General features: G+C 61.6%; 117 protein-coding genes, 2 tRNA genes and 1 pseudogene (1 of these 120 only partly in view). 89 read left to right on the top strand and 31 right to left on the bottom strand.

Annotated features, from left to right (window positions below; translation table 11 throughout):
* A protein-coding gene (locus PVW27_RS07045) for an ABC transporter permease (protein WP_274556358.1) crosses the window boundary here: on the top strand, positions 1-721 show its 3' portion. It extends 83 nt beyond the left edge of the window; only the last 721 of its 804 coding nucleotides appear in the window; the start codon falls outside the window, past its left edge; it ends in the stop codon at positions 719-721.
* A gap of 4 nt (positions 722-725) precedes the next feature.
* Here PVW27_RS07045 and PVW27_RS07040 read toward each other — a convergent pair whose 3' ends face one another.
* Positions 726-1,646, bottom strand: coding sequence for a DMT family transporter (locus PVW27_RS07040; RefSeq protein WP_274556356.1), 921 nt, complete (start codon positions 1,644-1,646; stop codon positions 726-728).
* 323 nt (positions 1,647-1,969) lie between these two features.
* Here PVW27_RS07040 and PVW27_RS07035 point away from each other — a divergent pair, with 323 nt between their 5' ends.
* Complete coding sequence (locus tag PVW27_RS07035) at positions 1,970-3,151, top strand: aspartate aminotransferase family protein (RefSeq protein WP_274556354.1); 1,182 nt, start codon at positions 1,970-1,972, stop codon at positions 3,149-3,151.
* Between the two features lie 92 nt (positions 3,152-3,243).
* On the top strand, positions 3,244-4,170 hold the full coding sequence (gene argF / locus PVW27_RS07030) for an ornithine carbamoyltransferase (protein ID WP_274556352.1): 927 nt from the start codon (positions 3,244-3,246) through the stop codon (positions 4,168-4,170).
* Positions 4,171-4,259: 89 nt separating this feature from the next.
* Here the strand turns inward: argF and PVW27_RS07025 are convergent, their stop codons facing one another.
* The 3 genes from PVW27_RS07025 to hrpB all read right to left on the bottom strand — a co-directional run bounded on the left by PVW27_RS07025 (position 4,260) and on the right by hrpB (position 8,893).
* Entirely contained in the window at positions 4,260-5,735 is a 1,476-nt protein-coding gene (locus tag PVW27_RS07025; RefSeq protein WP_274556350.1) for an inorganic phosphate transporter, read from the bottom strand.
* Positions 5,736-5,858: 123 nt separating this feature from the next.
* A complete protein-coding gene (locus tag PVW27_RS07020) occupies positions 5,859-6,317 on the bottom strand; it encodes an NUDIX hydrolase (protein ID WP_274556348.1) in 459 nt (152 codons plus the stop codon).
* A gap of 113 nt (positions 6,318-6,430) precedes the next feature.
* Positions 6,431-8,893, bottom strand: a complete 2,463-nt coding sequence (hrpB, locus tag PVW27_RS07015) for an ATP-dependent helicase HrpB (RefSeq protein ID WP_274556347.1) — start codon at positions 8,891-8,893, stop codon at positions 6,431-6,433.
* Between the two features lie 100 nt (positions 8,894-8,993).
* Between hrpB and meaB the strand changes: the two genes are divergently transcribed.
* On the top strand, positions 8,994-9,977 hold the full coding sequence (meaB, locus tag PVW27_RS07010; protein WP_274556345.1) for a methylmalonyl Co-A mutase-associated GTPase MeaB: 984 nt from the start codon (positions 8,994-8,996) through the stop codon (positions 9,975-9,977).
* A 19-nt stretch (positions 9,978-9,996) separates the two neighbouring features.
* Here the strand turns inward: meaB and PVW27_RS07005 are convergent, their stop codons facing one another.
* Positions 9,997-10,827, bottom strand: a complete 831-nt coding sequence (locus tag PVW27_RS07005) for a 3-keto-5-aminohexanoate cleavage protein (RefSeq protein ID WP_274556343.1) — start codon at positions 10,825-10,827, stop codon at positions 9,997-9,999.
* A 168-nt stretch (positions 10,828-10,995) separates the two neighbouring features.
* Positions 10,996-12,684 (bottom strand): acyl-CoA dehydrogenase family protein, encoded by a 1,689-nt coding sequence (locus PVW27_RS07000; protein WP_274556341.1) that lies wholly within the window; start codon positions 12,682-12,684, stop codon positions 10,996-10,998.
* A gap of 157 nt (positions 12,685-12,841) precedes the next feature.
* Here PVW27_RS07000 and PVW27_RS06995 point away from each other — a divergent pair, with 157 nt between their 5' ends.
* The gene (locus PVW27_RS06995; protein ID WP_274556339.1) at positions 12,842-13,612 is read left to right on the top strand and encodes a sulfite exporter TauE/SafE family protein; all 771 of its coding nucleotides are present in this window, start codon (positions 12,842-12,844) and stop codon (positions 13,610-13,612) included.
* Positions 13,613-13,637: 25 nt separating this feature from the next.
* Here the strand turns inward: PVW27_RS06995 and PVW27_RS06990 are convergent, their stop codons facing one another.
* Entirely contained in the window at positions 13,638-14,012 is a 375-nt protein-coding gene (locus PVW27_RS06990; protein ID WP_274556337.1) for a helix-turn-helix domain-containing protein, read from the bottom strand.
* A gap of 238 nt (positions 14,013-14,250) precedes the next feature.
* Between PVW27_RS06990 and PVW27_RS06985 the strand changes: the two genes are divergently transcribed.
* Complete coding sequence (locus PVW27_RS06985; RefSeq protein WP_274556336.1) at positions 14,251-15,138, top strand: helix-turn-helix domain-containing protein; 888 nt, start codon at positions 14,251-14,253, stop codon at positions 15,136-15,138.
* 237 nt (positions 15,139-15,375) lie between these two features.
* Complete coding sequence (locus PVW27_RS06980) at positions 15,376-15,915, top strand: hypothetical protein (RefSeq protein ID WP_274556334.1); 540 nt, start codon at positions 15,376-15,378, stop codon at positions 15,913-15,915.
* Between the two features lie 69 nt (positions 15,916-15,984).
* Here the strand turns inward: PVW27_RS06980 and PVW27_RS06975 are convergent, their stop codons facing one another.
* The gene (locus PVW27_RS06975) at positions 15,985-17,583 is read right to left on the bottom strand and encodes a phosphoenolpyruvate carboxykinase (protein ID WP_274556333.1); all 1,599 of its coding nucleotides are present in this window, start codon (positions 17,581-17,583) and stop codon (positions 15,985-15,987) included.
* A gap of 371 nt (positions 17,584-17,954) precedes the next feature.
* Here PVW27_RS06975 and PVW27_RS06970 point away from each other — a divergent pair, with 371 nt between their 5' ends.
* From PVW27_RS06970 to PVW27_RS06940, 7 genes are read left to right on the top strand one after another with little or no spacing between them, the layout of a single operon-like run.
* Positions 17,955-18,656, top strand: coding sequence for a response regulator transcription factor (locus PVW27_RS06970; RefSeq protein ID WP_274556332.1), 702 nt, complete (start codon positions 17,955-17,957; stop codon positions 18,654-18,656).
* Positions 18,656-20,359 (top strand): sensor histidine kinase, encoded by a 1,704-nt coding sequence (locus PVW27_RS06965; RefSeq protein ID WP_274556330.1) that lies wholly within the window; start codon positions 18,656-18,658, stop codon positions 20,357-20,359. Before PVW27_RS06970 ends, PVW27_RS06965 begins: the two co-directional genes overlap by 1 nt.
* A gap of 49 nt (positions 20,360-20,408) precedes the next feature.
* Positions 20,409-20,831, top strand: coding sequence for an HPr kinase/phosphorylase (locus PVW27_RS06960; RefSeq protein WP_274556328.1), 423 nt, complete (start codon positions 20,409-20,411; stop codon positions 20,829-20,831).
* A 19-nt stretch (positions 20,832-20,850) separates the two neighbouring features.
* Complete coding sequence (rapZ, locus tag PVW27_RS06955) at positions 20,851-21,798, top strand: RNase adapter RapZ (protein WP_432762044.1); 948 nt, start codon at positions 20,851-20,853, stop codon at positions 21,796-21,798.
* Positions 21,799-21,810: 12 nt separating this feature from the next.
* Positions 21,811-22,203 (top strand): PTS sugar transporter subunit IIA, encoded by a 393-nt coding sequence (locus tag PVW27_RS06950; RefSeq protein ID WP_274556326.1) that lies wholly within the window; start codon positions 21,811-21,813, stop codon positions 22,201-22,203.
* An 8-nt stretch (positions 22,204-22,211) separates the two neighbouring features.
* Positions 22,212-22,490: an HPr family phosphocarrier protein gene (locus tag PVW27_RS06945; protein ID WP_274556324.1), complete on the top strand. Its 279-nt coding sequence runs from the start codon at positions 22,212-22,214 to the stop codon at positions 22,488-22,490.
* A gap of 44 nt (positions 22,491-22,534) precedes the next feature.
* The gene (locus PVW27_RS06940) at positions 22,535-23,410 is read left to right on the top strand and encodes a lysophospholipid acyltransferase family protein (protein ID WP_274556448.1); all 876 of its coding nucleotides are present in this window, start codon (positions 22,535-22,537) and stop codon (positions 23,408-23,410) included.
* 81 nt (positions 23,411-23,491) lie between these two features.
* On the opposite strand, the gene PVW27_RS06935 is transcribed toward PVW27_RS06940, so the two are convergent.
* The gene (locus tag PVW27_RS06935; protein ID WP_274556322.1) at positions 23,492-24,367 is read right to left on the bottom strand and encodes a 3-hydroxybutyryl-CoA dehydrogenase; all 876 of its coding nucleotides are present in this window, start codon (positions 24,365-24,367) and stop codon (positions 23,492-23,494) included.
* Between the two features lie 183 nt (positions 24,368-24,550).
* Here PVW27_RS06935 and PVW27_RS06930 point away from each other — a divergent pair, with 183 nt between their 5' ends.
* Entirely contained in the window at positions 24,551-25,414 is an 864-nt protein-coding gene (locus PVW27_RS06930) for a DUF6473 family protein (protein ID WP_274556320.1), read from the top strand.
* Positions 25,415-25,475: 61 nt separating this feature from the next.
* Here PVW27_RS06930 and PVW27_RS06925 read toward each other — a convergent pair whose 3' ends face one another.
* From PVW27_RS06925 to PVW27_RS06900, 6 genes are all read right to left on the bottom strand, one after another.
* Complete coding sequence (locus PVW27_RS06925; protein ID WP_274556318.1) at positions 25,476-26,402, bottom strand: electron transfer flavoprotein subunit alpha/FixB family protein; 927 nt, start codon at positions 26,400-26,402, stop codon at positions 25,476-25,478.
* Positions 26,402-27,160 (bottom strand): electron transfer flavoprotein subunit beta/FixA family protein, encoded by a 759-nt coding sequence (locus tag PVW27_RS06920; RefSeq protein ID WP_274556316.1) that lies wholly within the window; start codon positions 27,158-27,160, stop codon positions 26,402-26,404. Before PVW27_RS06920 ends, PVW27_RS06925 begins: the two co-directional genes overlap by 1 nt.
* A 170-nt stretch (positions 27,161-27,330) precedes the next feature.
* On the bottom strand, positions 27,331-27,903 hold the full coding sequence (locus PVW27_RS06915) for a cob(I)yrinic acid a,c-diamide adenosyltransferase (protein ID WP_274556314.1): 573 nt from the start codon (positions 27,901-27,903) through the stop codon (positions 27,331-27,333).
* Between the two features lie 3 nt (positions 27,904-27,906).
* Positions 27,907-28,110, bottom strand: a complete 204-nt coding sequence (locus PVW27_RS06910) for a twin transmembrane helix small protein (protein ID WP_274556312.1) — start codon at positions 28,108-28,110, stop codon at positions 27,907-27,909.
* Positions 28,111-28,197: 87 nt separating this feature from the next.
* On the bottom strand, positions 28,198-29,031 hold the full coding sequence (locus PVW27_RS06905; RefSeq protein ID WP_274556309.1) for an SDR family NAD(P)-dependent oxidoreductase: 834 nt from the start codon (positions 29,029-29,031) through the stop codon (positions 28,198-28,200).
* A gap of 53 nt (positions 29,032-29,084) precedes the next feature.
* Positions 29,085-29,897: an SH3 domain-containing protein gene (locus tag PVW27_RS06900; protein ID WP_274556307.1), complete on the bottom strand. Its 813-nt coding sequence runs from the start codon at positions 29,895-29,897 to the stop codon at positions 29,085-29,087.
* On the opposite strand from PVW27_RS06900, the gene PVW27_RS06895 reads away from it, so the two are divergent.
* From PVW27_RS06895 to PVW27_RS06625, 55 genes are all read left to right on the top strand, one after another.
* A complete protein-coding gene (locus tag PVW27_RS06895; protein ID WP_274556306.1) occupies positions 29,896-32,220 on the top strand; it encodes a DNA topoisomerase IV subunit A in 2,325 nt (774 codons plus the stop codon). The genes PVW27_RS06900 and PVW27_RS06895 overlap by 2 nt on opposite strands.
* A 119-nt stretch (positions 32,221-32,339) precedes the next feature.
* On the top strand, positions 32,340-33,062 hold the full coding sequence (locus tag PVW27_RS06890; protein WP_274556304.1) for a hypothetical protein: 723 nt from the start codon (positions 32,340-32,342) through the stop codon (positions 33,060-33,062).
* A gap of 126 nt (positions 33,063-33,188) precedes the next feature.
* Complete coding sequence (gene tuf / locus PVW27_RS06885; RefSeq protein WP_274556276.1) at positions 33,189-34,364, top strand: elongation factor Tu; 1,176 nt, start codon at positions 33,189-33,191, stop codon at positions 34,362-34,364.
* A 127-nt stretch (positions 34,365-34,491) separates the two neighbouring features.
* Positions 34,492-34,567: transfer RNA gene (locus PVW27_RS06880), tRNA-Trp, on the top strand.
* Positions 34,568-34,664: 97 nt separating this feature from the next.
* Entirely contained in the window at positions 34,665-34,862 is a 198-nt protein-coding gene (gene secE / locus PVW27_RS06875; RefSeq protein WP_230802454.1) for a preprotein translocase subunit SecE, read from the top strand.
* 192 nt (positions 34,863-35,054) lie between these two features.
* Positions 35,055-35,588, top strand: a complete 534-nt coding sequence (gene nusG / locus PVW27_RS06870) for a transcription termination/antitermination protein NusG (RefSeq protein WP_274556298.1) — start codon at positions 35,055-35,057, stop codon at positions 35,586-35,588.
* A gap of 104 nt (positions 35,589-35,692) precedes the next feature.
* Positions 35,693-36,118 (top strand): 50S ribosomal protein L11, encoded by a 426-nt coding sequence (gene rplK, locus PVW27_RS06865; RefSeq protein WP_274556296.1) that lies wholly within the window; start codon positions 35,693-35,695, stop codon positions 36,116-36,118.
* Position 36,119: 1 nt separating this feature from the next.
* Positions 36,120-36,818, top strand: a complete 699-nt coding sequence (gene rplA / locus PVW27_RS06860) for a 50S ribosomal protein L1 (RefSeq protein ID WP_274556294.1) — start codon at positions 36,120-36,122, stop codon at positions 36,816-36,818.
* 99 nt (positions 36,819-36,917) lie between these two features.
* Positions 36,918-37,910: a LicD family protein gene (locus tag PVW27_RS06855; RefSeq protein ID WP_274556292.1), complete on the top strand. Its 993-nt coding sequence runs from the start codon at positions 36,918-36,920 to the stop codon at positions 37,908-37,910.
* Between the two features lie 302 nt (positions 37,911-38,212).
* Positions 38,213-38,728, top strand: coding sequence for a 50S ribosomal protein L10 (gene rplJ / locus PVW27_RS06850; protein ID WP_274556290.1), 516 nt, complete (start codon positions 38,213-38,215; stop codon positions 38,726-38,728).
* A 69-nt stretch (positions 38,729-38,797) separates the two neighbouring features.
* Positions 38,798-39,178 (top strand): 50S ribosomal protein L7/L12, encoded by a 381-nt coding sequence (rplL, locus tag PVW27_RS06845; protein WP_274556289.1) that lies wholly within the window; start codon positions 38,798-38,800, stop codon positions 39,176-39,178.
* 236 nt (positions 39,179-39,414) lie between these two features.
* Positions 39,415-43,560, top strand: coding sequence for a DNA-directed RNA polymerase subunit beta (gene rpoB / locus PVW27_RS06840; protein WP_274556288.1), 4,146 nt, complete (start codon positions 39,415-39,417; stop codon positions 43,558-43,560).
* A gap of 73 nt (positions 43,561-43,633) precedes the next feature.
* Positions 43,634-47,875 (top strand): DNA-directed RNA polymerase subunit beta', encoded by a 4,242-nt coding sequence (gene rpoC / locus PVW27_RS06835; protein ID WP_274556287.1) that lies wholly within the window; start codon positions 43,634-43,636, stop codon positions 47,873-47,875.
* A 122-nt stretch (positions 47,876-47,997) separates the two neighbouring features.
* Positions 47,998-48,906 (top strand): DMT family transporter, encoded by a 909-nt coding sequence (locus tag PVW27_RS06830; RefSeq protein WP_274556285.1) that lies wholly within the window; start codon positions 47,998-48,000, stop codon positions 48,904-48,906.
* A 298-nt stretch (positions 48,907-49,204) separates the two neighbouring features.
* Positions 49,205-49,576: a 30S ribosomal protein S12 gene (rpsL, locus tag PVW27_RS06825; protein ID WP_068289616.1), complete on the top strand. Its 372-nt coding sequence runs from the start codon at positions 49,205-49,207 to the stop codon at positions 49,574-49,576.
* A 13-nt stretch (positions 49,577-49,589) separates the two neighbouring features.
* Positions 49,590-50,060: a 30S ribosomal protein S7 gene (rpsG, locus tag PVW27_RS06820; protein WP_274556280.1), complete on the top strand. Its 471-nt coding sequence runs from the start codon at positions 49,590-49,592 to the stop codon at positions 50,058-50,060.
* A 14-nt stretch (positions 50,061-50,074) separates the two neighbouring features.
* The gene (fusA, locus tag PVW27_RS06815; RefSeq protein ID WP_274556278.1) at positions 50,075-52,198 is read left to right on the top strand and encodes an elongation factor G; all 2,124 of its coding nucleotides are present in this window, start codon (positions 50,075-50,077) and stop codon (positions 52,196-52,198) included.
* A gap of 86 nt (positions 52,199-52,284) precedes the next feature.
* On the top strand, positions 52,285-53,460 hold the full coding sequence (tuf, locus tag PVW27_RS06810; protein ID WP_274556276.1) for an elongation factor Tu: 1,176 nt from the start codon (positions 52,285-52,287) through the stop codon (positions 53,458-53,460).
* Between the two features lie 80 nt (positions 53,461-53,540).
* On the top strand, positions 53,541-53,855 hold the full coding sequence (gene rpsJ, locus PVW27_RS06805; protein ID WP_068289216.1) for a 30S ribosomal protein S10: 315 nt from the start codon (positions 53,541-53,543) through the stop codon (positions 53,853-53,855).
* 17 nt (positions 53,856-53,872) lie between these two features.
* The gene (gene rplC / locus PVW27_RS06800; protein ID WP_274556275.1) at positions 53,873-54,610 is read left to right on the top strand and encodes a 50S ribosomal protein L3; all 738 of its coding nucleotides are present in this window, start codon (positions 53,873-53,875) and stop codon (positions 54,608-54,610) included.
* A complete protein-coding gene (gene rplD / locus PVW27_RS06795) occupies positions 54,607-55,224 on the top strand; it encodes a 50S ribosomal protein L4 (protein WP_274556274.1) in 618 nt (205 codons plus the stop codon). The genes rplC and rplD overlap by 4 nt, the downstream gene beginning before the upstream one ends.
* Entirely contained in the window at positions 55,221-55,517 is a 297-nt protein-coding gene (locus PVW27_RS06790) for a 50S ribosomal protein L23 (protein WP_068289207.1), read from the top strand. The genes rplD and PVW27_RS06790 overlap by 4 nt, the downstream gene beginning before the upstream one ends.
* 150 nt (positions 55,518-55,667) lie before the next feature.
* Complete coding sequence (rplB, locus tag PVW27_RS06785; RefSeq protein ID WP_274556273.1) at positions 55,668-56,510, top strand: 50S ribosomal protein L2; 843 nt, start codon at positions 55,668-55,670, stop codon at positions 56,508-56,510.
* A 3-nt stretch (positions 56,511-56,513) separates the two neighbouring features.
* Entirely contained in the window at positions 56,514-56,792 is a 279-nt protein-coding gene (gene rpsS, locus PVW27_RS06780; RefSeq protein WP_274556271.1) for a 30S ribosomal protein S19, read from the top strand.
* A 3-nt stretch (positions 56,793-56,795) separates the two neighbouring features.
* Positions 56,796-57,176, top strand: coding sequence for a 50S ribosomal protein L22 (gene rplV / locus PVW27_RS06775; protein ID WP_230800570.1), 381 nt, complete (start codon positions 56,796-56,798; stop codon positions 57,174-57,176).
* Positions 57,176-57,883, top strand: a complete 708-nt coding sequence (rpsC, locus tag PVW27_RS06770; protein WP_068289198.1) for a 30S ribosomal protein S3 — start codon at positions 57,176-57,178, stop codon at positions 57,881-57,883. The genes rplV and rpsC overlap by 1 nt, the downstream gene beginning before the upstream one ends.
* Before the next feature lie 13 nt (positions 57,884-57,896).
* On the top strand, positions 57,897-58,310 hold the full coding sequence (gene rplP / locus PVW27_RS06765; protein WP_274556266.1) for a 50S ribosomal protein L16: 414 nt from the start codon (positions 57,897-57,899) through the stop codon (positions 58,308-58,310).
* A 194-nt stretch (positions 58,311-58,504) separates the two neighbouring features.
* Positions 58,505-58,708 (top strand): 50S ribosomal protein L29, encoded by a 204-nt coding sequence (rpmC, locus tag PVW27_RS06760; RefSeq protein WP_274556264.1) that lies wholly within the window; start codon positions 58,505-58,507, stop codon positions 58,706-58,708.
* 12 nt (positions 58,709-58,720) lie between these two features.
* Entirely contained in the window at positions 58,721-58,951 is a 231-nt protein-coding gene (gene rpsQ / locus PVW27_RS06755; RefSeq protein WP_068289190.1) for a 30S ribosomal protein S17, read from the top strand.
* A 72-nt stretch (positions 58,952-59,023) separates the two neighbouring features.
* On the top strand, positions 59,024-59,392 hold the full coding sequence (rplN, locus tag PVW27_RS06750) for a 50S ribosomal protein L14 (protein ID WP_009574016.1): 369 nt from the start codon (positions 59,024-59,026) through the stop codon (positions 59,390-59,392).
* A 1-nt stretch (position 59,393) separates the two neighbouring features.
* Positions 59,394-59,705, top strand: coding sequence for a 50S ribosomal protein L24 (rplX, locus tag PVW27_RS06745; protein ID WP_274556258.1), 312 nt, complete (start codon positions 59,394-59,396; stop codon positions 59,703-59,705).
* Complete coding sequence (rplE, locus tag PVW27_RS06740; protein WP_274556256.1) at positions 59,698-60,261, top strand: 50S ribosomal protein L5; 564 nt, start codon at positions 59,698-59,700, stop codon at positions 60,259-60,261. The genes rplX and rplE overlap by 8 nt, the downstream gene beginning before the upstream one ends.
* Before the next feature lie 17 nt (positions 60,262-60,278).
* Positions 60,279-60,584 (top strand): 30S ribosomal protein S14, encoded by a 306-nt coding sequence (gene rpsN / locus PVW27_RS06735; RefSeq protein WP_274556255.1) that lies wholly within the window; start codon positions 60,279-60,281, stop codon positions 60,582-60,584.
* 13 nt (positions 60,585-60,597) lie between these two features.
* Positions 60,598-60,990 (top strand): 30S ribosomal protein S8, encoded by a 393-nt coding sequence (gene rpsH / locus PVW27_RS06730; protein ID WP_274556254.1) that lies wholly within the window; start codon positions 60,598-60,600, stop codon positions 60,988-60,990.
* Between the two features lie 11 nt (positions 60,991-61,001).
* Positions 61,002-61,535 (top strand): 50S ribosomal protein L6, encoded by a 534-nt coding sequence (gene rplF, locus PVW27_RS06725; RefSeq protein WP_274556252.1) that lies wholly within the window; start codon positions 61,002-61,004, stop codon positions 61,533-61,535.
* An 11-nt stretch (positions 61,536-61,546) separates the two neighbouring features.
* A complete protein-coding gene (gene rplR / locus PVW27_RS06720) occupies positions 61,547-61,906 on the top strand; it encodes a 50S ribosomal protein L18 (RefSeq protein WP_274556251.1) in 360 nt (119 codons plus the stop codon).
* Between the two features lie 12 nt (positions 61,907-61,918).
* Entirely contained in the window at positions 61,919-62,485 is a 567-nt protein-coding gene (gene rpsE / locus PVW27_RS06715; protein ID WP_274556249.1) for a 30S ribosomal protein S5, read from the top strand.
* A 12-nt stretch (positions 62,486-62,497) separates the two neighbouring features.
* Entirely contained in the window at positions 62,498-62,686 is a 189-nt protein-coding gene (rpmD, locus tag PVW27_RS06710) for a 50S ribosomal protein L30 (RefSeq protein WP_068289167.1), read from the top strand.
* A gap of 99 nt (positions 62,687-62,785) precedes the next feature.
* Complete coding sequence (gene rplO / locus PVW27_RS06705) at positions 62,786-63,268, top strand: 50S ribosomal protein L15 (RefSeq protein ID WP_274556246.1); 483 nt, start codon at positions 62,786-62,788, stop codon at positions 63,266-63,268.
* A 107-nt stretch (positions 63,269-63,375) separates the two neighbouring features.
* Positions 63,376-64,740, top strand: a complete 1,365-nt coding sequence (secY, locus tag PVW27_RS06700) for a preprotein translocase subunit SecY (protein ID WP_274556245.1) — start codon at positions 63,376-63,378, stop codon at positions 64,738-64,740.
* The gene (locus tag PVW27_RS06695) at positions 64,737-65,378 is read left to right on the top strand and encodes an adenylate kinase (RefSeq protein WP_274556243.1); all 642 of its coding nucleotides are present in this window, start codon (positions 64,737-64,739) and stop codon (positions 65,376-65,378) included. Before secY ends, PVW27_RS06695 begins: the two co-directional genes overlap by 4 nt.
* Before the next feature lie 221 nt (positions 65,379-65,599).
* Positions 65,600-65,968: a 30S ribosomal protein S13 gene (rpsM, locus tag PVW27_RS06690; RefSeq protein ID WP_274556241.1), complete on the top strand. Its 369-nt coding sequence runs from the start codon at positions 65,600-65,602 to the stop codon at positions 65,966-65,968.
* 15 nt (positions 65,969-65,983) lie between these two features.
* Positions 65,984-66,376: a 30S ribosomal protein S11 gene (gene rpsK / locus PVW27_RS06685; protein ID WP_068289152.1), complete on the top strand. Its 393-nt coding sequence runs from the start codon at positions 65,984-65,986 to the stop codon at positions 66,374-66,376.
* Between the two features lie 113 nt (positions 66,377-66,489).
* Positions 66,490-67,506 carry a DNA-directed RNA polymerase subunit alpha gene (locus tag PVW27_RS06680; RefSeq protein WP_274556237.1) on the top strand — a complete coding sequence of 339 codons (1,017 nt, stop codon included), beginning with the start codon at positions 66,490-66,492 and terminating at the stop codon, positions 67,504-67,506.
* Positions 67,507-67,652: 146 nt separating this feature from the next.
* Positions 67,653-68,072 (top strand): 50S ribosomal protein L17, encoded by a 420-nt coding sequence (gene rplQ, locus PVW27_RS06675; RefSeq protein ID WP_274556235.1) that lies wholly within the window; start codon positions 67,653-67,655, stop codon positions 68,070-68,072.
* A gap of 137 nt (positions 68,073-68,209) precedes the next feature.
* The gene (locus PVW27_RS06670) at positions 68,210-69,610 is read left to right on the top strand and encodes a trypsin-like peptidase domain-containing protein (protein ID WP_274556233.1); all 1,401 of its coding nucleotides are present in this window, start codon (positions 68,210-68,212) and stop codon (positions 69,608-69,610) included.
* 4 nt (positions 69,611-69,614) lie between these two features.
* Complete coding sequence (locus PVW27_RS06665) at positions 69,615-70,928, top strand: replication-associated recombination protein A (protein ID WP_274556231.1); 1,314 nt, start codon at positions 69,615-69,617, stop codon at positions 70,926-70,928.
* A gap of 67 nt (positions 70,929-70,995) precedes the next feature.
* Positions 70,996-71,373 carry a fluoride efflux transporter CrcB gene (gene crcB / locus PVW27_RS06660; RefSeq protein ID WP_274556229.1) on the top strand — a complete coding sequence of 126 codons (378 nt, stop codon included), beginning with the start codon at positions 70,996-70,998 and terminating at the stop codon, positions 71,371-71,373.
* Positions 71,370-72,413, top strand: coding sequence for an RluA family pseudouridine synthase (locus tag PVW27_RS06655; protein WP_274556227.1), 1,044 nt, complete (start codon positions 71,370-71,372; stop codon positions 72,411-72,413). Before crcB ends, PVW27_RS06655 begins: the two co-directional genes overlap by 4 nt.
* Positions 72,414-72,427: 14 nt before the next feature.
* Complete coding sequence (locus PVW27_RS06650; protein ID WP_432762039.1) at positions 72,428-73,093, top strand: HAD-IA family hydrolase; 666 nt, start codon at positions 72,428-72,430, stop codon at positions 73,091-73,093.
* The gene (locus PVW27_RS06645) at positions 73,090-73,806 is read left to right on the top strand and encodes an ATP12 family chaperone protein (RefSeq protein WP_274556224.1); all 717 of its coding nucleotides are present in this window, start codon (positions 73,090-73,092) and stop codon (positions 73,804-73,806) included. The genes PVW27_RS06650 and PVW27_RS06645 overlap by 4 nt, the downstream gene beginning before the upstream one ends.
* A gap of 196 nt (positions 73,807-74,002) precedes the next feature.
* On the top strand, positions 74,003-75,022 hold the full coding sequence (locus PVW27_RS06640) for an amino acid ABC transporter substrate-binding protein (protein ID WP_274556222.1): 1,020 nt from the start codon (positions 74,003-74,005) through the stop codon (positions 75,020-75,022).
* A 130-nt stretch (positions 75,023-75,152) separates the two neighbouring features.
* Complete coding sequence (locus PVW27_RS06635; RefSeq protein WP_274556220.1) at positions 75,153-76,367, top strand: amino acid ABC transporter permease; 1,215 nt, start codon at positions 75,153-75,155, stop codon at positions 76,365-76,367.
* Position 76,368: 1 nt separating this feature from the next.
* Positions 76,369-77,868 carry an amino acid ABC transporter permease gene (locus tag PVW27_RS06630; RefSeq protein WP_274556219.1) on the top strand — a complete coding sequence of 500 codons (1,500 nt, stop codon included), beginning with the start codon at positions 76,369-76,371 and terminating at the stop codon, positions 77,866-77,868.
* Positions 77,869-77,878: 10 nt separating this feature from the next.
* A complete protein-coding gene (locus PVW27_RS06625) occupies positions 77,879-78,673 on the top strand; it encodes an amino acid ABC transporter ATP-binding protein (protein WP_274556217.1) in 795 nt (264 codons plus the stop codon).
* A gap of 49 nt (positions 78,674-78,722) precedes the next feature.
* On the opposite strand, the gene PVW27_RS06620 is transcribed toward PVW27_RS06625, so the two are convergent.
* Genes PVW27_RS06620 through argB form a run of 3 tightly spaced genes read right to left on the bottom strand, consistent with a single transcriptional unit; the run spans position 78,723 to position 80,751 of the window.
* On the bottom strand, positions 78,723-79,214 hold the full coding sequence (locus tag PVW27_RS06620) for a SixA phosphatase family protein (protein ID WP_274556215.1): 492 nt from the start codon (positions 79,212-79,214) through the stop codon (positions 78,723-78,725).
* Complete coding sequence (locus PVW27_RS06615; protein ID WP_274556213.1) at positions 79,211-79,825, bottom strand: ferredoxin; 615 nt, start codon at positions 79,823-79,825, stop codon at positions 79,211-79,213. The genes PVW27_RS06620 and PVW27_RS06615 overlap by 4 nt, the downstream gene beginning before the upstream one ends.
* 56 nt (positions 79,826-79,881) lie before the next feature.
* On the bottom strand, positions 79,882-80,751 hold the full coding sequence (gene argB / locus PVW27_RS06610; protein WP_274556211.1) for an acetylglutamate kinase: 870 nt from the start codon (positions 80,749-80,751) through the stop codon (positions 79,882-79,884).
* Between the two features lie 118 nt (positions 80,752-80,869).
* On the opposite strand from argB, the gene PVW27_RS06605 reads away from it, so the two are divergent.
* On the top strand, positions 80,870-81,604 hold the full coding sequence (locus tag PVW27_RS06605; RefSeq protein WP_274556209.1) for an SDR family NAD(P)-dependent oxidoreductase: 735 nt from the start codon (positions 80,870-80,872) through the stop codon (positions 81,602-81,604).
* A gap of 89 nt (positions 81,605-81,693) precedes the next feature.
* Here PVW27_RS06605 and yihA read toward each other — a convergent pair whose 3' ends face one another.
* The 5 genes from yihA to ttcA form a co-directional block, all read right to left on the bottom strand.
* Positions 81,694-82,347, bottom strand: a complete 654-nt coding sequence (gene yihA, locus PVW27_RS06600; RefSeq protein ID WP_274556207.1) for a ribosome biogenesis GTP-binding protein YihA/YsxC — start codon at positions 82,345-82,347, stop codon at positions 81,694-81,696.
* On the bottom strand, positions 82,347-83,093 hold the full coding sequence (locus tag PVW27_RS06595; protein ID WP_432762038.1) for an MOSC domain-containing protein: 747 nt from the start codon (positions 83,091-83,093) through the stop codon (positions 82,347-82,349). The genes yihA and PVW27_RS06595 overlap by 1 nt, the downstream gene beginning before the upstream one ends.
* A complete protein-coding gene (gene yidC, locus PVW27_RS06590) occupies positions 83,090-84,910 on the bottom strand; it encodes a membrane protein insertase YidC (protein ID WP_274556204.1) in 1,821 nt (606 codons plus the stop codon). Before yidC ends, PVW27_RS06595 begins: the two co-directional genes overlap by 4 nt.
* Before the next feature lie 170 nt (positions 84,911-85,080).
* The gene (locus PVW27_RS06585; protein ID WP_274556203.1) at positions 85,081-86,622 is read right to left on the bottom strand and encodes a putative bifunctional diguanylate cyclase/phosphodiesterase; all 1,542 of its coding nucleotides are present in this window, start codon (positions 86,620-86,622) and stop codon (positions 85,081-85,083) included.
* 57 nt (positions 86,623-86,679) lie between these two features.
* A complete protein-coding gene (gene ttcA, locus PVW27_RS06580) occupies positions 86,680-87,570 on the bottom strand; it encodes a tRNA 2-thiocytidine(32) synthetase TtcA (protein ID WP_274556201.1) in 891 nt (296 codons plus the stop codon).
* A 127-nt stretch (positions 87,571-87,697) separates the two neighbouring features.
* On the opposite strand from ttcA, the gene PVW27_RS06575 reads away from it, so the two are divergent.
* Positions 87,698-88,222, top strand: coding sequence for a DUF3833 domain-containing protein (locus tag PVW27_RS06575; RefSeq protein ID WP_274556199.1), 525 nt, complete (start codon positions 87,698-87,700; stop codon positions 88,220-88,222).
* Here PVW27_RS06575 and yidD read toward each other — a convergent pair whose 3' ends face one another.
* The 3 genes from yidD to rpmH are packed head-to-tail and all read right to left on the bottom strand — an operon-like array spanning position 88,223 to position 89,083.
* On the bottom strand, positions 88,223-88,483 hold the full coding sequence (yidD, locus tag PVW27_RS06570; RefSeq protein WP_274556197.1) for a membrane protein insertion efficiency factor YidD: 261 nt from the start codon (positions 88,481-88,483) through the stop codon (positions 88,223-88,225). It lies immediately after the preceding gene.
* Positions 88,480-88,926 (bottom strand): ribonuclease P protein component, encoded by a 447-nt coding sequence (gene rnpA / locus PVW27_RS06565; protein ID WP_274556196.1) that lies wholly within the window; start codon positions 88,924-88,926, stop codon positions 88,480-88,482. The genes yidD and rnpA overlap by 4 nt, the downstream gene beginning before the upstream one ends.
* Positions 88,927-88,948: 22 nt before the next feature.
* On the bottom strand, positions 88,949-89,083 hold the full coding sequence (gene rpmH / locus PVW27_RS06560) for a 50S ribosomal protein L34 (RefSeq protein WP_068289071.1): 135 nt from the start codon (positions 89,081-89,083) through the stop codon (positions 88,949-88,951).
* 324 nt (positions 89,084-89,407) lie between these two features.
* On the opposite strand from rpmH, the gene PVW27_RS06555 reads away from it, so the two are divergent.
* The 4 genes from PVW27_RS06555 to PVW27_RS06540 all read left to right on the top strand — a co-directional run bounded on the left by PVW27_RS06555 (position 89,408) and on the right by PVW27_RS06540 (position 93,153).
* On the top strand, positions 89,408-90,157 hold the full coding sequence (locus tag PVW27_RS06555; RefSeq protein ID WP_274556192.1) for a TVP38/TMEM64 family protein: 750 nt from the start codon (positions 89,408-89,410) through the stop codon (positions 90,155-90,157).
* Positions 90,157-91,575: a dihydrolipoyl dehydrogenase family protein gene (locus PVW27_RS06550; protein ID WP_274556191.1), complete on the top strand. Its 1,419-nt coding sequence runs from the start codon at positions 90,157-90,159 to the stop codon at positions 91,573-91,575. The genes PVW27_RS06555 and PVW27_RS06550 overlap by 1 nt, the downstream gene beginning before the upstream one ends.
* Before the next feature lie 18 nt (positions 91,576-91,593).
* Positions 91,594-92,973: a sensor histidine kinase gene (locus PVW27_RS06545; protein ID WP_274556189.1), complete on the top strand. Its 1,380-nt coding sequence runs from the start codon at positions 91,594-91,596 to the stop codon at positions 92,971-92,973.
* 103 nt (positions 92,974-93,076) lie between these two features.
* Positions 93,077-93,153 (top strand) — tRNA-Arg (locus PVW27_RS06540).
* Positions 93,154-93,276: 123 nt separating this feature from the next.
* On the opposite strand, the gene PVW27_RS06535 is transcribed toward PVW27_RS06540, so the two are convergent.
* Complete coding sequence (locus PVW27_RS06535) at positions 93,277-94,296, bottom strand: LacI family DNA-binding transcriptional regulator (RefSeq protein WP_274556187.1); 1,020 nt, start codon at positions 94,294-94,296, stop codon at positions 93,277-93,279.
* Positions 94,297-94,431: 135 nt separating this feature from the next.
* Between PVW27_RS06535 and PVW27_RS06530 the strand changes: the two genes are divergently transcribed.
* The 8 genes from PVW27_RS06530 (at position 94,432) to PVW27_RS06495 (ending at position 102,271) form a co-directional block, all read left to right on the top strand.
* Positions 94,432-95,214 (top strand): ABC transporter permease, encoded by a 783-nt coding sequence (locus PVW27_RS06530; protein WP_274556186.1) that lies wholly within the window; start codon positions 94,432-94,434, stop codon positions 95,212-95,214.
* 4 nt (positions 95,215-95,218) lie between these two features.
* Entirely contained in the window at positions 95,219-96,004 is a 786-nt protein-coding gene (locus PVW27_RS06525; RefSeq protein ID WP_274556184.1) for an ABC transporter permease, read from the top strand.
* 25 nt (positions 96,005-96,029) lie between these two features.
* Positions 96,030-96,827 carry an ABC transporter ATP-binding protein gene (locus tag PVW27_RS06520; RefSeq protein WP_274556182.1) on the top strand — a complete coding sequence of 266 codons (798 nt, stop codon included), beginning with the start codon at positions 96,030-96,032 and terminating at the stop codon, positions 96,825-96,827.
* A 48-nt stretch (positions 96,828-96,875) separates the two neighbouring features.
* Positions 96,876-97,922 (top strand): ABC transporter substrate-binding protein, encoded by a 1,047-nt coding sequence (locus PVW27_RS06515; RefSeq protein WP_274556181.1) that lies wholly within the window; start codon positions 96,876-96,878, stop codon positions 97,920-97,922.
* A gap of 65 nt (positions 97,923-97,987) precedes the next feature.
* Positions 97,988-99,307, top strand: a complete 1,320-nt coding sequence (hisD, locus tag PVW27_RS06510; protein WP_274556447.1) for a histidinol dehydrogenase — start codon at positions 97,988-97,990, stop codon at positions 99,305-99,307.
* Positions 99,308-99,311: 4 nt separating this feature from the next.
* A complete protein-coding gene (locus PVW27_RS06505) occupies positions 99,312-100,520 on the top strand; it encodes a DegT/DnrJ/EryC1/StrS family aminotransferase (protein WP_274556179.1) in 1,209 nt (402 codons plus the stop codon).
* The gene (locus PVW27_RS06500) at positions 100,507-101,265 is read left to right on the top strand and encodes an SDR family NAD(P)-dependent oxidoreductase (RefSeq protein ID WP_274556178.1); all 759 of its coding nucleotides are present in this window, start codon (positions 100,507-100,509) and stop codon (positions 101,263-101,265) included. Before PVW27_RS06505 ends, PVW27_RS06500 begins: the two co-directional genes overlap by 14 nt.
* A gap of 16 nt (positions 101,266-101,281) precedes the next feature.
* The gene (locus tag PVW27_RS06495) at positions 101,282-102,271 is read left to right on the top strand and encodes an alcohol dehydrogenase catalytic domain-containing protein (RefSeq protein ID WP_274556177.1); all 990 of its coding nucleotides are present in this window, start codon (positions 101,282-101,284) and stop codon (positions 102,269-102,271) included.
* A gap of 11 nt (positions 102,272-102,282) precedes the next feature.
* Here the strand turns inward: PVW27_RS06495 and PVW27_RS06490 are convergent, their stop codons facing one another.
* Positions 102,283-103,002 (bottom strand): GntR family transcriptional regulator, encoded by a 720-nt coding sequence (locus PVW27_RS06490; protein WP_274556176.1) that lies wholly within the window; start codon positions 103,000-103,002, stop codon positions 102,283-102,285.
* 220 nt (positions 103,003-103,222) lie between these two features.
* Between PVW27_RS06490 and PVW27_RS06485 the strand changes: the two genes are divergently transcribed.
* The 3 genes from PVW27_RS06485 (at position 103,223) to PVW27_RS06475 (ending at position 105,793) form a co-directional block, all read left to right on the top strand.
* On the top strand, positions 103,223-103,519 hold the full coding sequence (locus PVW27_RS06485) for a UxaA family hydrolase (protein ID WP_274556175.1): 297 nt from the start codon (positions 103,223-103,225) through the stop codon (positions 103,517-103,519).
* 13 nt (positions 103,520-103,532) lie between these two features.
* Positions 103,533-104,714 (top strand): UxaA family hydrolase, encoded by a 1,182-nt coding sequence (locus PVW27_RS06480; protein ID WP_274556173.1) that lies wholly within the window; start codon positions 103,533-103,535, stop codon positions 104,712-104,714.
* A 68-nt stretch (positions 104,715-104,782) separates the two neighbouring features.
* Positions 104,783-105,793, top strand: coding sequence for a YeiH family protein (locus tag PVW27_RS06475; protein ID WP_274556171.1), 1,011 nt, complete (start codon positions 104,783-104,785; stop codon positions 105,791-105,793).
* 60 nt (positions 105,794-105,853) lie between these two features.
* Here PVW27_RS06475 and PVW27_RS06470 read toward each other — a convergent pair whose 3' ends face one another.
* The gene (locus PVW27_RS06470; protein ID WP_274556170.1) at positions 105,854-106,849 is read right to left on the bottom strand and encodes a YeiH family protein; all 996 of its coding nucleotides are present in this window, start codon (positions 106,847-106,849) and stop codon (positions 105,854-105,856) included.
* Positions 106,850-106,876: 27 nt separating this feature from the next.
* A complete protein-coding gene (locus PVW27_RS06465; protein WP_274556168.1) occupies positions 106,877-107,896 on the bottom strand; it encodes a D-cysteine desulfhydrase in 1,020 nt (339 codons plus the stop codon).
* Positions 107,897-108,020: 124 nt separating this feature from the next.
* Here PVW27_RS06465 and PVW27_RS06460 point away from each other — a divergent pair, with 124 nt between their 5' ends.
* The gene (locus tag PVW27_RS06460; protein WP_274556167.1) at positions 108,021-108,908 is read left to right on the top strand and encodes a LysR family transcriptional regulator; all 888 of its coding nucleotides are present in this window, start codon (positions 108,021-108,023) and stop codon (positions 108,906-108,908) included.
* Here the strand turns inward: PVW27_RS06460 and PVW27_RS06455 are convergent.
* On the bottom strand, positions 108,905-109,789 hold the full coding sequence (locus PVW27_RS06455; protein WP_274556166.1) for a LysR family transcriptional regulator: 885 nt from the start codon (positions 109,787-109,789) through the stop codon (positions 108,905-108,907). The genes PVW27_RS06460 and PVW27_RS06455 overlap by 4 nt on opposite strands.
* Positions 109,790-110,006: 217 nt before the next feature.
* On the opposite strand from PVW27_RS06455, the pseudogene PVW27_RS06450 reads away from it, so the two are divergent.
* Positions 110,007-110,571 (top strand): annotated as a pseudogene (locus PVW27_RS06450) (hypothetical protein); the annotation flags it as partial.

Below are 110,571 nucleotides of genomic sequence, written 5' to 3'. Positions count from 1 at the left end.
GATGCGCTTTGTGTCGGTCTGGACCCAGACGCTGCTGGCCCCGCTGGTGACCGCGGCGCTGTTTCTGGTGATCTTTTCCATCGCCATAGGCCCCACACGCGGCGACGTTCTGGGTGTGCCCTTCACCGCTTTCATCGCGCCGGGCATCCTGATGATGACGGTGATCCAGAACGCCTTCGCCAACACCTCGTCTTCCATCGTGATCTCGAAGGTGCAGGGCAATATCGTGGACACGCTGATGCCGCCCCTCTCGGCGGGCGAGCTGGTGCTGGGCTATCTGGCGGGCGGGATCGTGCGCGGGCTGGCAGTGGCGCTGGCGATCGGGCTGGGAATCCTGCTGGTGCTGGGAATCCCGATTGCCCATCCGCTGTGGGCGCTGATCTTCGTGCTGCTGGGATCGGCCATGATGGGCGCGGTCGGGATCGTGGCAGGGGTCTTTGCCAACAAGTTCGACCAGATGGCGGCAATCACCAACTTCATCGTGACGCCTTTGGCCTTTCTGTCGGGCACGTTCTACTCCGTCGCGGCCCTGCCGCCCGTTCTCTATGAGATCACCCATGTGAACCCGGTCTTCTACCTGATCGACGGGGTGCGTTTCGGAGTGCTGGGAGTATCGGACAGCTCGCCCTGGCTGGGCCTGACGGTGTGCAGCGCCACGACATTGGTGATCAGCCTGATGGCGTGGTCGATGTTCCGCACTGGCTATCGTCTGAAGGCGTGATCCGTCAGGGTGCCGCGCCCGAGGCGGGCGGCACAGGCGGGCGAGGCTTGCCCAGCCGCGCTTCGCGCCACGCAAGAAGGCCCGCGCCGGACAGGATCACCAGCGCGCCCATCCATGACACGGCATCGGGGCGGGTGCCGAAAACCACCGCATCGTAGAGGGCCGCGAAGATCAGCGTGGCATAGCTGAAAGGCGCTACGAAACTGGCATCGGCCCGCGCCATGGCGTTGATGAAGAACACCTGCGCCGTGGCCATCAACGCGCCGATGGCGGCAAGCGCGACCCATTGGGCGGGCGTGGGCGGTGTCCAGACCGGGATCACGGCCAGACTGGCGATGACCACGCCGATGGCGTTGTTGACCAGCAGGATCTGGAACGGCGCCTCGCGCCCGGCGAGTTTCTTGATGAAGATCACCTCAAGCCCCATGGCAACAGCCGCGACCAGCGCCAGCAGAGCGGCAGGTTGAAAGCTGGCCGAGGTGGGGCGCAGCAGGATCAGCGCGCCTAGCAGGGCGATGCAGGCCGCGCTCCAGCGGATGCGCCCCACACGTTCACCCAGAAGCGGGATCGCCAGCAGCATGGCAAAGACCGGGTTCAGAAAGCTGATCGCGGTGGCGTCGCCCATGGGGATGAAGGCGACGGCGGCGAACATCAGGGTGACGCCGCTCCAGCCGAAGAAAGTCCGCCCCAGATGCAGCCGCAGATCGGGGCGCTGGATGCGCGGGCGCAGCACCGCCGCCGCACTGGCAAACAGGGCAAAGGCAAAGATGAAGCGTCCGTGGCTGATCTGCAGGGGATGAAGCGGCGGACCCAGATGTCCCCCGCCGATAGCCTTGGCCAGCAGAGTGGTGCCCGCGATGAAAGCGGTAGCCGACAGCATCAGGGCGATGGCCAGCGGCGGGTTCAGGGGGCGGGCGACGAACATCGCCCATCTATGCTGTGGCCACTTTGCACAGGCAAGGGGTGGCCCTGCCGAATTTGTCTTGGCCTTTGCCATGCGGGCCGCTATCACTGCGTCATGAGCAAAAGCCGCATCCCTTTCGTGACGACCCGACGCCGACGCACCCGCGCCTGACGTTCCGCCTGCTTTTGCCCTTCGCGCTTCGGCGCATTTATACCCCGCAATCCGCCCTCTCGAACTGTATCGCTTGTCGAATGTTGCGCCAACCGATGCCATATCGTCGAGAATGTTGACTTGAGGCCCCTCGTGATGCACTCACAGGGCCTTGCCAGATAAGGAAGATCACCATGATCCCGTCCGTTTTGCCGACTTATAACCGCGCCGCTCTCCAGTTCGTGAAGGGCGAGGGAAGCTGGATGATCGAGGCGGATGGCCGACGCTTCCTTGATCTGGGGGCCGGGATCGCGGTGAATGTGCTGGGTCATGCCAATCCGGCGTTGGTGGCGGCGCTGACCGAACAGGCGCAGAAGATCTGGCATGTGTCGAACCTCTATCAGATCCCGCAGCAGCAGGAACTGGCCGACCGGCTGGTGGCAGCCACCTTTGCCGATACGGTGTTCTTCACCAACTCGGGCACGGAAAGCTGCGAATTGGCGGTCAAGATGGCGCGCAAATACTGGTATGAGAAAGGCCAGCCCGAGCGGACGGATATCATCACCTTCAACGGGTCCTTCCATGGCCGGTCCTCGGCGGGTATCGCGGCCGCCGGGTCCGAGAAGATGACCAAGGGGTTCGGGCCGCTTCTGCCCGGTTTCATCCATCTGGACTGGGGCGACCATGACGCGCTGCATGCGGCGATCAACGCGCGCACGGCGGCGATCCTGATCGAGCCTGTGCAGGGCGAAGGCGGTATCCGCCCGCTGCCGGATCAGTGCCTCAAAGGGTTGCGGGCGCTGTGCGACGAGACGGGGACGCTGCTCATCCTGGACGAGGTGCAATGCGGCATGGGCCGGACGGGGCGTCTGTTCGCGCATGAATGGGCGGGGGTCACGCCCGATATCATGATGGTCGCCAAGGGCATCGGCGGGGGCTTTCCGCTGGGTGCGGTGCTTGCCACAGAAAACGCGGCCTCCGGCATGACGGCGGGCACGCATGGGTCGACCTATGGCGGCAACCCGCTGGCCTGCGCTGTCGGCAATGCGGTGATGGAGATCGTGGCCGATCCCGCCTTTCTGGAAGGCGTGCGCGCCCGTGCCGGGGGCCTGCGCCAGAAGCTGGAAGGGTTGGTCGGTGCCCATCCCGATGTGTTCGAGGCGGTGCGCGGGTCCGGCCTGATGCTGGGTCTGAAATGCAAGGTGCCGAACACGGATATGGTGGCGGCTGGCTATGCCGAACAGGTCATCACCGTGCCTGCGGGCGACAATGTGATCCGCCTGTTGCCACCGCTGAACATCACGGAGGATGAGATCGCCGAGGCCATCACCCGCCTTGACCGCGCTGCCGCCACGCTTGAGGCGAAACGCGCCTGAGCTTCTTTTTGCCCCAAATATCCCGGGGGGATCGTTCAAGATCGTTGAACGTGGGGGCTGGCCCCCCTCCCCGGCTTCAGGAATCGATTGCCATGCCGCATTTTCTCGACATCAACAAAACCTCATCCGCTGATCTGCGTCACATGATCGACGAGGCGCGCCGGATCAAGGATGCGCGCAATGGGCGACCCAAGGGGATGCCCGACGCCGAGCAGCCCCTGGCGGGCCACATGGTCGCGCTGATCTTCGAGAAGCCTTCGACCCGGACGCGCGTATCTTTTGACGTGGGCGTGCGCCAGATGGGCGGACAGACGATGGTGCTGTCGGGGGCCGACATGCAATTGGGGCATGGCGAGACGATCGCCGACACGGCCCGCGTGCTGTCGCGTTATGTGGACATGATCATGATCCGCACCTTCGAGGAGGCAACGCTGCTGGAGATGGCCGAGCATGCCACGGTGCCCGTGATCAACGGGCTGACCAACCGGACCCATCCCTGTCAGATCATGGCCGATATCATGACGTTCGAGGAGCATCGCGGCCCCATCAAGGGTCGCAAGGTGGTGTGGTCGGGGGATGGCAACAACGTCTTTGCGAGTTTCGCCCATGCGGCGGGGCAGTTCGGTTTCGACCTGGTGTTCACCGGCCCGCCGCCCCTCGATCCCGAGATGGTCTTTGTCGAGGAGGCTCGCGCCAAGGGTGTCAGCGTCACGATCGAGCGCGATCCGCACAAGGCGGTGGAGGGGGCCGATCTGGTGGTCACCGACACCTGGGTCAGCATGCACGATCCGCAATCCGCGCGGGAGCGGCGGCACAACCAGTTGCGGGCCTATCAGGTGAATGAGGCATTGATGGCACGGGCCAAGCCGGATGCCCTGTTCATGCATTGCCTGCCCGCGCATCGCGATGACGAGGCGACAAGCGCCGTGATGGATGGGCCGCATTCGGTGATCTTCGACGAGGCCGAGAACCGCCTGCACGCGCAGAAGGCGATCATGCGCTGGTGCCTGGGCCTGTGACCTGACCCAATGGCGCTGAGGGGGGCGCTGCCCCCCGTCCTGCGGACTCCCCCCGGAGTATTTTTGGCAAGATGAACGCGGGGCTTGGGTCAGGCGGGCAGTTGGGACAGCATCAGGAAGATCAGTCCTGACAGCAGGGCCGCGGCGGGCACGGTGATCACCCATGCGGCGATGATGGTCAGGAAATGCGAGCGGCGCACCAGTTTGCGGCGGCGGCGTTCCTCGGGGGCGATGCGTTTTTCTTCAGACAGGACATAGCTGCCGTTGCGGGCGCGGCGTTCGTGATCCCACTCGCGGAAGAAGCCCACACCGAAGACCGCGCCGACGGCGATATGGGTGGAACTGACCGGCAGGCCAAGCCAGCTGGCCACGATCACCGTGATCGCCGCCGAAAGCGAGACACAATAGGCGCGCATCGGGTTCAGCTTGGTGATCTGGCTGCCGACCATGCGGATCAGTTTCGGTCCGAACAGGAACAGGCCGAAGGAAATGCCGAAGGCGCCGATCACCATGACCCATGTGGGGATGGTGACGCGGTCCGAGGCGCCGCCATCCTCGATCGCGTGGACGATGGCGGCCAGCGGCCCCACCGCATTGGCAACGTCATTGGCGCCATGCGCAAAGGACAGCAGGGCGGCCGAAAAGACCAGTGGCAGGCCGAACAGCACCTTGAGCGATTTGTTGCGGTTCTCCATCCCTTCGGACTGACGGCGGATCAGCGGGACGCAAAGCGCATAGCAGGCCACCCCGATGCCGAGTCCGATCAGGAGGGCCAGCCCCATGTCGATCTTGATCACCTTGTTCAGGCCCTTGAGCGCCAGATAGGTGCCGAATGTGCCTGCCATGATCCCCAGAAGGATCGGCACCCAGACGCGCGCCGCGGCGATCTTGTCTTCGCGGTAGATGATGCGGCTTTTGATCAGGGCAAGGAAGGCGGCGGCGATGAGACCGCCCATCAGGGGCGAGATCACCCAGCTTGCGGCGATCGCCCCCATGCTGGGCCAGTTCACGGCGTTCATCCCGGCGGCGACGATACCCGCGCCCATCACACCGCCCACGACGGAATGGGTGGTCGAGACCGGCGCGCCGATCCATGTGGCGAGGTTTACCCAGAGGGCCGAGGAGATCAGCGCCGCCATCATCGCCCAGACGAAGATGCGCGGGTCTGCGATGGTGTTCGGGTCGATGATCCCGCGCGAGATCGTCGAGACGACATCGCCGCCTGCCAGCAGGGCTCCGGCGCTTTCGAAAATGGCGGCGATCAGGATCGCCCCGCCCATGGTCAGGGCATTGGCCCCGACCGCAGGGCCCATGTTGTTGGCGACGTCATTGGCCCCGATGTTCAGCGCCATATAGGCCCCGAATACGGCGGCGGCGACCACGACAAGGTTCAGATCCGCCGTGCCCATCAGGATTGCCGCCATCAGCCCGGCGACGACGATGAAGGCGAGCGCGATGCCCGGACCGACCAGAGGCCGCGAGACATAGGACGTGGCATATTCCACCCGCGAGATGCGGTTGAGGTCCTTGTCCAGCGTGGCCCAGCTTTTGTCCTGATCAGACATGGTCGCGCGCAGTCCTTTACCCGTGCCGCATCCGGTCAGGACGGGCCGTTGAAATCCGAACACGGGCCTAGAGGGGATAGCCCGTCATATCAAGCGGGCTGTCATGATTTTGTGACGTTGCTGTTACAATTGCCGCAGGATCTCGCGCAGGCCCGGCTCGTCCACGCGTGTCGCGGCCTCGGACGGGGACATCCAGCGGCGGTTGCGTTCGTCCACTTCGGGGTAGTCATCCGCCATCTGGACATCGGTGACTGCGTAGACTTTGACCTCGACCAGAACGGGCACGCCGCCCTCAAGCCGCTTGTCATAGTCATAGGTGCCCAAGGGTTCTTCGGTGATGGTGCCGGACTGGACGCCCGCTTCTTCCCAAGCTTCCTGCAGGGCGGCGCCGGGGGCGGTCAGGCCGTCGATGGGCCAGCCCTTGGGCAGGATCCACCGCCCTGTATCGCGCGAGGTGATCAGAAGCACTTCACGCGCCGGTGGGGTTCCACGCAGGCACAGCGCCGCGACCTGAAGGCGCTTCGGGCGTGTGAGAAGGGGTTGAACCATGCTGGTCCAGGCGGCTTTGAGCGGGTTCATCATCTGCTGGTTTCCGTGCCTCGTCGGTCGAAGACCGACATATTGTTTTTGATTATCCCGCCTTTATACCCCCATTCCGCGAAAAACGCAAAGAGACACCGTGACGATGAGAAGGATCATGTGCCCCGTGGTTTGGCGCGCAGGGTCGGGTCGGCCTCACGCGGGTTTTCGGGCCATGGGTGGCGCGGGTAGCGGCCGCGCATGTCGCGGCGCACATCGGCATAGGAGCTGTCCCAGAAGCCGGGAATGTCCATCGTGACCTGCACCGGGCGCTGGCCGGGTGACAGGAGGGTGACGCGCAAGGGTTGGCCTGCAACGGTGGGATGCGTCGTCTGGCCGAACATTTCCTGCAAGCGCAGTTCGATGGCGGGCACCTCTCCGTCATAGTCGATGGGGATCTGACGGCCCAGGGGCGTGGTGAAATGGGAGGGCACGGCGCGGTCGAGCGCCTGTTGTGTTGTCCAGTCCAGCATGGCGCGGAGGGGGGGCAGCAGATCGAAGGACTTCCAGTCGGCGGCGCTGCGGACGCCCGCCAAATGGGGAAGGAGCCAATCGTCAAGACGGCTCATCAAGGCGTCGTCGGACATATCGGGCAAGTCGAGCCCGCCCTTGCGGGCAAGATGCACCCTGGCGCGGAACCGCTGTGCGGCGGGCGAGGGGGCCAGGCCCAGATCGCGGACCCCGTCCAGCATGGCGCGGGCGATCTGTTCGGGCGGGGCGTCCGACCAGATACGGTCATCCAGCACCAGTGCGCCTAAGCGTTCCTGCTTGCGGGAAATGACGCGGCGGTCGCGGCGGGACCATGCGCAGAGATCCTGCCAGATGATCTGATCCGCGAACAGCCCGCGCAGGGCACTTTCAGTGATGGCTGCGGCTTGCCTGATCTTCGCCTCACGCGGGTTGCCGTCAAGGTCGGTGGCGACGATCAGCCGGGATGAGGCCAGCGGGTCGTGATCGTCGAGGATGGCCCCTTTGCCGCCCGACAGGATGAAGCGCGCGGCATCACCCTTGCGGCGCTGGCCGATACGGTCGGGATAGGCGAGGGCCGCTTGTTCGGCGGGGCTGAGCGGGCCGGTGGTGCCTTGGCTGGCCGTGCTGGCGAGGCGTTTACCCTCGGCCTTGATGCGTTCGACAGCAGCGCGGTTGGCGGGATGCGGGCGCGTGTCGGTGTAGCGTTTGAGGTCGGTGATCGCCTCGATCCGCAGGGTCAGATCGACGGGCGCGCCGCGCGACAGGGGGTCGCGGTCGGCCAGCAGGGCGGCGAGGGGGGCGGCCTGTTTGCCTGCCACGGCCAGCATATGCGCCAGACGCGGATGCAGCGGGAGGGCGGCGAGGGTGCGGCCATGGGCGGTGATGCGGTTTGTGGCATCAAGCGCGCCCAGCATTCGCAGGAGGGATTGCGCCTCGGCATAGCTGCCGGGGTTGGGCGGGGTCAGGAAGGCCAGTTGATCGGGCGCGGCCCCCCAGAGGGCGAGTTCGAGGGCAAGGGGGGAGAGGTCCGCCGCCTCGATCTCGGCGGGGGGATAGTGGGCGAGGGCCCCTTCTTCGCCGCGTGTCCAGAGGCGGTAGCAGATTCCCGGCGCCACACGGCCTGCGCGGCCTGCGCGTTGCGTCGCCTCGGCCCGGGTGACGCGTTCTGTGACAAGGCGGGACATGCCTGCGCCCGGATCGAAACGGGCCCGGCGAGAACGGCCAGCATCGACGACGACGCGGATATCCTCGATCGTCAGGGACGTTTCCGCGATGGAGGTGGCCAGCACGATCTTGCGTGTGCCGGGTTGCGTGACAGGGGCGATGGCGGCGCGCTGGGCGGCGAAATCCATCGCGCCATAGAGGGGGCGAATGGCGCAATCAGGGGGCAGACGTTTCGATAGCAGCGCCTCGACCCGTTTGATCTCGCCTTCGCCGGGGAGGAAGACGAGAACGCCACCTTGGGTTGCCGCGATGGCGTGGGTGACCAGATCAGCGCAGGCGTCCTCCAGACGCGCGGTTTTGGGCAGGGGGGTGCCCAGCCAGTGCAGATCGACGGGGAAACTGCGGCCTTGGGATGTGATGACGGGGGTGCCGTCGCCCATCAGGGCGGCCACGGGTTCCGCGTCCAGCGTGGCCGACATGGCCAGAAGGATCAGATCGTCGCGCAGGGCCCCCGCGATTTCAAGACAGAGGGCGAGGCCCAGATCGGCGTTCAGGGACCGCTCGTGGAATTCGTCGAAGATCACTGCGCCGACGCCCGCGAGGCCCGGATCGGATTGGATCATCCGGGTGAGGACGCCTTCTGTCACGACCTCGATCCGGGTTTTCGCACTGGTCCTGCTGTCGCCCCGGATGCGGTAGCCGACCGTCTGACCGACAGGCTCGCCCAAGGTGTCGGCCATGCGTTCGGCTGCGGCGCGGGCGGCAAGGCGGCGGGGTTCCAGCATCAGGATGCGGCCTTGGGTAAGCCCTGCGTCCAGCATCGCCAAGGGCACCACAGTGGTCTTGCCCGCGCCCGGCGGGGCTTGCAGCACAGCGCGGCCATGGGTGCGCAGCGCCGCGATCAGCGGTTCCAGCGCGTCATGGATGGGAAGAGCGGTCTGCATGGCGGCCTTATCGGGGATTTCGGCCGCGCCGTCCATCGCCTGACTGGACAGGCCCAGCCTGCCAAGGCATGAAGACCGGACAGGACGAAGGACTAAGCCGATGGACATGACCGAGCTTGCCCGGCGCATCATGGCGCAGGATCGCCGCGCGCTGGCCCGTGCGATCACGCTGGTCGAAAGCAGCCGCCCCGATCATCGCGCGCAGACGACGGCGTTGATCGAACTGCTGCGCGCGCAATCGGATGCGCAGGCGCTGCGGATCGGATTGTCAGGCACGCCGGGGGTGGGGAAATCCACCTTTATCGAAAGCTTCGGCCTGATGCTTTTGCGCGAGGGCTTGCGGGTGGCGGTGCTGGCGGTTGATCCATCCTCGGCGCGGTCAGGCGGGTCGATCCTTGGCGACAAGACGCGAATGGAGCATCTGAGCCGCGAACCCGATGCCTTTATCCGCCCATCGCCCGCGCAGTCGCATCTGGGCGGTGTGGCGCGGCGCACGCGTGAGGCGGTGGCGCTGTGCGAGGCGGCAGGGTTCGACGTGGTGCTGATCGAGACGGTCGGTGTGGGGCAATCCGAGACCGTGGTGGCAGAAATGTCGGATCTGTTCCTGCTGCTGCTGGCCCCGGCCGGGGGAGACGAGTTGCAGGGCGTCAAGCGCGGCATCATGGAGATGGCGGATCTGATCCTTGTGAACAAGGCGGATGGCGATCTGAAACCGGCGGCGCAGCGGACCTGCGCGGATTATGCGGGTGCCCTGCGCCTGTTGCGCAAGCGGCCGCAGGACCCGGAGGGCTTTCCCAAGGCGATGACCGTGTCTGCCTTGCAGGTCGAGGGGCTGGAAGTGGCGTGGTCGGAGATGACGGCGCTGATCGACTGGAGGCGCGAGACGGGGCATTTCGAGGCCCGCCGCGCCGGGCAGGCGGAATACTGGTTCGGGCAGGAAGTGCGTCAGGGGCTTTTGGCGCAGCTTGATGTGCCGGAGGTCAAGGCGTGGATGCAGACGCTGGGCCGCGATGTGGCGCAGGGGCGTGTCACGGCGACAGCGGCCGCATTGCAGATGCTGGAAGAACTGCGCGCCCGACAGTGAGGCGCGCAGTCGACTTGTGTCAGGCCGGACGCAGCCCGAGGATGTCACGCGCCTGTGCCGGGGTGGCGACGGGGCGCTCGTATTTCTCGCACAGATCGGTAACGCGCTTGATCAGCGCCGCGTTGGACGGGGCCAGATGGTCACGATCCAGCCGGATGTTGTCTTCCAGCCCTGCGCGGGCATGCCCGCCGGCGGCCACGACCCATTCGTTCAGGATGACTTGGCCCGGCCCGATCCCCGCGGCGCACCATTCCGCATCGGGCAGCAGGCGTTCCACGGTCTTGATGTAGAAATCAAACGTCTCGCGATCCACGGGCATGGCGTTTTTCACGCCCATCACGAACTGCACGTAAAGCGGCCCTTTCAGGCGGCCATCCTTGGCCATTTTCGCGGCCTGATGGATATGGCTGAGGTCGAAACACTCGATCTCGGGCTTCACGTCATATTTCAGCATCTCGGCCGCGAGCCAATCCACCAGATCCGGCGGGTTCTCGTAGACGCGGGTGGGGAAGTTGTTGGACCCGACGGACAGCGAGGCCATGTCGGGCCGCAGCGGCAGCATTCCGCCGCGGGTCTGACCCGCGCCGGAGCGTCCGCCTGTCGAGAACTGGATGATCATGCCGGGGCAGTGCTTCTCCAGACCTTCCTTGAGGCGGGCGAATTTCTCGGGGTCGGAGGAGGGCGTGCCGTCATCGTTGCGGACATGGGCGTGGCAGATGGTGGCCCCTGCCTCAAACGCCTCCTGCGTGCTCTCGATCTGTTCCGAAACGGTGATCGGCACGGCGGGGTTGTCGGCCTTGGTCGGGACCGAGCCGGTGATGGCGACACAGATGATGCAGGGTTTGGTCATGGTCAGGTCTTTCCGGTTGCGCGGTGTTTGGTTGACAGTGACACATAACAGCCGCGCCGGGCAAGGGCAGGGTGTGCTTGAGTATTTGCGAAACGAGGAAGGGTGGCGCAAGACAAAGCCCCGCAGGTTTGCGCTGCGGGGCTTGGGATGATTATGCGCGGGGCTGTATCAGTCGAGCAGACGGCGGGCGATGACCTGCGCCTGAATTTCTGCGGCCCCTTCGAAGATGTTCAAGATGCGCGCGTCGCAGAGGATGCGGCTGATCTTGTATTCCAGCGCGAAGCCGTTGCCCCCATGGATCTGCAAGCCATTGTCGGCGGCGGCCCAGGCGACGCGGGCGCCCAGCAGCTTGGCCATGCCAGCCTCAAGATCGCAGCGGCGGTCATTGTCTTTCTCGAAGGCCGAGAAATAGGTGAGCTGCCGCGCCACCATGATCTCGACCGCCATCATCGCCAGTTTGCCGGAGACGCGGGGGAAGTTGATCAGCGCTTTGCCGAACTGCTTGCGGTCGATGGCATATTGCATCGACACGTCCAATGCGGCCTGCGCCACACCGACGGCGCGGGCGGCGGTCTGGATGCGGGCGGATTCGAAGGTCTGCATCAGCTGTTTGAAGCCCTTGCCTTCTTCGCCGCCCAGAAGGTTCTCGCCCTTGACATGGAAGTTGTCGAAGCCAAGCTCGTATTCCTTCATCCCGCGGTAGCCCAGAACCTCGATCTCGCCGCCGGTCATGCCGGGGGTCGGGAAGGGGGCTTCATCGGTGCCGGGGGTCTTTTCGGCAAGGAACATCGACAGGCCGCGGTGATCGGTGCTGGACGGATCGGTGCGGGCCAGCAGGGTCATCACATGGGTGCGGGCGGCATGGGTGATCCAGGTCTTGTTGCCTGTGATGCGATAATCCCCACTGTCATCCTTGACCGCGCGGGTGCGCAGGCTGCCAAGGTCCGACCCGGTGTTGGGTTCGGTGAAAACGGCCGTCGGCAGGATTTCCGCGCTGGCAATACCGGGGAGCCATTTCCGCTTCTGTTCCTCGGTCCCGCCGCAGAGGATCAGCTCTGCCGCGATCTCGGACCGGGTGCCAAGGCTGCCGACGCCGATATAACCGCGCGAGAGTTCTTCGGACACGACGGCCATGGACGCCTTGGACAGGCCGAAGCCGCCGTATTCTTCGGGGATCGTCAGACCGAACACGCCCATTTCGGCCAGTTCGGTGATGATCTCCATCGGGATCAACTCGTCCTTGAGGTGCCATTCATGGGCATAGGGCTCGACTTTTTCGACGGCGAAGCGGCGGAACTGCTCGCGGATCATCTCAAGCTCTTCATCGAGGCCGGAGGCACCCACGGTCACATTCGCGGACTGTTCCTGCATCAGCGTGACAAGGCGGGCGCGCGCTGCCTGCGTGTTTCCGCCCTGTGTCAGGGTCAGAATAGCGGCCTCATGCAGCACCCGTGTGTCTTCGGGCGCAAGACCCAGATCCTGCAGACGCACGACCTCGCCCTGGTTCATCTGGATGCCGCCGGTGATCTGCGACAGGTATTCGCCGAAAGCGATCTGCTGGATCAGGTGTTCGACCTCGCCGAACTTGCCCTGTGCGTCCAGCGCCTCGGCCCACTTCTGCATCTGGCGGAGCGATTCCACATAGGTGGCCAGCCATGCAAGACCATGAGCGGCTGTCTGCTCGGCCTCGATCAGTGCGCCGGAGACGCGGCCGCCTTCGCTGACGCGGGCGCGCACGCGGGATTTGGCCGTGTCGAAGAGTTTTTCGACAGGGACCAGGGCGGCGCCAGTCTGGCGCAGCAGGTCAGGCAGAATCACCGGTGCGTTCATTGCAATATCTTGTCCGTCATGGGCCATGAATCACATCCTTTTTTTGCTGGACACCGTCCTAGCCATTTCGCAGTTGCAGCGCAACAAAAATACCCAACACGGCCAGTTGGATAACTGAAAGTTGCGCATTGATTTATTGCGCTGCGGCACTAGCGGCCGCCTGCCGAAGTGGTAAGAGGGGCGCATGAGCACAATCCTGACCCTGATGACCCCCGAAATCCTTGGCTTTGCCCTGCTCGTGGCGCTCTTGGCGGGGATCGTCAAGGGCATCGTCGGCTTTGCCATGCCGATGATCATGATATCGTTGCTTGGCTCTTTTGTCGCACCGGATATGGCGCTGGCCGGGCTGATCCTGCCGACATTGGTGACGAACGGGATGCAGGCCCTGCGTCAGGGGTGGCGGGAGGCGTGGGATTCGATCAAACGGTTTCGCCTGTTCATGGCGATTGGCCTGGTGGCGATGTTGGCAAGCGCGCAACTGGTGCGCGTGCTGCCGCAAGAGACCTTGCTTCTGATGATCGGTGTGCCGGTCGTTCTGTTCTGCGCGGTCCAGCTTGTGGGGTGGCAATTGCGGCTGCCTGCGCGCGGCCGCGGCTGGATCGAAGGCGGGATTGGCGGTTTTGCAGGCTTCATTGGCGGGTTTTCGGGAGTGTGGGGGCCGCCGACCGTGATGTATCTGACGGCGCTTGAAACACCCAAGACCGAGCAGATGCGGGTGCAGGGTGTGATCTATGGGCTTGGCGCGGTGGCTTTGTTCGGGGCGCATGTCGGTTCGGGCGTTATGCGGGCCGAAACGCTCCCGTTTTCCTTGGCGATGATCGTACCTGCGATGCTGGGGACGTGGATCGGGTTCCAGATCCAGGATCGCATCGACCAGCGCGCCTTTCGCAAGGCGACGCTGGCCGTTCTTCTGATCGCGGGTTTGAACCTGATGCGGCGCGGATTGACCGGCTAGGCCGGACCTGATCCGCGATCCTGTTTCAGGCCGCTGTTCCGTGGGGCTCGGCGGTCTGGCTGTTGGCGATTTCCGTGATGAAGCTGCGGATCTGGCCGCGCAGACGATCATCCTTTATTCGTGTCAACATTGAGGCAATTTTTGTGGCCTCTTCGTCCAGAAGTTGCGGTGCGGAATCACCGGCTTCGAGTCCGTCGAAGAAGTATGACGGCGCGACTTTCAGGATATGGGACAGTTCAAAAAGCTTGCTGGCCGAAATCCGGTTCCGACCAAGCTCGTATTTCTGAACCTGTTGGAACGAAATGTTCAGGCCGTCGGCCACATCGGTCTGCGTCATCCCACGCAGGATACGCAATTGCTTCAAACGCTGGCCGACATGGATATCTACCGGGTGCGACATGTCTTTCTCTCACACATTTCTACTATGAAGAGAATGGCGCAACGGCCGAATCAATCAACTTGTTAGATTTTTACCGATTAAGCCCATGAATGTGGAAAAATTTGACATATATTTGACGTCGATGTATGATATTTTTACCAAAATGGTATGATAAATATACTATTATGGGTAACATAGGGGCGCCGGGCTCAAGGTCTGCAACCGTCGCAAGCAATGGTCCTGAGGGCGGGGTGGGTGGATGAAGCAGCAGAGTAACCAATCGCTTCTTTTCGAGATGCTGCGTTCGTTCGTGACCTTGGCGGATACACTCAATGTCTCGCGGGCGGTGCAGGACCTGGGTGTCACACGACAGACACTTCGCCGTCACATTGAAATTCTTGAAGAATGTCGCGGAAAGCCGCTGTTCACTGTCGAGGATCGGCAATATCGCCTGACCGAGCACGGCGCACAGGCCGTGCAGGAGGCGCGCAACCTGCTGGAGCGTGGGCGCGCATGGCTGGAATCCGAGGTGGGGCACCGCGTCGGGTTGTTTCACTTCTCGTTGTCGCGCGAGGATGGGTATTATTACCATCTGCAACAACATCCCATATCAAGGGTCTGGACCCATGAAGGTCATGTGATGAAGCAGGCGATCCAGGCTTGGGCGTTGTCTGAAGGGCAGATCGAACACAAGGCGTTTCAGGTCGTGCGGCCTCATGCGCTGGTGTTCCGCTTTCTGGATGATCACTGGCTGTGCGCCGAGGTGGGCGAGGATTCGGATTTCGCGCGCTGGTATGGCTGGAGCTGGGCGCGGAGCAGCGTGGGTCGCAAGATAGACGGTCTGCCCGGCGCCGGGCGGTTCAACTTTTCGGCGGCGCAGTCTTATGACGAGTTGCGCGCGACGCAGGGTCTCAGGCTGGACCACATCGCCACGCTGATGCCCCATGGGCCTGACGACCGGATGCGTCCGATCTGTTTTGCGCGTCTCCTGCTGGGCTGCCGGTTTCCCGATGGCAGTTTCGCCATGATGTCGATGGTGGACCGGTCCAGCGAGATCGACATTCCCGGCCTTGATCCCGACATCATCGCGCAGGCGCGCGCAGTCGAGTCGGCCCCGCGGGAGGAAGTTGTGACTCGGCGCGCTTAACCACTGCGCGAAAAACCGCTGATGGTTTACAATCCTGAATGGGCCATAACCCTTCAGGAGCACCCTTTCATGTCGATACATGACGTTTTTTTGCGGTGGCCGCTTCTTTCCGAAGCGGCAAAAATTCTGCACGAGCAGAAGATGATCGTGACCGTAGGTCATGATTTTAACGAGTATAATCGGATCGTCACGCAGGGGAGATCGCATCAGCCGGTCAGTCTGCCGTTTCGGGCGGACATGCATAACCTGTCAAAATTGAACGCTTTTTGGATTTGCGGTCATACCGAGTCAGGTCAGCTGGCCCATACGCAGGCGGTGCGTCTGGTCGAAGTGGGCGAACAGTCGCTGGGAAGTTACCTGCGGCGGTCCTTTCGGCAGTTTCCCCCCTCGGGTGTGCCGTTGGATATGGCGGCGTCGCGCTATCAGGCGGGACCCGGTGCCAAGCGAATCAAGGGACGGCTCTGCTATCATGGCGAGATGTGGCTGGACGAGGATGCCGGGAGTTATCGCGGACGCGGTATGTCCTCGGTGCTGTCGCGGATGGGGTTTGCCATCGCGCTGCGGGATCTGAACCCCGACTTCATCTTTGCCTTCATGGTGCGCTCCGTAGCCTTCAAGGGTCTGGCCGAGAGGGCCGGGTTCATGCACACTGAACCCGCCTCACTGTCTTGGAAGCTGGCGGACAAGGACCGCGCCATTGAGGCGTTCACGGCCTATCTGTCGCGCGACGACCTGCGGTATCTGCTCCGTGTGCGGATCGACGATCTGGTGCACTGACCGCATGCCATGAAAAAACCCCGGCCTGTCAGGGCCGGGGTTGATCAGGGCAGATGATGCAGCGTGGCGTCATCCGATGGCGGCGGCCTTCACGTCATCGTCGATGAAGGGCACGTATTGCGCAAAGTTGTTGGCAAACATCTCAACAAGCTTGGCGGCCTGACGGTCATATGCCTCGGGGTCGTGCCAGGTGCGGCGCGGGTCCAGCAGCACCTCGGCCACGCCTTCAACCGAGACGGGCACATCGAAGCCGAAGTTTTCATCTTTGCGGAACTCGACATCGTTCAGGCTGCCGTCCAGGGCCGCTGTCAGCAGGGCGCGGGTCGCCTTGATCGGCATACGGCTGCCGGTGCCATAGGCGCCCCCGGTCCAGCCTGTGTTCACCAGCCAGCAGGTTGCCCCGTGCTTGGCGATCTTGGCTTGCAGCAGCTTGCCATAGGCTTCGGGGCGGCGCGGCATGAAGGGCGCGCCGAAGCAGGTCGAGAAGGTGGGTTCGGGTTCGGTCACGCCGCGCTCGGTGCCTGCCACCTTGGAGGTGAAACCCGACAGGAAGTGATACATCGCTTGCGCCGGGGTCAGCCGCGCGATGGGAGGCAGAACGCCGAAGGCATCGCAGGTCAGCATGATCACGTTCTTGGGATGGCCGCCCAGAGCGGTTTCGGAGGCGTTCGAGATATAGTCCAGCGGATAGGCGCAGCGCATGTTCGCCGTCAGGCTGTCGTCGTCGAAATCCAGCTCGAAGGTTTCGGGATCGAAGATCATGTTCTCGATCACAGTGCCGAACTTGGTCGTGGTGGCATAGATCTCGGGTTCGGCCTCGGCGCTGAGGTTGATGGTCTTGGCATAGCAGCCACCCTCGAAATTGAAGGTTCCACGGTCCGACCAGCCATGCTCGTCATCGCCGATCAGCGTGCGCGCGGGATCGGCCGACAGCGTGGTCTTGCCGGTGCCGGACAGGCCGAAGAACACTGCGGTATCGACCGGGTTGCCAGTGGCGTGATTGGCCGAGCAGTGCATCGGCATCACGCCTTTTTCCGGCAGCAGGTAGTTCAGCAGGGTGAAGACCGATTTCTTGTTCTCGCCCGCGTATTCGGTGCCGCCGATCAGGATCATCTTGCGGTCGAAGTTCATGGCGATCACGGTTTCCGAGCGGCAGTTGTGGCGCGCGGGGTCGGCCTTGAAGCTGGGGCAGTTGATGACGGTGAAATCGGCCGTGAAGCGATCCAGCGCGGCGCGGTCGGGACGGCGGAGCAGGTGGCGGATGAACAGGCCGTGCCATGCAAGCTCTGTCACCATCCGCACGTTGATCGCCAGTTCGGGATCCGCACCGGCAACAAGGTCCTGCACGTAGTAGTCGCCGCCTTTCATGTGCTCGGTCATGTCGGCATAGAGCGCGTCGAAGCCTTCTGGCGACATGGCGGCATTGTTTTCCCACCAGATGTTGTTCTCAACCGATGCGGTGCGCACGACGTGCTTGTCCTTGGGCGAGCGACCGGTGAACTTGCCGGTGGTCACCAGAAAGGCGCCGCCGTTGCCAAGTGTGCCTTCGCCTTTCTTCAGGGCCGCTTCGATCAATGCGGGCTCCATAAGATTGTAAAAGACATTGCCCAGCCCGCTGATCCCCTGATCTTCAAGCCGGAATTGCGGGTTTACCCGTCCAAATGCCATATTGCCAAGCTCCTGTAGCCGCGCGGTGGGGCGGCGGTCCGTGTTCACCTTGCGCAGCACCCTGCGCCTTTGATCAACCCTGCGGGGGCTGATGCGGTGCCTCTTAACATGACGCTCGGATGAAGGAACAGGAGGGTTTTTCGCAGTTAGCGCAACCAGTCGCAGGTTAGCGCAACCATGGCAAAATTCCCCCGGGACTGTTCATCACCCGGAAACCGTAACTGATGCAAATTAGCCATCGCTTGGGTATTTTACGATCAAATACGACAATGCTGCGGGCTGATTCGCACTTAGGGATTGATTGTAAAGACCAAAAAGAAGATGAATTAAGGAAAAATTCAGGCGTAACGAGCAGAACAAGGAACTTAGCCATGTCGAAAATCGCCCTGGTGGACGATGATCGGAATATTCTGACGTCGGTGGCCATGACTCTCGAAGCAGAGGGTTTCGAGGTCGAGACCTATAATGATGGACAGTCCGCACTGGACGCTTTCAACAAGAAACTGCCCGATATGGCAGTGCTCGACATAAAGATGCCGCGAATGGACGGGATGGACCTGCTCCAGCGGCTGCGGCAAAAAACCTCGATGCCGGTGATTTTCCTGACATCCAAGGACGACGAGATCGACGAGGTGCTTGGCCTGCGGATGGGGGCTGACGACTATGTCAAGAAGCCCTTCTCCCAGCGTCTTCTGGTCGAACGCATCCGCGCGCTGCTGCGCCGTCAGGAAGCGGTGGCCGGCGATATCGTGGGCGACACCGAAGAAACCAAGGTCATGGACCGGGGCAACCTGCGGATGGATCCGCTGCGCCATTCGGTCAGCTGGAAGGGGCGCGACGTTTCGTTGACGGTAACGGAATTCCTGCTGTTGCAGGCGTTGGCGCAGCGGCCCGGTTTCGTGAAAAGCCGCGACCAGCTTATGGACGTGGCCTATGATGATCAGGTCTATGTGGACGACCGGACCATCGACAGCCATATCAAGCGCCTGCGCAAGAAAATGCGGACGGCTGATCCTGAATTCTCGGCGATCGAGACCCTTTACGGTATCGGCTACAGATATAACGAAGAGTGATGGCACTCGCAGAAAGGATAAGCTTGCGCGACGCGACGCCCCGGCGTGACGGTGATGTTGTTCTGGGCGACGATTTCGTCGCCCCGGATACCACTGTCGAGGGGGAATTGCGTCAACGGCGCGAGCGGCGTGGATTGTTCTCACTCAAGAACTCTCCGCTGACCCGCAAGATCATCACGTTCAACCTGGTGGCGCTGAATATCCTCGTCGCCGGGATTCTTCTGATGAATTCCTCACGCGAGCCGTTGGCGGTGCAGCGTCTCAACAGCCTGGTGGCCGAAGCCGAACTGATCGCAAGTGTGTTCGAGGCGCAGGCCGGGACGGATCTGTCGCAAGGTGGCGGACCGCAAGTGACCGGCACGCTGGAGCGGCTTGATCTGCGCGACGGTCTGGAGATTTTCGTATTCGATGCGTCCGGCAAAATGGTCGGCACCGGGAAGGGGCGCGGTATCCTTCAGATCGGCGAGGCGGCTCCGGATGAGCCGACGGTAATCGTCGATTTTCTGTCATGGCTGTGGTCCGGCGTTGCACGGTTGATCCCGTTCGAGTCGAAGGAGGCCGCCCTCAAGCATGAACAGCAGGCCCGTGAACAGGTGCGCAACGCGCTGGACACCGGCACGACCTATCGCACCGCGCAGGATCCCACAGGTGCCACGACCTTTACCGTCGCCAGCCCCATCATGCGGGAAGGCCAACCGGCGGGTGCAGTGGCGCTTGTCAGCGCGGGCGGGGAGATCGATCTGCTTGTGCGGGGCGAGCGCGAGCGTGTGTTGCAGATGTTCCTGATCGCGACGCTTGTGTCGATCGGCTTGAGTATCGTTCTGGCCTCGACCATCGCCAACCCGATTTCCGACCTTGCTGCCGCGGCCGAAATCGGACGCGACCGTGATCGCCGCAAGGCGGCCAACGGGCGCATCCGCATCCCCGACATGACGGCCCGCCCGGACGAGATCGGACGTCTTTCGGGGGCGCTGCGGGGCATGGTGTCGGCGCTTTATGACCGTATCGACGGAAACGAACAGTTCGCCGCCGATGTGGCGCATGAGATCAAGAACCCTCTGGCGTCGCTGCGCTCTGCCGTCGGCACGCTGCGGGTGGCCAAACGTGACGACCAGCGCGAAAAACTGCTGGAAGTGATCGAACATGACGTGCGTCGTCTGGATCGTCTGGTGTCGGATATTTCGAACGCTTCGCGGCTGGACAGCGAACTGGTCAAGGAAGAGCAGGAACCCTTCGATCTGCTGAAGATGCTGGGCAATCTGGGCGAATACCTTGGTCAAGAGGCGCGCGGACAGGGGATTGATTTCATCACCGACCTGCCGGAGCAGCCGATCATCATCCACGGGCTTGAGGCGCGGCTGGCGCAGGTTTTCGTGAACCTGATCACCAATGCCATCAGCTTATGCGAAGATGGCGATGCGATCCGGGTCTGGGCACGCCAGCGCGAAAACCGTGTGCTGATCGTCGTTGAGGATACAGGGCCGGGCATCCCGGACGAGGCGCTGACCAAGGTGTTCAAGCGCTTCTATTCGGAACGGCCAGCGGGACAATTCGGTAACAACTCCGGTCTGGGTCTGGCGATTTCCAAACAGATCGTCGAGGCGCATGATGGCGTGATCTGGGCCGAGAATATCCGTCCCACGGATGCGGACCCGACCTCGGAACCGCTGGGCGCGCGCTTTGTCGTGGGCCTGCCCGTCTGAGATGTCCGGCAGCCAGCAGGCAACGTCAGGGCAGGACGGCGGTCACGCAATGGTGCTGCATGCCAGTTGCGTAGCGATAGAGGATCGCGCCGTGCTGATCCTCGGCGCGTCCGGGCGCGGGAAGTCCGGTCTTGCGCTGCAACTCATGAGCCTTGGTGCCCGCCTTGTGGCGGATGATCGGACTTGCCTTGACCTGCGGCAGGGTCCAAAGGGCCAATGCCTGATCGCCGATGCGCCGGATGCCCTGCGCGGTCTGATCGAGGCGCGCGGTGTGGGCATCCTCAAGGCCGAAGCCACGGGCCCCGTTCCGGTCGCCCTGGCCGTCGATCTGGAGCGGTCCGAGGACAGCCGATTGCCTCCAAGTCGCAGCCTCGATCTGCTGGGCGTGTCGGTACCGTTGGTTCACATGGTCGATAGCCCGGCTTTTCCTGCCGCGATCCTGCAATATCTTAGGCATGGACGCAGCGCATGACGAGATGGGGCAGGCAGGGATGAACGGCTCGGACATCCACGAGCAGAGACAGGACCGCCCTCCCGGCGGGCAGCGCATGGTGCTGGTGACCGGGCCGTCAGGTGCGGGGCGCTCGACAGCCATCAACGCGCTCGAGGATCTGGGATTCGAGGCGATCGACAACCTGCCGCTGTCAATGCTGCCGCGCCTGCTGGATGGCCCGCCCTTACCGCGGCCACTGGCTTTGGGGCTGGATGTGCGGAACCGCGACTTTTCGACCAATGCCCTGATCGAGACGATCGACCGGTTGGGCCAGATGCCGGGGCTGGACCCGGAACTGCTGTATCTGGACAGTCGCAGCGAGGTGCTGGAGCGGCGCTATTCCGAAACCCGCCGCCGCCATCCCATGGCCCCTGCGGAAAGCCCCGATATCGGTATCGCGCGCGAGATCGACTTGCTGGTGCCGATCCGGGCGCGGGCGGATATCGTGATCGACACCTCTGACCTGACACCGCATGAGCTGCGCGCCGAGATCGAGCGGATGTTCGCAGGCTCTGCCGGGCGGCACCTCTCGGTCACCATCAACTCGTTTTCCTACAAGCGGGGGATGCCGCGGGGCATGGACATGGTTCTGGACTGCCGGTTCCTGCGCAATCCTTACTGGGATGAAACCCTGCGCGCGCGGGATGGGCGTGACCCGGCCGTGGCGGCGCATATCGCTGCGGACCCGCGCGAGGCGCCTTTCTTCGACAAGGTGCTGGATCTGACCCGGATGCTGCTTCCGGCCTATCGCGATGAGGGCAAGTCCCATTTCGCCATCGGTTTCGGCTGCACCGGCGGGCAACACAGGTCGGTTGCCATGACAGAAAAGCTGGCCTTGACCCTTGCTAAGGACGGCTGGCAGGTGTCAATAAGACATCGCGAACTGGAGCGTCATGATGCCTCTTTGGCAGGTGGTCGGCCTGGGGCCGGCGCAACGCGAAACTGAAGGAAGGCATCCGTGATCGGGATCGTGATCGTTGCACATGGTGGTCTTGCCCGGGAGTATCTGGCGGCGGTGGAGCATGTTGTGGGCCAGCAGAAGGGGATTCTCGCGATCTCGATCGAGGCTGACCATGACCGCGCCCAGAAGCAGCAGGAAATCATGGAAGCCGCCGACGCCGTGGATACGGGCAGCGGTGTCGTCGTTGTAACCGACATGTTCGGCGGCTCTCCCAGCAACCTCTCGCTGAGGGCCTGCGCGCCCGAGGATCGCCGCATTCTTTACGGGGCCAATCTGCCCATGCTGATCAAGCTGGCGAAAAGTCGCCACCTGCCCATCGGCGATGCCGTGCGCAACGCGCTGGAGGCGGGGCGCAAGTACATTGACAGCCAGAACATAACCACAGACTAAGAGCCCCCATGTCGGATACAGTTCACCGCAGCCTCAGGATCGTCAACGAGAAGGGCCTCCATGCCCGTGCCTCGGCCAAACTGGTCGAAGTTGTCGAGGGGTTTGATGCCCGCGCCGAAGTCAGCCGCGAGGGGCAGAGCGCCTCGGGTGACAGTATCATGGGGCTTTTGATGTTGGCAGCATCCAAAGGAACCACTATTGAGGTGCAGACCAGCGGCCCGGATGCCAAGGCTCTTGCCGATGCGCTCGAGGCCCTGGTGGCGGATCGGTTCGGCGAGGGCATGTAGCCCGACGACGGGCCAAGACATACGGTGACATCGAGGTGGTCGATATTCGGGAACACAGCACTGCGCCGGACCATGACGGGTCGGTCGAACCACATCAGACGGTCTATGACAGGCGCAGCCTGACCTATTCGAATACGTTCGACAGTCCTCTGCATGGTCTGATCATCCGCGCGATGGAATGGATGACAGGCAAGCTGAGTATCATCCGGCGCGTGCGGGAATTCGAACGGCGCGGCGCACCAACCGGGCAGGCTTTCTGGCCCGCCACGATGGATGTGATGGGCATCGACCTGCTGACCCCTGAGGAACAGTTGGCGCGGATCCCGGCCGAGGGGCCGGTTGTTTTCGTGGCCAACCATCCGCATGGTCTGGTGGATGGCATGATCCTGGCGGATCTGATCGGCCGGGTCCGCAATGATTACCGGATCCTGACACGCTCGCTGTTGACCGGCATCGACGAGAGTGCGGCCAGCTACATGATCCCGGTGCCCTTTCCGCACGAGCCCGATGCGCAGCGCAAGATGATCGAGATGCGCAATGCCGCAATGGACCATCTGGCCGCGGGTGGTTTGATCGCCCTGTTCCCCTCTGGCGTGGTGGCCACGTCCAAGACGATGTTCGGTCCGGCAATCGAGGCGGAGTGGAACGTGTTCACCGCCAAGATGATCCGCCGTTCGGGCGCGACGGTCGTGCCGTGTTACTTTCCGGGGTCGAATTCGCGCTGGTATCAGATCGCGAACCGCATTTCGCCGGTGCTGCGGCAGGGATTGCTGCTGCATGAGGTGGTGCATGCATTCGACAAGCCGCAAGCGCCTGTCATCGGCCATCCCATCTCGCCCGAGGAAGCGGACGATCGGGGCCGCGATCCGCGCGCCTTCATGGCATGGCTGCGCGAACATACGCTGTCGCTCAAGGACTGAGGCGGCAGCTGTCTTCCCCCCGCGTGAACACCGGTCAACGCTGTCCCACTGAGAGAATTTCAGCCAGGAAGAGGTTCGCGCTCAGCGCGTCGGAACCGGCACGTCGCCCCGATAGTCGTAGAAACCGCGCTGGGTCTTGCGCCCCAGCCATCCGGCCTCGACATATTTGGTCAAAAGCGGGCAGGGGCGATACTTCGTATCGGCCAGCCCGTCATGCAGCACGTTCATGATGGCAAGGCAGGTGTCCAGCCCGATGAAATCGGCCAGTTCCAACGGCCCCATCGGATGGTTGGCCCCGAGTTTCATCGACTCGTCGATGGATTTGACCGATCCCACGCCCTCGTAAAGCGTATAGACCGCCTCGTTGATCATCGGCATCAGGATGCGGTTGACGATGAAGGCGGGAAAATCCTCGGCCGAGGCGGCTGTCTTGCCCAGTTTCTCCACCACCTTGAGGCAGGCGGCATAGGTCGGCTCGTCTGTCGCGATGCCGCGGATCAGTTCCACAAGCTGCATGACCGGGACGGGGTTCATGAAATGGAACCCCATGAAACGTTCGGGTCTGTCGGTGCGGCTGGCCAGTCGCGTGATCGAGATCGAGGATGTATTCGAGGTCAGGATCGTATGCGGTGCCAGATGCGGCAGCAGTTCGTCAAAGATCTTCTGCTTGATGGTTTCACGCTCTGTCGCGGCTTCGATGATCAGATCGCAGGGGCCAAGATCGGTCAGTGTCTGCGTTGTCCTGATGCGCGCCATTGCGGCATCCTTGTCTTCCTGGCTGACCTTGCCACGGCTGACCTGACGGTCAAGGTTGCGCGAGATCAGGGCCACGGCGGCCTCCAGCGCGTCCTGGCTGATATCGGTCATCAGCACGTCATATCCGGCCAAGGCCATCACATGGGCAATGCCATTGCCCATCTGCCCTGCGCCAACGATGCCGATGCTTTGAATATCCATGCGCGACCTGCTTTTCCCGTGTCCCTGTTCGGCACGACAATAGGCCGGGGCGGCGGCCTCCTGCAAGGGCAGAGCCGCCGGGCCGGATCGTTAAAACTTGTGGCGCTTTCGACGTTTAGGGAAATCGCAAGATCTCTGGGTGATTCTGCTTTTGGGTGAGTGAATTTTCTGTGGGTGGGTGAAATGACCTATGTGACCAATGGCCGTTCCGGCCTTGACTATCTGCCATGCCGATACGGGCGATCCCGTCTGCAGTTCCGCGGGCCGAAGCGGCGCCTTGTGGGGGAGTATGCGCTGTTCATCGGCGGAACCGAAACCTATGGGCGTTTCGTGGAGAAGCCCTATCCCGTGCTGATCGAACAGGCGACCGGGGCACGGTGTATCAATTTCGGCCTGCAGAATGCCGGTGTTGACGCCTTTCTGAACGACCCCACCGTCATGGATGCGGCACAAAAGGCGCGTGTGACTGTAGTGCAGGTGATGGGGGCGCAGAACATGTCCAACCGCTTCTACAGCGTTCATCCGCGCCGCAATGACCGCTTTCTGCATGCCTCAGCGATGATGAAGCAACTGGTGCGCGATGTGGATTTCGTCGAATTCTCGTTCAACAGGCATATGCTGTCGGCGGTCAGGGGCCTGTCTCAGGAACGGTTTCAGATCATCCGCGCCGAGTTGCAGGAGGCTTGGCTGGGCCGGATGCGACATCTGCTGAAGGGGATCGGGGGGCGGACGATCCTGCTGTGGTTCGCAGGCCACACACCGGATGATGCATCCAAGGGCAAGTCTGTGCAGGGTGGCGCGGATGGGCTGGGTGACGATCCATTGTTCATCGACCGCGCCATGATCGAGGCGTTGCGCCCGCTTGTCACCAGCGTGGTCGAGGTCAACCTCAGCAGCGATGCCCTTTCGCGCGGGACCGAAGGGATGGTGTTCGATGCCATGCAGGCACCCATCGCCGCCGGTATGTTGGGGCCGCTGGCACATCAGGAGGCCGCGGCGGCCCTTGTGCCGGATCTGGTGCGGCTGATGGGCAAACGACATGACTGACCCGTCAAGGACAAGGCCCGCCACATAGGGCGGGCCTTGCATACTCAGACACCTTCTCGGATCAGATCTTTTCGATCAGTTCCGGCACGGCGGTGAAGAGGTCCGCGACAAGGCCATAATCGGCGACCTGGAAGATCGGGGCTTCTTCGTCCTTGTTGATGGCGACGATGATCTTGCTGTCCTTCATGCCGGCCAGGTGCTGGATCGCGCCCGAGATGCCGACAGCGACATAAAGATCCGGCGCCACGACCTTGCCTGTCTGGCCAACCTGCCAGTCGTTCGGCGCATAGCCCGAGTCCACAGCCGCGCGGGATGCGCCGACGGCGGCACCCAGCTTGTCGGCCAGCTTCTCGATCAGGGCGAAGTCGGCTTCCGAGCCGACACCACGCCCACCGGACACGACCACGCCTGCACTGGTCAGTTCGGGACGGTCGGAGGCGGCGACCTTGTCTTCGACCCATTCGGACAGGCCGGGATTGTCGCCCGTGGCGATGGCTTCCACCGGGGCAGAGCCGCCCATCGGGGCCAGATCGAAGGTCGAGGTGCGGATCGTCATCACCTTGACGCTGTCAGTGGATTTGACCGTCTGGATCGCGTTGCCCGCATAGATCGGACGCTCGAACGTGTCCGCGTCAACCACGCCCACGACGTCGGACAGGATCATCACGTCCAGCAGGGCCGCCACGCGCGGCATGATGTTTTTCGCGTCCGTTGTCGAGGGGGCCACGATATGCGAGTAGCCCGAGGCGAGGCTGACGATCAGGGCGGCGACGGGTTCGGCCAGACGGTGGCCATAGAGCGCATCCTCGGCGACCAGAACCTTGGAGACGCCTTCGATATTGGCCGCCTCATCCGCGGCACCCTTGGCCGACGCGCCGGTGCAGAGCACGGTCACATCGCCCAGTTGCTTGGCGGCAGTCACGGCCTTGGCGGTGGCGTCCAGCGCCAGCGTGCCATCGGTTACTTCACCAATCAGAAGAACAGCCATTATACAGCCCCCACTTCCTTGAGTTTCGCCACAAGCTCGTCGACCGAGCCTACCTTGATGCCTGCCGCGCGCGCTGCGGGTTCCGTGGTCTTGACCACGGTCAGGCGCGGGGTGACATCGACGCCGTAATCGGCAGCGGTCTTTTCATCGAGCTGCTTTTTCTTGGCCTTCATGATGTTGGGCAGCGACGCATAGCGCGGCTCGTTCAGGCGCAGGTCGGCGGTCACGATTGTGGGCAGTTTCACCTTGATCGTTTGCAGACCGCCATCCACTTCGCGGGTGACCAGCGCGTGATCGCCCTGGATATCCAGATGCGAGGCGAAGGCCGCCTGCGACCAGCCCAGCAGGGCCGACAGCATCTGGCCGGTGGCGTTCATGTCATTGTCGATGGCCTGCTTGCCCGCGATCACCAGACCGGGGGCTTCCTCGGCTATGACGGCTTTCAGGATCTTGGCCACGGCCAGCGGTTCGATGTCGTTGTGAACATCATCCGAGGCGACGACCAGAATGGCGCGGTCGGCGCCCATAGCGAGTGCGGTGCGCAGGGTTTCCTGCGCTTGCTTGACGCCGATGGAAACCACCACGACCTCTTCGGCCTTGCCCGCTTCCTTCAACCGGATCGCCTCTTCCACCGCGATCTCGTCGAACGGGTTCATGGACATTTTGACATTGGCGAGATCGACACCGCTTCCGTCCGCCTTGACGCGAACTTTCACGTTGTAGTCGATCACACGTTTGACAGGCACAAGTACCTTCATTGGCGTGGTCTCCCTTGGATTGCGGGAAGGCGCGAGGCGACTCCCCAGATAACACTCCGGGCGTTGATATAATCTTGCGCGGCCTTGAAACAGGGCAAAATCGTCACGTCATGGTCTTTAGACGCCGCGTTTCTTCGATCAGATGTCCCACGATGGGACTTAAGAGGAAATTAACGGTTGGCCCCCGGCACCCACAGCACATCAGCGCGGCCATCGTCATTGGCGACGCGCGCGGCCACAAAAAACCAGTCGGACAGGCGGTTGAGGTATTTGACCGCGTTCGGGTTCACGTTCTCCATCGTGGCCAGTTCCACGGTCTCGCGCTCGGCGCGGCGGCTGACGGTGCGGCAGAGGTGCAGATAGGCCGCCAGCGCCGATCCGCCGGGCAGGATGAAGCTGCGCAGCGGTTCCAGCCGGGCATTCATGGTGTCGATTTCGGATTCAAGCCGGTCCACCTGGGATTTGACCATCCGCAGGGGCGGGTATTCGGCATCGGCGTCACGTTCCATGTCGGGGCGGCACAGGTCCGCGCCCAGATCGAACAGGTCGTTCTGGATCCGGGCCAGCGCCGCGTCCAGTTCGGGCTCAGCGTGCAGGCGGGCCATGCCGACGGTGGCGTTGGCCTCGTCCACGGTGCCATAGGCGGTGACACGCATCGAGTGCTTGGCGACGCGCGCGCCATTGCCCAGAGCGGTTTCGCCGTCGTCGCCGGTTTTGGTGTAGATCTTGTTCAGAACGATCATCGGTTACCCCTGTCTGCGAATCCATACGAAGAGAAGAATCAGGATCACGGCGACCAATTGGGCCCCGATCCGCCAGCGCATGATCCGGTTGCCATGCTTGCGGTTGAATTCGCCGCCCTTGGCAAAGCCGCCGATGCCGACCATCAGAATGGCCAACACGCCCAGACAGGCAGCAACGACGACGTAAAACAGTGGATCGTCCCTCATGACTTCAGTCCTTCTTCCTTTATTCGCCCCATGTAGGGGGCGCGCGGTAAAAAGCGAACCGGAAATTCCGCACAGACCAGCGACAGATCAGCCCTTGGTCAGAACCCAGTCCAGCGCGCGTGTGGGCAGGATACGCCGCAAGGTGGCCATCGCATAGGTGGGCGTCGTCACGAAATAGCGCGCCTTGGGTTTCGGGGACTCCAAGGCGCTGATCAGTTTGGCGGTCACGGCTGCGGCGGGCAGTTCGAACCTGTCCTTTTTGGCCTTTGGTTCATAGAGCCGTTTGAGCAGTGTGTTGCGGTATTGATCGGCGCGCGGGCTGTTCTGCCAGTCGATCCAGCGTTCGAAATGCGGAATGGAATTGGCGCGGATGCGGCTGGCGATGGGGCCGGGTTCGATCAGGATCACGTCGATGCCGGTGCCGCGCATCTCGATCCTGAGGGTGTCGCTGAGGGCTTCGACGGCGTATTTTGTGGCGTTGTAGGCGGATCGCCACGGGGCCACGACCAACCCCAGCACCGAGGAACAATTGACGATCCGGCCATGGCCCTGCGCACGCATCACCGGAATGACCAGCCGTGTGAGATCGTGCCAGCCGAAGACATTGACCTCGAATATCTGGGCCAGTGCCTCGCGCGGCAGATCTTCGGCGGCACCGGGGCAGGCATAGGCGCCATTGTTGAAGAGCGCATCCAGCGTGCCGCCCGTCCGGTCCAGCACATGATCCAGCGCGGCGCGGATCGAGGCAGGGTCGGCATAATCGAGTTGCACCGACTCCAGCCCTTCGGCGGTGAGGCGGTCGACATCCGCCTGTTGGCGACAGGCGGCAAAGACGCGCCAGCCATGCGCCTTGAGCCCGTGGGCGGCGTCATAGCCGATGCCGGAAGAGCAACCGGTGATCAGGATGGATTTCGCGTTCATGCGGCCTTCATGGCCTGTGATGACGGGCCGCGCAATACCGGCTTTCGCCGCGGTCACCCCTCGTCGTCAGAAACCGGCTTGGCCGAGACCAGTGTGGAGTGGACCCAGCCGACCTTGCTGTTCTCGATCACGCGCAGACGCAGCCAGCCATTCTCGAAGGTTTCCAGAACTTCGACATCGGTGTCGCGGATGACTCGGGCAAAAACTGCATACCCTGTGCCGGGGCCTGTCCTCATGTTGACGCTGGTGCCTGTGATGTGTCTGAGGTCGCGCAGATCCTGCTGGGCGGTGGGCGCATTTTCGGGCGAGACCGGCGCCATTCCGGCGGCTTGGGCAAAGGCGGCGGGCTGGGCCAGACTGAGACTGGCAAGCCGCTTGTCCTGATATGGGGTCTGCACGGTTTCGACCGGTTCTGACCGCTGCGAGAGGACGCGAACCGGCTGCTGGAGAATGTTCTTGCCGGGCAGCATCTCGGTCAGGTCGATCGCGTTGCGCGTCACCTCGTCAGTGTTTTCCACTTTTGGGGCGACACTGGCGACGACGTTCGGAGAAAGGGCGGCCAGTTTCCGTTCGGCCTCGGCCTTGAGGGCTGCGGCCTGCCGCGAGTCTTCGCGCGGCTGGTAGTCGGCACCCCCGCTGATCGTGTAGAACGACCATCCCAGAAATGCAAAAGTCATGATGATAAAGCGCCACATATCGCGCACCCCCAAATGCCACTGCTTAAAATATTGGTCAAAAATTGAACCGGCAGGTCTGTGATTATACGCGATTCGCAGGGTGGATGCTGATGAAACTTTCAAAAACAAATGAAAGCCATGCGCTGCTCGCTTTACCCCGCCGCGGGCTGCGTCTATCACCAAGCGCATGAGTGACCTGATTGACGATCCCATCCCGAACCCTTCCGAGGTATCGGAACCGCTGCGCCGCGCCATTGGCGAGCGCTATCTGACCTATGCCTTGTCCACGATCATGCACCGGGCCTTGCCCGATGCGCGGGACGGGTTGAAGCCGGTTCATCGCCGTATCCTTTATGCGATGCGCGAGTTGCGGTTGAGCAGCACGGGTGGTTTCCGCAAGTCGGCCAAGATCTCGGGCGATGTGATGGGGAACTATCACCCGCATGGCGATGCCGCGATCTATGATGCGATGGCGCGTCTGGCGCAGGATTTCAACGTCCGCTATCCGCTGGTGGACGGGCAGGGGAACTTTGGCAATATCGACGGGGATAACCCCGCCGCCGCGCGATACACCGAAGCGCGCATGACCGCCGCCGCCGAGGCTCTGATGGAGGGGCTGGCCGAGAATGCCGTCGATTTCCGGCCCAACTATGACGGCACGTTGGAAGAACCTGTGGTGTTTCCTGCGGCCTTTCCGAACCTTCTGGCCAATGGATCGTCGGGGATCGCGGTCGGCATGGCGACGAACATTCCGCCGCATAATATCGAGGAATTGATCGGGGCCTGTCTGCACCTGATCAAGTCGCCCGATGCGCGGGACGAGACATTGCTGCAATACGTGCCCGGTCCCGATTTTCCTACGGGCGGCGTGATCGTCGAGCCGCGTGAGAATATCGCCGAAGCCTATCGCACCGGGCGCGGGGCATTCCGGCTGCGCTGCAAGTGGGAGGTCGAGGATCTGGGGCGCGGCCAGTGGCAGATCGTGATCACGGAAATCCCCTATCAGGTGCAGAAATCCAAGCTGATCGAAAAGATCGCGGAACTGATCCAGACCAAGAAGATCCCCATTCTGGGCGATGTGCGGGATGAATCCGCCGATGATGTGCGGCTGGTGCTGGAGCCGCGCGCGCGCACCGTTGATGCGAATGTGCTGATGGGGATGATGTTCCGCAACTCGGACCTTGAGGTGCGGTTCAGCTTGAACATGAACGTGTTGATCGACGGGCTGACACCCAAGGTCTGCTCGCTCAAGGAAGTGTTGCGCGCGTTTCTGGATCACCGGCGCGAGGTCTTGCAGCGGCGGTCGCAGCACCGGCTGGAGAAGATCGACCACAGGCTTGAGGTGCTGGAAGGGTTCATCATTGCCTTTCTGAATCTGGACCGGGTGATCGACATCATCCGGTATGACGATGATCCCAAGCGGGCGCTGATGTATGAGGATTGGGGCAGTCCGCACGCACGGGCTGTGTCCGAGAAGGATTATGTCTCGCCCTTGCTGGCGCGTGTGATTGGGGATGATGAAGAGCCGTCGCTGACCGAAGTGCAGGCCGAGGCGATCCTGAACATGCGTCTGCGGTCGCTCAGGCGGTTGGAGGAGATGGAGCTGATCCGCGAGCGTGATGCGCTCATGGAGGAACGCGCCACTCTGGAGGATCTGCTGGAGAGCGAGAAGCTGCAATGGGCGGCAATCTCGGATCAGCTGCGCGAGGTGCGCAAGCAGTTTGGGGCCTCCAGCCCCGGCGGGGCGCGGCGGACTCAGTTCGCGGAGGCGGGCGTGATCGAGGATGTGCCACTGGAGGCGATGATCGAGCGCGAGCCGCTGACGGTGATCTGCTCGCAGATGGGCTGGATCCGCGCGATGTCGGGGCATATCGACCTGACCCGCGAGATCAAGTTCAAGGATGGGGACGGGCCGCGTTTCGCGTTCCATGCCGAGACGACCGACAAGTTGCTGGTCTTTGCGTCGAACGGGCGTTTCTATACGGTCGGCGCGATGAACCTGCCCGGCGGGCGCGGTATGGGCGAACCGCTGCGCCTGATGGTCGATCTGCCGAACGAGGCGCAGATCGTGGACATCCTGATCCACAAGCCGGGGCGCAAGCTTCTGGTCGCGTCCTCGGCCGGTGATGGGTTTGTCGTGCCCGAGGATGAGGTCGTGGCACAGACCCGCACGGGTAAACAAGTGTTGAACCTTTCCGGGGATGCCCGCGCGCTGGTCTGCCGCCCCGTTGTGGGGGATCATGTGGCCTGCGTGGGTGAAAACCGGAAGGTTCTGGTATTCCCGCTGGACGAATTGCCCGAAATGGGCCGGGGCAAGGGTGTGCGCCTGCAGAAGTTCAAGGATGGCGGGTTGTCGGATGCGATCACTTTCGTGCTGGCCGACGGGCTGACATGGCGCGATCCGGCAGGGCGCACGCGGACGGAAGGCGATCTGGACGAATGGCTGGCCAAGCGGGCCACAGCAGGCCGCATGGCGCCGCGCGGCTTTCCGCGGGACAACAAGTTCACCTGATGGTTTGACCGACCCGGCGCTGGCAAAGGGGCCACGCCGGGGACAGAAGTGACGACAGTCGCGTTGCACCGGGCGGTGCCCTGCGCTATGCCCAAGGCAAAGGTTCGAAGGACATTCGCATGCATCGTCTCATCGCCCTGCTGGCTTCGGTCGTTCTTCTGGCTGCCTGCACCAATCCCAATGACCTTGACGAGGCGCCGGCCGATCTGGGCGATTTCCGGCTGGGGCATAATGTCGTGGTCGCGTCCAAGATGACCCGCGGGCCTGTGTCGCGCGAAGCGTCAGAGGAAGAGTGGAAAGAGGCGCTGACGGGGGCCATTGACGAGCGGTTCGGGCGGTATGAGGGCGACAAGCTTTATCATCTTGGAGTCAGCGTCGAAGGTTACGTCTTGGCGCAGCCGGGCATCCCGATCGTCGCGTCGCCCAATTCGGTGCTGATCCTGCTGGTGACGGTTTGGGATGATGCGGCGGGGGGCAAGCTGAACACGCCGCCTGAGCAGATCACGATCATGGAGACGATTTCGGGCAACACGATCCTCGGCTCGGGTCTGACCCAATCGAAAGAGGTGCAGATGCGCAACCTCAGCCGCAATGCCGCAAAACAGATCGAGAATTTCATGGTGCGGCGCCGTGCGTCTGAGGGATGGTTCGGCGAGGCCCCCGGTCCGCAGGTCACCTTGTCCGACGCCGAGGATGATGATGCGGCAGAGGCTACGAGCGCCACGCCGGAAACCCGTGGCACCGCAAATGCCGCATCGCCCGAGACGTCTTCTGTCAGGATTGCCCCGCCCGCAGGCGCTATCCTTGTGGAGCCTGAAGTCGCGCCTTTCCCCGAGACCTGATCCGGGGCTGCGCCCTTTCCAAGAGACGCTTGATTTTCCCCGTCCAAGTCAATAAACGGCGCGCGGAGACAGAAACGGGTTTGTCCGAGCACTGGGCGACCCCCGAACCAGAAGGCGCTGCGCAGGATGGGCAAGGCAAAGTTTGAACGTAACAAACCGCACGTTAACATCGGCACGATTGGTCACGTTGACCACGGCAAGACGACGCTGACGGCTGCGATCACGAAGTATTTCGGCGAATTCCGCGCGTATGACCAGATTGACGGCGCGCCGGAAGAGAAGGCACGCGGGATCACGATCTCGACCGCGCATGTGGAATACGAGACCGAGACCCGTCACTATGCGCATGTCGACTGCCCCGGCCACGCTGACTATGTGAAGAACATGATCACGGGTGCGGCGCAGATGGACGGCGCGATCCTGGTTGTGAACGCGGCTGACGGCCCGATGCCGCAGACGCGCGAGCACATTCTGCTGGGTCGCCAGGTGGGTATTCCCTACATGGTGGTCTACATGAACAAGGTTGACCAGGTGGATGACGAGGAGCTGCTGGAGCTGGTGGAGATGGAGATCCGCGAGCTTCTGACCTCCTATGAGTATCCGGGCGACGACATTCCGATCATCAAGGGCTCTGCGCTGCATGCGATGAACGGCACGCAGCCTGAGATCGGCGAGAACTCGATCCGCGCGCTGATGGAAGCTGTGGACACCTATATCCCGACGCCGGCGCGCGCCGTGGACAAGCCGTTCCTGATGCCGATCGAAGACGTGTTCTCGATCTCGGGTCGTGGTACGGTTGTGACCGGCCGTGTGGAGCGTGGCGTGATCAACGTTGGCGACGAAATCGAGATCGTGGGTATCCGCGACACGAAGAAGTCGGTCTGCACTGGCGTCGAGATGTTCCGCAAGCTGCTGGACCGCGGTGAGGCCGGCGACAACATCGGGGCGCTGCTGCGCGGTATCGACCGTGAGGGCGTGGAGCGTGGTCAGGTTCTGTGCAAGCCGGGTTCGGTGATGCCGCACACGCAGTTCGAGGCGGAAGCCTATATCCTGACGAAGGAAGAGGGTGGCCGTCACACGCCGTTCTTTGCGAACTACCGTCCGCAGTTCTACTTCCGCACGACCGACGTGACCGGGACCGTGACGCTGCCCGAGGGCACCGAGATGGTGATGCCGGGCGACAACCTGAAGTTCACCGTTGAACTGATCGCGCCGATCGCGATGGAAGACGGCCTGCGCTTCGCCATCCGTGAAGGCGGCCGCACCGTCGGCGCGGGTGTCGTGTCGAAAATTCTGAAGTAATAGATCTTAGGATCGTTGCATGTGACGCGCGGGGGGCAACCCTCGCGCGTTTTGCATTTCCGGGTGGGGCAGGGCAAAATCACCCTTGATCTTGGGGGCTGTGCATCGTATCGGATGCACCGGCCTTAGGGGTATAGCTCAGCTGGTAGAGCGACGGTCTCCAAAACCGTAGGTCGCGGGTTCGAACCCTGCTGCCCCTGCCATCTTCCTTTCCAGCGACGATCCGACCCGCGCCGGGCCTTGAATTCGTCAGGCGACCCGCGTATGTGATCCGCTGATCCTGACAGAAAAGATGCATCCATGGCACGCACCAACCCGATCCAGTATATTCAGCAGGTCCGCTCGGAAGTTTCCAAAGTGGTCTGGCCGACCCGCCGCGAGGTTTTGCTGACGACCGTGATGGTTTTCATTCTGGCGGCCCTGACGGCGCTTTTCTTTTCGCTGGTGGACCTGACGATCCAGTTCGGTCTGCGCAGCGTTCTGGGGATGTTCGGCTGATCCAATACGGATCAAAAACGCCGCTTGCCCTTGAATCCGGACAGTTTCCTTTGTAGAGGGCAGACCTGATCCGGAAATGGCGTGCGGCGATTCGAGTTGCACGCCTATTTTTGTTTTCGGGCCGGGGCGATCAAGCCTTTGGACTATAAGGAAAATGCCGGCAGATGCCGGAAGTTGAGGACTGGAACAGCGATGGCGAAGCGGTGGTATTCGGTGAGTGTTCTGTCGAACTTCGAGAAGAAGATCGCCGAACAGATCAGAACAGCCGTCATCGAGAACGGTCTTGAGGATCAGATCGAAGAGGTTCTGGTCCCCACGGAAGAAGTGATCGAAGTGCGTCGCGGCAAGAAGGTGACGACCGAGCGTCGCTTCATGCCGGGTTACGTGCTGGTCCGGATGGAGATGTCCGACAAGGGCTATCACCTGATCAACTCGATCAACCGCGTCACCGGGTTTCTGGGTCCGCAGGGCCGCCCGATGCCGATGCGCGATGCCGAGGTGCAGGCGATCCTGGGCCGGGTGCAGGAGGGCGAGGAAAGCCCGCGCACCCTGATCCACTTCGAGATCGGCGAGAAGGTCAAGGTCAACGACGGTCCCTTCGAGGATTTCGATGGCATGATCGAGGAAATCGACGAAGCGAACCAGCGCCTGAAGGTGGCTGTTTCGATCTTTGGCCGGGAAACCCCGGTCGAACTGGAATTCACGCAGGTCTCCAAGCAGATCTGAGTGTGCACACGTGGGAGGCGCGGCGGTCGCGACCGCCAGACCGGACCACGCCACGAAGTGCCGGCTGACGCGTCAGCCCGGCGTTGGACAAAAGGAGAGGCCATATGGCCAAGAAACTGATCGGCAAGCTCAAGCTTCAGGTGAAAGCCGGGCAAGCCAACCCCTCCCCGCCCGTCGGCCCGGCTCTGGGTCAGCGCGGCATCAATATCATGGAATTCTGCAAGGCGTTCAACGCCAAGACCGCAGATATGGAGCCCGGCGCGCCGACTCCGGTCGTGATTTCCTATTATCAGGACAAGTCCTTCACCATGGACATCAAGACGCCGCCCGCGTCTTATTACCTGAAGAAAGCCGCCAAGCTGCAGTCCGGGTCCAAGACTCCCGGCCGCGCCACCGCAGGCAGCGTGACCGTCGCACAGGTGAAAGAGATCGCCGAAGCGAAGATGGTCGATCTGAACGCCAACGACATCGAAGGCGCAATGCAGATCATCCTGGGCTCCGCCCGCTCTATGGGCATTGAGGTGAAGTAAGATGGCGAAGTTTGGAAAACGTACCCGCGCCGCTCGCGAAGCCGTTGCCGGCAAGGAAAACCTGAGCGTTGAAGAAGCCGTCGCGCTGATCAAGGCGAATGCCTCGGCCAAGTTCGACGAAACCGTCGAAATCGCGATGAACCTTGGCGTTGACCCGCGTCACGCGGATCAGATGGTCCGTGGTGTTGTCGGCCTGCCCAACGGCACCGGCAAGGACGTGCGCGTCGCTGTCTTCGCCCGCGGTGCCAAGGCTGATGAAGCCACTGCAGCCGGTGCCGATATCGTTGGCGCCGAGGATCTGATGGAAACCATTCTGTCCGGCAAGATCGAGTTCGATCGCTGCATCGCTACCCCCGACATGATGCCGGTCGTCGGTCGTCTGGGCAAGGTGCTGGGTCCGCGCAACCTGATGCCGAACCCCAAAGTCGGCACTGTGACGATGGATGTCGCCACCGCCGTGCAAGCTGCCAAGGGCGGTGAAGTGCAGTTCAAGGTCGAGAAGGCCGGTGTTGTGCATGCAGGCGTCGGCAAAGTGTCCTTTGACGAGGCCAAGCTGGTCGAGAACATCCGCGCCTTCGTCGGTGCCGTGTCCCGTGCCAAGCCTGCGGGTGCCAAGGGTGCCTATCTGCGCAAGGTCTCGTTGTCGTCGACGATGGGCCCGGGCGTGTCTGTTGATCTGGCTTCGGCCAACGCAGAGTGATCTGACGCTGCAAAGCGACCAGGTGGAACGCCGGCCCTTGGGCCGGCGTTTTTCATTGTGACCGCAAGAAACCTGTTTTCCCCTTGCCGTCATTCTCCTATGCTTTTGCAGCACAGAACATTTCCGGTGTTTATTTTTCGAGAGTGGCGCATGCAGCAACCTGTTGTCGTTCCGGTATTGGAACGGACGTTCCGCGATGACCTTTCAGATCAAGAGCGACGCATCTGCGAGATAAGAGCGATTGCGCTGTATGCCCTGCTGTTTGAGGAGAAGGGGTTTGATGCCTTCCGCTATTTCGCGGAACTCAAGCAACTGACCAGTGCGCGGATGCGCGGCGAATGGCTGGAGGCGCGGATCGCGACCTGCGTCGCGGGCCGCATTCGCCCGGCTATTGTCGTTCGCACAATGAAGCTGCTGCGCAGCTATCGGGAGAGCAGCAATGCCTTGCACCTCTTCAACGCTTTTGAAAGGCTGCTCAAAACCGCCCTGAAAGATGATCGGTTGTCCAACCACGGTTACAATCAAAAGAATTTTGGCGAAATGGACCACAACCCGATCTGGAACCGCGTCAGCGAACATATCGGTTTTCTGACGCGGCAGGGCTATCAGGTCTTTCTCAACTCGGGCACGTTGCTGGGCGTGGTGCGGGATGGTCGATTGATCGATCATGATGACGACATTGATCTTGCGATCATTCTGCGAGCAGAGTCAGCAGAGGCGGCGGTTCAGGAATGGACCGAACTTCGCGCGTTCTTGAAAGAGGAGGGGCATCTGGACGAGGAGCAGATGGACAGCAATGCCATCCTCAAACTGACGGGTGCGGATGGCGTTGCATTCGACTTGTTCCCGGCATGGTTCGAGGGGGATGCATTTTTTGTCTATCCGCATTCCTATGGCGATCTGACGCGGCAGGATGTTCTGCCGCTGACGCCCTGCGCGCATTCCGGGCATATGATTCCGGCAGATCCGGCAAGGATGCTGGCCAATAACTACGGAAGCGGTTGGCAGTCACCCGATCCATATTTCAAGTTTCCGTGGAACGCCGCGCGCCGCAAGTTCAAGGTGTTTCTGGCTGGTGTTGATGGCTTGTGACGGTGTGAATTGTCGCGTTTGCGTGAAAGTGCGAACGGGGGCTTCACATTTCTTGCACAAGAGACTAGACAACCCCTCGTTAGGTCGCCCGACCCTGTCGTGGCGGCCTTCCGATTCGTCCGAGAAGGTGGGTGGCCTAGCCATAAATCCTGCCTGAGACGGGATAAGACCAGATTTCTTCGGGCGTTCGACTGCGCTCCCGAGGCTAGCTTGGCCAGACCCGTAAGGACCCGAATGCCGGGCACCTTTTGTCCGGCGTAGACGAGCCGGAGGGTCTTCCCTCCCAAATTTGGAGTGAAACTGTGGATAGAGCACAAAAAGAGAAAGTGGTCGAGGAACTCGGCCAGATCTTTGAAAGCTCTGGCGTTGTGGTCGTTGCCCATTACGCAGGTCTCACGGTTGCCGAGATGCAGGACCTGCGTGCGCGCATGCGCAAAAATGGTGGGTCTGTCCGCGTCGCCAAGAACAAGCTCGCCAAGATCGCCCTTGAGGGGAAGCCTTGCGAAAGCATCGCCAATCTTCTGACGGGCATGACCGTACTGACCTATTCCGAGGACCCCGTGGCAGCAGCCAAGGTGGCCGAGGACTTTGCCAAGGACAACAAGAAGTTCGAAATCCTTGGCGGGGCTATGGGCAGCACGGCTCTGGACCGGGCCGGTGTCGAAGCTGTGTCGAAAATGCCGTCGCGTGAGGAGCTTATCGCTTCGATCGTGGGTTGCATTGCGGCACCTGCTGCGAACATCGCCGGTGCGATTGGCGCGCCTGCTTCGAATATCGCGTCCATCCTGTCCACGATCGAGGACAAGGCGGCCGCGTGAGCAACCTTTGATTTGCGTGTGGAACACCCCGCACGTTGGAACACATCTTAAACGAACGGAAACAGTAAAATGGCTGATCTGAAGAAACTGGCAGAAGAGATCGTTGGTCTGACGCTTCTCGAAGCACAAGAACTGAAAACCATCCTGAAGGATGAATACGGCATCGAGCCCGCCGCTGGCGGCGCTGTGATGATGGCTGGCCCCGCCGCTGGTGGCGCTGCCGAAGCTGCTGAAGAGCAGACCGAATTCGACGTCATCCTGAAAGACGCAGGCGCATCCAAGATCAACGTGATCAAGGAAGTGCGCGCCATCACCGGTCTGGGCCTGAAAGAAGCCAAGGACCTGGTCGATGCCGGCGGCAAGGCTGTGAAAGAGCAAGTCTCGAAAGCCGAAGCTGACGACATCAAGGCAAAGCTGGAAGCAGCTGGCGCCACCGTCGAGCTGAAGTAATCGGTTCCGGGGAAACCCGGCAATCTGTTATGGCTGGGTCCGGTTTTCCGGGCCCAGCCTAACCCGTCTCGGAAAGGGCTTGATGACAAGCCTTTTCCAAGGTGCGGTTCAAGGATCGGGAGGCCTCTGGTGGGACAGGGGCCGCGAATGGATCAGAACAGTCCTGTTTCAAAGTGTTGCGCTGTCGTGGCCCGACGACATGCGTGACCAAAGAGAAACGAAAGGTGACATCGACCATGGCTCAGACCTTCCTCGGCCAGAAACGTTTGCGCAGATATTACGGCAAGATCCGCGAAGTGCTGGAAATGCCGAACCTCATCGAGGTGCAGAAATCCTCTTATGATCTGTTCCTGAATTCCGGCAACGCGCCGACCCCCGCCGATGGCGAAGGGATTATGGGCGTGTTCCAGTCGGTCTTCCCGATCAAGGATTTCAACGAGACCAGCGTGCTGGAATTCGTGAAATACGAGCTGGAAAAGCCGAAATACGACGTTGACGAGTGCATGCAGCGCGACATGACCTATGCAGCCCCGCTGAAGGTGACGCTGCGCCTGATCGTGTTCGATGTCGACGAGGATACCGGCGCGAAGTCGGTCAAGGATATCAAGGAACAGGACGTGTTCATGGGCGACATGCCCCTGATGACGCCCAACGGCACCTTTGTCGTGAACGGCACCGAGCGTGTGATCGTGTCCCAGATGCACCGTTCGCCGGGCGTGTTCTTCGACCATGACAAGGGCAAGACGCACAGCTCGGGCAAGCTGCTGTTCGCCTGCCGGATCATCCCCTATCGCGGCTCGTGGCTGGATTTCGAATTCGACGCCAAGGACATCGTCTTTGCGCGGATCGACCGTCGCCGCAAGCTGCCGGTCACGACCCTGCTTTATGCGCTGGGTCTGGATCAGGAAGGCATCATGGATGCCTATTACGACACCGTGAACTACAAGCTGTCCAAGACCAAGGGGTCCGGGCAGGGCTGGGTCACCAAGTTCTTCCCCGACCGTGTGCGTGGCACGCGTCCGACCTTTGATCTGGTCGATGCCGCCACCGGCGAAGTGATCGCCGAGGCGACGAAGAAGATCACGCCGCGCGCTGTCAAGCAGCTCAAGGATGAGGGCAAGGTCACCGAGCTTCTGGTGCCGTTCGAGCATATCCTTGGCAAGTTTGTCGCCAAGGACATCATCAACGAGGACACCGGCGCGATCTATGTCGAGGCCGGCGATGAACTGACCCTGACCCGCGACAAGGATGGCGAGATCACGGGTGGTTCGCTGAAAGAGCTGATGGATGCCGGTATCACCGACATTCCGGTTCTGGACATCGACAACATCAACGTTGGTCCCTACATCCGCAACACCATGACGGTGGACAAGAACATCGGCCGCGATGGCGCGCTGATGGACATCTACCGCGTGATGCGCCCCGGTGAGCCGCCGACGGTCGAGGCTGCGAGCGCGCTGTTCGACACGCTGTTCTTCGATGCGGATCGCTATGATCTGTCCGCTGTGGGCCGTGTGAAGATGAACATGCGTCTGGATCTGGACGCTGCTGACACCATGCGCACGCTGCGCCGCGAGGATATCGTGGCTTGCATCAAGGCGCTGTGCGAACTGCGCGACGGCAAGGGCGATATCGACGACATCGACCACCTCGGCAACCGTCGCGTCCGTTCCGTGGGCGAGTTGATGGAGAACCAGTATCGCGTCGGCCTGCTGCGGATGGAGCGCGCGATCAAAGAGCGTATGTCCTCGGTCGAGATCGACACGGTGATGCCGCAGGATCTGATCAACGCCAAGCCGGCTGCGGCTGCGGTGCGTGAATTCTTTGGCTCGTCGCAGCTGTCGCAGTTCATGGACCAGACCAACCCGCTGTCCGAAGTGACGCACAAGCGCCGCCTGTCGGCGCTGGGGCCGGGCGGTCTGACCCGCGAGCGTGCAGGTTTCGAAGTGCGCGACGTTCACCCGACCCATTACGACCGGATGTGCCCGATCGAGACGCCGGAAGGTCAGAACATCGGTCTGATCAACTCTCTGGCGACCTACGCTCGCGTCAACAAGTATGGCTTCATCGAAACACCCTACCGTCTTGTGAAAGAGGGCAAGGTGACCGACGAGGTTGTCTATCTGTCGGCAACCGAGGAAATGCGCCACACCGTGGCGCAGGCCAACGCGACGCTGGATGCCGAGGGCAATCTGGTCAACGATCTGGTCACCACCCGTCAGTCGGGCGACTATACGCTGGCCCCGCGCGAGCAGGTCGATCTGATCGACGTGAGCCCGAAGCAGCTGGTGTCGGTGGCGGCCTCGCTCATTCCGTTCCTTGAGAATGACGACGCCAACCGCGCGCTGATGGGTTCGAACATGATGCGTCAGGCGCTGCCTTTGGTGCAGACCGAGGCGCCGCTGGTCGGCACGGGGATCGAGGGCATCGTGGCCCGCGATTCCGGTGCGGCCATCATGGCGCGCCGGGCTGGTATCATCGACCAGGTTGACGCCATGCGGATCGTGGTCCGCGCGACCGAGGATCTGGAACTGGGCGATGCCGGTGTGGATATCTACCGGATGCGCAAGTTCCAGCGGTCGAACCAGAACTCCTGCATCAACCAGCGTCCGCTGGTGAAGGTGGGCGATGTGGTGGCCAAAGGCGAAGTTATTGCCGATGGTCCCTGCACCGACATGGGCGAACTGGCCGTGGGCCGGAACGTGATCGTCGCGTTCATGCCGTGGAACGGTTACAACTATGAAGACTCGATCCTGATTTCCGAGCGGATCGCGCGTGACGACGTGTTCACCTCGATCCATATCGAGGAATTCGAAGTCGCCGCCCGTGACACGAAACTGGGGCCGGAAGAGATTACCCGCGACATTCCCAACGTCGGCGAGGAAGCCCTGCGCAACCTTGACGAAGCCGGGATCGTCTATATCGGGGCCGATGTGGAGCCGGGCGACATTCTGGTGGGCAAGATCACGCCCAAGGGTGAAAGCCCGATGACGCCGGAAGAAAAGCTGCTGCGCGCCATCTTTGGTGAGAAAGCCTCGGACGTGCGCGATACGTCGCTGCGGGTGAAGCCGGGCGATTTCGGCACCGTCGTGGAAGTGCGCGTCTTCAACCGCCACGGTGTGGAGAAGGACGAGCGCGCGCTTCAGATCGAGCGTGAGGAAGTCGAACGTCTGGCACGTGACCGGGACGACGAGCTGGCGATCCTTGACCGCAACATCTATGCCCGTCTGAAGGACATGATCCTGGGCAAGGTGGCTGTCAAAGGGCCGAAGGGCGTGAAGCCGAACGTCGTCATCGACGAGGAGCTTCTGGGTCAGCTGAGCCGCGGTCAGTGGTGGCAGCTGGCGCTGGAGAACGAGGCCGACGCACAGATCATGGAGGCGCTGAACGCACAATACGAAGTGCAGAAGCGGACCCTCGATGCTCGGTTCGAGGACAAGGTCGAGAAGGTCCGTCGTGGCGACGATCTGCCCCCGGGCGTGATGAAGATGGTCAAGGTGTTCATCGCGGTGAAGCGCAAGTTGCAGCCCGGTGACAAGATGGCCGGTCGTCACGGCAACAAGGGTGTGGTGTCCAAGGTCATCCCGATGGAGGACATGCCCTTCCTTGCGGATGGCACGCCGGTCGATATCTGTCTGAACCCGCTGGGCGTGCCGTCGCGCATGAACGTCGGTCAGATCCTTGAAACCCATATGGGCTGGGCGTCGCGTACGCTGGGTCTGCGGGTGGATGATGCGCTGCAAGAGTATCGCCGGTCGGGTGACCTGACCCCGGTGCGCGATGCGATGCGTCAGGCTTACGGTGACGACGTCTATGACGAAGGTATCGAAGGCATGGACGAGGATCATCTGATCGAAGCGGCCAGCAACATCACCAAGGGTGTTCCGATCGCCACGCCTGTTTTCGACGGTGCCAAGGAAGTCGATGTCAACGATGCGCTGAAACGTGCGGGCTTTGACACTTCGGGCCAGTCGGTCCTGTTCGACGGCCGCACCGGCGAGCAGTTCATCCGTCCGGTCACCGTGGGTGTGAAATACCTGCTCAAGCTGCATCACCTTGTGGACGAGAAAATCCACGCGCGTTCGACCGGGCCGTACAGCCTTGTCACGCAGCAGCCGTTGGGTGGTAAAGCGCAGTTCGGTGGTCAGCGTCTGGGTGAGATGGAGGTCTGGGCCCTGGAAGCTTACGGCGCCGCCTATACCCTGCAGGAAATGCTGACGGTGAAGTCGGACGATGTGGCAGGCCGGACCAAGGTGTACGAGTCGATCGTCAAGGGCGAGGACAATTTCGAGGCCGGTGTGCCCGAGTCGTTCAACGTTCTGGTGAAAGAAGTGCGCGGCCTTGGCCTGAACATGGAACTCCTGGATGCAGAGGACGAGTGAATAGGGCGGCGCGCGGCATGACCCGCGCGCCCCTTTTTCCCCTTTGCCTCTGCCCCAAATCAAGGATTTGAAAATGAACCAGGAAATCACGAACAACCCGTTCAATCCGGTTGCCCCGATCAAGACCTTTGACGAGATCAAGGTATCGCTGGCATCGCCCGAGCGGATCCTGTCTTGGTCCTATGGTGAGATCAAGAAGCCCGAAACCATCAACTACCGTACGTTCAAGCCTGAGCGTGACGGTCTGTTCTGCGCGCGTATCTTTGGCCCGATCAAGGATTACGAATGCCTGTGCGGCAAATACAAGCGCATGAAATATCGCGGCGTCGTCTGCGAGAAATGCGGTGTGGAAGTCACGCTGCAGAAGGTCCGCCGCGAGCGGATGGGCCATATCGAGCTGGCCTCGCCGGTTGCGCATATCTGGTTCCTCAAGTCGCTGCCCAGCCGCATCGGCCTGATGCTGGACATGACCCTGCGCGATCTGGAGCGGGTGCTGTATTTCGAAAACTATGTGGTGATCGAACCCGGTTTGACAGATCTGACCTATGGCCAGATGCTGACCGAAGAAGAGTTCATGGATGCGCAGGACCAGTATGGTGCTGACGCCTTCACCGCCAATATCGGTGCCGAAGCGATCCGCGAAATGCTGGCCGCGATTGATCTTGAGCAGGAAGCCGAAACCCTGCGCGCCGAGCTGAAGGAAGCCACTGGCGAACTGAAGCCCAAGAAGATCATCAAACGTCTGAAAGTCGTGGAGTCGTTCCTGGAATCCGGTAACCGTCCCGAGTGGATGGTGCTGACGGTGATCCCGGTCATTCCGCCAGAACTGCGCCCGCTGGTGCCGCTGGATGGGGGCCGTTTCGCGACCTCTGACCTGAACGATCTGTATCGTCGGGTGATCAACCGGAACAACCGCCTGAAGCGTCTGATCGAATTGCGTGCGCCCGATATCATCGTGCGCAACGAAAAGCGGATGTTGCAGGAATCTGTTGATGCGCTGTTCGACAATGGCCGTCGTGGCCGCGTGATCACGGGGGCCAACAAGCGCCCGCTGAAATCGCTGTCGGATATGCTCAAGGGCAAGCAGGGCCGTTTCCGTCAGAACCTTCTGGGGAAACGCGTCGACTTTTCTGGTCGTTCGGTCATCGTGACCGGCCCGGAATTGAAACTGCATCAGTGCGGTCTGCCCAAGAAGATGGCGCTCGAACTGTTCAAGCCGTTCATCTATTCGCGGCTTGAGGCGAAGGGTCTGTCCTCGACCGTCAAGCAGGCGAAGAAGCTGGTGGAAAAGGAACGTCCCGAGGTTTGGGATATTCTGGACGAGGTGATCCGCGAGCATCCCGTGATGCTGAACCGGGCACCCACGCTGCACCGTCTGGGTTTCCAGGCGTTCGAGCCGATCCTGATCGAAGGCAAGGCGATCCAGCTGCATCCGCTGGTCTGTTCGGCGTTCAACGCCGACTTCGACGGCGACCAGATGGCCGTGCACGTTCCGCTGAGCCTTGAGGCGCAGCTGGAAGCGCGCGTTCTGATGATGTCCACGAACAACGTTCTGTCGCCTGCCAACGGTGCACCGATCATCGTGCCGTCGCAGGACATGATCCTGGGTCTGTACTACACGACCATCATGCGTGAAGGCATGAAGGGCGAGGGGATGGCATTCTCGTCTATCGACGAGGTTCAGCACGCTCTGGACAGCGGTGCTGTGCACCTGCATGCCAAGATCACGGCGCGGGTCACCCAGATCGACGAAGAAGGCAACGAGATCGTCAAGCGGTACGAGACCACTCCGGGCCGCGTGCGGCTGGGTGCGCTTTTGCCGATGAACGCCAAGGCGCCTTTCGAACTGGTCAACCGTCTTCTGCGGAAGAAAGAGGTGCAGCAGGTCATCGACACGGTCTACCGTTATTGCGGTCAGAAAGAGTCGGTCATCTTCTGTGACCAGATCATGACCATGGGCTTCCGTGAAGCGTTCAAGGCCGGGATTTCCTTCGGCAAGGACGACATGGTGGTGCCGGACAACAAGTGGACGATCGTTGACGAGACCCGTGACCAGGTCAAGGATTTCGAACAGCAGTACATGGACGGTCTGATCACCCAGGGTGAGAAGTACAACAAGGTCGTGGATGCCTGGTCGAAGTGTAACGACAAGGTCACCGAGGCGATGATGAACACCATCTCTGCCAACAAGCGCGACACGGACGGGTCCGAAATGGAACCGAACTCGGTCTATATGATGGCCCACTCCGGTGCGCGTGGCTCGGTCACCCAGATGAAGCAGCTGGGCGGGATGCGCGGCCTGATGGCCAAGCCGAACGGTGACATCATCGAGACGCCGATCATCTCGAACTTCAAGGAAGGTCTGACCGTTCTTGAATACTTCAACTCGACGCACGGCGCGCGGAAAGGTCTGTCGGACACCGCTCTGAAAACGGCGAACTCGGGTTATCTGACCCGCCGTCTGGTCGACGTGGCGCAGGATTGCATCGTGCGTCAGAAGGATTGCGGCACTGACCGCGCGATCACGGCAGAAGCCGCCGTGAACGACGGTGAGGTCGTGTCCTCGCTGGCCGAGCGTGTGCTGGGTCGTGTCGCTGCCGAGGATCTGGTGAACCCCGCCACCGGCGAGGTCATGGTGCCGAAAGGTGCTCTGATCGACGAGCGTATGGCGGACCTGATCGAAGTGTCGAGCCTGCAAAGTGCCCGTATCCGCAGCCCGCTGACCTGCGAGGCCGAGGATGGTGTCTGTGCGACCTGCTATGGTCGCGATCTGGCGCGCGGCACGATGGTGAACGTCGGTGAAGCCGTCGGTATCATCGCGGCGCAGTCGATCGGTGAACCCGGCACGCAGCTGACGATGCGGACCTTCCACATCGGCGGCGTTGCGCAGGGTGGCCAGCAGTCCTTCCTTGAGGCGAGCCAGGCCGGGACCGTGACCTATGAGAACGCCTCGACCATCGAGAATTCGAATGGCGAGACGCTGGTCATGGGCCGTAACATGAAGCTGATCATCCGCGACGATGCGGGCGAGGAGCGGGCCAGCCACAAGCTGGGCTATGGCTCCAAGCTGTTCGTCAAGGAAGGCGGCAAGGTTGCGCGTGGCGACAAGCTGTTCGAGTGGGACCCCTATACCCTGCCGATCATCGCCGAGAAGGCAGGCCAGGTGAAGTATATCGATCTGGTTTCGGGCATTGCTGTCCGTGACGAGACCGATGATGCGACAGGCATGACCCAGAAGATCGTGATGGACTGGCGCGCGGCCCCCAAGGGCAACGAGCTGAAGCCCGAGATCCTTTTGGTTGATGCCGATGGCGAGCCCGTTCGCAACGAGGCCGGGAACCCTGTGACCTATCCGATGTCGGTGGACGCCATTCTGTCCGTCGAAGAAGGGCAGGACATCAAGGCTGGTGACGTGGTGGCGCGTATTCCGCGCGAAGGTGCCAAGACCAAGGACATCACCGGGGGTCTTCCCCGCGTGGCGGAACTGTTCGAGGCCCGTCGTCCCAAGGATCACGCGATCATCGCGGAATGCGATGGTTACGTGCGCTTTGGCAAGGACTACAAGAACAAGCGTCGTATCACGATCGAACCCACCGTCGAAGGCATGGACCCGGTCGAATACATGGTGCCGAAGGGCAAGCATATCCCGGTGCAGGAAGGCGACTTCGTGCAGAAGGGCGACTACATCATGGATGGCAATCCTGCGCCGCATGACATCCTTGCCATTCTGGGTGTCGAAGCGCTGGCTGACTACATGATCGACGAGGTGCAGGACGTTTATCGTCTGCAGGGCGTGAAGATCAACGACAAGCACATCGAGGTGATCGTGCGTCAGATGCTCCAGAAGTGGGAGATCGACGAAAGCGGCGATACCACGCTGCTGAAGGGCGAACATCTGGACAAGGCCGAGTTCGATCTGGTCAACGAGAAGATCATGGCCAAGGGCGGCCGTCCGGCAACGGGCGCGCCGATCCTGCTGGGCATCACCAAGGCGTCGCTGCAAACGCGCAGCTTCATCTCGGCGGCGTCCTTCCAGGAAACCACTCGCGTGCTGACCGAAGCATCGGTGCAGGGCAAGCGCGACAAGCTGGTGGGCCTCAAGGAGAACGTGATCGTCGGTCGTCTGATCCCGGCCGGGACCGGTGGCGCCACGGCTCGCGTGCGTCGCATCGCTGCCGAGCGTGACAATGTGGTGATCGAGGCCCGCCGCGAGGAGGCCGAAGCCGCCGCAGCACTGGCCGCGCCGGTGGATGACTATGTCGGCGGTGACGAGTTCGACACGCTGGTGGAAACACCGGAGAGCCGCGACGAATAAGATCGAGCGCTTTTGATGAGACGGAAAAACCCCCGCTGATCGGCGGGGGTTTTTTCATGCTTTGCCCTTGCGGTGGCTGCGGGCGCGGATAACGTCGGGCGGACTGGTTCCGGAGCAGACCGATGCTGACAGACAATATGCGCGGCGCGCTGCTGATGATGGCCAGCATGGCGGCCTTTACCATGAATGACGCGTTCATGAAGACCCTTGCGGGTGACATGCCGTTGTTTCAGCTGATCTTTCTACGCAGCATCCTGACAACTTTGGCGATCGGCACGATGGCGTGGTATGTGGGGGCGCTGCATCTGCGGATTCCGCCGCAGGATCGCAGGCTGATCGTGATCCGGGCGGTGGCCGAAATCGGGTCGGCCTATTTTTTCCTGACGGCGCTGTACAACATGCCGCTGGCGAATGTGAGCGCGATCATGCAGTCGCTGCCGCTGGTGGTCACCCTGGCCGCCGCGCTGTTTTTTGGTGAGGCGTTGGGGTGGCGGCGGATGACCGCGATTCTTGTGGGGCTGTGCGGTGTGCTGCTGATCGTGCGGCCCGGGACCGAGGGATTCACGATCTTCTCAGTATATGCGCTGATCGCGGTCGCTTGTGTCACGGTGCGTGATCTGGTTACGCGGCGCGTATCGGGGGCGACCCATTCGATGATGGTGACCTTCATCACGTCTCTGGGCCTGCTGATCGCCTTTGGCTTTGCCAGCATGAGCGTGGACTGGGTGCCGCTGACACTGCACCGCGCCAGCATGACTCTGGGCGCCGGTGTGATGGTTGTCTTTGGCTATGTGTTTTCGGTCATGGTGATGCGGGTGGGCGAGATCAGCTTTGTCGCGCCGTTCCGCTATACGGGGTTGATCTGGGCACTGGTTCTGGGGTGGCTTGTGTTCGGCGACTGGCCCGCGCCGCTGACGCTGGTGGGGGCCGTCATCGTGGTCGGGAGCGGGGTCTTCATGATCTACAGGGAGGGTCAGCTGAAGCGCCGTATCGCAACCGAGGCTAAGCTGCGGACCGGTATCGGCGACTGACGTCCGCCGGGCGTTTCAACGGGTTTGAAAGCTGCGTCCCCGGCGTGTTGACAACCCCTGCGACTCCCCCTATACGCCCCACATCCGGCTCGGGCATTGTCCTTTTGCCGAATTCAAAACTGTAGTGGACACGATCCGGGCTAATGCTGCCTCGATCCTCTGGAAACCCACCGCGTCGTTTACCTCGGAATGGGAACGATGGCGGTGATTGTGCTTTGTGGACGCGCAAAGTGCGTGAGATTAACCCGCGGGGATGCCCGCGCAGACACATGTGTTGATAGACGGGGAAAGAAGCCCAATGCCAACGATCCAACAGCTGATCCGCAAGCCGCGGCAGCCCAAAGTCAAACGGTCCAAGTCGATGCACCTCGAGCAGTGCCCGCAGAAACGTGGCGTTTGCACGCGCGTTTACACGACGACGCCGAAGAAACCGAACTCGGCCATGCGGAAGGTTGCCAAGGTGCGCCTGACCAATGGTTTCGAAGTCATCAGCTATATCCCCGGTGAAAGCCACAACCTTCAGGAGCACTCTGTGGTTCTGATCCGTGGCGGCCGGGTAAAAGACCTTCCCGGTGTCCGTTACCACATCCTGCGCGGTGTTCTGGATACCCAGGGCGTCAAGAACCGTAAGCAGCGCCGTTCGAAATATGGCGCGAAGCGTCCGAAGTAAGAGGATCTGACAGATGTCCCGCCGCCACGCCGCTGAAAAACGCGAAATCCTGCCCGACGCCAAGTATGGTGACCGGGTTCTGACGAAGTTCATGAACAACCTGATGATCGACGGCAAGAAATCCGCCGCCGAGCGCATCGTCTATAACGCGATGTCCCGCGTTGAAGACAAGATCAAGCGCGCGCCGATCGAAGTGTTCCATGAAGCTTTGGACAATATCAAACCCTCCGTCGAAGTGCGTTCGCGCCGCGTCGGTGGTGCCACCTATCAGGTCCCCGTTGAAGTGCGCCCCGAGCGTCGTGAAGCCCTGGCGATCCGCTGGCTGATCAACGCCTCGCGCGCCCGCAACGAAAAGACCATGGAAGAGCGCCTGGCCGGCGAGCTGCTTGATGCAGTCAACAGCCGCGGTTCTGCCGTGAAGAAGCGGGAAGACACACACAAGATGGCCGACGCGAACAAAGCGTTCAGCCATTACCGCTGGTAAGAGGAGCACCTTACATGGCACGCGAATATCCGCTGACGCGCTATCGCAACTTCGGGATCATGGCCCATATCGACGCGGGCAAGACCACGACGACCGAGCGCATCCTCTTCTATACCGGCAAGTCCCACAAGATCGGCGAAGTCCATGACGGCGCCGCCACGATGGACTGGATGGAGCAGGAGCAGGAACGCGGGATCACGATCACCTCGGCTGCGACCACGACCTTCTGGCAGCGCCAGGAAGACCCGGGTCTCGAGGGCACGTCGGACACCAAGTACCGCTTCAACATCATCGACACCCCCGGCCACGTGGACTTCACCATTGAAGTCGAGCGTTCGCTGGCCGTTCTGGACGGCGCTGTTTGCCTTCTGGACGCCAACGCCGGTGTCGAGCCGCAGACAGAAACCGTGTGGCGTCAGGCTGACCGCTACAAGGTGCCGCGCATCGTGTTCGTCAACAAGATGGACAAGATCGGTGCCGACTTCTTCAACTGCGTGAAGATGATCAAAGACCGTACCGGTGCGATCCCTGCGCCCATCGCTCTGCCGATCGGCGCCGAGGACCAGCTGGAAGGCATCATCGACCTGATCAAGATGGAAGAGTGGGTCTGGAAAGGTGAAGATCTGGGCGCGTCCTGGGTCCGTCAGCCGATCCGTGCCGATCTTCAGGATCTGGCCGACGAATGGCGCGCCAACCTGATCGAAGTCGCGGTCGAAATGGACGATGCGGCGATGGAAGGCTATCTCGAGGGCAAAGAGCCCGACGAGGCCACCCTGCGTCAGCTGATCCGCAAGGGCACGCTGTCGCTGTCCTTCGTGCCCGTGATGGCCGGCTCCGCGTTCAAGAACAAAGGTGTGCAGCCGCTGCTGAACGCCGTGATCGACTTCCTGCCCAGCCCGATGGACGTGGTCGATTACATGGGCTTCAAACCCGGTGACGAGACCGAAACGCGCAACATTCCGCGTCGTGCGGACGACAACATGGCCTTCTCGGGCCTGGCGTTCAAAATCATGAACGACCCGTTCGTCGGCTCGCTGACCTTCACGCGTATCTATTCGGGGGTCCTGAAAAAGGGCGACTCGATGCTGAACTCGACCAAGGGCAAGAAAGAGCGCGTTGGCCGGATGATGATGATGCACGCCATCAACCGCGAAGAGATCGAAGAAGCCTTCGCAGGCGACATCATCGCTCTGGCTGGTCTGAAGGACACGACGACCGGTGATACGCTGTGCTCGGAAAAGGATCCGGTGGTTCTGGAAACCATGACCTTCCCCGAGCCGGTGATCGAGATCGCCGTGGAGCCGAAAACCAAGGCCGACCAGGAAAAGATGGGCATTGCGCTTGCACGTCTGGCAGCCGAGGACCCCTCGTTCCGCGTCGAGACCGATTTCGAATCCGGTCAGACGATCATGCGCGGCATGGGCGAACTCCACCTCGACATTCTGGTGGACCGCATGAAGCGCGAGTTCAAGGTCGAGGCGAATATCGGTGCGCCGCAGGTGGCTTATCGTGAAACCGTCAGCCGTGAAGCCGAGATCGACTACACCCACAAGAAGCAGTCGGGTGGTTCGGGTCAGTTCGCACGCGTCAAGATGGTCATCATGCCAACCCAGCCGGGCGAAGGCTATTCGTTCGAAAGCAAGATCGTGGGTGGTTCGGTGCCGAAGGAATACATTCCCGGCGTCGAAAAGGGCATCAAGTCGGTCATGGATTCCGGTCCGCTGGCAGGCTTCCCCGTGATCGATTTCAAGGTGGCCCTGCTGGACGGTGCCTACCATGACGTCGACTCCTCGGTTCTGGCGTTCGAAATCGCGGCGCGTGCCGCGATGCGTGAAGGTCTGAAGAAGGCCGGCGCCAAGCTGCTTGAGCCGATCATGCGCGTCGAAGTGGTGACCCCGGAAGAGTATACCGGTGGCATCATCGGCGACCTGACCAGCCGTCGCGGCATGGTGAACGGGCAGGACAGCCGCGGCAACGCGAACGTCATCGACGCTTTCGTGCCGCTGGCCAACATGTTCGGCTACATCAACACGCTGCGTTCGATGTCCTCGGGCCGGGCGAACTTCACGATGCAGTTCGACCATTACGAGGCCGTGCCGCAGAACATCTCGGACGAGATCCAGAAGAAATACGCATAACGGTTGGTGGGGGTCACCCCCACCCTACCACAACCCCGTAGGGTGGGCATGCGCCCACCACCGACGACAAAACAAGGAGTTCCCTGATGGGCAAGGCAAAGTTTGAACGTAACAAACCGCACGTTAACATCGGCACGATTGGTCACGTTGACCACGGCAAGACGACGCTGACGGCTGCGATCACGAAGTATTTCGGCGAATTCCGCGCGTATGACCAGATTGACGGCGCGCCGGAAGAGAAGGCACGCGGGATCACGATCTCGACCGCGCATGTGGAATACGAGACCGAGACCCGTCACTATGCGCATGTCGACTGCCCCGGCCACGCTGACTATGTGAAGAACATGATCACGGGCGCGGCGCAGATGGACGGCGCGATTCTGGTTGTGAACGCGGCTGACGGCCCGATGCCGCAGACGCGCGAGCACATTCTGCTGGGTCGCCAGGTGGGTATTCCCTACATGGTGGTCTACATGAACAAGGTTGACCAGGTGGATGACGAGGAGCTGCTGGAGCTGGTGGAGATGGAGATCCGCGAGCTTCTGACCTCCTATGAGTATCCGGGCGACGACATTCCGATCATCAAGGGCTCTGCGCTGCATGCGATGAACGGCACGCAGCCTGAGATCGGCGAGAACTCGATCCGCGCGCTGATGGAAGCTGTGGACACCTATATCCCGACGCCGGCGCGCGCCGTGGACAAGCCGTTCCTGATGCCGATCGAAGACGTGTTCTCGATCTCGGGTCGTGGTACGGTTGTGACCGGCCGTGTGGAGCGTGGCGTGATCAACGTTGGCGACGAAATCGAGATCGTGGGTATCCGCGACACGAAGAAGTCGGTCTGCACCGGTGTCGAGATGTTCCGCAAGCTGCTGGACCGCGGTGAGGCCGGCGACAACATCGGGGCGCTGCTGCGCGGTATCGACCGTGAGGGCGTGGAGCGTGGTCAGGTTCTGTGCAAGCCGGGTTCGGTGATGCCGCACACGCAGTTCGAGGCGGAAGCCTATATCCTGACGAAGGAAGAGGGTGGCCGTCACACGCCGTTCTTTGCGAACTACCGTCCGCAGTTCTACTTCCGCACGACCGACGTGACCGGGACCGTGACGCTGCCCGAGGGCACCGAGATGGTGATGCCGGGCGACAACCTGAAGTTCACCGTTGAACTGATCGCGCCGATCGCGATGGAAGACGGCCTGCGCTTCGCCATCCGTGAAGGCGGCCGCACCGTCGGCGCGGGTGTCGTGTCCAAAATTCTGAAGTAAAGACCACTTCGGGTTCGAAGAGGGCCACCGGATGAGCCGGTGGTCCTCCTATCAACTCCAACGCCGCGAAAGGCTAAACTATGCAAAGCCAAAACATTCGCATCCGGCTGAAGGCATTTGATTACCGCGTACTGGATGCCAGCACGCAGGAAATCGTGAACACCGCAAAGCGCACTGGCGCGACTGTGCGTGGCCCGATCCCGCTGCCGAACAAGATCGAGAAGTTCACGGTTCTCCGTGGGCCGCATATCGACAAGAAATCCCGCGATCAGTTCGAGATCCGCACGCACAAGCGTCTGCTCGACATCGTTGATCCGACCCCCCAGACCGTGGACGCGCTGATGAAGCTCGACCTCGCCGCTGGTGTGGATGTCGAGATCAAGTTGCAGTCGTAAGAAGGAGGGTATCCAGGATGCGCTCTGGTGTAATCGCAAAGAAAGTCGGCATGACCCGGCTTTTCATGGAAGACGGAAAGCAGATCCCTGTGACCGTTCTCCAGCTTGAAAATCTGCAGGTCGTGGCACAGCGCACGCCCGAGCGGGACGGCTATACCGCCGTTCAGCTGGGTGCGGGCAATGCCAAGGCCAAGCGGACGTCCAAGGCCATGCGTGGTCATTTCGCGGTGGCCAATGTGGCCCCCAAGCGGAAGATCGCAGAATTCCGCGTCAGCCCCGACAACATGATCGGTGTGGGCGAGGAAATCTCGGCCGAGCATTATGTGGCAGGGCAGCGCGTCGATGTGGCGGGCACATCCATCGGTAAAGGTTTTGCCGGTGCGATGAAGCGGCACAACTTCGGCGGTCTGCGGGCCTCGCACGGTGTGTCGATCAGCCACCGTTCGCATGGTTCGACCGGTCAGTGCCAGGACCCCGGCAAGGTGTTCAAGGGCAAGAAGATGGCTGGCCATATGGGTGCCGTGCGTGTGACCACGCAGAACCTTGAAGTCGTGAAAACCGATGCCGACCGTGGCTTGATCATGGTTAAGGGTGCGGTTCCCGGCTCCAAAGGTGGCTGGGTCACGATCAAGGACGCCGTCAAGAAGAAGCTGCCCGAGAACGTTCCGTTCCCGGCGGCCCTGAAATCGGCAATCGCCGCGGCAGCTGCCGAGGCTCCGGCCGTAGAAGCGCCCGCCGAAGGGGGTGAAGCATGAAACTTGATGTGATCAATCTGGACGGCTCGAGCGCCGGTTCCGTGGATCTGGACGAAGCGCTGTTCGGTCTTGAGCCGCGCGCCGATATCCTGCACCGTGTGGTCCGCTGGCAGCGCAACAACGCGCAGGCCGGCACCCACAAGGTGAAGACCCGTTCGGAAACCTCCTACTCGACCAAGAAGATCTATCGCCAGAAGGGCACCGGCGGCGCACGCCACGGTGACAAGAACGCGCCGATCTTCCGTCACGGTGGTGTCTACAAGGGCCCGACCCCGCGCAGCCACGGCCACGAACTGACCAAGAAGTTCCGCAAACTGGGCCTCAAGCATGCCCTGTCCGCGAAGCTGAAGGCTGGTGAACTGGTCGTCATCGCTGCTGCCGAAGCCGAAGGTAAGACCTCGGCTCTGGCCAAGCAGGTGGCCAAGCTGGGCTGGAAGCGCGCGCTGATCATTGACGGTGCCACCGTCAATGACACGTTCGCCCGTGCCGCCCGCAACATCGAAGGTCTGGATATCCTGCCGACGATGGGCGCAAACGTCTATGACATCCTCAAGCGTGACACCCTGGTGATCACGAAGGCGGGTGTCGAAGCACTGGAGGCTCGTCTGAAATGAGCGCGAAGGCTGAACATTACGATGTGATCCGCAAGCCGATCATCACCGAGAAGGCCACCATGGTCTCTGAGAACGGTGCTGTCGTGTTTGAGGTCGCGATGGACTCGAACAAGCCCGAGATCAAGCAGGCCGTTGAGGCGCTGTTTGGGGTGAAGGTCAAGGCCGTCAACACCACGATCACCAAAGGCAAGACCAAGCGCTTCCGCGGCCAGCCGGGCAAGCGTCGGGACGTCAAGAAAGCCTATGTCACCCTCGAAGAGGGAAACACTATCGACGTGACCACGGGTCTCTGATAGTAGGGCGCGAATCTTTCATGGCCCCGGGTTTGCCGGGGCCATGGATTTTTGAGACGGGGACCTTCGGGGCCCTACACACTGGGCACCTTCGGGGGCCTTCAACATCGCGGGGCTCTGCCCCGCTACGCACAACGGAAGACAGAAAGCATGGCACTCAAGTCGTATAAGCCGACGACGCCGGGCCAGCGTGGGCTGGTTCTGATCGACCGTTCGGAGCTGTGGAAAGGACGTCCGGTCAAGGCCCTCACCGAGGGTTTGACCAAGAATGGCGGCCGGAACAACACCGGACGGATCACGATGCGCCGCAAAGGCGGCGGGGCGAAACGCCTCTATCGGATCGTCGATTTCAAACGTAACAAATTCGACGTGGCGGCCACCGTCGAGCGGATCGAGTATGACCCGAACCGGACCGCCTTCATCGCGCTGGTGAAGTATGAGGATGGCGAGCAAGCCTATATCCTGGCACCCCAGCGTCTGGCTGTCGGCGACTCTGTCGTCGCTGGCTCCAAGGTCGACATCAAACCGGGCAACGCGATGCCGTTCTCGGGCATGCCGATCGGTACGATCGTCCACAACATCGAGATGAAGCCCGGCAAGGGTGGTCAGATCGCGCGCGCGGCGGGCACCTATGCCCAGTTCGTGGGTCGCGATGGCGGCTACGCCCAGATTCGTCTTTCTTCGGGCGAACTGCGTCTCGTGCGTCAGGAATGCATGGCCACCGTCGGTGCCGTGTCGAACCCCGACAACAGCAACCAGAATTACGGCAAGGCAGGCCGCATGCGTCACAAGGGCATCCGCCCGAGCGTCCGCGGCGTCGTCATGAACCCGATCGACCACCCGCATGGTGGTGGTGAAGGCCGGACTTCGGGTGGCCGTCATCCGGTGACCCCGTGGGGCAAGCCGACAAAGGGTGCGCGCACCCGGAACAAGAACAAAGCGTCCAGCAAGCTCATCCTGCGCTCGCGTCACGCCAAGAAGAAGGGGCGTTAACAGATGTCTCGCTCTGTATGGAAAGGTCCGTTCGTTGACGCTTACGTGCTGAAGAAAGCCGAAGCCGCCCGCGAATCCGGACGCAGTGAAGTTATCAAGATCTGGTCGCGCCGCTCGACGATCCTGCCCCAGTTCGTGGGCCTGACGTTTGGCGTCTACAACGGCAAGAAACATATCCCGGTCAACGTGACCGAGGACATGATCGGCCAGAAGTTTGGCGAATATTCCCCGACCCGGACCTATTACGGTCATGCGGCCGATAAAAAAGCGAAGCGGAAGTAAGTCATGGGCAAGGAAAAAAACCCCCGCCGCGTGGCAGATAACGAAGCAATGGCAAAACTGCGCATGCTTCGGACCAGCCCGCAGAAGCTGAACCTGGTAGCTGCGATGATCCGCGGCAAGAAGGTGGACAAGGCCCTGACGGACCTGACCTTCTCGAAGAAGCGGATCGCGATCGACGTGAAGAAATGCCTTCAGTCGGCCATCGCAAACGCCGAGAACAACCACAACCTGGACGTCGATGAACTGGTCGTCGCCGAGGCTTATGTGGGCAAGAACCTGACGCTGAAGCGCGGTCGTCCGCGTGCGCGCGGCCGGTTCGGCAAGATCGTCAAGCCGTTCTCGGAACTCACCATCAAGGTGCGTCAAGTTGAGGAGCAAGCCTAATGGGTCAGAAAGTCAATCCGATCGGCATGCGCCTTCAGGTCAACCGCACCTGGGACAGCCGCTGGTATGCCGACACCAAGGATTACGGTAATCTTCTTTTGGAAGACCTGAAGATCCGCAAGTTCATCAAGGAAGAGGCCAAGCAGGCCGGTATCGCCCGTGTGATCATCGAACGTCCGCACAAGAAGTGCCGCGTCACGATCCATGCGGCGCGTCCGGGTGTGATCATCGGCAAAAAAGGCGCCGATATCGAAACCCTGCGCAAGAAGCTGGCCAAGCTGACTGCAAGCGAACTGCACCTGAACATCGTCGAGGTCCGCAAGCCGGAACTGGACGCCGCTCTGGTCGGTGAAAGCATTGCACAGCAGCTCGAGCGTCGTGTGTCCTTCCGTCGCGCCATGAAGCGCGCCGTGCAGAACGCCATGCGCATGGGCGCTCTGGGGATCCGCGTGAACGTCGCGGGTCGTCTGGGCGGGGCCGAGATCGCACGGACCGAATGGTACCGTGAAGGTCGCGTGCCGCTGCACACGCTGCGTGCCGATATCGATTACGCCCATGTCGAGGCCACCACGGCCTATGGGATCATCGGTATCAAGGTCTGGATTTTCAAAGGCGAAATCATGGAGCACGATCCGTCGGCCCATGACCGTCGTCTGCAGGAACTCCAGGATGGTCCCGCGCCCCGTGGCGCCGGCGGCCGCCGTTAAGGAGGAATGACAGATGCTTCAACCTAAGCGCACTAAATTCCGCAAGCAGCACAAAGGCCGTATCCACGGTCTGGCCAAGGGCGGCAGCGACCTGAACTTCGGGTCCTTCGGCCTCAAGGCGACTGAGCCCGAGCGGGTTACGGCGCGTCAGATCGAGGCGGCTCGCCGCGCACTGACCCGTCACATGAAACGTCAAGGCCGTGTCTGGATCCGGATCTTCCCGGATGTTCCGGTCACCTCGAAGCCGACCGAAGTCCGTATGGGTAAAGGTAAAGGCTCCGTGGATTTCTGGGCTGCCCGTATCAAGCCGGGTCGCGTGATGTTCGAGATCGACGGTGTCGACGAGACCATCGCCCGCGAGGCTCTGCGTCTGGCCGCCATGAAGTTGCCGATCAAGACCCGCGTGGTCGTTCGCGAAGACTGGTAAGGTCTGACCGATCCATAAGACAGGGCAGGGCGGGGGAAACCCCGCCTTGTCTTTTGCCGCAGGGGGCTGTGAGAACAGCCCTTGTCAACTGAAGGGAACCGGCCTATACGGCCCCTTCATCCATCTCCACCGGGAATCAGGGTGACCCTGTCACAAGGGGCTCTCCGGTGACGTTGTTAAAAAGGACCGGCGACATGAACGCCCAGGAACTACGCAATAAATCCCTCGATCAGCTCCGCGAGGATCTGGTTGCTCTGAAGAAAGAAGCATTCAACCTGCGCTTTCAACAGGCGACTGGCCAGCTGGAATCCACCGCCCGTATGAAGACGGTTCGCCGTGAAGTGGCGCGTGTGAAGACCGTGCTGAACGAAAAAGCCGCCGCAGCGGCCGCAGAATAAGGAGCCTGACAGATGCCCAAACGTATTCTTCAAGGCACCGTGACCAGCACGGCAAACGCCCAGACCGTCACCGTTCTGGTGGAACGCCGCTTTACGCACCCTGTTCTGAAAAAGACCATCCGTAAGTCCAAGAAATACCGGGCTCACGATGAGACGAATGCTTTCAACGTTGGCGATACTGTCCGTATCCAGGAATGTGCGCCCAAGTCGAAAACGAAACGCTGGGAGGTTATCGCGTCCTAAGCGATAATCTTCCGGTTCATCGAAACCCTGGGGAAACGCCGATAATGGCCCCCAAAGGTCGGGAGAAACCAAATGATCCAGATGCAGACCAATCTGGATGTTGCTGACAACTCCGGCGCACGCCGGGTGCAGTGCATCAAGGTTCTCGGCGGTTCGCACCGTCGTTACGCATCCGTTGGCGACATCATCGTGGTGTCCGTCAAGGAAGCCATTCCGCGCGGTCGCGTGAAGAAGGGTGACGTCCGCAAGGCCGTCGTCGTACGCACCGCCAAGGAAGTTCGCCGTGAAGACGGCACCGCGATCCGTTTTGATCGCAACGCAGCAGTCATCCTGAACAACAACAACGAGCCGGTCGGCACCCGTATCTTCGGGCCGGTCGTTCGTGAGCTGCGCGCCAAGAACTTCATGAAAATCATCTCGCTCGCCCCGGAGGTGCTGTAAGATGGCTGCCAAGCTGAAAACAGGCGACAAGGTCGTCGTATTGGCCGGCAAGGACAAGGGTAAGCAGGGCACCATCACGTCCGTTGACCCCAAGGCCGGCAAAGCCGTGGTGGAGGGTCTGAACATGGCCATCCGTCACACACGTCAAAGCCAGACCAGCCAGGGCGGTCGCATCCCCAAGGCGATGCCGATCGATCTGTCGAACCTGGCCATGCTGGACAAGAACGGCAAGGCAACGCGCGTCGGCTTCAAGATCGAAGGCGACAAGAAAGTGCGTTTCGCCAAGACCACGGGGGACGTGATCGATGCTTGATACTGCTAACTATACCCCGCGTCTGAAGGCACTTTATGCCGAGACGATCAAGGCCGCTCTGAAGGAGGAATTCTCCTACAAGAACGACATGCAGATCCCGCGTCTGGACAAGATCGTCCTGAACATCGGCTGCGGTGCAGAAGCCGTGCGCGACAGCAAGAAGGCCAAATCGGCCGTCGAAGACCTGTCGACCATTGCCGGTCAGAAGGCCGTGACGACCATCGCCAAGAACTCGATCGCAGGTTTCCGCGTTCGTGAAGGCATGCCGATGGGCGCGAAAGTCACCCTGCGCGGTGACCGCATGTATGAATTCCTGGATCGTCTGATCACGATTGCAATGCCCCGTATCCGCGACTTCCGCGGCGTGCCCGGCAAATCCTTTGACGGTCGTGGCAACTATGCCATGGGCCTGAAAGAGCACATCGTGTTCCCCGAGATCAACTTCGACAAAGTCGATGAAGTCTGGGGGATGGACATCGTCATCGCCACCACCGCGAGAACCGACGCGGAAGCTAAGGCGCTGTTGAAGCACTTCAACATGCCCTTCAACAGCTAAGCGCGGGAGAGAGAGTTATGGCTAAGAAATCTATGATCGAACGCGAAAAGAAGCGTCAGGAGCTGGTGGACAAGTTCGCCGCCAAGCGCGCTGCGCTGAAGGCGATCGTGAACGACCAGTCCAAGCCGATGGAAGAGCGTTTCCGCGCCTCCCTGAAGCTGGCGAAACTGCCGCGCAACAGCTCTGCTGTGCGTCTGCGCAACCGCTGCCAGCTGACCGGCCGTCCGCATGCATATTACCGCAAGCTGAAACTGTCGCGTATCGCGCTGCGGGATCTGGGCTCCATGGGCCAGATTCCCGGCCTGGTGAAATCCAGCTGGTAAGGGAGAGAGTGATATGAACGATCCTATCGGCGATATGCTCACCCGTATCCGCAACAGCCAGATGCGCGGCAAGTCCACCGTGGTCACACCTGCGTCCAAGCTGCGTGCCTGGGTTCTGGATGTGCTGGCGGATGAAGGCTATATCCGCGGCTACGAGAAGGCGACGGATGAGAATGGTCACCCGACCCTTGTCATCAGCCTGAAATACTTTGATGGCACCCCCGTCATTCGCGAAATCAAGCGGGTCTCCAAGCCCGGGCGTCGCGTTTACATGGGCGTCAAGGATATCCCCTCGGTCCGTCAGGGCTTGGGTGTGTCGATTGTCAGCACGCCCAAGGGTGTGATGTCGGATGCAGCAGCACGCAGCGCCAATGTTGGCGGTGAAGTGCTCTGCACGGTCTTCTAAGGAGGAAGGCAATGTCTCGTATTGGTAAGAAACCGGTCGAGCTGCCCGCAGGCGTTTCGGCGTCCGTGTCCGGCCAGACCGTCGAAGTGAAGGGCCCCAAGGGCACCAAAAGCTTCAATGCAACCGACGACGTCACCATCAGCGTTGATGGCAATGTTGTTAAGATCACTCCGCGTGGCACGTCCAAGCGCGCCCGCCAGCAGTGGGGCATGTCCCGCTCGATGGTGGCGAACCTTGTGACCGGCGTCACTTCGGGCTTCAAGCGCGAGCTGGAGATCACCGGTGTGGGTTATCGTGCGGCGATCCAGGGCAATGTCCTGAAACTGTCGCTGGGCTATAGCCACGAAGTGAACTTCGAGGTTCCCGCCGGTGTGACGGTGACCTGCCCGAAGCAGACCGAAATCGTTGTCGAAGGTGACGACGCCCAGCTTGTGGGCCAGGTCGCGGCGAATATCCGCGAATGGCGCAAGCCCGAGCCCTATAAGGGCAAAGGTATCAAGTACAAGGGTGAGTACATCTTCCGCAAGGAAGGCAAGAAGAAGTAAGGACGCGAGAGATGGCAAACAGCAAAAGAACCCTGTTTCTGAAGCGCCGCCTGCGCGTTCGGAACAAATTGCGGAAGGTGAACGCTGGTCGCGTTCGTCTGTCCGTTCACCGCAGCAACAAGAACATCAGCGTCCAGCTGATCGACGATGTGCGTGGCGTCACCCTGGCTTCTGCCTCCACTCTGGAGAAGTCGCTGGGTGTGGTCGGCAAGAACAACGTCGAGGCAGCCGCAAAGGTGGGCGCGGCGATTGCCGAGCGTGCCAAGCAGGCCGGTGTCGAAGACTGCTACTTCGATCGTGGTGGTTTCCTCTTTCACGGGAAGGTGAAGGCTCTGGCCGACGCTGCCCGTGAAGGTGGCCTCAAGTTCTAAGGAGACGATAGAATGGCAAGAGAAGACAACCGCCGCGACCGTCGCGACCGCGAAGAGGCCGCACCGGAGTTCGCCGATCGTCTGGTGGCGATCAACCGCGTGTCGAAAACCGTGAAGGGTGGTAAGCGTTTCGGCTTTGCTGCTCTGGTGGTGGTCGGCGATCAGAAGGGCCGTGTGGGCTTTGGCAAGGGTAAGGCGAAAGAAGTGCCCGAAGCCATCCGCAAAGCCACGGAGCAGGCCAAGCGCCAGATGATCCGTGTGCCGCTGCGCGAAGGCCGCACCCTGCACCATGACATGGAAGGGCGCCACGGCGCCGGGAAGGTCGTGATGCGGGCCGCACCGGAAGGGACCGGCATCATCGCCGGTGGTCCGATGCGCGCCGTGTTCGAGATGCTGGGCCTCAAGGACGTTGTGTCCAAGTCGCTCGGTTCGCAGAACCCCTACAACATGATCCGCGCCACCATCGACGGGCTGAAGAAAGAAACCAGCCCCCGTTCCGTGGCACAGCGTCGTGGCAAGAAGGTCGCCGATATCCTGCGCAAGGATGACGCACCGGTTGCCGAAGCGGCTGAAGCGTAAGGAACCGGAGCAATGGCAAAAACCATCGTCGTTAAGCAGATCGGCTCGCCGATCCGCCGCCCCGAGAAGCAGCGCCAGACCCTGATCGGTCTTGGTCTGAACAAGATGCACAAGACCCGCGAACTGGAGGACACTCCTTCGATCCGCGGCATGGTCGCCAAGATCCCGCATCTCGTCCAGATCATCGAAGAGCGCGAGTAATCCCATCGGGGCGGGTGCAAGCCCGCCCCGAGATCACATCAACGCCGTGGTCGGCCGCTCCCGTCGCTGGGGGCCGCATCCGGCACAAGGAGAAGCGACATGAAACTGCATGAACTGCACGACAACGACGGCGCCACCAAGAAACGCAAGCGCGTTGGTCGTGGTCCTGGCTCCGGCACCGGTAAGACTGGTGGCCGTGGTATCAAAGGTCAGAAATCCCGTTCGGGTGTGTCCATCGGCGGCTATGAAGGCGGCCAGATGCCGCTCTATCAGCGTCTGCCGAAGCGTGGCTTCAACAAGCCGAACCGCAAGGCATTTGCCGTTCTGAACCTTGGAATCCTCCAGAAGTTCATCGAAGCCGGCAAGATCGACGCGAAGCAGCCGATCACCGAAGACGTGCTGGTTGCGTCCGGTCTGGTCCGCCGCAAGCTGGACGGTGTGCGTATTCTGGCCAAGGGTGATTTCTCGTCCAAGGTTACGCTGAACGTCACCGGCGCATCGGCGCAAGCCATTGAAGCTGTCGAGAAACTGGGCGGCGCCCTGACCGTCACGGCGGCAGCCAAGGCCCCTGCGGCTGAATAACGGGTTGTGAGCGGCGCGCGCGCCGCTTACATAGACCCTAGTTTTCCAAAACGCCGCCTGAGCCGGAAAACCGCTCTGGCGGCGTTGTCACATGAGAGAGACCGCGAATGGTATCTGCAGCAGAACAAATGGCGGCGAACACCAGCTGGGCCGCCTTGGGCAAGGCAACCGATCTTCGCAACCGCATCTTCTTCACGCTTGGTCTTCTGATCGTCTATCGTCTTGGCACCTTCATTCCGGTGCCGGGTATCGATGGCGCTTCGTTGCGCGAGTTCATGGAAGGTGCGGCGGCCGGTATCGGCGGCATCCTGTCGATGTTCACCGGTGGTGCGCTTGGCCGGATGGGCATTTTTGCCCTTGGCATTATGCCTTACATTTCGGCCTCGATCATCGTGCAACTTCTGGCCTCGATGGTCCCCAAGCTCGAGCAGCTCAAGAAAGAGGGCGAGCAGGGCCGCAAGAAGATCAACCAGTACACCCGCTATGGCACTGTGTTTCTGGCGACATTGCAGGCCTATGGCTTGGCCGTCAGTCTTGAAGCGGGCGATCTGGTCACGGATCCCGGCCTGTTCTTTCGCGCCTCCTGCGTGATCACGCTGGTTGGCGGCACCATGTTCCTGATGTGGCTGGGTGAGCAGATCACCGCACGCGGCATTGGTAACGGCATCTCGCTGATTATTTTTGTCGGCATCGTGGCCGAGATTCCGGCCGCACTGGCGCAGTTCTTCAGCCAGGGCCGTTCGGGTGCCATCAGCCCGGCCGTGATCGTCGGTGTGATCGTGATGGTGATCGCGACCATTGCCTTCGTGGTGTTCATGGAAAGGGCCTTGCGCAAGATCCATATCCAGTATCCCCGCCGTCAAGCAGGCATGAAGATCTATGAAGGTGGCTCGTCCAGCCTGCCGGTCAAGGTCAACCCTGCGGGCGTTATTCCGGCGATCTTCGCAAGCTCGCTGCTGCTACTGCCTGCGACGGTCAGCACTTTCTCGGGTGCGGATACAGGGCCGGTGATGTCAACGATCATGGCCTATTTCGGGCCGGGACAGCCGCTCTATCTGCTGTTCTTTGTCGTGATGATCGTGTTCTTCTCGTATTTCTATACGTTCAACGTGTCGTTCAAACCCGATGACGTGGCCGAGAACCTGAAGAACCAGAACGGTTTTGTGCCCGGCATCCGTCCCGGCAAGAAAACGGCCGAGTATCTTGAGTATGTGGTGAGCCGCATTCTGGCGTTGGGGTCGGCCTATCTGGCGGCGGTCTGTCTGCTGCCCGAGATCCTGCGGAACGAGTTGGCGATCCCCTTCTACTTCGGTGGCACCTCGGTTCTGATCGTGGTGTCGGTGACGATGGATACGATCCAGCAGGTTCAAAGCCATCTGCTGGCCCATCAGTATGAAGGTCTGATCGAGAAGTCGCAGTTGCGTGGCAAAGGCAAGAAACGCACGACCAGAAAGGCTCCGGCGCGCAGATGAATATCATCCTTCTCGGGCCCCCGGGGGCTGGCAAAGGCACACAGGCGCGTCATCTGGTCGAAACGCGCAACATGATCCAGTTGAGCACAGGTGACATGTTGCGTGAGGCACGGACCAGCGGCACCGAGATGGGCCGTATCGTCGCCGATGTGATGGATCGCGGCCAGCTTGTGACGGATGAGATCGTGATCGGTCTGATCCGCGAGAAGCTGGAAGGCTACAAGGCGGGCGGCTTCATCTTTGACGGTTTTCCCCGCACGCTGCCGCAGGCCGATGCTCTGGCAGCACTTCTGGCTGCTACAGGTGAGAAGCTGGATGCGGTGATCGAGATGCAGGTCGATGACGCGGCGTTGGTCGCGCGGATTACCGGCCGTTTCACCTGCGGCGATTGCGGCGAGGTCTATCATGACGTCACCCATCGTCCGGCGGTGGATGGTGTCTGTGATAAATGCGGCGGCACCAACATGAAGCGGCGCGCTGATGATAACGAAGACAGTCTGCGTCAGCGGCTCATGGAATACTACAAAAAGACTTCGCCGCTGATCGGCTATTACTATGCCAAGGACCAGTTACGCACAGTCGATGGTCTTGCGGAAATCGAGGATGTGCAGAAGGCGATTGCCGCCATTCTGGACTGATCCCCGCTGATTGCCGGAAACCTGGGGCGGGGGGCTTGACGGCCCCCGCTTTTCTACATAACCAGCCCTATCTCGAACATGAGAGATGATTCTACGCGGGTCGCGCCCGACAACGAATCGACACCTGAATTCAGCTGCGGCCCGATGGCACGATGCCTCGGGCCTACGTTGTGAAAAAAGGTTCTGGCACCACGGAACCGCAACGAAAAGGAAAGTGACACGTGGCACGTATCGCCGGCGTAAACATCCCGACCCAGAAACGGGTCCCGATCGCCCTGACTTACATCACCGGAATTGGCCATACGTCGGCCAAGGCCATCTGTGACGCCGTGAACATCGACGCAACCCGTCGTGTGAACGAACTCTCGGACGCCGAAGTCCTCGCCATCCGCGAGCATATCGACGCGAACTACACCGTCGAGGGCGACCTGCGCCGTGAGACGCAGATGAACATCAAGCGCCTGATGGACCTTGGCTGCTACCGCGGCCTGCGTCACCGTCGGAACCTGCCGGTTCGCGGCCAGCGCACCCATACCAATGCTCGCACCCGCAAAGGCCCCGCAAAGGCCATTGCTGGCAAGAAGAAATAAGGGAGGGCTGCATCAATGGCACGTGATACCCGTCGCGGAGGCAAGAAGAAGGTCTCCAAGAACATCGCCGCTGGCGTGGCGCATGTGAACTCTTCGTTCAACAACACCAAGATCCTGATCTCGGACGTGCAGGGCAATGCGATTGCATGGTCCTCGGCTGGCACCATGGGCTTCAAGGGGTCGCGTAAGTCGACTCCCTATGCTGCTCAGATGGCTGCTGAAGACGCGGGCAAGAAAGCACAGGAACACGGCGTCAAGACGCTGGAAGTCGAAGTGCAGGGCCCCGGTTCTGGCCGTGAAAGTGCGCTGCGCGCTCTGGCGGCTGTCGGGTTCAACATCACCTCGATCCGTGATGTCACCCCGATCGCGCACAATGGCTGCCGCCCTCCGAAGCGTCGCCGGGTCTGATCCCTTTTCATTATCTTGGGGCCGCGCCTTGCGCACGGCCCCTCGACGTCATTTAGAAACCTCGGGCGTCTTGGCCTTTTGGACATGAGGACAAGACAAGAATGGAGGGACGCATGATCCACAAGAATTGGGCTGAGCTGATCAAGCCGACACAGCTTGACGTTAAGCCGGGCAACGATCCAACCCGTCAGGCCACTGTGATCGCAGAACCGCTGGAGCGTGGCTTTGGCCTGACGCTGGGCAACGCGCTGCGTCGCATCCTGATGTCGTCGCTGCAAGGCGCGGCCATCACCTCGGTGCAGATTGACAACGTGCTGCACGAGTTTTCGTCGGTTGCCGGTGTGCGGGAAGATGTCACCGACATCATTCTGAACCTCAAGGGTGTATCGATCCGCATGGAAGTCGAAGGCCCCAAGCGTCTGAGCGTCAGCGCGAAGGGTCCGGGCGTTGTTACCGCCGGCGACATTTGCGACAGCGCAGGGATCGAGATCCTGAACAAGGATCATGTGATCTGCCACCTGGACGATGGTGCCGATCTTTACATGGAACTGACGGTCAATACCGGTAAGGGCTATGTTTCGGCTGACAAGAACAAGCCGGAAGATGCACCCATCGGTCTGATCCCGATCGACGCGATCTATTCGCCGATCAAGCGCGTGTCCTATGAGGTGCAGCCCACCCGTGAGGGTCAGGTGCTGGATTACGACAAGCTGACCATGAAGATCGAGACCGACGGGTCGCTGACCCCGGATGATGCCGTGGCCTATGCCGCGCGTATCCTGCAGGACCAGCTGTCGATCTTCGTCAACTTCGACGAACCTGAAAGCGCCACCCGTTCGGATGACGATGACGGTCTGGAGTTCAACCCGCTTCTGCTGAAGAAAGTGGACGAGCTGGAGCTGTCGGTGCGTTCGGCCAACTGCCTGAAGAACGACAACATCGTCTATATCGGCGATCTGATCCAGAAGACCGAAGCCGAGATGCTGCGCACCCCGAACTTCGGCCGCAAGTCCTTGAACGAGATCAAGGAAGTGCTGTCGGGCATGGGGCTGCACCTTGGCATGGACGTCGAGGACTGGCCGCCAGACAATATCGAAGATCTGGCGAAGAAGTTCGAAGACGCTTTCTGATCTTGCTTGGGGGGCGGGGAAACCTGCCCCTCCAATGCCCGCACTGGCGGGGACAACATGGGCACGGTGCCCCAAGGAGAGTGGCTGACCCGCATCGGCCACCGGACAAAGCAAACAAGCTTCGTAAAGCTTAAAGGAGAACGACAATGCGTCACGCAAGAGGCTACCGCCGCCTGAACCGCACCCATGAGCACCGCAAGGCGCTGTGGGCGAACATGGCTGGCTCGCTCATTGAACACGAGCAGATCAAGACCACGCTGCCCAAGGCAAAAGAACTGCGCCCGATCGTTGAAAAGCTGATCACGCTGGGCAAGCGCGGCGATCTGCATGCCCGCCGTCAGGCTGCATCGCAGCTCAAGCAGGACGCCTATGTGGCGAAACTGTTCGACATCCTGGGCCCGCGCTACAAGGACCGTCAGGGCGGCTATGTCCGCATCATGAAGGCCGGTTTCCGTTATGGAGACATGGCACCGATGGCGATCATCGAATTCGTGGACCGCGACCCGAATGCAAAAGGCGCCGGCGACAAGGCCCGCGTCGCAGCCGAAGAAGCTGTCGAGGATTGATCCTGCGGCCACTGGCCCAAGGTTCCGAACCCCCGCCCCGCACAGGGCGGGGGTTTTGCGTTTCGGATCTCTCGCGCTGGAACTTGCATATCCGGGTCCTGCCGCTCATATCAGGGCAAAGGAAAAAGGAGGATGTGATGCTCCGCTCCGCTCTTGTCATCCTGTCGGTGATGTCCGCAGTGTTGGCGCCCCTTCCTCTGGCGGCACAGATGCGCGTGCCTGCCAGTCAGGCCGAGATCCAGATGGGCTTTGCGCCGTTGGTGAAAGAGGCCGCGCCCGCAGTCGTCAATATCTACGCCAAGCGCGTTGTCGCGGTGCGCGACAGCCCTTTTGCTGGCGACCCATTCTTCGAGGGTCTGTTTCGCGATTTTGGCACCGTGCGCCCGCAGGTGCAGAACAGCCTTGGCTCTGGGGTGATCCTGTCGGCCGATGGGATCGTGGTGTCGAACTATCACGTTGTGGGCGAGGCGACGGATATTCGCATCGTGCTGGCCGACCGGCGCGAATTCAACGCCTCTGTGATCCTGGGAGACGAAGAAAGCGATCTGGCGCTTCTGCAGCTGGAAGGCGCGGCGGACCTGCCTGCGCTTTCCCTGCGCGACAGTGACAGCGTCGAGGTGGGGGAATTGGTGCTGGCCATCGGCAATCCCTTTGGCGTCGGCCAGACGGTCAGCAGCGGCATCGTATCTGGGCTGGCACGGTCGGGCACCGCGTCGGGCACGGGCCGGGGGTATTTCATCCAGACGGATGCGGCGATCAATCCGGGCAATTCCGGCGGGGCGCTGATCGACGTGAACGGCGATCTGATCGGGGTCAATACCTCGATCCTGACACGGTCGGGTGGATCGAACGGGATCGGTTTCGCCATTCCCGCCAATCTGGTTGCCCGCTTTGTCGAGCAGGCCCGCGAAGGACGCACGCGGTTCGAGCGGCCATGGGCGGGCATGTCTGGGCAGTCGGTCGATGCGGATATCGCGGCCTCCCTTGGATTGACGCGTCCGGGCGGTATCCTGATTTCCGGGCTGCATCCGGCCAGTCCCTTTGCCGATGCGGGCCTTGCGCCCGGTGACGTGATTCTGTCCGTGGATGGCCAGCCGGTGAACACGCCCGCCGAGATGGTCTTTCGTATGAGCGTGGCAGGTTTGGGTGAAGTGGCGCAGGTCACGACCATGCGTGATGGAGTGGAAACCACCGTCGCGGTGGAGTTGCGTGCCGCGCCTGATACGCCTCCGCGTGATCGGCGCGAGATGGACGAGCGCACGCCCTTGCCGGGCCTTGTGGTGCTGAACGTGAACCCAGCCGTTCTGGCCGAGTTCAACCTGCCGTTGGCCACCGGCGGGGTGATCGTTGAAAATCCCGGTCCATATGGTGCGCGGCTGGGGATTCAGCCGGGTGATGTGATCCTTGCCATCAATGGCGCGGCCATAGCTCAGACAGGGCAGGTGTCTGACGCGCTGGTGGACGCGATTGCAGCCCGGGCCTTGTCGATTGATCTGCAACGCGGCTTGCAACGCCTTTCGCTCCGCAGCAGGCTCTAGGGCGATGGCGGATCTGTTTGATAATGGCGCGACCGAGCCTGCAAAGGCGGGCCCACGTCCGCTGGCCGACAGGTTGCGACCGCAGCGGCTGGATCAGGTGATCGGGCAGGAACAGGTGCTGGGGCCGGATGCGCCTTTGGGGGTGATGCTGTCCTCGGGGTCGCTGTCCTCGTTGATCCTGTGGGGGCCGCCCGGTGTGGGCAAGACTACCATCGCACGGCTTCTGGCGGATGAGACGGATCTGCATTTCGTCCAGATCAGCGCGATCTTCACTGGCGTGCCTGAACTGCGAAAGGTGTTCGAGGCCGCCAAGATGCGCCGCGCAAACGGGCAGGGGACGCTGCTGTTCGTGGATGAGATCCACCGTTTCAACAAGGCTCAGCAGGACGGGTTTCTGCCGCATATGGAAGACGGCACGATCCTTCTGGTGGGGGCTACGACCGAGAACCCGAGTTTCGAACTGAATGCGGCGTTGTTGAGCCGCGCGCAGGTTCTGGTCCTCAAGCGGCTGGAACTTGCAGATCTGGAGCGTCTGGCGCAGCGGGCCGAAAAGGAGATGGCCCGTGCCCTTCCATTGACCGGACCTGCGCGCGAGGCCTTGTTGGAAATGGCCGATGGGGATGGGCGCGCGCTTTTGAACCTGATCGAGCAGGTGGCCGCATGGAAGGTCGAGGGCAAGCTGGATACCGACGCGCTGGCGACACGGTTGATGAAGCGGGCGGCGAAATACGACAAGTCGGGGGATGAGCACTACAACCTGATTTCTGCGTTGCACAAATCCGTGCGTGGTTCGGACCCGGATGCTGCGCTTTATTGGTTCGCCCGCATGCTGACCGGGGGCGAGGACCCGCGCTATCTGGCCCGCCGTCTGACCCGGATGGCGGTCGAGGATATCGGCCTTGCCGATCCGCAGGCGCAAGCCGTGTGTTTGCAGGCTTGGGAGACTTATGAACGGCTTGGCAGCCCCGAGGGGGAGTTGGCGCTGGGTCAGGCGGTGGCCTATCTGGCGCTCGCGCCGAAATCCAATGCGGGCTATGTGGGTTTCAAGGCGGCGATGGCGCTGGCGCGCCAGACCGGGTCCGAACCGCCGCCGAAACATATCCTGAATGCACCCACCAAGCTGATGAAGGAACAGGGTTACGGGGCAGACTACGCCTATGACCACGATGCCGAGGATGGCTTTTCCGGGCAGAACTATTTCCCCGACGGGGTGAAGAGGCCAGTCCTCTATCAACCGGTCGAGCGTGGGTTCGAGCGGGAGTTGAAACGCCGCCTCGATTACTTTGCCAAGTTGCGGGCCAAACGCGGTCCGGGCTGAACCCGCCGGGGCGGGTGAACCATGGGAAAACTTGACATTCCCCGCCCCCCTCGCCACTGGTGCAGACATGTTGAGCACGCTTTTTCAGGTTGCCCTTGGCGGCGCTATAGGGGCTTCGGCCCGTTATCTGACCTCGCTTGGCGCCGTGCGCTTTCTGGGGGCAGGTTTCCCATGGGGCACATTGGCGGTGAACGTGATCGGATCGTTCCTGATGGGGCTTCTGGTCGTGGTTCTGGCGCAGCGCGACGACACCCGACTGGCCCCCTTTCTGTTGACGGGCCTGCTTGGCGGGTTCACGACATTCTCGGCCTTTTCGCTTGATGCGATGGCCCTTTACGAGCGGGGCGAGACTATGCTGGCCGCTTTCTATGTGGGGGCGTCGGTGATCCTGTCGCTCAGCGCGCTGGCGCTGGCCATGGTGGTCGCGAGAGAGGTATTCCAATGAGCCGTGTCCAGACCATTCCCGTGTCCGAGGCGGATAGCGATCAACGGCTGGACCGTTGGCTGCGCCGCATCTTTCCGCATCTGACCCAAGGCATGGTCGAGAAAATGTGCCGCAAGGGTGAATTGCGTGTGGATGGTGGCCGTGTGAAAGCGGCAACCCGGCTTTCCGCAGGTCAACAGGTCCGCGTGCCGCCTTTGCCCGATCCGGAACAGATGACCGTTGTGACCGAGACGCGGATGTCTCCGTCCGATGTCAAGATGATGCAGGACGCGGTGATCTACCGGGACGACCATATCATCGCGCTGAACAAGCCGGCTGGTCTGCCAACGCAAGGCGGCAGCAAGACTGTCAAACATGTGGACGGATTGGCCGAGGCGCTTCGCTTTGGCTATGACGAAAAACCGCGTCTGGTGCATCGTCTGGACAAGGACACGACCGGCGTTCTGGTGCTGGCCCGCGACCGCAAGACTGCCGCCGCACTGACCGAGGCGTTCCGCCATCGTGAGACGCGCAAGATCTATTGGGCGCTGGTTGCCGGAGTGCCGACCCCCTATCTAGGCGAGATCAAGTTCGGTCTGGTCAAGGCACCGGGGCATGGGGCCAAGGGCGAGGGCGAGAAGATGCTGGCCGTCCATCCCCGCGACATCGACAAGACTCCCGGCGCGAAACGCGCGCATACCCTTTATGCAACGCTTTACCGCGTGGGCGGGCGCGCCTCTTGGGTGGCGATGGAGCCGCTGACGGGTCGCACGCATCAGCTGCGCGCGCATATGGCCGAGATCGGTCATCCCATTATCGGGGATGGCAAATATGGCGGGTCAGGGCAGGAGAACCTTGGCGATGGCTGGGGTGCGCAATTGGGTGGGATCATTTCCAAGAAGCTGCACCTGCATGCGCGGATGCTGCGCTTCGAGCATCCCCACACGCGCAAGGTTGTGACCATCACGGCGCCGCTGCCGGATCACATGGCCCATAGCTGGGACACCTTCGGCTGGACCGAGGATCTGGCCGCCGAAGACCCGTTCGAGGCGCTGCGGTGACGGATCGTTTGAGATTGGTAATCTTTGATGTCGACGGCACGCTGGTCGACAGTCAGGCTGATATTCTGGGTGCGATGGCCGCATCCTTTGCAATGCAGGGGCTGGATGTGCCGCCACGTGAGGCTGTGCTGTCCATCGTGGGGCTATCCCTGACCGAGGCAATGGCGCGACTGGTGCCCGATTTGCCCGTGGGGCTGCGCGAGGAACTGGTGGCGGGGTACAAGCAATCCTACATGCGTTCGCGTCTGGACAGCGACACGCGCCAGACATCACCGCTCTATCCAGGTGCGCGCGATGTGCTGGATCTTCTCTCGCGCCAGTCTCACACGCTGCTGGGGGTCGCCACGGGCAAGTCGCAGCGGGGTCTGGACGCCTTGATCGCCAGTCACGGGCTGGAGGGGTTGTTCCTGACGCGGCAGGTGGCAGATCATCATCCGTCCAAGCCGCATCCCTCGATGCTGCTGGCGGCGATGCGCGAAACCGGGGTTGATCCAGCGGATGCGATCATGGTGGGTGATACAAGCTATGACATGGACATGGCCCGCGCCGCCGGAATCCGGGGGATCGGGGTCAGTTGGGGCTATCACGCGCCCGCTGCCCTGACATCGGCAAGTTGCGTGATCGACCGTTTCGATGATCTCCCCGTCCGGCTGGAGGAACTCTGGAGGATCGCGGCATGAGCGAGTGGAAGGCGAAACGGTTCTGGACAGAGGCCAACGTGGTGCCTATCGAGGGTGGGTTCACCGTCCAACTGGATGGTCGTGCCGTCAAGACACCCGCCAAGACGCCGCTGATCGTGCCGACCCGCGCCATGGCCGTGGCGATCGCCGCCGAATGGGACGCGCAGGAGGGAGCCATCGACCCGCGCACCATGCCCGTCACACGTTCCGCCAATGCCGCCATCGATAAGGTCGCAGTCCAGCATGCCGAGGTGGCGCAGATGATCGCGGATTATGGCGACAGTGACCTGCTGTGCTACCGCGCGCCGGGGCCTGTTGAACTGATCCAGCGGCAGGCGCAGATGTGGGACCCGCTGCTGGACTGGGCCGAGGCCGAACTGGGTGTGCGCCTGTCCACGGCCTCGGGCGTGGTTCATGTGCCGCAGGATCCGGCGGTGCTGGAGCAACTGTCGTCCCGTGTTCATGCGATGGACAATTTTACCCTCGCCGCATTTCACGATCTGGTCAGTTTGTCGGGGTCACTGATTCTCGGATTTGCGGCACAGATGGATCATCTTTCGGCGGATGGGATCTGGCGGCTGTCGCGTCTGGATGAGGACTGGCAGATCGAACAATGGGGGGCGGACGACGAGGCCGAGGCTTTGGCCGAGACGAAACGATCTGCCTTTCTGCACGCGAAATCCTTCCATGATCTTTCGCGCCGGACAGATTGACCGCCCAATCCAGAGGCTACCGCTACGGAAACAGGCATTCCTGCTTTCCAAAACGTGATGAGTGACTTGACGGATTGCGATGAATCCGCCCAATGTTAGCACCATTGAGGGGTGCTGCCCCTCTGAACCAGCCAACCCAGCCCTGGGCCGGGAGAAACGCTCTGCTGAAAGAGCGGTCAATCAGGAAGAGGTAAAAATGAACAAAAAGGTATTCTTGGGTGCACTGACGGTCGCGGGCTTTGCTGCCGGCGCTTCGGCTGCGGCGACCATTGACGATGTCAAGGCGCGCGGCAGCCTCAAGTGTGGCTCGAACGAAGGCCTGGCCGGCTTCGCGGCTCCGGATGCCAATGGCGTCTGGCAGGGCTTTGACGTCTCGCTGTGCCGTGCCATCGCGGCTGCCGTTCTGGGCGATGCACAGGCCGTGGAATTCGTTCCGCTGACCAGCCAGACACGTTTCACCGCGCTGGCAGCTGGCGAAGTTGACGTTCTGATCCGCAACTCCACCTGGACCTTCTCGCGCGATACCGACCTGAAACTGGATTTTGTCGGTGTGAACTACTACGACGGTCAAGGCTTCATGGTCCGCAATGACATCGGCGTGTCCTCGGCCAAGGAACTGGACGGCACCACCGTCTGCATCCAGACCGGCACCACCACCGAGCTGAACCTCGCTGATTTCTTCCGTGTGAACAACATCAGCTATGAGCCGGTTCCGGTTGCCACCAACGCCGAAGGCCAGCAGCAGTATCTGGCCGGTGCTTGCGACGTCTACACGACGGATATCTCGGGTCTGGCCGCGACCCGCGCCACTTTCGAGAATGCGGGCGAACATGTGATTCTGCCGGAAGTCGTCTCAAAAGAGCCGCTTGGACCCGCAGTGCGCCATGGTGACAGCGAGTGGGGCGATATCGTCCGCTGGACCCTGAACGCGCTGATCGCGGCTGAAGAGTATGGCGTGACCTCGGCCAACGTGATGGAGCTGGCCGCAGGCCCGACCACCAACCCCGAGATCAATCGTCTGCTGGGCACCGAAGGTGAACTGGGCGCAATGATCGGTCTGGACAAGGATTGGGCCGTCCGCGCGATTGCCGCCGTTGGCAACTACGGCGAAGTGTTCGAGCGTAACATCGGCGAGGCCACCCCGATCGGTCTGGCCCGTGGTCTGAACGCACAGTGGACCGAAGGCGGCCTGCTCTACGCACCGCCTTTCCGCTGATCATGTAACGAACAGGGGTCCGGCCATGTGCCGGGCCCCTTTTCTGTTACCCGTCTGATTGAATGTAGAACCTTCGCGGGTCAGGTCCTTGCCTGACCTCATGTCTCTCATTTTCTGTTCAGGAGTGCGCATGGCCGAAGCGACAGACCCACCGCGCGAGACCTTCCGCCTAAGCCAGCTTCTTTACGATGCGCGATACCGCTCGATGACCATTCAGGTTGTCGCGGCGATCCTCATCATGCTTCTGCTGGTCGAGCTGGTTGACAATACGGTGACGAACCTTGCCGCTCTGGGCAAGGATATCCGCTTCGGCTTCCTCTGGAGCACAGCCGGATATGACATCAACCAGCAGCTGATACCGTTCACGTCACAGGATACGCATGCGCGCGCCGCCTTGGTGGGGATCCTGAACACGTTGGTTGTGGCAGCACTCGGCTGTATTCTGGCCACGATCATTGGTGTGCTGGCAGGTGTCCTGCGCCTGTCCAGCAACTGGATCATTGCCAAGATCATGACCTTCTATGTCGAGGCGATGCGCAATACCCCTTTGCTGATCTGGATCCTGATCGTTTTCGCCGTCATGACCGAAGCCACGCCGCAACCGCGCGAGTTCCGCGAGGGGGGCAGCGCCTCGATGATCCTGTGGGACAGTGTCGCCATCTCGAACCGGGGCGTGTATATCCCGCGCCCGATCTGGGCTGAGGGCTCCGGTTTTGTTGTCGCGGTCTTTGTCCTGTCCGTTATCGGCATCTTTGTGCTGCGCCATATTGCCCGCAAAAGGCAGCAGGATACCGGACAGATTCTGCCCGTGTTCCGCCTGTCGCTGGCGTTGTTCTTCGTGCCGACTCTGTTGGCCTATTTCCTGATGGGTCGTCCGGTCACGCTGGAAACGCCGGAACTGGGTGGCTTCAACTTTGCGGGTGGTCTCCAGATCCGCAACTCCTTCATCGCGCTGTGGCTGGCACTGTCGCTCTATACCTCGGCCTTCATCGCCGAGATCGTGCGTTCGGGCATCCTTGCCATTTCGAAGGGACAGACAGAGGCGGCTTTCGCGCTGGGTATCCAGCCCAATCGCACGATGCAGTTGATCATCCTGCCTCAGGCGCTGCGGGTGATCATCCCGCCGCTGATCTCGCAATATCTGAACCTGACCAAGAACTCGTCGCTGGCCATCGCCGTGGGATATATGGACGTGCGTTCGACCCTTGGCGGGATCACGATCAACCAGACCGGCCGCGAACTGGAGGGGATGCTGCTTCTGGGCATTTTCTATCTGATCACCAGTCTGATCATCTCGGCCGTGATGAATCTCTACAACTCCAGCGTCAAGCTGAAGGAGCGGTGACATGAGCGCAGGAAGAACCGAACCCGTCGCTTTCGTCCGGCGCGACATGTTGGCCCCCGCAGCTCCGCCTCCGGGTCAGGTTGGCGTGATCCGCTGGGTGCGCGAAAACCTCGTGTCGTCATGGTTCAACGCGATTTTGACTGCTTTGTCGCTCTATGCGATCTGGTATGTGCTGTCGGGCGTTTTGCCGTGGACGCTGAACGGGGTGTGGAATGCCACCTCGTTGAATGACTGTCGTGCGATCCGCGACGCGCGCGGGTTGGAGTCGGCGGCTTGCTGGGCCGTGATCAATGAACGCTGGTTGCAGATCCTGTTCGGGTTTTACCCGACCGATGACCGCCTGCTGGCCACCCTTTTCAACGCGGAGGCTCTGGCCGCGGCCGGGGGGGCGGATGCTGTGTTCAACGGCGGCCTCAACGCGACTCAACGGGTCGAATTCGTCTCCGGCATGAAAAACGAACTGAGCAATGGCCTGATCTTCCTGTTCGGCTACTGGCGTCCGCTGATGGCGCTGGCGCTGCTGGTTGTTGCGGTGGCTCCAATCCTTTACTCGGGCTTGCCGCGGGTGATGCTGTGGTTCTCGCTGGCGTTTCCATTTGTGGCCTTCTTCCTGCTCTGGGGCGGGTCGGTCTGGCTTCCGATTCTGGTGGCCTTGGGGCTTGTGGCGACCGTCTTGATAGGCCGTGCCGTCGGGGCCAGATTCGGCATGTTGGGCGGAACAATTGCCGGGCTTGCGGCCTTTCTGGTGATTTTCATGAACCCGCTGTCCTTCCTCGGCGTCACGGGGCTGTTCCCGCTGCTGCCGAAGGTTCTGAGCGTGATGGACAGCATACTGCCATGGGGGCTGACGGCTATTCCGTCCGACCAGTTTGGCGGCTTCATGCTGGCCATCATCATCGGCACATCGGGGATTGTGCTGTCGCTGCCGCTGGGCATCGTGCTGGCGTTGGGGCGGCAGTCGTCGATGCCACTGATCAAGTGGGTCTGCGTGTCCTTCATCGAGGTGATCCGTGGCGTGCCGCTGATCGTGTGGCTGTTCACGGCCTCCTTGCTGCTGAACTACTTCCTGCCGCCGGGCACGACCTTTGACCTGCTGTTGCGGGTGATCATCATGGTCACGCTGTTCGCTTCGGCCTATCTGGCTGAAGTGGTGCGCGGCGGTCTGGCCGCGCTGCCGAACGGGCAGTACGAAGCCGCCAACTCGCTGGGTTTGGATTACTGGAAATCCATGCGGTTGATCATCCTGCCGCAGGCGCTCAAGATCTCGATCCCGGGTATCGTGAACACCTTCATTGGCCTGTTCAAGGATACGACGTTGGTTGTCTTCATCGGTCTGCGCGATCCGCTGGGCCTGACCAACGCGATCCGCGCCACGGCAGAATGGAACGGTATCTACTGGGAACTCTACATCTTCGTGGGACTGCTGTTCTTCGTGTTCTGCTTCTTCATGTCCCGTTATTCCATGTATCTGGAGCATCGCCTCCGGACCGATCACCGTTGAGGAGAGTATGATGGCCGAGATTGCACCGCAGACTGGCTCGATCGAACGTGTGGCTGCCAATGTCTCTGACGAGGTGGCGATTTCCATCGAGAAGATGAACAAGTGGTTTGGCAGCTTCCATGTGCTGCGCGACATTGACCTGACCGTCTATCGTGGCGAGCGGATCGTGATTGCGGGACCGTCGGGCTCGGGTAAGTCGACGCTGATCCGCTGCATCAACGCGCTGGAGGAACATCAGAAGGGCAAGATCACCGTGGATGGCACAGTGTTGTCATCCGACCTCAAGAATATCGACCGGATCCGGTCCGAGGTTGGGATGGTGTTCCAGCACTTCAACCTGTTCCCGCATCTGACGATTCTGGAGAACTGCACCCTTGCACCGATCTGGGTGCGCAAGATCCCCAAGCGCGAAGCCGAAGAGATCGCGATGCATTTCCTGACCAAGGTGAAAATCCCCGAACAGGCCGACAAATATCCTGGTCAGTTGTCCGGTGGTCAGCAGCAGCGCGTCGCGATTGCCCGGTCGCTGTGTATGCGTCCGCGGATCATGCTGTTTGACGAGCCGACATCGGCGCTGGACCCCGAGATGATCAAGGAGGTTCTGGACACAATGGTCAGTCTGGCCGAAGAAGGCATGACCATGCTCTGCGTGACGCATGAGATGGGCTTTGCGCGTCAGGTGGCCAACCGCGTGATCTTCATGGATCAGGGGCAGATCGTGGAACAGAACGAACCGGAAGAGTTCTTCAACAACCCGCAATCCGAGCGGACCAAACTGTTCCTGAGCCAGATTCTGGGTCACTGATCCGTCGTTTGACAGCCTTGGGCGCCGTCATCCACGGATGGCGGCGTTTCTATGTCAGATCGGCAGGAATGACGAAGGCTTCGGCGCGACCGGTACCCCAGCGCAGATCGGACCAGCTCTCGATCTTGAACCGCGCCACCAGCGTGGCAGATGTCGGATAGTCGTCAAAGCGCGGATGATCCGGGGCATGGGCCAACAGGTCGGCGGCAAAGGCGGCGATGCCGGGATTGTGCCCGACCATCAACACAGCCTTGCCTGTGGCCTGTTGCAGGGTCTCCAGCATGGTGTCCTTGTCGGCATGATAGAGGGCAGGGAGGAACCGCACAGGTGCGGTGAGCGACAGCCCCTCCAACGTCTGCCGCGTGCGGGTCGCGGTCGAGCACAGCACCTCATCTGGCATATAGCCCTGCGCCCGTAGCCAGTCGCCCATCGCAGGGGCATCACCTGCGCCACGCGCGTTCAAGGGCCGGTCATGATCAGCCAAGCCAGAGTGGGCCGAGTCGGATTTGGCGTGTCGCATCAGAATCAGAGTCAGGGTCATCGAAAGGCTTTCATGTGAAAGGCGGATTGCTCTGGCAATCTGCCATGCCGCTGGCTGACGGGACAGACCCGGCGCACCGAACAGCCGCGTTCCACGCAGTCCTGACCGGAACTGCCCGTGATATAGGCACGACAGGCTGGCACGTCATAGCCATCCGCCCCCAGCGCACCGACAGGACAGGCCGTCAGGCAGGGCTTGTCGGCACAGGACAGGCAGGGGGCCTGCGTCGGTGGTGGCGGGAGGGCAAGGTGGCCGCGCAATGCCAGTGCCCCGCGAAACGAGATGAACAGCCCTGCGCGATCATGCACCAGTAGCCGCACGGGCGACGCCCAGACCCGCCCCGAGGACAAGGCCCATGCATAGAAGGGATGAAATGGCGGACCGCCGAAGGGAAACAGCGGCGTTGCCCCCATATCCTGCGCCAGTTGACCGATCACACGCAGGGACCAGCGGTCCATCGGATCGGGTGCGCCGTCACGATATTCCGGACTGTCCATGAAGGACGGCCAGAACGCAGGCTCGTGCGGGGCCAGCAGGATCAGCGTGCCCGTGCCCGCAGGACAGGCGTGAGAGGGTTCGGGATGAAAAGCCCCCGCGATATCAAGTTGCACCGCGTGGGCCGCGTTTTGCACCGCGTCAAGATCGGGCGGCGGCGCCCCGTCTTGGGTCAATCGAAACGCGCCCGGATCAGAGACCCTGCACCATGTTCGGTGAACAGCTCCAGCAGCGTGGCATTGGGCGCGCGCCCGTCAAGGATCACAACTGCACGCACACCGCCTTCGATCGCGTCCAGTGCGGTTTCGGTCTTGGGGATCATACCGCCGGCGATGGTGCCGTCTGCCGTCATCTCGCGGATCTGCTCGGCGGTGATTGCGGTCAGAACCTCGCCTTCCTTGTTCTTGACGCCCGCCACATCGGTCAGCAGCAACAAACGGTCAGCCTTGAGCGCGGCAGCAATGGCACCGGCCGCCGTGTCGCCGTTGATGTTATAGGTTTCACCGTTATGGCCTGCACCCAAGGGGGCGATCACCGGGATCACACCTGCCTCGAACAGGGTCCGCAGGATCGACGGGTCGATTTCGGACGGAGTGCCGACCAGGCCCAGATCCGGATCGGTCTGCTTGCAGAAGATCAGATTCGCATCCTTGCCCGACAGGCCCACGGCGCGGCCACCCTGCGCATTGATCGCCTGCACGATGCGCTTGTTGACACGACCCGAAAGGACCATCTCGACCACTTCCATCGTGGCTGCATCCGTGACCCGCTTGCCGCGCACGAAATCGGATTTGATTTCCAGCTTGTCCAGCATCTCGTTGATCATCGGTCCGCCGCCGTGGACGATGACCGGGTTCACGCCGACCTGTCGCATCAGCACGATGTCACGGGCGAAAGTGTCCATCGCCTCGTCGTCGCCCATGGCATGGCCACCGAATTTGATGACGACGATAGCCCCTGCATAACGCTGCAGATAGGGCAGGGCCTCGGACAGGGTCCGGGCGGTGGCGATCCAGTCGCGGTTCATATCTCTTTTCTTCATCCCGTGTTCCTCTTGCCTTACCGTCCTATCGGCTGGGGTCCGGCGTGCCAAGTGCCGCGTTGTATCGGCCACGCGTAGTGATAGGGTCGGCGCAACACCGCAACAAGGGGTAGCGTGCATGGGTGACAGACAGAAGACTTTGCTTCTGACAGGGGCCAGCCGGGGCATTGGTCATGCCACGGTGCGCCGTTTCAACGCCGAAGGCTGGCGCGTCATCACCTGTTCGCGCCATGCCTTTCCGGCGGAATGTCCCTGGGGTGGAGGGGCCGAGAATCACGTGCAGATCGACCTTGCCGATCCGAATGACACCATCGCCAAACTGGCCGAGATCCGCGAGCGCCTGGACGGGCGGTTGGATGCGCTGGTCAACAATGCGGGCATTTCGCCAAAGGGCAACACGGGCGAGCGGTTGAACACGATCAGCACGGACCTGCGGACATGGGGGCATGTGTTCCATGTCAATTTCTTCGCCTCGGTCGTGCTGGCGCGCGGGTTGAAGGAGGAATTGGCAGCGGCGCGTGGGTCGGTGGTCAACATCACCTCGATCGCTGGCGCGCGAGTGCATCCTTTTGCGGGTGCGGCCTATTCTACGTCCAAGGCGGCGCTGGCCGCTTTGACCCGAGAGATGGCCCACGATTTCGGACCTTTTGGCGTGCGGGTGAATGCCGTGGCGCCGGGAGAGGTTGAAACGTCGATCCTGTCGCCCGGCACGGACAAGATCGTGGAAAAGCTGCCGATGCGGCGCCTTGGACAGCCCGAAGAAGTGGCGGCCACGATCTTTTTCCTGTGTTCGGACCAGTCCTCCTATATCACGGGGACCGAGATCGAGGTGAATGGCGGCCAGCACGTCTGAGGCGAACGAAGTTGGGGGCGCTGCCTCCCACGTCCAGCTGTGATCGATGGTCCGCCCCTTTGGGATGTTCTCCGCTAGAAGAAACGGGGTCAGACCAGCGTGGCGATGACAGCCCGCAGCGTGGCGATTCCTTCGCCTTTTTCCGACGAGGTCAGGATGATCTCGGGGAAAGCGGCGGGGTGTTTGACCAGAGCGGCGCGCACCTGCGCCAGAACCGCGTCGCGCTCTGACGTCTTGATCTTGTCGGTCTTGGTCAGCACGACCTGAAAGGTCAGGGCAGAGCTGTCCATCAGCGACAGAATCTCTTCATCCACCGGTTTGACCCCGTGGCGCGCGTCGATCAGCACGAAGGCACGGCGCAGGGTTTGCCGTCCCGACAGGTATTGCTTGAGCAGCTTTTGCCATTTGGCGACGATGGCAACTGGCGCGTTTGCATAGCCGTAGCCGGGCAGGTCGACCAGATAATGGCTAGGGCCGACCGTGAAGAAGTTGATTTCCTGCGTGCGCCCTGGGGTATTCGATGCGCGCGCTAATCCCTTGCGTCCTGTCAAGGCATTGATCAGGCTGGATTTTCCGACATTTGAGCGGCCGGCGAAACAGACTTCGATCCGGTCTGCTGGCGGCAGGCCGGACATGGCAACCACGCCTTTGAGAAACTCTGTCTCACCCGCGAACAGAAGACGGCCGGTTTCTGCCGTTTGGGGATCGGGCTCTTCGGCCAAAGGGAAGGGGAGATGTTGCATCACAGAACCTTTGCTGTGTCGCCGGTCGCGATGGGGCCGGACTGCGTGACTTCGGCATGGACGCAGAAATCCTGATGATCCCATTGCTGGTCAAGAAATGTCAGCAGATCGGTGTCGCGTCGCCCGGTATCCGGATTGGCCGAGGGTGCGGCGCAGCGGCCCGTCCGTTCCACGACGCGCAGGATTGCCCCGCCGATCTGGACATGACGCCCGATCCAATCGAATTCCTCCCACGCGGGCAGACCATCGAGCCAGAGGTTCGTGCGCCACCTTTCGATCTGCAATGGGCGGCCCAGCCGCCCCTCGACCGCGCGATGCGAGGCCAGATTGCCAATGGTCAATGACGGATAGTCGCTGTCGGTCAGCCCGCGTCCCGGCACCCGCACCACGCGCGCAGGCGCGGCGCGCCCTTCAGCCGTGAGAGGCTTCACCCAGTCAAGCAGCGTGTCGGGTTGCAGATCCGGTGCGACCGTCAGCGTAGCCTGATCGGGGTGGCTGAGCGTGACTGTCAGCCCGTCGTCATGCAGATTCGCCTTGATGGCGGCAAGCGCAGGCGACGATGCCACACGGGTGAAACCTGAACATGGCGACCACGCCGTGTTGTCCGCCTTTGACGCCTCATGCGCGATGGCCCAGACCCTGTCCCCGTGCAGGCATTCGCCTGCGGTCAGCCGGGCCGAGGCGATGGCCTCGCGCCCGTGCGACTTGACCGGGTAGCGCCAGATCTGCGCCAGCTGCGCCATCACTTCGCGCCGGTTTTCGGCTTGCGCTGGAAACTGCCCTTGATGTTGCCGAACACGTCCGGCTTGAAGCCTTGGCTGCGCATGATCAGGTATTGCTGCGTGAAGGTGATCGTGTTGTTGGCGATCCAGTACACCACAAGCCCGCTGGCAAAGCCGCCCAGCATGAACATGAAGACCCATGGCATCCAGGCGAAGATCATCGCCTGCGTCGGATCGGTGGGGGCAGGGTTCAGCTTCTGTTGCAGCCACATCGAGATGCCAAGCAGGATCGGCAGAATGCCGATGAAGATCAGGGCCAGGAACGAGTTGGGATCGGGCGCATCCCACGGCAGCAGGCCGAACAGGTTGAACAGTGAACTGGGATCAGGCGCGCTCAGGTCGGTGATCCAGCCGATCCAGGGCGCGTGGCGCAGCTCCAGCGTGACGAAGATAACCTTGTAGAGCGAGAAGAAGATAGGGATCTGCAACAGGATCGGCAGACAGCCCGAGGCAGGGTTTACCTTTTCCTTCTTGTAAAGCTCCATCATGTCTTTCTGAAGCTTCTGGCGATCATCACCGGCGGCCTTCTTCAACTCCTCCATCTTGGGCTGGAGTTCCTTCATCTTGGCCATCGAGACATAGGATTTATAGGCCAGCGGGAAGAGAAGCGCCTTGATCAGAAGGGTCAGACCAATGATCGCCCAGCCCATCGACCCAGTGATGCCCATCCCGGCGAGCCAGACGTTGATATAGTGCAGGACGGCGAAGATGGGCTTGGTCAGGAAGAAGAACCATCCCCAGTCGATCGAATCGAGAAAGCGGTCCACACCGCCTTGGCGCTCGTAGTCGCGGATCGTGGCCCATTCCTTGGGACCCGCGAACAGGCGCGTCTCTGCCGTGATGGTCTGGCCGGGGGCGACGGTCTGCGTGGGAAGAACTGCTTCGGTCTGGTAAATGTCGCGCTGGTCGTCATATTTGGCAACGGCCTTGAAGGCGCTGCCCGCTGCGGGGATCAGGGTGGACATCCAGTAGTGGTCGGTGAACCCGATCCAACCGTTCTCGGTCACCTGGGTCACTTCGGCCCGCGCACCCTCGCGTTCGTTGAAGGCGAATTCCGGCATGTCGCCGTAATCGGTCTCGGTCAGGGTGCCGTCAGCCATGGCGACGAGGCCTTCGTGAAGGATGAAGAAGTTTTTCAGACCTGCGGGTTCGCCATGGCGGGCAAGGATGCCGTAGGGTGCCATGCTGGCGGTATCGGCACCCGTATTCTCGACGCTCTGGGTGACGGTGAACATGAAGTCTTCGTCAATGGCGATCTGACGCCGGAACGTCAGGCCCTTGCCATTTTCCCAGACCAGGGTGATGGGAGTTTCAGGGCTGAGGGCGCCTGTGCCTTGCTGCTGCCAAAGCGTGTTGGCGCCGGGCACGTCTTCGGGCGCGACACCCATGCCGGGTGCCCAGCCATAGAGCGCGTAATAGGCGTTTGGCTGCCCGATCGGGGACAGGACGGTCACGATATCGGCGCCTGGTTCCTGGCTGACACGATAATCCTTGAGCGACAACTGATCGATGCGGCCACCAAGCAGCGAGACCGAGCCGATCACGCGCGGTGTTTCAATCGCGATCCGTGGCGTATCCGCCGCAGGTTCCGCCACTTGTGCAGTGTCGGTTGTCCCGGCACCGGCCTCTCCCGGGGTAGAGGCGACGGGTGCAGAGGTTACAGCGGGATCATTCGGATCGACTGCAGCGGGTTCGGGTGGTGGAAACAGCACGAACCATATCAGAATGACGGCAAAGCTGAGCGCTGTAGCCAAGAGAAGGTTCTTGTTCTGATCGTCCATCGGGGGCTCCCGCCAGTCCTGTCTGCGTGGGGCAGGTTCAACAGAGTGCAGGCCAAAAGGTCAAGCGGATTATGGGCAAATCACGGTGATCCGTGACCATTCGTCCTGTTCCGCCGATCCTGTCCGGCCCGGTGGAGGTGCTTTGTGCGGTGGTGACCACAGGATCGGCGTCAACCAGCAGATCTGCCGATTGTCGGGGCATCGCGAAGCTTGGCGTTATGCGTGGCTATCCACGCCAGCGTCTGGTCGAAGGGCATGGGGCGTGCGATGCCGAAACCCTGCACATGACCGCAGCCCAATTGGGCAAGCATGGCATGTTCGCCCACCGTCTCGACCCCCTCGGCCAAGGTGTCCAGGCCCAGACGCTCAGCCATTGTCAGGATCGCGTTCAGCATTCTTCGCTGTTCAGGATCGCGGTCCACCTTCATCACAAAGGATCGGTCGATCTTGAGCCTGCCAACGGCAAACCGTTTGATCGAGGAGATCGAGGCATGGCCTGTCCCGAAATCGTCCAGGTCGATGCCACAGCCCAGCTTTGCCAAGCCGTTGATATTGCGCGAGACAGTATCGTCGGGCAAAGTTGCGACGACTGTTTCCAGCACTTCGACCGACAAGCGGGACGCAGGTAGATCGAAACGGTCCAATTCCCATTTGATCTTGTCTATCAATTTGGGGTTATGCAGCTCCTCGGCGGCGAAGTTGACCCCGACCCGGGGGATGTCCAGCCCGGCGGCATCCCATGCGCGCAACGCAGTCAGCGCGCGATAGATCATGATCTCGCCCAGCCGTTCCAGTTGCCCGGTCTCTTCCATGACTGGCAGGAATTCGACCGGAGAAATCAGGCCGCGTTCCGGGTGTTGCCACCGGGCCAAAGCTTCGAACCCGGTGATCCTGCCCGTGTTCGTCGAGATTTGCGGCTGGAACCAAGGAACGATCTGACCGGTTTCAAGCGCGACAGCCACCTCATCGGCAAGACGGCCCTGACCATCCCGGCTGGGGCGCATCCGGTCATGATGAGCGCGGATCGCCGAGGGTCCGTTCTGCTGCGCCACGCGCAAGGCGGTGATCGCGGCATCCATCAGATCGGTACTGTCGGTCCCGGGGTTGCGGCTGTCCAGACAGAAGCCGACGGAGCAGGAGAGAAACACCGTCGTCGCGTCCAGCGACAGCGGTTCTTCGACCGCAAGCTGCAGGCGTCCGGCCATCTGTATGGCGATCTCAAGATCGAGGTGTCGCATCGGGGCCAAGGCCACGCCAAATTCACCACCGGGCAAACGCACCACGCGATCCCCTTCGCGCAAGAACGAGGTCATTCGTGCCGCCAATTGCAGCATCATGCTGTCTGTCGCGCCGGGGCCAAAGCGATCCAGAACATCCGGCATGTCATCCACGGCAACCATGATGCATGCCGTAGTGCGACCCGTGCGCGCGGCCGCGTCGCGCGCTGTTTGCAGGGCGCGATCCAGCGCGGCGAGCGTGTTCGCCATGTGCGAATCTTCAGTATCCAACTCCATAGCTGACGTCGAGAACACGCCCGTCAGAACGTGCACAAGAGGCAGGCCAAGGGCCAGCAGAAGGAGCCACGCTTCGCCGCCGATCCAGAAGGCAGCCAGCGTCAGCGCGGGAACGAAGGCAAGCGCCTGTGGGCCGTTCAGCGCCTGCCGCAGCAGGCGATGACCACGTCGGATGATGAAATGCGAGGAAAGAGTCATGCCACCTGTTCCCGTCCGGTTCTCGGGGCAGGTTAGGTCGCTTTTCTCAAGACGAGTTTAACGCAGGCGCGGAGGCACGGTCTCGACTTGATCGAATTTTACCGACTCCCGTGTCAGGCCCGCGAAATCGAACAGGGCCGGGTCCAGAAGATGCGAGGGACGCGCATTCATGAGGGCGCGGAACATCACCTGTCGCCGTCCGGGGCTGTTCTTTTCCCAGCCGTCAAGGATCTGTTTGACCTGTTGCCGTTGCAACCCGTCCTGACTGCCACAAAGATCGCAGGGGATGATGGGATAGTTCATGGCGCGGGCGAAACGTTCGCAGTCTTCCTCGGCCACATGGGCGAGCGGGCGCAACACGAACAGATCGCCCTCTTCATTGACCAGTTTCGGCGGCATCGTCGCCAGACGCCCGCCGTGAAACAGGTTCATGAAAAAGGTTTCGAGAATGTCGTCGCGGTGATGGCCCAGAACGACGGCAGAGCATCCCTCCTCGCGTGCGATACGATAGAGATTGCCACGCCGCAGACGCGAGCAGAGGGCACAATAGGTGCGTCCGGCCGGGACTTTGTCCACCACGATGGAATAGGTGTCCTGATACTCGATCCGGTGGGGCACGCCCATGCGCTCCAGAAACTCCGGCAATACGGTTGCAGGGAAACCGGGCTGACCCTGATCCAGATTGCAGGCCAGCAGATCGACGGGAAGCAACCCGCGCCACTGCAATTCATGCAGCACAGCCAGAAGCGTGTAGCTGTCCTTGCCACCGGACAGGCAGACGAGCCAGCGGGGGCGCGCCTCGGGATTGGCGGGGTCGCGTTCGACCATGCCGTATTGCTCGACCGCTTCGCGCGCATGTTGCACAATGCGTTTGCGCAGTTTCTTGAACTCGGTGCTTTTGGGCGCACCGTGAAACAGCGGGTGGATATCGTCGGAATCGTCAAGCATGGCGCGGCCCTTCCTGTGCGCCACTCCCTTAGCGCGCAGACTTGTAAATTGCCAGTGTTGCGCGGCGGCGTTGCATCCAGTCTCGGCTTTCGTCCGTATGGAGCTAGAGCAGCAAAGAGGAACGACGATGAAGATCTGGGCGATGGCAGCTGTGCTGGTTCTGGCGGGATGCACAGGAAAGCCGGCGCTTGAGGATGAGAAGCTGAGCACACGGACCCTGAATCTTGAGGAGTTCTTCGAGGGACGGACTGTCGCCTATGGCCAGTTTCAGGATGTTTTCGGGACCGTCCGCCGTCGCTTCGAGGTCGAGATCAACGGAACTTGGGACGGCGACACACTGACGTTGGTCGAGGATTTCGTCTATGAGGACGGGAGCACCGAACAGCGCGTCTGGACGTTGGTCAAAACCGGGGAAGACACGTGGCGCGGCACAGCGCCCGGTGTGATTGGCGTGGCCTTTGGCGAAGAGCGAGGCGATGCGTTCAACTGGCGCTATACCATTGATCTGCCAGTGCCCGACGGAACCCTGCGCGTGACCTTTGATGACTGGATGTGGCTGCTGACCGAGGATCGACTGCTGAACCGCGCCTATATGAAACGTTTTGGTGTGGATATCGGCGAGGTGATCATCACCTTCGAAAAGCAGGGCTGATCAGTCCTGCGTCTTGCCGTGGTCATGGCCGCACCCTTTGCCTTCCGGCACCGGATCATAGCCGGAACTGCCCCAGGGGTGACAGCGCCCGATCCGGCGCAGGGTCAGCCAGGTGCCCTTGATGGCGCCATGGGTTTCCAGCGCCTCAAGCGCATAGGCCGAGCAGGTGGGTTGATAGCGGCAACTGAAGCCCACCCAAGGCGAGAGGATCAGCCGATAGGCGCGCACGGGCAGGGCGATGATATGGGCAAGCGGGCTCATGTTCGGTTCTGATGCAGCTTTTTCAGGGCCGATATAAGATCGCGCTTCAAGTCCTCAAAGGGACGGGCGGCGGTTGCGCCTTCGCGACCGATCAGGACGTAATCCCAACCGTCGCGGCCATGATCCGGCAGGACCATCCGGGCCACCTCGCGCAGGCGCCGCTTGGCGCGGTTGCGGGCAACGGCGTTTCCGACTTTCTTGGTGCATGTGAAGCCGACACGGATCCCGCTGACGGGCTCATCGGCGCGACGCTGGCGGGCCTGCACCATCATCCCGGCTGTCCCCTGCCGTCCGGCACGGGCGCAGCGCAGGAAATCCGCACGTATCTTCATGACATGGATCACGGGTGCCCGTCCCTCATGATCCGGACAAACGGAAACCGCCGGTGGCCTGTCCCGGGCGCTGGCTTTGGTGCCAGTCTCGGGGGCCTCCGGCGGTGTCATGCCTTCTTCAGGATGCTGGCGCTTACGCGCTCAGCACCTTGCGGCCGCGAGCGCGACGGGCGTTGAGAATCTTGCGGCCGTTCTTGGTGGCCATACGCGCACGGAAACCGTGACGGTTCTTGCGCACGCGGTTCGAGGGTTGAAAGGTGCGTTTCATCGCTCCGTCTCCAATTCAAATGCCGAAGTGCGCGAGATTCGCGCCGGCCCGAGTTATCCGAAGCCCGTCCTATAGACAGGGGTTTTGCCCAAGTCAAACCGTGCCCGCCGGTTTTCGCGTGGTTTTGCAACAAAAAACACGACAGATGGGGCCAGATCGCAGCCGGGTTTGCGGTGAATGTTTCAATTCGTGTGAAAACGGGCGAAATCTTCACGGCTTTCGTCACCCGGGATCAAGCGCGCGTGAAGCCTGGCGCAAAAGCCTGTCATTGTCTGACCGCTCCGCGCATCTTGGCGACCAAAGCGCATTCAAGGACCCTGCCACATGAGCGAAGCAACAGATAAAATGCCCCCGGACAAGGAGAGCGCGGGGGGGATCGCCCGTCGATTGCCCTTGATCGCGATCCTGATCGTTGCAGGGATCGGTGCCTTCACCCTGCGCGATACCCTGACCTTCGAGGCGTTGCGCGACAACCGCGAGGCGCTGCTGGCGTTCAGGGACGCAAATTACGCGCTCACGGTCCTTCTGTTCATGCTGTCCTATGTCCTGATCGTGGCGTTCTCTTTGCCCGGCGCGACGATCGCGACGCTGACTGGTGGTTTTCTGTTTGCGACCTTTCCCGGTGCCTTGTTCAATGTGACTGCCGCAACCATCGGGGCCACGCTGATCTTTCTGGCTGCCCGCTGGGGGCTGGGCGAGCGTCTGGCGGCAAAGATGGAAACCGGCGAAGGCACGGTCAAGCGCATCAAGGATGGGATCGACGAGAATCAGTGGTCGATGCTGTTCCTGATACGCCTTGTGCCTGCGGTCCCCTTCTTCGTGGCCAATCTGGTGCCCGCTCTGGTGGGCGTGCCGCTCAACCGTTTCGTGATCTCCACCTTTCTGGGGATCATTCCGGGAGGGGTTGTCTACACTTCGGTCGGTGCCGGGCTTGGGCAGGTGTTCGAGCGGGGCGAGACGCCGAACCTCGGCATCATCTTCGAACCGCAGATCCTGCTGCCCTTGCTGGGTCTTTGCCTGCTGGCGTTGCTTCCCATTCTCATCAAGGCGCTGCGTCGCGGAAAGGCCCTGTGATGGCAATGCTCAAGACGGATATTCTGGTGATCGGTGCGGGCTCTGGCGGATTGTCGGTCGCGGCCGGGGCCGTGCAGATGGGCGCGGATGTGATCCTGCTGGAGGGTCACAAGATGGGCGGCGATTGCCTGAACTATGGCTGCGTGCCCTCCAAGGCGCTGCTGGCGGCGGGGCATGCCGCCCATGCGATGACGGCAGGTGCCGCGATGGGGATCACCCCGGTTGCCCCGCAGATCGACTATGCGGCGGCCAAGGATCATGTGGCCCGCGTCATTGCGCAAATCGAACCTGTCGACAGTCAGGAGCGGTTCGAAGGGCTTGGCGTCAAGGTGATCCGTGCCTTTGGCCATTTTTCCGGGCCGAACACGGTGCAGGCGGGTGATGATACTATCACCGCGCGGCGGATCGTGATCGCCACCGGGTCCAGCCCGCTGGTGCCGCCGATTCCCGGTCTGGACAGGGTGCCTTATCTGACCAACGAAACCCTGTTCGACCTGCGCGAAAAACCGGATCACTTGTTGATCATTGGCGGCGGTCCTATCGGGATGGAAATGGCGCAGGCGCATCGGCGGCTGGGCTGCGATGTCACCGTGATCGAAGGTGCCAAGGCGCTGGGCAAAGACGATCCGGAACTGGCCGCCGTGGTGCTGGATCACCTCCGCTCCGAGGGGATTACCATCGCCGAGGATGCTCTGGCCGCCGAAATTCGGGGAGAAGCCGGGGCGATCGAGGTCGCGGTCAAGGACGGACGTGTCTTCAAGGGCACCCATTTGCTGATCGCGGTGGGGCGCAAATCCAATACCGAAAAGCTGAACCTCGACGCGGCAGGCATCGCCACCACAAAGGCCGGCATCAAGGTGGATGATCGGATGCGCACCACGAACAAGCGTGTCTTTGCTATCGGCGACGTGGCAGGCGGGATGCAATTCACCCATGTCGCAGGGTATCACGCAGGGCTGATCATCCGTCAGGCGCTGTTCGGCCTGCCCGCCCGGCAGAAAACCGCCCATATCCCATGGGCCACCTATACCGACCCCGAACTGGCGCAGGTCGGCCTGACCGAGGCCGAGGCGCGCAAAACCCATGGCGCCGCGCTCGAAGTAGCCCGCTTCGCCTATCATCACAATGATCGCGCCATTGCCACATTGCAAACCAAGGGCCTGATCAAGGTCATGGTTTACAAGGGCCGTCCCGTGGGCGCCTCCATCGTGGGGCATCAGGCGGGCGAGTTGATCACGCTTTGGTCAATGGCGATTGCCAACAACCTCAAAATGTCTGCCGTGGCTGGCATGGTTGCGCCCTATCCCACCATCTCCGAGATCAATAAACGCGCGGCGGGGGCCTATTTCTCGCCACGACTGTTTGATAACCCTGTGGTGAAACGGGTTGTGGGTCTGGTGCAGAAGTGGCTGCCGTGATCCAGTAAAGAGGCATTGATGCTGCATTCGCTTTCGGGACGGTTCCTGATCCTGACCATCATCTTCGTGATGCTGGCCGAGGTCCTGATCTTTGTTCCGTCCGTGGCGCGCTTTCGCGAGGACTATCTGCTCCTGCGTCTGGAGCGGGCCCAGATCGCCAGCCTGGCCCTGCTGGCTGATGAGGTCATCTCGCCCGATCTGGAAGAGGAACTGCTGCGCAACGCCGAGGTGTTCAACGTCGTTCTGCGGCGTGACGAGGCGCGGCAGTTGATCCTGGCCTCGCCCATGCCGCAGGCGGTTGACCGCACCTATGATCTGCGCGATCCGCCCGCGCTGGAATTGATCCGCGACGGGTTGGCGCAACTGTGGGACCCTGACCCGGAAGTGATCCGGGTGATTGGCAATCCGACACGCGAGGCCGGGTTGCTGATTGAAGTGACAATGGAATCCGGTCCCTTGCGCGCGGCGATGCTGGACTATGGGGTGCGTATCCTGATCCTGTCGGCTGTGATCTCGATCTTCACCGCGACATTGCTGTTCCTTGCGGTGCAGCGTCTGCTGGTGATGCCCATCGCCCGCGTGGCCCGCGCCATGACCCACTATGCCGAAGCCCCCGAAGATGGGCGACGGATCATCGAGCCGACCTCGGGCATCACCGAGTTGCGGCAGGCTGAAGATGCCTTGCAAAGCCTGCAGACCCAGCTCACCAGCTCGCTCAAGCAGAAAGAGCGGCTGGCGCAGCTTGGTGGTGCGGTGGCCAAGGTCAGTCACGACCTGCGCAACATGCTGACATCGGCGCAACTTTTCGTGGACCGGATCGAGATGTCGGAGGATCCCGCCGTCAAGCGGCTGGCACCGAAACTGGTGAACTCGATCACCCGGGCGGTGCATCTGTGTGAAAGCACGCTGGCCTTCGGCAAGGCCGAGGAGCCTGCGCCCAAGCTGCGGGATGTCATTCTGCTGGATGTCGTATCCGATGTTCTGGACAGCGAAAGACTTGCCGTGGGCGATGCCGATATCAGCCTGTCCGAAGATGTGCCCGCCACGTTGATGGTGAAGGCCGACCCCGAGCAGTTGTTCCGCGTGATCTTCAACCTTGTGCGCAACGCGCGCCAGGCCATTGCCCAGACCGGCAAAGCGGGTGAGATCAGCGTGGCCGCATCGGATGAGGGCGAGGCATGGGTCATCCGCGTCAGCGATACCGGCCCCGGTCTGCCGTCGAAGGCGCGCGAACATCTGTTCCAGCCCTTTCAGGGCGGCGCACGCAAGGGCGGCTCGGGACTTGGCCTTGTGATCGCCCAGGACCTGATCCGTGGTCATGGCGGTCTGCTTGCCTTGGAGCAGACCGGCCCCGAGGGAACGACCTTCCTGATCACACTTCCCAAGGAAGGCAACTGATCCCCGGCAGCTCAGCTGCGATTTCAGCGCGCTGGGACTTAAAAGAAAAATCCGTATTCGCCCCTTGCCAAGCCCGAGGCTTGAGTCTAAACCCCGCCTCCACGGACTGGTAGCTCAGTTGGATAGAGTACTTGACTACGAATCAAGGGGTCGGGGGTTCGAATCCTCCCCAGTCCGCCACTTACCCCCTTAAAAACAACGGCTTAGTTTGATCCCGCTGGGGTTGGGCGCGCAGCGGATGGGCAGATTTTTCCTTCTGCGGAGTCAAGATCGGCTGCCGTGGGGCCGCTTGTGGCGCTCAGGTCAAAGCGGTGAGCGAGTGCTCGAATGGCGAACAACCAGGCTGATGGGCAATTGGACAGCCTGATCTGTCCCTTCCTTGATGCCATCCAGTCGGCTCAACATCAAAGCGGCCGCTTCCGAGCCTATGCTGGCCGCGGGCATATCCACTGTCGTCAGGGACGGTGACAGGTGTGCAGTCACATCCACGTTGTCGATTCCGGCAAATGAAATCATCTCGGGGACAGGGATTCCGCGGCCCTGAGCTTCGATCATGGCGCCGATGGCAAGCATATCGACTGTGCCGATAATCGCCGTCGGTCGTGGCACCAATTCCAGCAGCGTCATGCATCCGCTGCGTCCGGCCGAGATCGTGAGGGGTTGTTCGCTGACCTGAGAGTTTGGAAGGTGCAGCCCCCGTTCCGCCAGCGCGCTGCGGATACCATTCACGCGCGCCGTTTGGCGGTCGTTGTTCTGCAGTTTCCCACAAATGACGCCGAGCTTCTTGTGCCCAAGGTCAAGTAGGTGCCTCGCCACAAGAACACCGGCTTCGAAGCTGTCGACAAGAACGCGGTCATAACCCTCCCGCCCTTCCCAAAGCTGAACAAGCGGTATTTCAGCTGTGTTGATCATCGCCCATGTCGATTGTGGACGTGCCGCGCCTACAACGACAAGCCCATCGACACCATGCGAGATCAACTGGCTGAGGGCGGCGGCTTCAGCAGCGGTGTCGTATTCATGCGAGGCGATCAGCAACTGGTATCCGTTCGATGAGAACGCCTTCTGCATCTCCTGCAGCGCGGCCGAGAAAATCGGGCTGTTGAGCGTGGGCACCACCACGCCGATCGTGTTTGACCGACCCGAGACCAGTGCCCGTGCGCGGCGGTTGGGGACGTAGCCAAGGCGGACAGCCACCTGCCGTACCCGTTCCAGCGTGTCTGGTTGCACCAAACCGGGTTGCGACATGGCGCGCGAGACGGTGGCGATCGAGGTGCCTGATTCCCGTGCGATGTCCGTCAGGGTGGCTTTGCGCTTTGGTGACATGTTTTCAGTCCGGGGATGAAAAATTTACATACTGTTTCGAGTGCTAGATTCAAAATTTGCCCAAATCAAGGGCAAAAAAAGTTGACATGCCTGCAAATGATATGAAAGCGTTTACATAACGAGGGAGGAAGAACAGTGTCGCGCAGGGTTGCCATAGGGTTCGTCACGATCCTGATTGTGGGTTTGATCTGGCTGATGGTGACCTCGGTCTTTGGGGTGATCCCGTCCGGACGGTTTCCCTCGCCCGCGGAAACTTGGTCGGCCTTGATCCACGTGTCCGGGCGTGGCTATGGCGGCGGAGACCTGTTGCTGCACGCCTACAACTCGTTGCGCCTGGTCGTGATGGGCTTTGTCTTTGCAATCATAACCGGGGTTCCTCTCGGGCTGCTGATGGGGTGGAGCCGCCGGGCCGAGGCTCTCATCAACCCGGTTTTCCTGATCATCCGCCCGATCCCGCCACTGGCATGGATCCCGCTGGCGATCCTGTGGCTGGGCCTTGGGGATGCCGCGAAGATCCTTGTGATCTGGTTCGCGGCCTTCGTGCCGTCGGTGATCAACACCTTTGCCGGGGTGCGCAACATTGACCGTCCGGTGATCGAGGCGGCCTATATGCTGGGCATGCCCAGGATGCGTTTTGTCACCGAGGTGCTGGTGCCGGGGGCAAGCCCCATGATGTTCACCGGCCTGCGGCTGTCGCTACAGGCGTCATGGACCACGCTGGTCGCGGCGGAACTTGTCGGGGCGTTCTATGGCTTGGGCCGAGTTCTGAACGTGGCGCAGCAGGATCTCTATCCGGGCATGATCCTTGTGGGCATGGGGGCGGTCGCCATCCTGGGCTGGGCGACAACGCGCGCCCTGGGCATGGCTGAAGCCCGTGTGATGAGCTGGAACACGGCTGCGCTGGCGGCGAAAGGGTAAGGCGATGAACAAGCGGATCTCTTTCAGGCAATCTGTTCTTCTGGGTTTCGGTGGCCTGATCCTGTTCATTGGCCTGTGGCACGGGTTGGCCATCAGCGGGCTGGTGCCGCGGGTTTTTCTGCCTTCGCCACTTGAAGTCTATGACCGTTTCACAACTCTGTTGGACCGGCGTTTTGCGGGGGCGACACTGCTTGGTCACATGCTCGCCAGCTTCGAGCGCTTCGCCTATGGGTTCATTCTGGCGGCAGTGGTCGGCATTCCCCTTGGGCTGCTGATGGGCTGGTATCGTCTGCTGGACGAGATCGTGTCGCCACTGTTCGATGCCCTGCGGTTCGTTGCGCCCATCGCATGGGTGCCCTTTGCCGCGCTGTGGTTCGGCACGGGTATTGGCGGGCCGATCATGATCATCTTTGCCGGGGCGTTTCCGCCTTGCGTGATCAACACCTATCGTGGGGCGAAATTCGTTGATCCCCGCCTGATCGAGGCGGCAAACATGCTGGGCACGCCGTCGCATCGTGTGATCCGCGAGGTGCTGGTGCCGTCCTCGGTCCCGTCCATCATCTCGGGTCTGCGCGTTTCGGCAGGCTTGGGCTGGCAGTCGCTGGTGGGCGCCGAACTGATCGTCGCCTCTGCCGGGGTCGGCTACCTGATGGTGCAGGGGCAGGCCAATATCTCAACCACAACGGTGATGTCCGGCATGGTCGCGATCGGTCTGGTCGGGCTGGCTTTGGACAGCTCTTTGCGCCTGGCAGAGCGGGTCATCCTGCGCAAGCGCGGCCTGGAAAACTGACAGAAAATACAAGGAAGCAAGCGACATGGGCGTGATCCAGTTCAAGAACGTCGGCAAGGTCTTCGGTCCGAAAGAATCCGGCTTCGTGGCGCTGAAGGACATCAACCTCGAGATTGCCGACAAGGAATTCGTGGCCATCGTTGGCCCTTCGGGATGCGGCAAGACCACCTGCCTGCGGCTGGTGTCGGGGTTTGACAATCCGACGGACGGGGCTGTCATGGTGGATGGCACACCGATCAAGCGACCCGGTCCGAACCGTGCCGTGGTGTTTCAGCAGTTCGCGCTGTTTCCGTGGAAATCGGTCTATGACAATATCGACATCGGCCTGCGCAATCTGAGTGTTCCCAAGGCGGAACGGCAGTCGCGCATTGCCGCGATCCTCAACCTGATGAACCTTGAACCTTATGCCGAGCATTTCCCGCATCAGCTTTCGGGGGGGATGCAGCAGCGTGTCGCCATCGCGCGGGCCTATGTTCTGGACCCGGATGTTCTTCTGATGGACGAGCCTTTCGGGGCGCTGGACGCGCAGACCCGCGTCGTCATGCAGGAGGAACTGGTGCGTCTGGCCCGCAAGAACCCGCGCACCGTGCTGTTCATCACCCACGCGGTCGAGGAAGCCGTCTATCTGGCAGACCGTGTTGTCATCATGACCCGGGCCCCCGGCCGCATCAAGGAGGTGCTGGATATCGCCAGTATCCGCAAGGCCGAGGACTGGGACAGTCACGAGAAGATCGAGGATGTGATGGACCTCGAAAGCTTCGTGCATCTGCGCACGCAGATCTGGCGCAGCCTGCGCGAGGAAAAGGCGGACCAACACGCCTGACCATCACAAGACGGAAAACAGGACCACAACAGGGGAGGAGAACCCGCAATGAAAATGACTTTCAAGGCAATGGCACTGACAACCGTGTGCGCGTTCGGGGCCTATGCTCCGGCGCAGGCGCAGGATCTGACGCCGATCAACCTGAGCTATCAGCCTGCTCTTTATTGGGCGTTGCCGTTCTATCTGGCGACAGAAATGGACTGGTGGGCCGAGGTGGGTCTGGATCCCAGCTTCACCACCTTCCCCGCAGGTGCGCCGCAGATCGCGGCGGCACAGGCCAACGACTGGGATGTCGGCGGCACGGGCTCGGTGCCGGCTGTTCTGGGGGCCGCGCGTTTCGGCCTCAAGACCATCGGCCTGACCAATGACGAGAGCAAAGGCAACGCGCTGATGGCGCGCAATGACGTGATCGAGCAGTTCCGTGCCGATCCCATGTCCATGAAGGGCGAGCGGGTCCTGCTGACCACCAACTCGACGGTGGATTTCGCAACCCGTTCCTGTCTGCAGAAGTTTGGCCTGTCGCAGGATGACGTGGAATTCGTCAACCTTGGTCAGGCGCAGGTGATCACCGCTGTGATCGCCAACGAGGGCAAGCTGGCCGGTGTCTGGGCACCCAACACCTATACGCTGCAGGAAAAGGCCGACAGCGACTATCTGTGCTCCGGTGCCGATGCGGGTGCCATCGTGCCGGGGGCGCTGGTCGTGCGTCCCGGTTTTGCCGAGGAAAGTCCCGAACTGGTGGCCAAGGTGCTGGCCACCTTCCTGCGCGGTGTCGTCTGGTCCAAGCAGAACCCCGAGAAGGCACGCGAGATGCTGGTCGATTTCTACTCGGAGGGCGGTGTCGAGATTTCCGACGCGGCGGTGAATGCCGAGTTCGATTTGCGTCCTACTTTCCCGCTGGAAGAGCAACTGGCGCTGATGAGCCGTGACGCAGGCGCCAGCGACGTGGATCAGTGGCTGACCGCGATCGGGGACTTCATGACCTCGGTCGGGACGACCGAGTCCACCCCCGCTGCCGAGGATTACATCGACAATCGCTTCATGCAGATGGTCATGGATGATCCGGTCCTGCGCGCATTCGCCAACAACGAATGATCTGAACCAAAGACCTGCCGCCCGTGATGGCGGCAGGTTCCAACCCAAGGGATGACGAGGCCAAGATGGCGATCACCTATCTGAAAAAAGCGAACAAGACCCCGGAAACCGAGTCAGCCAATGCCCAGCAGGTCGTATCCGAGATGCTGGCCCGCATCGAGGCCGAAGGCGAGGATGCGGTGCGCGCCTATGCGCTGCAACTGGACAAGTGGGACGGTGCCATCGTTGTCACGCGCGAGGAAATGGAGGCGCGGGCTGCCGACGTGCCGCAGCAGGTCAAGGAAGACATCGCCTTTGCCGTCGAACAGGTCCGCACCTTTGCGCTGGCCCAGAAGGATTCTGTGCGCGATTTCCAGATGACCATGCCGTCGGGCCTGACAGTCGGTCAGAAATGGGTGCCCTGCAACGTGGCGGGCTGCTATGTGCCCACCGGACGCTACGCGCATATCGCATCCGCATGCATGTCCGTGGTCACCGCCAAAGCGGCCGGGGTCAAGACCGTGGTCGCCTGCTCGACCCCGTATCGAGGCGGCGGGATGCATCCTTACGTGCTCTACGCGATGCACCAGGCCGGTGCCGACATCGTCATGACCTTGGGTGGCGTGCAGGCGATTGCGACCATGGCTTACGGCCTGTTCACCGGCAAACCTGCCGATGTGATCGTGGGGCCCGGCAACAAGTTCGTGGCCGAGGCCAAGCGGATGCTGTTCGGCAAGGTGGGGATCGACGTCTTTGCGGGACCGTCCGAGATCGGGATTCTGGCTGACCAGACCGCTGATGCCGAGATCGTCGCCACAGACCTGATCGGACAAGCCGAGCATGGGCACGAGTCTCCGGCATGGCTGTTCACCACCGACAAGGCGCTAGCCGAGACTGTGATCGCGCGGGTGCCCGAGTTGATTGCCACGCTGCCCGAACCCGCCCGCGACGCGGCGGATTCCGCATGGCGCGATTACGGCGAGGTGATCCTCTGCGACACCCGCGAGGAACTGGTCGAGGTGTCCGACAGATACGCCTCGGAACATCTTGAGGTGCATTGCGCCGATCTGGATTGGTGGATGGCGAACCTGACAAATTACGGATCACTGTTCGTGGGCGAGGAAACGACCGTGGCCTTTGGCGACAAATGCTCGGGTCCGAACCACATCCTGCCCACGAAATACGCCGCGCGCTATTCGGCCGGGCTTTCGGTGCACAAGTTCCTCAAGCCGCTGACATGGCAGAAGGCGGATCGCGACGCCTGCAAGGTGTTGTCGCTGCATACCGCGCGCATCTCGCGGCTGGAAGGGATGGAGGCGCATGCCCGCACCGCCGATGTGCGGATGAACAAATACTATCCGGGGCACAATTTCGATCTTGGTGCCCCCGTCAAGTCGATGCCCTGATCCCATGGGCGCGGTTCCTGATCTTGGGCAACCGCCCGACATTCCGCCTCAGGCGCAGGCGCATGTTCTGGCGCTCATGTCCTCTGGCAGATTGCACCGCTATGGCGAAGCCGGCGGTGCCCCCGGCCCGGTCGCCGCATTGGAGCGCGCCTTCGCAGCGCTCAGCGGGCGGCGCTTTGCCGTGGCGGTCAATTCCTGCGGGGCGGCGATGTTTCTGGCTCTCAAGGTGGCCGGGGTGCAGCATGGCGATCCGGTCTTGATGAACGCCTTTACCCTTGGTCCGGTGCCGGGCGCGCTGGACCACATCGGGGCCGTCCCGGTTCTGGTCGAGATCACGGATGACCTGACCATCGACCTTGACGATCTGCGCGCCAAGGCGCGCGCCAGCGGGGCACGGCATCTGCTCTTGTCACATATGCGGGGCCATGTCTGCGACATGGAAACGCTGGCCGAGGTTTGTAACGCCGAGGATATCACCTTCATCGAGGATTGCGCCCATACGCTGGGTGCATCCTGGGCGGGGCGTCCGACAGGGACATTCGGTCTGGCGGGATGTTTCAGCTTCCAATCGTCCAAGCACGTGAATGCGGGCGAGGGCGGGATGCTGGTGACGGATGATCCCGACCTTGCCGCGCGGGCGATCCTCCATTCGGGCAGCTACATGCTTTATGCCCAGAACGGCACGGTGCCCGAAGCCGCCGTGATGGACAGATGGCGCGGCGTTTGCGGCAATTACAGTATGCGCATGTCGGATCTGGTCGCAGCGCTGGCCTTGCCTCAACTACCGCTGCTGGCCACAAGGGTTGCCGATTGGAACGCCAGCCATGATCGGATCGCCGCCCGTCTGACGGCGCATCCCGCCTTTGCCCTGCCGCGCCGCCCGCAGGCCGAAGCCTATGCCCAAAGCTCGATCCAGTTCAGGTTGCCGGCCTTCGATCCGGTTTCCATGGCGGACTTCGTGCAGAAGGCGCGTGACAAGGGCGTGATGGTGAAGTGGTTCGGTCGGGCCAAGGCCGAAGGCTACACATCCGCCCCGCCACATTGGGCCGGTGCAGATGCAACCAGCGTGCCGCACGCCTGTGCGGTGCAGGCCACGCTCTGCGATATCCGCATCCCCTTGGGTCTGACGGCGCAGGACTGCGATCTGGTGGCGGATCTGCTGATCATGGCCTGCGATGCCGTGGCGAAAGGAGGTGCGGATGCAAAGGCTTGATCACCTGTTCGACCTGACAGGGCGGGCGGCCCTGATCACGGGCGGCAATTCCGGGATTGGTCTTGCCATGGCGCGCGCACTGGGACAGCAGGGGGCAACGGTGCATCTGGTGGCGAGATCCGCAGATGCCTTGGAAAGGGCCCGCGCGGAGTTGGAGGCCGAGGGGATCAAGGCCCATGCCCATCCTGCTGACCTGACTGACGCGGATGTCATTGCGCGACTGGCCCGTGACGCGGGCGAGATCGACATTCTGGTCAATGCCGCAGGCGTCAATCTGCGCCAGCCCTATGCAGAGGTTTCGCCGCAGACATTCGACCTGCACATGGCGCTGCATCTGCGTGCCCCCTTCTTTCTGGTGCAACATCTTGCCCCGGGCATGGCGGCGCGTGGCTGGGGCAGGGTGCTGAACCTCGCATCCCTGCAATCGCAACGCGCCTTTCCCAATTCCGCGCCCTATGGTGCGGCCAAGGGTGGAATCGTGCAACTGACCCGCGCCATGGCGCAGGAATTCTCGGGGCAGGGGATCACCTGCAATGCCATCGCGCCGGGTTTTTTCCCCACGCCGCTGACCGCCCCCGTATTCGGCGACCCCGATCTGGCTGCTGCCAATGCGGCGCGCACGGCGATTGGCCGCAATGGTGCGCTGGACGATCTGGCCGGGGCCACGGTTTTCCTCTGCGCGGAAGCCTCGGCCTATGTCACCGGCCAGACCCTTTACGTGGATGGCGGATTCACCGCGAAATAACAGAAGGAGGGATGGGATGCAGGCGCTGCTTTATACCGGACCCAACACGATGATCTGGACCGGGCAACCCGACCCTGTGCCCGCGCCGGGTGAGGTGCTGGTTGCGGTGCGGGCGGTGGGGATCTGCGGGTCGGATATGCACGCCTATCACGGCCATGACGACCGCCGCCCCGCCCCGCTGATCCTGGGTCACGAGGCGGCGGGGCTGGTCGCCGCAGGTCCGCGCAAGGGCGAGGCCGTAGCGATCAACCCGCTGGTGGTGGACCCGGACTGTCCTGTGGCGCGGGCCGGGCGGCCGCATCTGTCGCCGACCCGTGTCATCATCTCCATGCCGTCACGCCCCGGTGCTTTCGCGGAATATGTCAGCATCCCGGAACGCAACCTGCTGCCTGTGCCGGAAGGGTTGAGTCTGCGCCACGCCGCGCTGTCCGAGCCTGTAGCCGTGTCATGGCATGCGGTGCGGATCGGAATGGAAAAACTGGGTGAGGACGCCCCTCGCGTTCTGGTGCAGGGCGGCGGGGCGATCGGCCTTGGTGCCGCGCTGGTGGCGCGGCTGATGGGGGCGGGCAGCGTGCATGTGGCCGAGCCTCATGCCGGTCGACGGGCCAGCGTCTCGCGGGAAGAGGGGATCACCGCCTTCGATCCCACGGCGCAAGACCCCGGCCCGGATGCCTTTGACCTGATCATCGACGCTGTCGGGGCTGTGGCCACCCGGCGCGACGCCTCGCGGCTGGTGCGTCCCGGCGGGGTGATCGTGCATGTCGGGCTGTTGCCCGGCAACGAGGGTTATGACATCCGCCGCATCACCCTGCAGGAGATCACGGTAAGTGGGTCCTATTGCTATACGCCAGATGACTTTGCCGCCGCCCTTGCCGCGCTGGGTGACGGTCGATTAGGCGATCTGGGCTGGGTCGAGGTGCGGCCCCTTTGCGATGGGGCCATTGCCTTTGCCGATCTGGACGCAGGCCGGGTGAATGCAGCAAAAATCGTTCTCGAACTGTCTTAAGGCAAAGGGTGTCAAACCTCGGTCTGATAGTGCAGCGCAGCAGTGGTCACCCATGACAGTCGCAGCTCGATAGGCGCATTGTTGTAATCCAGCGCGATACGCCGGATATGCAGAAGCGGCGTGCCTTCCGCGACACCCAGTTCGACGGCGCATGCGCCTGTGGCGCTGGCCGCCGTAATCGTTTCGCGCGCGCGGTGGACGGTGGCGCCGAACTGTGCCTGATACAGCTGATATAGCGTGTTGGGCAGAACCTCGGGCGTTGTTTCCATTGGGCCGAAGCGGTCTGCGTCCAGAATTATATGTTCGAATATAATCGGAATTCCGTCGCCGTCGCGCACACGGGTGATGCAGACCACTTCGGCAGCGGCGGACAGGCCAAGCGAGGCAACCTCCGCTTCGCTTGCCGATCGGCGCTGGCGCGACAAGACCCGGCTTTCCGGGCGCAGCGTGCTGCCATCGGCGCGGCGCAGGTTGAAAAAGCGAAACAGCACCGCGTCGCTGTCATGGCTGGTCACGACCGTGCCTTTGCCCTGACGCCGCACCACCACACCTTCGGCCGCCAGATCCAGCAGCGCCTTGCGCAGGGTGCCGACAGCCACGCCGTAATCCTCGGCCAATCGAGTCTCGGATGGCAGATAGGTGCCGGGCGACCATTCCCCCGATTCGATCCGCGCCAGCATCAGATCGCGCAACTGCCTGTGCAGGGGCTGTGAGACGGGCCGCAAGGACATCTGTTCCTCCGAAAAAACACGCGCTCTTCCCGTTAAAGCCAAGCCTGCGGGAAAACCCAAGCAGAAAGCTGCAAGGTAGCGTTGACTTGTCTGAAACATATAAACTATATAGTTTAAAGAAATTATCAAACACGTCTACTGCGCGCACCGAACAGGCCGCGTGTCGTCGCGGCACGCCTGCGGAGCCATCACGATATCCACGACCAAGGGAGAGAGACTGATGACTGCAAACACCCACCCCCATCTTCTTGTTCATGACAAGGCCGACAATGTCGGTGTTGTCGTGGTCGAGGGGCTGGAAGCCGGCACCCAGATGCTGTGCGTCTGCACCGAGGATAATTCGGACTTTCGACTGACCGCCAAGGCCGACATTCCGATCGGCCACAAGGTCGCGCTCAAGGCGCTGTCCGCCGGTGACACGATCATCAAATACGGCGAGGACATCGGCAAGATGGTCGGACCCGCTGAGGTGGGCGGCCATGTTCACACCCACAATCTGAAAACCAAGCGCTGGTAAGGGGGGCATTCCAATGGCATTTGATTTCACGCAAGACATGGTCAAGGCATGGCGTCGCGAGAATGGTCGCGTCGGTGTGCGCAACCATGTGCTGATCCTGCCCGTCGATGACATCTCGAACGCCGCCTGCGAGGCGGTGGCCAACAACGTCAAGGGCACGATGGCGATCCCGCATGCCTATGGCCGTCTCCAGTTCGGCGAGGATCTGGATCTGCATTTCCGCACGATCATCGGCACGGGTGCCAACCCCAACGTCGCGGCAGTCGTGGTCATCGGGATCGAACCCGAGTGGACCCGGATCATCGTCGAAGGCATCGCCAAGACCGGCAAGCCCGTCGAGGGTTTCTGGATCGAACAGAATGGCGATTTCGAGACGATCCGCCGTGCCAGCTGGAAAGCCAAGGAATATGTCCACTGGGCCAGCGAATTGCAGAAAGAAGACTGCCCGCTGACCGATCTGTGGGTCTCCACCAAATGCGGTGAAAGCGATACCACCACCGGCCTGTCTTCCTGCCCCACGGTGGGCAACATGTATGACAAGCTGCTGCCGCACGGTCTTTACGGTTGTTTCGGCGAAACCTCGGAAATCACCGGAGCCGAACATATCTGTGCCAAGCGCGCGGCAACGCCGGAAGCGGCCGAGAAGTTCATGAGGACCTTTCAAGCCTATCAGGACGAGGTGATCGAACCTTTCAAGACATCGGATCTGTCGGACAGCCAGCCCACCAAAGGCAACATTCTGGGTGGTCTGACCACCATCGAGGAAAAGGCGCTGGGCAACCTTGAGAAGATCGGTCGCAGTTCGACCTACATCGACGTGCTGGAACCGGCGGAAGCACCGGCCAAGGGCAACGGGCTCTACTTCATGGATACGTCTTCGGCGGCGGCTGAATGTGTGACGCTGATGGCGGCAGCGGGCTATGTGATCCACACCTTCCCCACCGGGCAGGGCAATGTGGTTGGCAACCCCATTGTTCCGGTCATCAAGATATCGGGCAACCCGCGCACCCTGCGCACCATGTCGGAACATATCGACGTAGATGTAACCGGCGTGTTGCGGCGCGACATGACCATAGATCAGGCGGGTGATGCACTGATCGGGATGATCAAGCGCACCGCCAATGGCCGCATGACCTCTGCCGAAGCGTTGGGGCACCGCGAATTCTCGATGACCAAGCTCTACCGCTCGGCCTGAGACGATTTCTTTTGAACCGGGGTGCGGCGACTGTCCGCGCCCCTCTTCGGCGGTGCGAGGGTTCTTGAATGTTTGCAGTGCAGCACTGGTATAGCCGCGCCGCTGCCCATGCTCCCGGCCTCCTTCTCAGCGCGACGATAGGCGCCGCCGCCAGCTTTCTGGGCTCAAATTACGGCGCTCCGGTCATGTTGTTTGCCTTGCTGCTGGGCATGGCCTTCAACTTTCTGCACACGGACGGTCCCTGTCGCGCAGGAACGGATCTGGCGGCGAAATTCATCCTGCGGCTGGGAGTTGGGCTTCTGGGAATCCGCATCGCCTTCGAGGATGTGGCGCAGATCGGTTTCACCGGGGCGGGCACCGTCTTGGGCCTGATCACGCTGACCATCGGGGCCGGCTTCGTGGCAAGCCCCCTGTTCCGCCGCCAATGGCGTTTCGCCTTGTTGACGGGCGGGGCCGTGGCGATCTGCGGTGCCTCGGCGGCGATGGCGATTGCAGCCGTGATCCCGCACAATGACAAGACCGAGCGCAATACACTGTTCACCGTCATGGCCGTGACTGCGCTGTCGACCATCGCGATGGTCACCTATCCACTGTTGTTTCAGGCTCTTGGGTTCAACGAACTGCAACAGGGCTTTCTGATCGGCGCCACGATCCACGATGTCGCGCAGGTGGTGGGGGCCGGGTTCAGCGTGTCCGACCCCGCAGGCGAGATGGCGACCATCGTGAAACTCTTCCGCGTGGCGACGCTGCCTGTTGTGCTGATCCTTGTCGTTCTGGTGCTGCGGATGACAGGCAACGCGGCGGCGCAAGACAGCATCCCCCTGCTTCCATGGTTCATGGTTCTGTTCATCCTGCTGGTCAGCCTTGGCAGCCTGTTTGAATTGCCCGCCATATTTGTCAGCTATGTGGACACGCTGTCACGCGCTTGCCTTGTGGTCGCCATCGCGGCACTCGGGGTCAAGACTTCGATCAAGGCTTTGACCGTGGTTGGTGGGGGCCATCTGGCCATCGTATTCATCGAAACGCTGGTCTTGCTTGGTCTGTGCATCGCCGTCGTCAAGCTCTGGGCGCCAGTCTGACCAGACCGATGGACATGGGGTGTTGCATTGGCCCGCGCAGGCCGGATCCTCGCTGCGCGATCAGGCTGTGTTGAGGCCGATCATATACACGAACAGAAGAGCGATCCCCAAAAGGATCAGCGTTTCAGCAAGGATAAGCCCGCCATAGGAGGGGCGCACGCGTGCGATTTCGGCAAGGCTGGTGCGCACGCCCAAGGCCGAGATGGCCACAACCAGACACCAGCGCGATGTGTCGGCGGCAACGGTTGTGACGGCCTGCGGGATCACCCCCGTGTTGCCAAGGATGGCCAGCCCGACGAACATGACCAGAAACCACGGCAGATGCAGCCGTTGGCTTTGCGCGTTGCTGAAGCTCAGCATCACGATCAACATGACGACCGGCAACAGCGCCACGCGCAGCATTTTGACGAAGGTGGCGATGACGCCCGCCTCATCGCTGATGGAATAGCCCGCGCCCACGACCTGGGCCACATCGTGGATCGTGGCCCCGATCAGGAAACCGCTTTCCTGATGCGACAAACCCAGCGCCGTGAACAGGATCGGATAGGCAATCATCGCGACCGTGGACAGGACGGTTACCGCGATGACGACAAAGAGTGTGTCTGTCTCACGTTCGGGGCGGTGGGGCAGGACCGAGGCGATGGCCAGCGCCGCCGAGGCGCCGCAGATCGCGACAGAGCCTCCTGCCAGCATGCCAAAGGCGGCGCGACGGCCCAGAAGCCGCGCCAGAACCACGCCGCAGGCGAAGGTCACGATGACGAACCCGATCACGGCAAGAGCCGGGACCACGCCCACGGTCTGGATGTCACTGACTGTCAGGCGCAGACCCAACAGGCCCACACCCAGACGCAGTATCGTCTTGGCCGCGAAATCCAGACCCGGCGCGCAGGTGGGGTCCGCGGCCAGAAAATGCAGTGCCATGCCGATCAGCAGGGCAAACAGCATCACAGGCGCGCCATAATGTTCCGCCAGAAAGGCCGATGCGACGGCCACCAGCACAGCCACCATCAGGCCACGCGTATGGCTGCGCCAAAGCGCCTGTGCCTGTCCGATCATCACGTCAGTTCCTTGGCCCGTATTGCGTCAGGCGGTGACCCAGCGGTCGGCAAAGTCAAACGCCTTGTCATAGCCGAAGAGAGCTGCTGCCCCGCCTGTATGCAGGAATACCACCCGCTCGCCCTTCTTGAACTGGCCCTTGCGGATCAGGTCGATGAAGCCCGCCGCGCCCTTGGCGGAATAGACCGGGTCCAGCAGGATGCTCTCCAGCTCGGCGAACATGCGCAGCGCCTCCATCCCGTCTGGGGTCGGGATACCATAGCCCTGTCCGACATAGTCGGTATTGGCGACGACATCCTCGCGGGCGACGACGCCCGGGCAGCCCAGCTTTTCGGCTGTCTTGACGGCAAGGTTGTAGACGTTCTCTTCCTGCTTGGGCTTTGGCGCCCGCACTCCGATACCCAAAAGCGGGATGCCCGCATTCATGGCCTTCAATCCGGTGATCAACCCGGCTTGCGTGCCGGCCGATCCGGTAGCGTGGACGATGTGATCCACCCGCAACCCGCGATCATTGAACTGGGCCAGCATCTCGAAAGCGCAGTTGACATAACCCAGTGCCCCTGTCGGGTTCGAGCCGCCGCCGGGGATGGTATAGACCTTGCGCCCCTGCGCGCGATAGCGGTCGGCCACCGCCTCCATCTCGGCATTCATGTCGCCGCCGCCGGGGCGCTTCTCGGTGGTGGCCCCATGCAGGTGATCCAGCAGCACGTTACCGTTGTGGTTGTAGTTGCTGTCGTTCGAGCCTGTCCGATCCTCCAGCAGGATATGGCAGGCCATACCCATCTTTGCGGCGAAAGCGGCTGTCTGGCGGGCGTGGTTCGACTGGGTAGCCCCTTGGGTCATGACCATGTCGGCCCCTTCAAGCTCGGCTTCGGCCATCAGGAATTCCAGCTTGCGGGTCTTGTTGCCGCCCGTGGACAGGCCCGTGCAATCGTCGCGCTTGATCCAGATCTCAGGACCGCCCAGTTCGGCGCTCAGCCGGTCAAGCCGTTCCAGAGGCGTCGGAAGATGAGCAAGAAAACGGCGGGGAAAGCGGGCAAGATGCATGGGGTGGGCCTTTCGTGTTGCGTCATGTGACTTATAGCCGGGATATCTGGCCCGATCTAATGCGAGTTTCGCAAGATAAATTGCACAGGTTGCAAGTTGAGGGGGGCGTGGCTAGCGTTGTTGCATGAATCATGACTGGCTTGATGATATCTTGGCGGTGTTGGACGCAGGCTCTTTCGTAGGGGCGGCCGAGCGGCGCAACATCACACAGTCCGCCTTTACCCGGCGCATCCGCGCCATCGAAGAGGGGCTTGGCGCGCCGCTGTTCGACAGGCGACGCAAGCCTGTGGTGCTGCTGCCAGCCCTGCGCGGGCAAGAGCCTGCGTTGAGGCGACTGGCGCAGGACATGCGCAGTTTGCGCGGCGATCTGCGGGCTTCGGCAAAAGGGGCAGGGCGGATCGTGACCTTGGCCTGCCAGCATGCGATCACGGCAACGATCTCGCCGGGTCTGGTGAAACATCTGACAGAATTGGGCTGGTCGTCCGTGCGGGTGCGGTCAGGTAATCGCGATGAATGTCTGCTGCAATTGATCTCGGGCGTGGCGGATATGGTCGTGACCTATGATCATCCCGAAGACGCCCGGGATCTTGAACGCTCGGGCCTGATCGAACGGCGCATCGGGCGCGAGACGCTGGTGCCCGTCTGCCTGCCCGCCCTCGCAGAGACGCTGGAGGATGAACTGCCGGTCATCGGCTATCCGTCCGACGTCTTTCTGGGCGAATTGGTCGAGAGGAGGCTGTGGGCCGGCTTGCCACAGGGGCGCACCATCAACCGTCGCGCGGAAACCGCATTGACGCTGGCGGCCTATCACTATGCGCTGAACGGGATCGGCATTGCATGGCTGCCCCTGTCACTGGTGGCGGCGGATCTGGAGGCGGGGCGGTTGCTCAAGCCTGACATGGCAGGCCCCGACTATGCTTTGGATATCCGCCTGATCCGCTTGTCCGACGAGGCGCGCAGCGGCACCCTGCAAGCTTGGGATGCACTGATCGGAATGTCTGCCAGCGTCTAGAATTCGTCCCAGATCATCCGACCCATACCGTCCAGCCGCTCGATCGAGCAGAACAGCGAGATGGTCAGTTTTGCTGTCCAGCTGTCATTGCCCATCTTCACAAGCGTTCCGTCCTTGAGTTCCTGCTGGATCGAAAACTCCGGCAGCCATGCCACCCCGGCCCCCATCAACGCGCGCCGCTTCAGCGCCTCGGCCAGCGAATCCATATAGCGGATCGACAGGGCCGTGCCGCGATTGCCGATGGTGCGATCCACCACAGTGCCAAGAAAGGTGTTCGGCTCATAGCTGAGGTAGGGCACCGCGCGATCCCCATCTGCCAGCAGCCGCCATCCTTCCTTGGACGCCGCATCATGGAGCGCCACAGGGATCAGCTTTTCGGTGCAGATGTCCTTTCTCACGAAACGGGTCTCATCAAGGATCGGGGCCACGTCTTGATGCCGGTAATAGAGCAGGAATTCGCAGGCCCCTTCGGTCAGCAACTGGCAACAGGCGGGCAGGGTGTCCGACAGCACCCGCGTCCGCAGTTCAGGATGGCGGGATTCGAAATCGGCCAGCCTTGGTTGCAGGTAATTGACCGAAATGGCGTGCAGGGCGGCAAAGCGTTGGAATGACGCGTTGCCGCGTTCCGCCTCGCGGATGGCCTGGCGTGCATCGGTCAGGTTGGCCAGCGCCTGTTGGGCAATCGGCAGGAATTGCCGTCCTGCCGGCGATAGCTGAACCGGATAATTGGCGCGGTCGATCAGTGGCACACCGATCCAGTTTTCCAGCGAGCGGATGCGGCGGCTAAAGGCGGATTGGGTAATGTTCCGTTCTTCGGCGGCGCGGGTGAAATTCAGCGTCCGCCCAAGACAGACAAAGTCGCCAAGCCAGTTGATATCCATCGCGCCCCTCCCTTTTGGGTGATGCTAGGCAGCGATGCGGGGTCATGCAAGATCGGAATAGTTTGATGTTTCATTTGAATTGGCCTGATCCGCCGCCGCGCGCGTAGCATCAAATCATGCCTTGCCGCGGGCCGTAGCCGAATCGGCAGGTGACAATGCGCCATAGCAAAGAGGGTCGGACAAACGGCCTCGTGATCCCAACACCAAGGAGTATGACATGACGTTCTCATGGAAAACCGTTCTTCCTGCGGCGGGCCTGCTGGCCGCAGCCTCGGTCGCTGCTCAGGCAGCCGACACCACCATTCGCCTGTCTACCTATGTCAACGAATCCGATGTCCGCTATGACGGGTTCGTGCATTTCGCCAATCTGGTGAATGAAAAGACAGGCGGCACCGTCGAGGTGCAGATTTTCCCGTCCTCCACCCTTCACGGCTGGTCCGAAGGCGTGGATGCCATGCAGGGGGGCGTGTCCGATATCAGTTGGATTCCGGCTGACGAGCGTTTGCCCTGCTACCGGGTGACCTCGCTCTACCCGGCCGCCATCAACCTTGAAAACCAGATCGAGATGGACGCGGCCTATGCCGAACTGATCCGGCCAGAGGCGGAAGAGATCGGCCTCGTCCCGCTGTTCAATTCCAACTACTCCTACGATCAGGAATGGTTCTCTGATTGCGGCTATGTCAAGTGGGCTAGCGATCTGTCCGTTCGGGGTCATGGTTCTCTCCGAGGTCACGCATTGCGCCTCATGATGGTTTTCGGTGGTGGATCGTCTCCAATGTCGT

The sequence above is a fragment of the Seohaeicola sp. 4SK31 genome, assembly GCF_028802875.1.
Taxonomy (GTDB): Bacteria; Pseudomonadota; Alphaproteobacteria; order Rhodobacterales; family Rhodobacteraceae; genus Seohaeicola.
The sequence above is the reverse complement of the archived record's forward strand: the minus strand, read 5'-3'. Positions and strand labels throughout refer to the sequence as shown.

Excerpts from the sequence above, each read along its gene's own strand:
- PVW27_RS07040 (WP_274556356.1), bottom strand. The coding sequence starts at position 1,646 with ATGTTCGTCGCCCGCCCCCTGAACCCGCCGCTGGCCATCGCCCTGATG.
- PVW27_RS07035 (WP_274556354.1), top strand. The coding sequence starts at position 1,970 with ATGATCCCGTCCGTTTTGCCGACTTATAACCGCGCCGCTCTCCAGTTC.
- argF (WP_274556352.1), top strand. The coding sequence starts at position 3,244 with ATGCCGCATTTTCTCGACATCAACAAAACCTCATCCGCTGATCTGCGT.
- PVW27_RS07025 (WP_274556350.1), bottom strand. The coding sequence starts at position 5,735 with ATGTCTGATCAGGACAAAAGCTGGGCCACGCTGGACAAGGACCTCAAC.
- PVW27_RS07020 (WP_274556348.1), bottom strand. The coding sequence starts at position 6,317 with ATGATGAACCCGCTCAAAGCCGCCTGGACCAGCATGGTTCAACCCCTT.
- hrpB (WP_274556347.1), bottom strand. The coding sequence starts at position 8,893 with ATGCAGACCGCTCTTCCCATCCATGACGCGCTGGAACCGCTGATCGCG.
- meaB (WP_274556345.1), top strand. The coding sequence starts at position 8,994 with ATGGACATGACCGAGCTTGCCCGGCGCATCATGGCGCAGGATCGCCGC.
- PVW27_RS07005 (WP_274556343.1), bottom strand. The coding sequence starts at position 10,827 with ATGACCAAACCCTGCATCATCTGTGTCGCCATCACCGGCTCGGTCCCG.
- PVW27_RS07000 (WP_274556341.1), bottom strand. The coding sequence starts at position 12,684 with ATGGCCCATGACGGACAAGATATTGCAATGAACGCACCGGTGATTCTG.
- PVW27_RS06995 (WP_274556339.1), top strand. The coding sequence starts at position 12,842 with ATGAGCACAATCCTGACCCTGATGACCCCCGAAATCCTTGGCTTTGCC.
- PVW27_RS06990 (WP_274556337.1), bottom strand. The coding sequence starts at position 14,012 with ATGTCGCACCCGGTAGATATCCATGTCGGCCAGCGTTTGAAGCAATTG.
- PVW27_RS06985 (WP_274556336.1), top strand. The coding sequence starts at position 14,251 with ATGAAGCAGCAGAGTAACCAATCGCTTCTTTTCGAGATGCTGCGTTCG.
- PVW27_RS06980 (WP_274556334.1), top strand. The coding sequence starts at position 15,376 with ATGCATAACCTGTCAAAATTGAACGCTTTTTGGATTTGCGGTCATACC.
- PVW27_RS06975 (WP_274556333.1), bottom strand. The coding sequence starts at position 17,583 with ATGGCATTTGGACGGGTAAACCCGCAATTCCGGCTTGAAGATCAGGGG.
- PVW27_RS06970 (WP_274556332.1), top strand. The coding sequence starts at position 17,955 with ATGTCGAAAATCGCCCTGGTGGACGATGATCGGAATATTCTGACGTCG.
- PVW27_RS06965 (WP_274556330.1), top strand. The coding sequence starts at position 18,656 with ATGGCACTCGCAGAAAGGATAAGCTTGCGCGACGCGACGCCCCGGCGT.
- PVW27_RS06960 (WP_274556328.1), top strand. The coding sequence starts at position 20,409 with ATGGTGCTGCATGCCAGTTGCGTAGCGATAGAGGATCGCGCCGTGCTG.
- rapZ (WP_432762044.1), top strand. The coding sequence starts at position 20,851 with ATGAACGGCTCGGACATCCACGAGCAGAGACAGGACCGCCCTCCCGGC.
- PVW27_RS06945 (WP_274556324.1), top strand. The coding sequence starts at position 22,212 with ATGTCGGATACAGTTCACCGCAGCCTCAGGATCGTCAACGAGAAGGGC.
- PVW27_RS06935 (WP_274556322.1), bottom strand. The coding sequence starts at position 24,367 with ATGGATATTCAAAGCATCGGCATCGTTGGCGCAGGGCAGATGGGCAAT.
- PVW27_RS06930 (WP_274556320.1), top strand. The coding sequence starts at position 24,551 with ATGACCTATGTGACCAATGGCCGTTCCGGCCTTGACTATCTGCCATGC.
- PVW27_RS06925 (WP_274556318.1), bottom strand. The coding sequence starts at position 26,402 with ATGGCTGTTCTTCTGATTGGTGAAGTAACCGATGGCACGCTGGCGCTG.
- PVW27_RS06920 (WP_274556316.1), bottom strand. The coding sequence starts at position 27,160 with ATGAAGGTACTTGTGCCTGTCAAACGTGTGATCGACTACAACGTGAAA.
- PVW27_RS06915 (WP_274556314.1), bottom strand. The coding sequence starts at position 27,903 with ATGATCGTTCTGAACAAGATCTACACCAAAACCGGCGACGACGGCGAA.
- PVW27_RS06910 (WP_274556312.1), bottom strand. The coding sequence starts at position 28,110 with ATGAGGGACGATCCACTGTTTTACGTCGTCGTTGCTGCCTGTCTGGGC.
- PVW27_RS06905 (WP_274556309.1), bottom strand. The coding sequence starts at position 29,031 with ATGAACGCGAAATCCATCCTGATCACCGGTTGCTCTTCCGGCATCGGC.
- PVW27_RS06895 (WP_274556306.1), top strand. The coding sequence starts at position 29,896 with ATGAGTGACCTGATTGACGATCCCATCCCGAACCCTTCCGAGGTATCG.
- PVW27_RS06900 (WP_274556307.1), bottom strand. The coding sequence starts at position 29,897 with ATGCGCTTGGTGATAGACGCAGCCCGCGGCGGGGTAAAGCGAGCAGCG.
- PVW27_RS06890 (WP_274556304.1), top strand. The coding sequence starts at position 32,340 with ATGCATCGTCTCATCGCCCTGCTGGCTTCGGTCGTTCTTCTGGCTGCC.
- tuf (WP_274556276.1), top strand. The coding sequence starts at position 33,189 with ATGGGCAAGGCAAAGTTTGAACGTAACAAACCGCACGTTAACATCGGC.
- secE (WP_230802454.1), top strand. The coding sequence starts at position 34,665 with ATGGCACGCACCAACCCGATCCAGTATATTCAGCAGGTCCGCTCGGAA.
- nusG (WP_274556298.1), top strand. The coding sequence starts at position 35,055 with ATGGCGAAGCGGTGGTATTCGGTGAGTGTTCTGTCGAACTTCGAGAAG.
- rplK (WP_274556296.1), top strand. The coding sequence starts at position 35,693 with ATGGCCAAGAAACTGATCGGCAAGCTCAAGCTTCAGGTGAAAGCCGGG.
- rplA (WP_274556294.1), top strand. The coding sequence starts at position 36,120 with ATGGCGAAGTTTGGAAAACGTACCCGCGCCGCTCGCGAAGCCGTTGCC.
- PVW27_RS06855 (WP_274556292.1), top strand. The coding sequence starts at position 36,918 with ATGCTTTTGCAGCACAGAACATTTCCGGTGTTTATTTTTCGAGAGTGG.
- rplL (WP_274556289.1), top strand. The coding sequence starts at position 38,798 with ATGGCTGATCTGAAGAAACTGGCAGAAGAGATCGTTGGTCTGACGCTT.
- rpoB (WP_274556288.1), top strand. The coding sequence starts at position 39,415 with ATGGCTCAGACCTTCCTCGGCCAGAAACGTTTGCGCAGATATTACGGC.
- rpoC (WP_274556287.1), top strand. The coding sequence starts at position 43,634 with ATGAACCAGGAAATCACGAACAACCCGTTCAATCCGGTTGCCCCGATC.
- PVW27_RS06830 (WP_274556285.1), top strand. The coding sequence starts at position 47,998 with ATGCTGACAGACAATATGCGCGGCGCGCTGCTGATGATGGCCAGCATG.
- rpsL (WP_068289616.1), top strand. The coding sequence starts at position 49,205 with ATGCCAACGATCCAACAGCTGATCCGCAAGCCGCGGCAGCCCAAAGTC.
- rpsG (WP_274556280.1), top strand. The coding sequence starts at position 49,590 with ATGTCCCGCCGCCACGCCGCTGAAAAACGCGAAATCCTGCCCGACGCC.
- fusA (WP_274556278.1), top strand. The coding sequence starts at position 50,075 with ATGGCACGCGAATATCCGCTGACGCGCTATCGCAACTTCGGGATCATG.
- tuf (WP_274556276.1), top strand. The coding sequence starts at position 52,285 with ATGGGCAAGGCAAAGTTTGAACGTAACAAACCGCACGTTAACATCGGC.
- rpsJ (WP_068289216.1), top strand. The coding sequence starts at position 53,541 with ATGCAAAGCCAAAACATTCGCATCCGGCTGAAGGCATTTGATTACCGC.
- rplC (WP_274556275.1), top strand. The coding sequence starts at position 53,873 with ATGCGCTCTGGTGTAATCGCAAAGAAAGTCGGCATGACCCGGCTTTTC.
- rplD (WP_274556274.1), top strand. The coding sequence starts at position 54,607 with ATGAAACTTGATGTGATCAATCTGGACGGCTCGAGCGCCGGTTCCGTG.
- PVW27_RS06790 (WP_068289207.1), top strand. The coding sequence starts at position 55,221 with ATGAGCGCGAAGGCTGAACATTACGATGTGATCCGCAAGCCGATCATC.
- rplB (WP_274556273.1), top strand. The coding sequence starts at position 55,668 with ATGGCACTCAAGTCGTATAAGCCGACGACGCCGGGCCAGCGTGGGCTG.
- rpsS (WP_274556271.1), top strand. The coding sequence starts at position 56,514 with ATGTCTCGCTCTGTATGGAAAGGTCCGTTCGTTGACGCTTACGTGCTG.
- rplV (WP_230800570.1), top strand. The coding sequence starts at position 56,796 with ATGGGCAAGGAAAAAAACCCCCGCCGCGTGGCAGATAACGAAGCAATG.
- rpsC (WP_068289198.1), top strand. The coding sequence starts at position 57,176 with ATGGGTCAGAAAGTCAATCCGATCGGCATGCGCCTTCAGGTCAACCGC.
- rplP (WP_274556266.1), top strand. The coding sequence starts at position 57,897 with ATGCTTCAACCTAAGCGCACTAAATTCCGCAAGCAGCACAAAGGCCGT.
- rpmC (WP_274556264.1), top strand. The coding sequence starts at position 58,505 with ATGAACGCCCAGGAACTACGCAATAAATCCCTCGATCAGCTCCGCGAG.
- rpsQ (WP_068289190.1), top strand. The coding sequence starts at position 58,721 with ATGCCCAAACGTATTCTTCAAGGCACCGTGACCAGCACGGCAAACGCC.
- rplN (WP_009574016.1), top strand. The coding sequence starts at position 59,024 with ATGATCCAGATGCAGACCAATCTGGATGTTGCTGACAACTCCGGCGCA.
- rplX (WP_274556258.1), top strand. The coding sequence starts at position 59,394 with ATGGCTGCCAAGCTGAAAACAGGCGACAAGGTCGTCGTATTGGCCGGC.
- rplE (WP_274556256.1), top strand. The coding sequence starts at position 59,698 with ATGCTTGATACTGCTAACTATACCCCGCGTCTGAAGGCACTTTATGCC.
- rpsN (WP_274556255.1), top strand. The coding sequence starts at position 60,279 with ATGGCTAAGAAATCTATGATCGAACGCGAAAAGAAGCGTCAGGAGCTG.
- rpsH (WP_274556254.1), top strand. The coding sequence starts at position 60,598 with ATGAACGATCCTATCGGCGATATGCTCACCCGTATCCGCAACAGCCAG.
- rplF (WP_274556252.1), top strand. The coding sequence starts at position 61,002 with ATGTCTCGTATTGGTAAGAAACCGGTCGAGCTGCCCGCAGGCGTTTCG.
- rplR (WP_274556251.1), top strand. The coding sequence starts at position 61,547 with ATGGCAAACAGCAAAAGAACCCTGTTTCTGAAGCGCCGCCTGCGCGTT.
- rpsE (WP_274556249.1), top strand. The coding sequence starts at position 61,919 with ATGGCAAGAGAAGACAACCGCCGCGACCGTCGCGACCGCGAAGAGGCC.
- rpmD (WP_068289167.1), top strand. The coding sequence starts at position 62,498 with ATGGCAAAAACCATCGTCGTTAAGCAGATCGGCTCGCCGATCCGCCGC.
- rplO (WP_274556246.1), top strand. The coding sequence starts at position 62,786 with ATGAAACTGCATGAACTGCACGACAACGACGGCGCCACCAAGAAACGC.
- secY (WP_274556245.1), top strand. The coding sequence starts at position 63,376 with ATGGTATCTGCAGCAGAACAAATGGCGGCGAACACCAGCTGGGCCGCC.
- PVW27_RS06695 (WP_274556243.1), top strand. The coding sequence starts at position 64,737 with ATGAATATCATCCTTCTCGGGCCCCCGGGGGCTGGCAAAGGCACACAG.
- rpsK (WP_068289152.1), top strand. The coding sequence starts at position 65,984 with ATGGCACGTGATACCCGTCGCGGAGGCAAGAAGAAGGTCTCCAAGAAC.
- PVW27_RS06680 (WP_274556237.1), top strand. The coding sequence starts at position 66,490 with ATGATCCACAAGAATTGGGCTGAGCTGATCAAGCCGACACAGCTTGAC.
- rplQ (WP_274556235.1), top strand. The coding sequence starts at position 67,653 with ATGCGTCACGCAAGAGGCTACCGCCGCCTGAACCGCACCCATGAGCAC.
- PVW27_RS06670 (WP_274556233.1), top strand. The coding sequence starts at position 68,210 with ATGCTCCGCTCCGCTCTTGTCATCCTGTCGGTGATGTCCGCAGTGTTG.
- PVW27_RS06665 (WP_274556231.1), top strand. The coding sequence starts at position 69,615 with ATGGCGGATCTGTTTGATAATGGCGCGACCGAGCCTGCAAAGGCGGGC.
- crcB (WP_274556229.1), top strand. The coding sequence starts at position 70,996 with ATGTTGAGCACGCTTTTTCAGGTTGCCCTTGGCGGCGCTATAGGGGCT.
- PVW27_RS06655 (WP_274556227.1), top strand. The coding sequence starts at position 71,370 with ATGAGCCGTGTCCAGACCATTCCCGTGTCCGAGGCGGATAGCGATCAA.
- PVW27_RS06645 (WP_274556224.1), top strand. The coding sequence starts at position 73,090 with ATGAGCGAGTGGAAGGCGAAACGGTTCTGGACAGAGGCCAACGTGGTG.
- PVW27_RS06640 (WP_274556222.1), top strand. The coding sequence starts at position 74,003 with ATGAACAAAAAGGTATTCTTGGGTGCACTGACGGTCGCGGGCTTTGCT.
- PVW27_RS06635 (WP_274556220.1), top strand. The coding sequence starts at position 75,153 with ATGGCCGAAGCGACAGACCCACCGCGCGAGACCTTCCGCCTAAGCCAG.
- PVW27_RS06630 (WP_274556219.1), top strand. The coding sequence starts at position 76,369 with ATGAGCGCAGGAAGAACCGAACCCGTCGCTTTCGTCCGGCGCGACATG.
- PVW27_RS06625 (WP_274556217.1), top strand. The coding sequence starts at position 77,879 with ATGGCCGAGATTGCACCGCAGACTGGCTCGATCGAACGTGTGGCTGCC.
- PVW27_RS06620 (WP_274556215.1), bottom strand. The coding sequence starts at position 79,214 with ATGACCCTGACTCTGATTCTGATGCGACACGCCAAATCCGACTCGGCC.
- argB (WP_274556211.1), bottom strand. The coding sequence starts at position 80,751 with ATGAAGAAAAGAGATATGAACCGCGACTGGATCGCCACCGCCCGGACC.
- PVW27_RS06605 (WP_274556209.1), top strand. The coding sequence starts at position 80,870 with ATGGGTGACAGACAGAAGACTTTGCTTCTGACAGGGGCCAGCCGGGGC.
- yihA (WP_274556207.1), bottom strand. The coding sequence starts at position 82,347 with ATGCAACATCTCCCCTTCCCTTTGGCCGAAGAGCCCGATCCCCAAACG.
- yidC (WP_274556204.1), bottom strand. The coding sequence starts at position 84,910 with ATGGACGATCAGAACAAGAACCTTCTCTTGGCTACAGCGCTCAGCTTT.
- PVW27_RS06585 (WP_274556203.1), bottom strand. The coding sequence starts at position 86,622 with ATGACTCTTTCCTCGCATTTCATCATCCGACGTGGTCATCGCCTGCTG.
- ttcA (WP_274556201.1), bottom strand. The coding sequence starts at position 87,570 with ATGCTTGACGATTCCGACGATATCCACCCGCTGTTTCACGGTGCGCCC.
- PVW27_RS06575 (WP_274556199.1), top strand. The coding sequence starts at position 87,698 with ATGAAGATCTGGGCGATGGCAGCTGTGCTGGTTCTGGCGGGATGCACA.
- yidD (WP_274556197.1), bottom strand. The coding sequence starts at position 88,483 with ATGAGCCCGCTTGCCCATATCATCGCCCTGCCCGTGCGCGCCTATCGG.
- rnpA (WP_274556196.1), bottom strand. The coding sequence starts at position 88,926 with ATGACACCGCCGGAGGCCCCCGAGACTGGCACCAAAGCCAGCGCCCGG.
- rpmH (WP_068289071.1), bottom strand. The coding sequence starts at position 89,083 with ATGAAACGCACCTTTCAACCCTCGAACCGCGTGCGCAAGAACCGTCAC.
- PVW27_RS06555 (WP_274556192.1), top strand. The coding sequence starts at position 89,408 with ATGAGCGAAGCAACAGATAAAATGCCCCCGGACAAGGAGAGCGCGGGG.
- PVW27_RS06550 (WP_274556191.1), top strand. The coding sequence starts at position 90,157 with ATGGCAATGCTCAAGACGGATATTCTGGTGATCGGTGCGGGCTCTGGC.
- PVW27_RS06545 (WP_274556189.1), top strand. The coding sequence starts at position 91,594 with ATGCTGCATTCGCTTTCGGGACGGTTCCTGATCCTGACCATCATCTTC.
- PVW27_RS06535 (WP_274556187.1), bottom strand. The coding sequence starts at position 94,296 with ATGTCACCAAAGCGCAAAGCCACCCTGACGGACATCGCACGGGAATCA.
- PVW27_RS06525 (WP_274556184.1), top strand. The coding sequence starts at position 95,219 with ATGAACAAGCGGATCTCTTTCAGGCAATCTGTTCTTCTGGGTTTCGGT.
- PVW27_RS06520 (WP_274556182.1), top strand. The coding sequence starts at position 96,030 with ATGGGCGTGATCCAGTTCAAGAACGTCGGCAAGGTCTTCGGTCCGAAA.
- PVW27_RS06515 (WP_274556181.1), top strand. The coding sequence starts at position 96,876 with ATGAAAATGACTTTCAAGGCAATGGCACTGACAACCGTGTGCGCGTTC.
- hisD (WP_274556447.1), top strand. The coding sequence starts at position 97,988 with ATGGCGATCACCTATCTGAAAAAAGCGAACAAGACCCCGGAAACCGAG.
- PVW27_RS06505 (WP_274556179.1), top strand. The coding sequence starts at position 99,312 with ATGGGCGCGGTTCCTGATCTTGGGCAACCGCCCGACATTCCGCCTCAG.
- PVW27_RS06500 (WP_274556178.1), top strand. The coding sequence starts at position 100,507 with ATGCAAAGGCTTGATCACCTGTTCGACCTGACAGGGCGGGCGGCCCTG.
- PVW27_RS06495 (WP_274556177.1), top strand. The coding sequence starts at position 101,282 with ATGCAGGCGCTGCTTTATACCGGACCCAACACGATGATCTGGACCGGG.
- PVW27_RS06490 (WP_274556176.1), bottom strand. The coding sequence starts at position 103,002 with ATGTCCTTGCGGCCCGTCTCACAGCCCCTGCACAGGCAGTTGCGCGAT.
- PVW27_RS06485 (WP_274556175.1), top strand. The coding sequence starts at position 103,223 with ATGACTGCAAACACCCACCCCCATCTTCTTGTTCATGACAAGGCCGAC.
- PVW27_RS06480 (WP_274556173.1), top strand. The coding sequence starts at position 103,533 with ATGGCATTTGATTTCACGCAAGACATGGTCAAGGCATGGCGTCGCGAG.
- PVW27_RS06475 (WP_274556171.1), top strand. The coding sequence starts at position 104,783 with ATGTTTGCAGTGCAGCACTGGTATAGCCGCGCCGCTGCCCATGCTCCC.
- PVW27_RS06470 (WP_274556170.1), bottom strand. The coding sequence starts at position 106,849 with ATGATCGGACAGGCACAGGCGCTTTGGCGCAGCCATACGCGTGGCCTG.
- PVW27_RS06465 (WP_274556168.1), bottom strand. The coding sequence starts at position 107,896 with ATGCATCTTGCCCGCTTTCCCCGCCGTTTTCTTGCTCATCTTCCGACG.
- PVW27_RS06460 (WP_274556167.1), top strand. The coding sequence starts at position 108,021 with ATGAATCATGACTGGCTTGATGATATCTTGGCGGTGTTGGACGCAGGC.
- PVW27_RS06455 (WP_274556166.1), bottom strand. The coding sequence starts at position 109,789 with ATGGATATCAACTGGCTTGGCGACTTTGTCTGTCTTGGGCGGACGCTG.